Source organism: Bradyrhizobium cenepequi (assembly GCF_020329485.1).
In the GTDB taxonomy this organism is placed as follows: Bacteria; Pseudomonadota; Alphaproteobacteria; order Rhizobiales; family Xanthobacteraceae; genus Bradyrhizobium; species Bradyrhizobium cenepequi.
Genome location: NZ_JAGKJI010000026.1, coordinates 1 through 90,998 on the forward strand (window position 1 = coordinate 1; position 90,998 = coordinate 90,998).

Genomic DNA, 90,998 nt, shown 5'->3' on the forward strand with positions numbered 1-90,998 from the left:
AGCACGTCCAGAACCCGGCGCAGTGCCGTCGCATCGACACCGTCGTCGACGATCACGCGAGACCCGCACATCAGCACGATTTCGATCCGCCCCGGCACCGCAGCCGGGCATGGCGCAGGAATAACCTGCGCCGGCAATGGTGGCGCATCGCTCGCCGAAGATTCGCCGCCGATGATCGCCGGTGCAAAAACGGTCGCCTCATCGGCCTCGACGAGTCGGCCCGCTCGGGCCAGTCGGCGCCACGTGAACAATTGGCTCGCAGACAGCCCGTGCCGCCGCGCCGTCACCGACACAAGCCGCTGCCCGCTATAGCTCTCCGCTACGATCCGTTGCTTCTCTGCCAATGTCCAACGGCGGCGCGCACCCGTCGAAATCACGTCGAGCCTGGAAACCTTCGAAATAGGCGTATGGTTAGTCATACGCCTATGTCTTCACCGCCTCCTCACATCACGCAAGGCGGCCCCCGCCGGAGGGATACGGATGTTCTACCTACTGGTCAGGATGTTCTTCTTTCCCGACTCGTTTGGACGCGATCAATAGTCGCTGCGCCGGGTGCATAACTGCAATGCGGTCCGATTTCTGCGATTTGCGCACAAGTCTTTCAAGCGCTGTGCGCTTTTTCCGAATCGGTCTTCCGCGACAGCTCTGCTGTCAGATCAGTTGCAGCCATTGCGAGTTGAGCGGGCATGTCTCCCACACGATTGAAAGAACCACGCTGTTGCGTGGGCGATGATTGCTGCCGTGATCCTCATTCAAGGCATTTACGGAGAAACAAGATGACCAGCCTCAAGACATTCGTCGCCTCGGCCATGCTGCTTTCGGCTCTGGCGGCGCCGCCGGTGTTCGCGCAGGCCGCGATTCAGGAGCCCGGCCTGCAGGCATTCTATCACCCCAACTCGGACGTGCTGAACTCGGGTGCGGTGGCAAACAGGCTTGTGAATGATGCCAGCGCCTATGCGGCAATGGAGGGCGATCGTGCTTCCTCCTGCGCACAGCGGGTCAGGTCGCACAATTCCGGATCGCGCGCCGTTGCTGCAGCGGACAATCGGCAGCTTCGCTGCCAATGACGCATCGCTGAACATCGAACGACAGTGCGGGCCTGCTTCGGCGGCCCGCGCTCTACGTGGTGAGAACTGGAGCGCTTCGATCGCTTGCCTGGACCCGGACCTCGCCTGGGTCCGCAGAAAGCATGGCTCGAATTTCTCGCAGCCCCTCCAGAAGGAAATTCAGGACCACGCGCGTGCGCGGTGCAAGATGACGGCGTGAGGAGTAGACCAGACTGAGCGGAATGTTCGGCGACGGGAAGTTGCGCAAGACACGGACGAGCTGGCCGCTGCGCAGATCATCGAACACGTCGACCAGCGAGAGATAGGCAATCCCGTATCCGCTTCTCGCCGCCAGATGCACGGCGCTGGCGTCGTTGGCGAGAAATCCTCCCGACACGCGGAATTGCCGGGGCCCTTCATTGGTCACGAACGTCCACATGTCCGAGTTTTGGCTGGTGGCGTGCACGATGCAGGTGTGCTGCGCAAGCTCGGCGGGCAGAGAAGGTTCGCCATGCTTTTCGATATAGCTCGGCGCCGCGACGGCGACGCGCGAGATCGTGCCGGCATGACGAACGATCAGCGATGCGTCTGATATCTCGCCGGCGCGCATCGCAAGATCGAGACGATCTTCGATCATGTCACCGATCCGGTCGCTCACCACCAGCTCGACCTTCAGCTCCGGGTGACCCGCGAGCAGCTCGGGCAGACGTCGGGCAAGGAAGCGACCTGCGGTACCGGTCACGCCGACCCGGACCAGCCCGATCGGCGAGGCGCTCTGTCGTCCCACAGCCGTCAGCATGTCCTCGACGCCGTCCAGTATCGGTCGTGCCAGGAGGACAAGCATCTGCCCGTCATCGGTGAGGCTGATCTTTCGCGTCGTGCGATGAAACAAGCGAACGCCGAAGTGCTCTTCGAGCTGCGAAATCTGGCGGGCGACCGCAGCCTGGCTCACATCACGCTCGCGCGCGACAGCAGAAAACGACCGGACTTCCGCTACGCGTACGAGAATGCCAAGGCTGCCGAGAAGGTCCATGGCCGCTGTGCTGGATCATGATCCGATCGGACGGAATCGGATCATGATCTCATCTCTCTGTTTGAGCATGACCTTCCTGCGCAAACGCTTCGCGTTTGTCGCGAGGAAAACCGGTTTCCACTTTTCCGGATCATGCTCTAAGGCCCCGCGACCTTCAGGCGTGCTTTCTTCAGCCTTTCCTTGAGAGAGAATAGTTTTCCGCTGAGCTCATCGAGCTCGCCGGGCGCGAACTCCGCGAAGATAAATTCGTTCAACGAATCCCGTCGCGGCGCCAATCCTTCCAGATGCGCCAGCGCCCGATGCGTCAGGGACATGTTGACGATTCGTCCGTCTCGTCGCGACGTCCGTCTCTGTATCAGACCCTGCTTTTCAAGGATTTTTGACTGTGTTGTGACAAATGACGCTTCGACGTTCAAAATTTTCGAGACGTTGCCGACCGACAACTCATTGTCCTCGCCGGCATCGGCCAGCACCAGCATGATCTTCCATTGCGGTCCGGTGATTCCGAGCGTTTTCGCCCAGGAATGATAGAGTTCATCGAGAGATGCATGGAGCGATGCTATTTCCCTACCCAACAGTCGAATAGAGTCTCGCTTCCTCATTGCGAATACATTCGCTCCGCTCATTGGTGCCATGTCACCGAGTGTATCTTGGCTGCAACAAGATCGATTTAGTTGGCATTGGATAAGGGTGTTATCTAGATCACGTCACATAAGTTCGTTACGGATGCTCGGGCAAGGGGCTGGTCGGCTCGGCGCGATAAATTTTCCGTCAGCTTGAGACACTTGTAATTGGGCATTCCGCGAGAGCGATGGGTCTCAGGCCGCTCGTTCCGCATCGACTGACACCAGCCCGTCAGATCAGGAGGTTGCAATAAAATGACTGTCGTTAGGACATTCGTACTTGGTGGGGCGGCGAGCCTCATCACTCTGGCGGGCGCGCAAGCGGCCGACCTTCCGGTGAAGGCGAAAGCCGTCGAATACGTGAAGGTCTGCTCGCTGTACGGCGCCGGCTTCTGGTACATCCCGGGCACCGACACCTGCATGAAGATCGGTGGCTATCTGCGCGTGGATGCGACCTTCAACGGCGGCGTCCATGGCACGCCGGCCTGGAACGGCGACACCGGTCAGGACAATCGGTATCGCAACTACTTCGCCGCCCGCTCCCGTATGGCGCTGACGGTCGATACCCGCACCGCCACCGAATATGGCGTGGTCCGCACCTTCGGCCAGGCCGACTTCCAGTTTTCGACGCTCGGCAACAGCACCTACAGCCCGAACTCGATCAACAGCTCGCTGCCGGTTGCCGGCTCGAACCTGCTTGACACTCCCGGCGGCGGCTATGTCGCAGTCGAGTATGTCTTCATTCAGTTTGCCGGTTTCACGTTTGGTAAGTCTGCCTCCGCCTACGCAACGCCGTGGCAGGGTTTCCCGGGCAACATCAACTCCAACCTGCTGGGCGGCCAGAACACCGACACCGGCGTGAACAACATCCAGTACACCGCGCAGTTCGGCAACGGCATATCGGCCAGCATCGGCTTGGACGATCCGACCGTCTGGGATCGCACCGCGGTCTACAACCTGTCGCTGCCGCTGAACACGACGTTCAATTCCGGCAACGCCTATGCGGGCGTTCACGCGCCTGACGTGGTCGGCAACATCCGCATCGACCAGGCCTGGGGTCTGTTCCAGATTTCGGCCGCGGCGCATGAAGTGAGCGGCTCCTACAACACGCTCAACGCACTCGGCGCTCCTGCCGGCGGCGTCGGTCTGCCTGGTGCGGCGCCGACCGCGGCGTCCGAGCTTTCCGGACACCCTGACAGCAAGTGGGGTGGTGCGGCGATGATCGGTGTGAATATCAAGAACATTCCGACCGGCGCTGGCGACGACATCAAGTTCGACGCGAGCTATGCCAAGGGTGCGACCAAATATGTGATCGGGACGTCCTCGTCCTCGCCGAGCTTTGCGATGTTCGGCGGCAGCAGCGCCTTCGGCGCGTATCAGAGCATCGGCTTTGGCGCGACCACCGACGCTGTCTACCTGCCGGTGGCGGCTGGCGGCGATGGCTCGCTGCATCTGACGGAAGCCTTCGGCATCCGCGGCGCCTTCAACCACAACTGGGATCCGTACTGGTCGACCAGCTTCTATGGGAGCTATTCGGCGGTCCGGTATGACGGTGCGGCAAAGGCGTTCATGTGCGCTAACTACACGACGCCCGGCAAGGCCGTCAGCGCGGACTTTGTCTGCAACCCCAACTTCAACGTGTCGCAGCTCGGTGCCGTGACCCGCTGGACCCCGGTCAAGAACCTGACCTTCTCGGCCGAATTCCAGTGGTTCCACCTCGACCAGGGCTTCCAGGGTACCGCCATCCTGGGCCCGTCGGCGCCCAAGCCGGCCGCCCGCTACGAGTTCAAGGATCAGGACACGTTCCAGCTCCAGCTCCGCGCGCAGCGTAACTTCTGAGGACAAGGAGCCGCGGCATGTCTGCGGCTCTCCCAACGTCAACAGAGACCTGCCGCAAACAGATCTTCGTGTTGACCTCCAGGGACCTCCGGCGATGCCCCGCCGGAGGTCTTTCCATTTGACATGACATATTGTTCACGTGACATGGTGTCCGCGCGACATATTGTTCTTGCGCGCGATCCCGCATTTGCTCATATTTTGTGCAGAGCCGTCCGATCGATTTTGATTTTCGCTCTGGCGTTTCCTGCAGCAGCCGATGCAGCATCGTTCGCCCCGTCGGTGCTCCGGGCCGCTTCCACAAGGGGTAGTCGGGAACGCCGTTGGTCACGCCCATTCTGTCCCGCGAGCATATTGAACCAGCAGAAATGTCTTACCTTGACGGTTCCCTTGGCTATGCGCTCCATCGGGCTCAACTGGCGGTTTTTGAGGGAATCCTTCGGTGCTTCGCTGAGTCCGAGGTAACGGCTGCCGAATTCCTGGTGCTGGTGGTGGTGGCGGAGAACCCCGGTATCAACCAGGCCGATCTCGCCAAGACCCTCGAAGTGGAGCGACCGAGGATCGTTCCGACCCTCAACAGCCTGGAAAAGCGCGGGCTGGCCAAGCGGACACAGGTCGCGGAAGATGCGCGCATCAGGCAGATCCATCTCACCAAGAGCGGCCATCAGCTCGTGAAGGTGCTGCAACGCCGCGCCCGCGACCATCAGAAGCGGATCATGGCGCGGCTCGATGAAACGGAGGCAAGGGTGATCCTCTCCTGCCTCTGGAAACTTGCCGGGCGGGATTGCCCGGCCGAAGAACGCATCCGTCGGAATGGCGCTCACGTTCGCGGCGTCTAGTCTAAGGTCTTCGCCACGAAGATCGGCTTCGCTGCCCGCTGACGATCACACCTAGACGTTGACCAGCTTCGCCGCGGTACGGCCCAGAATGTCGGCCTTTTCCTCATCGCTCAGCGACGTGCATGCGAAGATGTGATCGACTGGCTGCAACTGCCACGGATAGGGATAGTCGCTGCCCAGCACGAGCTGGGACGCGCCGACCTGCGCGGCCAGATGCCTGATGGCCTCCGGCGTGAACACCAGCGAATCGAAATAGATCTGCTTGAGATATTCGGTCGGGCGCTTCTTCAGCTTGATGTCGGAGTTGCAATTGGCCGGGCTGACCAGGCAGGCATGATCCGCACGATCGGCGTAGGAGGGCAGATAGCCGCCACCATGGGCGGCGATGATCTTCAGGCCGGGGAAGCGGTCAAACGTGCCTTCGAAGATCAGGTGCGCCAGCGCAATGCTGGTCTCGGTCGGATAGGCAACGAGGTTGGAGAGCCAGCCGTTGCCGGCAAGATGCTTGTTCAATTCCGCGATCCCCTGCGGATGGATGAACAGGGGCACGCCAAGCTCTTCGGCCTTGGCCCAGACCGGGTGAAATCTGGAATCGGAAAACGGCATGCCATTGATCATGCCGCCGATGGCAGCGCCTTTCAGGCCCTGCTTCTTGACCGCCGTCTCCAATTCCTTGACGGCGAGATCGGGCGCCTGCAGCGTCAGCGATGCGAATGCCGCAAAACGGTCCGGCTTGGAGGCACAAAGCTCGGCCAGCTTTTCGTTCTGGACCTGCACGATCTTGCCTGCGAGCTCGCGATCGCGGTTGTACCAGAACGGATTGATCGACAGCACTTCCATGTCGACCGCTTGCCCGTCCATCGCCGCGAGCCGCTGATCCACATTGATGAAAGCTTCCTCGGCGCCGCGTACCGGCGGGACCTGGGCCTTGCTGGCATCATTGGCCAAGAGTGCGCCGGCTTCCCGGACCTGACAATGCGCGTGAACATCGATGGTCTTCACACGCTTGCCGTTGACACTGACCGGCAGCGTCTGGCGCGCCGGCTGCTGTGCGTGTGCACTGCGCAAGAGACCGCAACTGCAGAACACGATGCTGGCGGCAGCGCCGCCCTTCAAGAAGTTCCGACGGGTGGTCACGAAAGTTCCTCCCAGTTTTATTATTTTATGCGCGCAAGGTAAGGTAGAACAGCCGACCTCAGCAAGGCAGGCAGTGCGCGCCGCATACGGCAAATTTTCAGAGCTGCTTCTCGAAGAACGTGTCCGGATACGGATCGTCGTTGAACCGCTCGATCTCGTTCCAGCCGCTGTTGCGATAAAGCTGCTGCGCCTCGGGCAGCGCGCTGTTCGTGTCGAGACGCAGGGCCTTGATGGACAATTCGCGGGCGATGTCCTCGGCGGCGTTCATCAGACGTCGCGCGAGTCCAAGCCCGCGCGCGGACGGCGCGACCCACAGCCGCTTGATTTCCGCGATCTCGCCGCCACCGCCCTTCAGTCCGACGCAGCCGATCGGCAGGCCGTCCGACATCGCGACGAGGAATGCGCCCCGCGGGCGGATCATATCCACAGCCTCCGGGTCGCGGGACAGCGACACGTCGAAGCCGTTCGCGAAGCGGCGTGAGAGCTCGGCATAATATTCGCCGAGGCAATACCTCGCGTCATCGCGTCTCGGGTCCGCTTCCTCGAGCACGATGCGGCCGCGCCCGAGCGCGGAAGCGACAAGGTCCATCGCGCGCAGAAGTTCTTCCGGGCGGGCGTGGCGGGTCAGGAAGTCCTTGGCCTGGGCATTGGAGAGCGCTTCATAGGCGCGGAATTCGGAACGGCCTGCCTTGGTCAGCCGGGCGACGCGGCGGCGTGCGTCGTCAGGATGCGGTATGGTCTCGATCAGGCCGTCGTCTTCCAGGCCGCGCAGCAGGCGGCTCATCAGGCCGGAGTCGAGCCCGAGATATTCGCGGATCGCTGCAACGTCTGACTGCCCATGCCCGATCGCGTTGAGCACGCGGGCGCTGCCGAGCGGGCGGCCGCGTCCGAGAAAGGAGGTGTCGAGCGCGCCGACCTCGGAGGTGACGGCACGGTTGAAGCGGCGGACACGAGCGATCGGGTCGAGCGTCATAATATCTGACTTTAGTCAGATAAATTATCGTGTCAATCGAGGATGACGCTCTGGCGCTGCTTCATGCTGGTCCTCACGTCAGGCGCGGTCACACTGGCTTTATGCCGGCCTTTGCAATGACGTCACGCTATTTCGGCACTTCATCATCGATGCGCTTTCTCATGCCGTCGGGTCCGTTGGCGATGACCTCGAAGCCATCATTGCGCAACCGCCCGGCGATCTCCGGCGTCTTCAGGATTCCGATCGACTTGGCCGATAGCAGTTCGATGATGGCCGCTGGCGTTTTCGCGGGCGCAAGAAAACCTTGAAACGTGTCGGAGATGAAGTCCTTGTAGCCAAGCTCGACCATGGTCGGAACGTCAGGCAGATCGAACCAGCGACGCGCGCCGGTCACGGCCAGCGCCTTGAGCGCCCCCGACTTGATGTGCGGATGCGCCGGCGGCAGCGCCGCAAAAGCGACCTGCGTGGTTCCGGCAAGGATCGCCTGGATCGCGGGCCCCGCGCCCGAGAATGGCACATGGGTCAGATTGACCTCGCCGACGATCTTGAAGATTTCTCCTGACAAATGCGGTGTCGTTCCGATGCCGGGGCTCGCATAGTTCAGTTCGTTCGGATTGGCCTTGGCGCGCGAGACGAGATCGGCAACCGAGTTCACGCCGAGACCCGGGGCCACCAGGATCACGTTCGGCGAGGTGCCGAGTTCGGCGATCGGCGCAAAATCCTTGTACGGATCATATGGGATCTTGGCGTAAAGCCCGGGATTGACGACATAGGCGCTCGAGGTGACCAGTAGCGTATAGCCATCAGCCACTGCATGGGCGGCAATCCCGATGCCGATATTGCCGCCGGCACCGGGACGGTTCTCGACCACCGCCGTGCCTCCGATCGCCTGGCCGAGATGGGTCGCCAGGATGCGCGCGATGATATCGGTCGGTCCGCCCGGCGCGAACGGCACGATGATTTTGATCGGGCGATCGGGATAGCTCCCCGCGCTCGCCGGTCCTGGCCTGAAGCTTGCGCCTGCTACCAGGCCGACGAACGTTCCACCGGCGCGCAGGATCTCCCGGCGCGACCGGTGTTGGTATTTCCTCTCCTGCATTTTCTTTTCCTGTTCTGTCCCTAAAGCGGGATGCTTGACGCTCTACATGTCGAATACCGCGACCGCGCGGATCGGCGAGGCTGTGCCTTCGCGCCATTTCATCGGCAGGCCGATGAAGGTGAATTGTCCCTTGCCGAGCAGCGCTTCGAGATTGCAAAGGCTCTCGATGTGGGTGATGTCCAGATCGAGGCATGCTTTGTGCACCAGCAGATTGATATCACTGTCCGGTCCCGGCCGCATCGAATCGATGCCGAAATGCACGATGCCTTGGCCCGCGAGCCACTCCGTGGCGGCGACGTTCACGCCGGGATTGTCGGTCGAATAGGCCTTGCGCGGAAAGGTGCGTTCGTGGTGGCCCGTGCATAGCAGCACCGTGCCGCCCTTCGGTATGCCGACGCCAGCCTGCCGCACGGCCATCTCCAGATCGGCGGGCGAAATCTCGGCGCGCGGCGCGATGTGCCGCAGATCGAGGCAGATGCCCGGCACGATGCATTTTTCCAGCGGGTACCGGTCGATCGATATGCCACGCGGGCCGAAATGCCTGGGCGCGTCGATATGGGTTCCACCATGATCGGCCATCGAGATGAACATCGACGACAGTCCGTACACATTTCCGGACTCCGACAGGGCTTCTTCATGTGTCTTCCACATGCCGTGTATGATCGGCGGATGGCCAGGATAGCTCGGCGTGCGATGATAGAGTTCGCGGCTGAGATCGACGATTTTCATGAGGTGCACCTTCCTGGGTGGGAGCCGCCGTCATCCTACGTTTGGTGAACGCGCCCCTCAATGCGTCATTACAATGCGAACGAATCGGCGGGCGCGCGTCGCGTTAACCTCATCCATTTACAATCCGTAAACACCTCCAAGCGCAGCCTTCGCGCCGGAGGTGCTGCGATGCTCATCTATCCCGTACCGGTCGAGGTGACGAAGGCGAGGGTTCAGCTGCTTGCCCATCAGATGGAAAGAGCCCCACCTCGTATCATCAATGAAGCCGTGCTCGACGTCTTCGCGGTCAAGAACAAGGTCGAGCGCGACGCTGTTGCCGTCGACATCAAGGCGTAGAGCGCGCTGACGTTTCCTCGCATCGTCATCGCGCGCCATCTCTTCGCTCGCGCCTGAGCCCAGCGTCATCTGCCGCTTGCGCCGCGAAACGGCCGGTCTCCACGCTGCGCTGACGCGGCATCTGCGCGACCTCCAATGCTGCAGGGCAGCAGCGGCGGACCTATCGGCGCGCTCGGCCGTTGATGGCAGGCCATCCGACAAATGGTGGCGCCATCGTTTGCTGCGAGGTCGCACGAATGAAGCGGCAACTTGTCATTGCGCTTGGCGGGCTGACATTCCTGCTCGCGCTGTCCGCTTCCGGGCGACTGGCGGCGCAAGGCGGTGATACGTCGGGACAGCAGTTGTTCAACAATGCTTGCCGGACGTGCCACACCATCAAAGAGGGGGACAACCGCATCGGCCCCCATCTGCACAACATCATCGGCCGCAAGGCCGGCTCGTTGCCGAACTATCGCTACTCCGAGGCGATGCAATCTGCTGATTTCGTGTGGGACGAAGACAAGCTCGGACGCTTCATCGAAAATCCGGACGCGCTGGTGCCGGGCAATGGCATGACGCCCTATACCGGGGTCCGCTCCGTCGAGGACAAGGCGAAGATCATTGCTTTCCTGAAACAGTCCAGTCAATGAGCCGCGCCTTGTCGCGCAGGCGCGTCTTCACTGTGCCGGCACGACGAAGACCTGGCCGGGATAGATCCGGTTGGGATTGCGGATCTGCTCCTTGTTCGCCCGGTAGATGACGGCGTAGCGCTGGCCTGCGCCGAACGCGCGCTGGCTGATGCGCCAGAGGCTGTCACCGCGGGAGACGGTGGCGGTCGTGATCTTCGGCACCACCACGGCGGACGGCGAGCCCTTGTCGGACGGAACTGTTGTCTCGGCAGCGGCCGGTTGCGGCTTGGTGTCGGCAGCTTCCGAGGGCCTGGCCTGCGCCGATACCGAGGCGGTGGTCAGCGTGCCCGGAACGTTGAACGCCACCTCGGCGCGCGCACGGACCGCGCCGGAAGCAGGCTCCACCTCGTCCAGCCTGATCCGGTAGTTGCCCGCTGCCACGCCGGCATTGATCGCAACGGAGAGACGTCCATTGTCGTCCGACGTCACGGCGGCGACAAAGCTGTCGTTGAGATAGAGCCTCACCGCAGCGCCCGGTCGCGCGCGGCCGCTGATGCGGAGCTTTCCGCCGGGCTCGGTCTCGACCGCTTCCACCACGATCACGCGCTCCGTCCCCGCGCCCGGAGCCGGGGCGAGATCCTGTGAGAGTACCTTCACAGGTTTGTCCGGCGCTATCAGCGCCACGATCGGCTGCTCCTTTGCGGCGGGCTCGAGCGCCACCGCAACGCTCTGCTTGGACGCGATGTCCTTGCCGTCGGGCTGCTTGACGCGCAGGGTCAGATCGTAATTCCCCGGCGGCAGCGGACGCGGGATCATGGCGAATTGTCCCGATTGATCGGCGACGATGCGATCGTGAAGTTCGCCGTTGCGCAACAGCTCCACCATTGCACCCGGCGTCGCCCGACCTGCGATGACCGCTTCGCCTGTTGGCTCGATGCGGACGACGTCGAACTCCGGCGTGCCGTCGCTGCTGGCCGGCCCCGGAGGCAGTCCCGCGAGCGCGGTTGCGAGGTTCGCTGCCTCCGATTGCAGGGTCGAAAGAGCCGATGGTGTCTGACCTCGCTCGCCCGGTGGCGAATCGGGCACAGTAGCCGTGGCGGACCTGGTCTCGACCGGCGGGGTGTGCTGCGCGGGAGGGATGAGGAAGAAGAGCGCGATGACGGCGGCGACGGCAAGTGCCAGGATCGGCACGACCATTCGGCTTATCGACGTGGCGCTCATGATCTTCATCCGTTTGGCCGAATCGCCTGATGGCGCGGCCTTCAGCATATCGGGAACAGTGCTCCGATCTACTCAGTCCATCAAGTAGCCATCAAGTAGCCTTACGGATTGGTCAATCTGACTGACCTAAATTCGGTAATCGCTGTGCTTCAGTCCGCCAGATTGATCGCGAGCGCGACAGCCCCCACCAGGATCAGGCTCACTGCCCACACCGTCTCCAGATTGAACCAGCTCCTCGCCACGAACCTGACGCCGAGATAGCGATACGCCAGCCATGCCAGGCATCCACCGGCGGCGATCATGGCTGCGGTGTGGACCAAGGCGACCAACAGTGCCATCGCGAGATTCTGGTTGACGACGCCTGCCGCCGCCTCATGGCCGCCATGGAGGCCGGAAGGCTGGCAAAGCCCGAGATAGAACGGCAGGATCATCAGCCCGGCGCCATGGGCGATCGCGACTGCGAACGACCACAGGCCGAGTTGCGTCGGCGGTATCCGTGCCAGCGCGCGGGGATGGCGAGGCCTGAGCAGTCGCGCGAGGCCGAAGGCGATGACGAGCAGGCTGGCGCCAGCCTGGATCTGGCGCTGCCATTCGATCAGCGCGATCAGGAGCGCGAACGGCAACAGCACCGCGAGCATCGCCAGCAGGTGGCCGGCTGCCAACGGCACAAGCGCGCGGATGAGTGCGCGCGGGGACTTCTCCATCAAGCCCGCAGCGACCGCAAGCGGCCAGCCCATGCCGGGATTGATCCCGTGATAGAGGCCGCTCGCGACGATGCCAAGCCAGAGCCAGAGCGCTGCCGAACCTGCTTCGCTCAATTCCAGACCGACGGATAGCAGAAAGAGTCCGTCGAGCAGTCGCCGCCTTCGAGACGGATCTGATGCGCGCGGTAGCCGTCGGGGAAGCTCACGAAGTAGTCGCGGGCGAGCTCCAGTCCGCCGTTAGGCCCGACATTGGCCATCACCTTGGCGCCTGGCATGCCCTCGGGATAGAACTGGTCGTCCCAGCTCGAGTAGAGCGAGTTGGTCCAGTACACCCGCTTGCCGTCGCGGCTGATCTCGACCATCTGCGGACCGCCGGCGAACGCTTCTCCCTTGGGGTGAGGCGTACGCCGCGCGATGCCGCCGATATGCACGGAGCCCGCAAGCTTCGGCTTCCTGGGATCGCTGACGTCGTACTGGCGCATCTCGCCGGTGCCCCAGCAGGAGACGTAGAGGAAGCGGTCGTTCATCGACAGATCGATGTCGGTCACCAGCGGCGGCACCGCGCCGAAGCCCTGCAACAGCGGCGGCAGCTTTTCCTTTGGCGCAGGCTCGGCGGGAATCGTCGCCGTCTTCTCGATGTGGAACTGGCTGCCCTCGCGCCACCAGGTCCAGATCGAGCCTTCGAGGTTGGTGGTATCGACGACGACGCCAACAAAGCCATATTCCTTGACCGGATCATGCGCAGGACGCACCTCGAGGGCCATCTGGTGATTGGCGCCGAGATCGATGGTCTGCACGTTGCGGCGGGCGCGAAGGTCCCAGAAATGGAGCCTATGGCCGTATTTGTTCGACAGCAGATCTTCCGGGACGATGCCGTTCTCGAATTGCGGCGGCAGCGCCCACTCGCTGCTCACCATGTAGTCGCGCGGCAGATTCCACCAGAAGTCATAATGCAGCGTCTGCGGGCCGCGATCGATCTCCCAGCGTCCGAGCACGTCGAAGGTCTCACAGTCCATGATGAAGACTCCGGGAGGGCCGTTGGTGCCGTCCTTGCCGGCGCCGCCGAGCGTCGAGACGTAGATTCCGTCCGGCCCGCAATGGATCGTGTGCGGCCGCGAGTAGCCGGTCTTTTCGAACACTTCCTCCGGCTCGATGATCTTGTGCAGCTTCGCCTTGGTCGGATCGGGCTTCGTGTCGACGATATAGATGCGGGAAGACCGCAGCCCGGGGATGATGAGGTAGCGGCGTTCGACGAAGGCGTGTCCCGTCAGCGGCGACAGCGCGGAGGAACAGGCGTTCCAGCCGAAATGATGGAATTCATCGCCCTTGTTCGGCATTGTCACGGTGTGGACGATCTGGCTGTAGGTCTTTGAGCCCGGCTTGACGTCGATCACGGCGAGCGCGTCGGGCTTCGAGAAATCAGGACTAAGCAACAGCGTGTAGGCAAAATTCTCCGGCGGCGCTTCCATGGCAAGCTTTGGCGACGCATGGAACGTGGGGTCCGGTCTCATCGTCATGGCTCTCTCCCGGTTATGTCGGCTTGTGCCAACGGCTCGGACGCACGGAGCGTGGGAACGGCTTGCTTTGAGACTTGCGATCAGGACTCCGCGGGCGAGGGTTGGCTCAGCCAGCTTACGGCATCGCGCGCCTGCGCGGAATATGCTTGCGGGCGAGATAGCGAGATTCTGCGGACCCGCAAGCCGCGCATTGCGCACGACGAGTAGCCATTTCCGTCGTCAATTTGAATGTCGGCTACGGGACCAGGAGCGGAGCCTATCCGCTACGGATCATTCGCATCAATCTGCCTCGACGGGCCAAGAGGCGGTCTGGTACCGGTCCCGACGCAATGGCGACCTTGACCTGCGGTCAACTACATATCAGCCCGTAGTCTCGCGTGCGCGCGAGCGAGACCGAGCGCGATCGGATCGACCGGGCCTGTCTCACCGACGAAGAAGTAAATCCAGTCCGTTGAGCGTCATGCTGGCGACTGTCCGGCGCCGGTCCGGCGGCCAAGCCGCGATACTTCGACTGGAGCGATTTCTCCATCGAGCCAGTCTTGCTCTCGCGCGAGAGCCCTCCAAGCATCTTCCATGCGCTTGAGCCTGATTTTCGTCTGCTTGTCAGTTGTCCGCTTTGCAAGCTTTGAACAGGTCACCGCATGATCTAGGAGACGCTGAGATCGCTTCATGGAAAGTCCTCCTGCTCCAGGAAAACGTAGGCAATTGGAAGGGCCATTCAACGAGACTTCCGTGACGATTTGGTCACGCTGATGAATATCCGTTCATCGTGAGCCTGCTGCACCGGCAACAAAGGAAGTCAATTCAAGCCGCAATGTCTCATGCAGCGATTCCCGAGTGCGCTTGCACTGCTCTCGATTGTGCGAGGAACGGGAACATACGATGTTGGTCCGCGTTGAGGGCGTGCCATCAGAACACGTCAACGGAGGGCCGCCCATGAATAAAGCACCGCTGAATAGGACAACGCTGAACCGTTTAGCAACCGCCTGCACCGTGGCGCTCGCGCTCGGCATCGTTCCGGCCACGGCTCAGGAGGCTGGCCGAGCGAGGGTCGGCACGCTGGTCTGCAACATATCACCCGGGGTCGGCATGGTTATCGGGGGACAGCGCCAGCTCAGCTGCGTCCTCACGTCGGCAAGAGGCAGGGCGCGCGAGGCTTATGACGGCACCGTCAGCACGCTCGGGCTCGACATCGGCGCCACTTCTGGCGGCCAGCTTGCCTGGGCAGTTTTTGCGCCGACCACAATGCGCCGGGGCGCGCTGGCAGGAACCTATGTGGGGGCGACGGCCGGCGGCACGGTTGGCGCCGGGGTCGGCGCCAATCTCCTGGTCGGAGGCTCGGACCGCACCGTAACCTTGCAGCCAGTATCCGTGCAGGCGCAGACGGGCCTGAACGTTACCGCGGGTGTATCCAACCTGGAGCTGAGGCCGGCCGCCGGGCCCGCACCACGGCGCAGGGCTCGGTGACCGGAATCAGAGCATAATCCGGAAAATGGAAACCGATCTTTCCTCGCGATAAGCGCGAAGCGCTTGCGCGGCGATCATGCTCAAATAGAGAGATGAGATCATGATCCGAGTCCGTCCAAATCGGATCATGATCTAACTTGGCTCACGGCTTCGCGCCGGCGTCCTTATTCCGGAATGCCGCCTCGCCGGCGTCGGACACTTCGACCCACTTTTTGTCGGGGGCTACGTCCGCGACGTAGTTGTCGTGCCAATTCCACCACTTGTAGGTCGGGGTCTGAGGGTAGCCTTCGGGCGAGTCCTCCCAGACCTCCTGCCGGCCGAGCGGTGTGATGTCGAGGTAATTCCAGGTGCCGCCCATCTGCTCGTCGCCGCGGTTGTTGATGAAGTAGGTGCGGAACACGCGGTCGCCGTCGCGGTAGAACACGTTCGTGCCGTGCCACTCGCCCACACCGAAGTCGGCGTCGAAACTGTCCGTGATGGTGAACCATGGCATGGTCCAGCCCATCCGCGCCTTCAACCGCGCGATGTCCGCCTGCGGCGCGCGTGAGACGAACACGAGCGTGGTGTCACGGGCGTTCAGGTGGGCGAGATGGGCGACCTGGTCGGCCACCATGGAGCAGCCCCGGCAGGCGTGGTCCGGCCAGCCGAACACGCCCGGCTCGAAGAAGGCGCGATAGACGATCAGTTGGCGCCGGCCGTCGAACAGGTCGAGCAGGCTGACCTTGCCCGCAGGCCCCTCGAACCCATACGCCTTCTCCACGGCCATCCGCGGCATACGACGCCGCTCGGCTGCGAGCGCGTCACGGGCGCGGGTCTGCGCCTTCTCCTTCACGAGCAACTGCTGGCGGGCCGCTTCCCACTCCTGCGGCGATACGACCGGTGGTGTGTGCATGGCGGGCTGTCCGCCCTTCCGTCCGTTCTCTGCCGACATATTCATGGCTCTTGCAACCTCCTGGTTTGGACGAATTCCCGCGCCTCGTGGCGTGAGGCATTCGCCGCTCATGGCTCGTCGTTGGTCATGAGACAGCCTGGCACCGGAAATCGAACGGTGGGAGTAACAAATGTGGCGGTATTCAGTTCGAGCCGCTGCCTACCGGCGGCGCGCGATCTGCGCGGTTGATACGATGATCTCGGTGAGCACACCGTTACGGCTCATCGGCATCAACCGCGCCGCGACATCGCGCAGCATCGGCTCGACCTTCTCGCCCAAGTCCCATTCTGAGGGCCTAGGTCATAGAACGATATTGGGAGTGAAAGTAATCTTCCGCACCGGAGCGCGACCATCAATTTGGATCACGCGCGCTGGCGCTCCCTAGTCCGGCACGGGCACGTCGAATGTGTTCAGCGTGACCGAGACCATGCAGTAGACGCCGACAAGATAGGACAGCTCGGCTGCGCCGTGCTCGCCGAATTCCTGCACGGCCGCGCGATAGGTTAAGTCCGGCAGCACGCCCCCGTTCACGAGGGCCGAGGCCATGTCAAAGGCGACCGCCTCCTGCCGCGTGAGGTCGACCGGCCGCTGACCGGCGACGATGGTGGCGAGCTTCTCGTCGGAGAGGCCGCGCGCCTCGGCGACCAGGACGTGCGCATAGAGTTCATAGCCTGAGCGGAAATGCGATCCGGTCACGAGGATCGCGACCTCGCGCACCGCCGGCGGCAACAGTGGATTCGAGGCGACGGCCTTCACCAGGTCCCAGACGGGCTTGCCGAACCTCGGCTCGCGGAGCCAGGGATTCCAGGGGCCGAGCAGCGCGCCATCAGCGCGCATGTTCACGAAGCCCTTGAAATGATCTTGGATGCCCTTTCGCATGTCGTCGTAAAGCGGCTTCTGTTCGTCGGTCAGCTTGGTCGGATCGAGGATGGGAAGACGCACGGCAAAGCTCCTGTTTGGGAACGCCCGAGACGAAGCGAGCGGGAAAGTCGAACGGAGATTCCAAGCGAAGTGCGAGATATTGCCGAAGCGTCGCGTGCATGGTGGCGCGAAGCAAGTGAAGTTGCCGTGACACGCGTTCAGACGAGATGCGGCCGCTTCGGCCCATGATTTGGCGATGTGCCTCGGGTCTGCCGGCGGGTTCAAAACTCCAGCGCCGCATTGTCGATGACCTCCTTCATCACGAAGAAGGTGCGCGTCTGCCGAACCCCGGGCAGCGCAATCAATTGCTCGCCGTGGATGCGATTGAAATCTTCCATGTCGCCGACGCGGATCTTGAGGAAGTAGTCGAAGTCACCGGCGACGAGGTGACAGTCGAGAACGAACTTGAGTTTCGTGATCGCCTGCTCGAAGGATGCAAAACTTTCCGGCGTGGAGCGGTCGAGCACGACGCCGACCATCACGAGCGCGCCCTTGCCGACCTTGCGCGGGGCGACGATCGCGCGGACCTCTTTGACAAAACCTTCCTCGAACAGCCGCTGGGTGCGGCGGTGGCAGGTGGCGGGGCTGACGCCGGCCTTGTCAGCCAGCTCGGCGTTGCTGAGCCGGCCATTCTTCTGCAGCAATCGCAGGATCTTAAGGTCGATGCGATCGAGGCTAATAGCCATGGAAGGTTCTTTCACCATGCCGGATATTTATGAGACGTTTCTCTGCATAGGATGGCGGCTCGCGCAATAGAGCAGAAAGCGGTCAGTCGAAATAGAGAGCACCTTCCGCGCGGCCGGTGCTACATATTCGCATCGAGGCCATGCCATCAACGGGAATGACGATGCTGGAAAAATTCGCGCGCTATCCGCTCACCTTTGGGCCGACCCATATCGAGAAACTGGAGCGGCTCTCGAAGCATCTCGGTGGCAAGGTCGAGATTTTTGCCAAGCGCGAGGACTGCAATTCGGGGCTCGCCTTTGGCGGCAACAAGCTGCGCAAGCTCGAATACATCATTCCCGATGCGATCGCGTCGAACGCCGACACGCTGGTCTCGATCGGCGGCGTGCAGTCGAACCACACCCGCATGGTCGCGGCCGTCGCCGCCAAGGTCGGCATGAAGTGCCGCCTGGTGCAGGAAAGCTGGGTGCCGCACGAGGACGCGGTCTATGACCGCGTCGGCAACATCCTGCTCAGCCGCGTGATGGGCGCGGACGTGCGGCTGGTCGACGAAGGCTTTGACATCGGCATCCGCAAGAGCTGGGAGCAGGCGATCGAGGAGGTGAAGGCCGGAGGCGGCAAGCCCTATGCGATTCCGGCCGGCGCCTCCGTGCACAAATATGGCGGGATCGGCTATGTCGGCTTCGCCGAGGAGGTGCGGGCGCAGGAGAAGGAGCTCGGCTTCAGCTTCGACTACATTGTCGTGTGCACCGTGACCGGATCGACCCATGCCGGGATGCTGGTCGGCTTTGCCAAGGACGGCCGCGCGCGAAACGTGATCGGCATCGATGCCTCCTTCACGCCGGCGCAGATCAAGGCGCAGGTGCTCTCGATCGCACAGAACACCGCCGATCTGGTTGAGCTTGGCCGCAAGATTGTCGAAGACGATGTCGTGCTGCTCGAGGATTACGCCTATCCTGCCTACGGCGTGCCGTCGGAAGCGACCAAAGAGGCGATCCGGTTGTGCGCTCGGCTGGAAGGGATGATCACCGATCCCGTCTACGAGGGCAAATCCATGCAGGGCATGATCGACCTCGTGGGGAAAGGCTTCTTCCCGGCCGGCTCGAAGGTGCTCTACGCCCATCTCGGCGGCGCGCCGGCGATCAACGGCTATGCGTATACGTTCCGCAATGGGTGAGGCGGATCACCTCATTGCCGCCGTGGCCCGGTGGAGCGCAGCGCAACCCGGGGGCATCGTGTCCGCGGATCGTCTGTCCCGGATTGCGCTGCGCTTCATCCGGGCTACGGAGCTAGCGTTACTCACTTTGTAGTTGACGAGATTTCATGATGGGAACAAAATAAGAACATTGGCGAGCCGCCTTGGCTGCGACGCCGAGAGTCGGCGCTTGCGGGCGGCTTGCGGACGAGTTCCGAAGCCTCCTATGATGGGCCGTGGCTGGGGTAGTTAAGTATGAGACTTGCAATCAGCGCGGTTGTCGCGGCCGCATGCGTGCTGCTGTCTGCGACATTTTCGCATGCGCGCGGGCCGTATGGCTCGATCTCGATTGGCAACTGGCGGGGCGGCGCCTATACCGACGACAATAGCGGCGTATTCACCCATTGCGCCGCGGGCGCCTCCTATCAGAGCGGCATCTATTTCCTGGTCCTGGTCGGCGCGAACGGCAATTGGCGACTGGGGTTTTCCCACCAGAGCTGGCGGTTGACGCCCGGCGAAGCCTTTCCGTTGGCACTCACCTTCGACGGTCAGCAGCCGTTCAACGTCTATGGCATGCCTATCGGGGCCCAGCTTGTAGCCGTCGACATGTCGCCCAATTCGTCGCTGATCAACCAGTTTCGCAAAGCGCGGGTGATGACTGCGTTTGCGCAGGGCCAGCTGTTCCAGTTCAACCTGAACCAGACTGCGCAGCTACTGCCCTCGCTGGTCAACTGCGTCGCCAGCGTCAAGAAGAACGGACTCGCCAATGCCGGCGAATTCGCGGTCGCGCTGCCGAAGCCGACCGCATCGGCGCCGGCCGCGCCGAGTGGCGCCGCCCCAAGTGCCGCTACGCCGAGGCAGGGCAAGGCCGTCGGCCAGACCGGCACCGGCATCGTGATCTCCAGCAACGGGCACGTGGTCACCAATCACCATGTCGTCCATGGCTGCGGCGAGATCACGGGCAATCTCACTGGCGAGGCGCCCGTCAAGCTGCGGCTGGTCTCGAGCGACGAGACCAACGACCTCGCCCTGCTGCAGGCGCCGACCCCGTTCAAGGAGGCTGCGGTCATCAGGGAGAATTCCGTGCAAACCGGGGACGCCGTGATTGCGATCGGTTTTCCCTTTCACGGACTGCTAACGTCGGATTTCACGGTGACGACCGGCATCGTCAGTTCGCTGAGCGGCATTTTCAACGACACCCGTCATTTGCAGATCAGCGCGGCGGTGCAGCCGGGCAATAGCGGCGGGCCGCTGCTCGACTCCACCGGCGCGCTGGTCGGCGTGGTCGCCGCCAAGCTGAACGCGCTCAAGGTCGCGCGGGCGACCGGCAACATTCCCGAGAATATCAACTTCGCGATCAAGACCGGCGCGCTCCGGGATTTCCTCGACAACAGCGTCGTGATGTACCGGGTGACGGAGCGGCGCGAGATGAAGAAGGAGACGGCCGAGATAGCAAAAAGCGCCCGCGGCTTTACACTTCTGATCTCCTGCACGGCGAACGAGCAAAACGCGAACGCGAGCGCGAAGAAATAGGGCAATCAGGCCTAAACTCCCTCTCCCCGTTCTTACGGGGAGAGGGTTGGGGTGAGGGGCTTTCTCCACGAATACGGAGAGAGGTGAACTCGCGGAGAGTGCCCCTCACCCGGATCGCGTCTGCGATGCGATCCGACCTCTCCCCGCAAGCGGGGCGAGGTGAAAGGCGCCGGCACTTCGATCAACAGAAAAACATCGCGCAACTTCTCGCCTTATCCCGCACAGCGCAGCGTGTGCAGCGTGATCTCCGCCGGGCAGTTGAGGCGGACCGGCAACAGGCTGGTGCCGGCGCCGACCGAGGTGTAGCCGGCCATCGTGCCGTAGCGCCAGGCGCCAGCGCCGAACTTGCGCGGCAACCATGCTTCCAGCTTGATCGGCATGCCGCCGGGCAGGCAGAGCTGGCCGCCATGGGTGTGCCCGCTCAGCATCAGGTCGAATCCAGCGGCCGCCGCCGTCCGATACACTTCCGGCGTATGCGAAAGCAGGATCGAGAAGGCGTCGCCGGGAATTGGTGCGGCGGCCTTGCCGATGTCGTCGGCGCGATAGAAATGCGCATCATCGACGCCGGCGAGATAGATCGCTTCATTACCGCGCCGGATCGCCTCACACTCGTTGAACAACATCCGGATGCCCATCGCTTCCAGTCGCGGCGTCATGCGGATCGTGTCGTGATTGCCGAGAATGCCGTAGACCGATGGCTTCAGCGCCGCGATCACCGGCGCAATGTAGTCCAGGCTCTTGTCGAAGGGACCAAAGGTCTGGCCGCGATAGTCGCCGGTCAGGACGCAGACGTCATAGGCGAGATCCGCGATCATGCCGGGCAGCCGCCGCATCGCGCCGGCGCTGAGGTCGCCGTGCAGGTCGCTGAGATGCAGAATGGTGAAACCGTCGAAGCCCCTGGGCAGCGCGCCCGAGGCGAGCTCGTTGCGCCTGATGCACACGCGGTCGGCGTTCTGCCGCGCGCGGCCGTACAGCCCGGCAAATTTGAGCGCCGTTGCGATGACGCTCGGCGCAAGCAGCGAGTTCTCCAGGTTGAAGAACAGCGTGCCCTGGCCGAACAGCTGTGCCTCATGCTCGGTCTCGTCGTTCAGCCGCCGCCTGACATGCGCGGCGCCGATCCGCTTGATCAAGTCCTGAAGGCCTAGTTCATGCATGCTCGCCATCATAGCAAACGGGAAGGGGCGGCGCCTAATGCTCTGATCGCGCGCTTATCCCTCAGTCCTCTTCACCACCGCGATCAGCTCATCGCCGTAGTGCTCAAGTTTCTTGTCGCCGATTCCGGCGACGCCGCGAAGCTGGTCAAGCGTCGTCGGGCGCACGGCGGCGATGCCGTCGATGGTGGAATCGTGCAGCACGACATAGGCCGGCACGCTGCGCTGCCGAGCCACTTCGGAGCGCCAGGCGCGCAGCGCGGCGTGAAGCGCAGGATTGGCGGCCTTGCCCTGGCCGGTCACGGCGGGCGCGAGCTCGCCGCGTCGCGACTTGGAACGGATGGCGCGGTTGCGCGCGCCTTCCGCCTGCTCGCGCAGCAGCACTTCGGTTTCGCCCTTGAGGACGCCGCGCGCGCTCTCGGTCAACTTCAGCGCGCCGAAAGCGTCGCTGTCGGCCCAAAGATGTCCCATGGCGACAAGCTGGCGCAGCACCGCGCGCCACTGCTTCTCGTTGAGCTCGCGGCCGACGCCGAACACCGACAATTGATCGTGCCCGAACTGCTTGACGCGATCGGTGAGGCGGCCGACCAGCACGTCGATCAGGTGCATGGCGCCGAAGCGCTGGCCGGTGCGGTAGACGCAGGACAGCATCTTCTGCGCCAGGATCTTGCCGTCGCGGACGCGCGGCGGCGACAGGCAATTGTCGCAATTGCCGCAATTCTCTTCCCTGAGCGTCTCGCCGAAATAAGCCAGCAGGCGCCGCCGGCGGCAGCCCACGGTTTCCGCCAGCGCCACCAGCGAATCGAGCTTGCCGATCGAGACGCGCTTGTAGGCATCCGAGCCGGTGGATTCGTCGATCATGCGGCGCTGCTGCACGATGTCGGAGAGGCCATAAGCCATCCACGCGCTCGACGGCTTGCCGTCGCGTCCGGCGCGGCCGGTCTCCTGATAGTAGGCTTCGATGCTCTTGGGCAGGTCGAGATGGGCGACGAAGCGCACGTCCGGCTTGTCGATACCCATGCCGAAGGCGATGGTGGCGACGATGACGATGCCGTCCTCGTTGATGAAGCGATCCTGGTTCCGCGCGCGGACGCTTGGTTCAAGGCCGGCGTGGTAGGGCAGCGCCGGAATGCCGGCTGCGCCGAGCGAGGCCGCGACGTCCTCGACCTTCGCCCGCGACAGGCAATAGACGATGCCGGCTTCCCCGGCATGGCGCTCAGCGATGAATGCCTTCAACTGCGCCAGCGAATTCACCTTGTCGATGATCTCGTAGCGGATGTTCGGCCGGTCGAAGCTCGAGACGAAGCGCGGAGCGTCGTTGAGCGAAAGCCGCTCGGCGATCTCATTGCGCGTCAGTTCGTCGGCGGTTGCGGTGAGCGCCATCCGCGGCACGCCGGGAAAGCGCTCGGCGATCACGGAAAGGCCGATATATTCGGGCCGGAAATCATGGCCCCATTGCGAGACGCAATGCGCCTCGTCGATCGCAAACAGCGCGATCTTCGTCTGCGCGAGCAGGCCAAGGCAGCGCGGCGTCACCAGTCGCTCCGGCGCGACATAGAGCAGGTCGAGATCGCCCGCGATCAGCCTGCGTTCGACTTCGCCTGCTTCCTGCGGCGATAGCGTCGAGTTCAACACGGCCGCGTTGACGCCGGCCTCGGTGAGCCCCGCGACCTGGTCGCGCATCAGCGCGATCAGCGGCGAGACGACGATGCCGCAGCCCTCGCGCAGCAGCGACGGCAACTGGTAGCAAAGCGACTTGCCGCCGCCGGTCGGCATCAGCACCAGGCAATTGCCGCCATCGGTCACGTGCCGGACGATCTCTTCCTGCGCGCCCCGGAATGCGGTGAGGCCGAACACGGAATTGAGCACGGCAAGCGCATCCCTGATATCGCCGGACGCACGGTTGAGGACAGAATCCATGTCGGTTTCGAACGCAGTCAAGAAGCGGTGATCGGGGGCCTTGCCGGCGAACGATGCCGGAATATCCGTGTTAAAACACGGTCCAACCACAAACTCAAATGGCTGGCATGGCGAGATCGCCACGGATCATCGCAAGCATCGTCGCTGTCATACTGATCGTGGGCGCGGCGGTGGTGTTTGCGACCGTGTGGCGGCCGGCAATCGCCGCGATCGAGCCGCCGTCTCCGGCGTCGTTCGATCCGGCTGTGGTCAAGCGCGGCCGCGAGCTTGCTGCGCTTGGCAACTGCAATAGCTGCCACACAAGGCAGGACGGCCAGGATTTTGCCGGTGGCCTGCCGGTGCCGACGCCGTTTGGCGTGGTCTTTTCCTCCAACATTACGCCGGATCCGGAGACCGGCATCGGCGGCTGGTCGGAAGCCGCGTTCGCTCGCGCCATGAGCACCGGCGTGGGCCGCGAAGGCCAGCATCTCTATCCGACCTTTCCCTATGACCACTTCACCAACGTCACCGATGCGGACAACCGGGCGCTCTATGCGTTCCTGATGACGCGGTCGCCGGTGCATGCCGCGGCACCGCCGAACGATCTCATCTTTCCGCTGGACCAGCGCCCGATCATCGCGGGCTGGAAACTCTTGTTCCTGCGCCGCGATACATTCCAGCCCGACCCCGCGAAGAGCGCCGAATGGAACCGCGGCGCCTATCTGGTCGACGGCCTCGCCCATTGCGGCGCCTGCCACACGCCGCGCAATGCGCTGGGCGCCGAGCGCGTAAGCGCGCAGTTTGCCGGCGGCGAGACCGACAATTGGCGCGCTTATGCCTTGAACGATCGCGCGCATGCGCCGGTGCCGTGGAACGCGGAGTCGCTTTACGCTTACTTGCGCAACGGCTGGCATCCCGATCATGGCACCGCGCGCGGGCCGATGGCGGAGGTGGTGAGCAATCTCTCTACGGTGCCCGAGAGCGATGTGCAAGCCATCGCTGTCTATATGGCCGACGTCTCCGGCGCCGCGAAGCCGGAACGCGATCGCAGCGCCGTGCTTGCGCAGGCCGAACCAGCACCCGCGCAAGCGGACCCGACCGGTTCCGCGATCTATGCTGCGGCCTGCGCCGCCTGTCATGAATCAGGCCGGCCACTTCCGTACGGCGGCGTCAATCTTGCGCTGAGCACCGCGGTCACGAGCCCTGATCCACGCAATCTCGCCAATATTATCTTGGCCGGCGTTCCGGCAGTCGCTGGCGAACGCAGTCCGATCATGCCGGGCTTCGCCGACGGCATGACCGACGCGCAGGTCACCTCGCTCGTCAATTACCTGCGCGCGCGTTTCAGCAAGGAACAGCCCTGGACCGGGGTTGAAAAGACCATTGCGGATGCGCGCCGCACCCAGACCGCGCTTTTCCAGACTTCCCCGGAGCCGCGCAATGCGCCGGCCGACCCATCACAGCGAGACCAGCCATGATGACACTGAAGGTCAACGGACATGACACTCAGATCGATGCCGATCCGGATACGCCGCTGCTCTACGTCTTGCGCGACGATCTCAAACTCAACGCCGCCAAATTCGGCTGCGGCCTCGGCCAATGCGGTTCGTGCACCGTCATCGTGGATGGCAAGGCCGTCCTGTCTTGCGTGACGCCGCTCGTGCTGCTCGAGGGCAAGCAGGTGACGACGCTGGAAGGTCTCGGCACGGTGTCCGCGCCGGCGCCGATCCAGCGCGCCTTTATGGAGGAACAGGCGGCGCAATGCGGCTATTGCATCGCGGGCATGATGATGCGCGCGCAGGCGCTACTGCTCAGAAATCCAAAGCCGACCGATGCCGAGATCCGCGCCGAGTTGCAGTCGAATCTTTGCCGTTGCGGCACCCATATGCGCATCCTGCGCGCGGTACACCGGGCCGCGCGATTGATGGATACGGCGGATGCATCTGCGAACGAGAGGAGCGGGAGATGAATGCGCCTGTTGTCCTCGATCGCCGCCGCGTGCTGCAGGGCGGCGGCGCCCTCATCGTCAGTTTCTCGCTCGGTCGCGCCTTCGCGCAAGAAGGGGCGCCGGCAGGTGCGGCGTCAAAGGGCCCGGGCAGTCTTGCGACGACACCGTATCTCGATTCCTGGCTCCGGATCGACTCCGATAGTCGCATCACCGCCTTCACCGGCAAGGCCGAGCTCGGCCAGGGATTCAAGACAGCGTTTCAGCAGATCGCTGCTGAAGAGTTGGATGTGCCTTTCGAAGCGATCAACGTCGTCACCGCGGACACGCAACTCACCGCCAACGAAGGCTATACCGCAGGCAGCCACTCGATGCAGGATTCCGGGACCGCGATCCTGAATGCCGCCGCGCAGGTGCGCGAACTCCTGATCGCGGAGGCGGCAGCAAGGCTCGGTCTCTCCGTCGAGGGCCTGAGCACCGAAAACGGCGCGGTGGTCGCGCCGGACGGCAGGCGGCTCACTTACGGTGAACTGGTCGCCACCGACATGCTCCACGTCCAGGCACAGCCGCAATCGAAATTGAAGGATCCTGCGATCTTCAAGGTCATGGCTCACGCGGTGCCGCGCGTCGACATCCCGGCAAAGGTGACGGGTGGTGAGGCCTATGTGCAGGACATGCGATTGCCAGACATGGTGCATGCGCGCGTAGTGCGGCCGCCGAGCTACGGCGCACAGCTCGTCGAATGCGACAGCTCGGCCGTCGAGAAGCTGCCCGGTGTCCTCAAGGTCGTCCGCGATGGCAATTTTCTCGCCGTGGTCGCGGACAAGGAATTTCGGGCGATCAAGGCAATGAACACGCTCGCTGCGGCCACGAAATGGCAGGAGAGGGCGAACCTGCCGAAGCAGGATGATCTGCTCAACGTGCTCACCAGCTTGCCCTCGCAGGATTCCACGATTCTCGATCGCAGCGATTCTTCCGTCTCCGGCCAAACGACCTTAGTTGCCACTTACACGCGCCCTTATCAATCACATGGTTCGATCGGACCATCCTGCGCCGTGGCGCATTTCGCTGATGGCGCGATGACGATCTGGACGCACACCCAAGGCGTCTATCCCGACCGCCAGGCGATCGCGGAGATGCTGCGCATGCCGCCTGCGAGCGTTCGCCTGATCCATGTCGAGGGTTCCGGCTGCTACGGTCATAATGGTGCTGACGATGCCGCGGCCGATGCCGCGCTGATCGCGCGTGCGCTGCCGGACCGACCTGTGCGCGTGCAATGGATGCGCGAGCAGGAACACGCCTGGGAGCCGTTCGGGCCGGCGATGGTGACGAAGCTGAAGGCCTCGCTCGACGCCATGGGCCGCATCGCCGACTGGAATTTTGCGGTGTGGAGCAACACTCACTCGATGCGGCCCGGCGGCGCGGGCACGCTGCTCGCCGCGCAGCACATGGCGCACAGCGTTGCCGTGCCGCCGGCAAAGCCATTGCCATTGCCGGAAGGCGGAGGCGACCGCAACGCGATCCCGCTGTATACTTTTGCCAACGCGCATGTGGTGCATCACTTCATTCCGGAGATGCCGCTGCGGATTTCTGCGATGCGCGCGCTCGGTGCCTATCACAACGTGTTCTCGATCGAAAGTTTCATGGACGAGCTTGCCCAACTCGCGGGCGCCGATCCGGTGGAGTTTCGCTTGCGGCACCTCGAGGATCGGCGGGGGCGCGACGTCATCGAAAGGGCCGCGCAGGAATTTGGCTGGAAGCGGGATCGAAAGCCGCCAGCCGGTCGCGGCTACGGCTTTGCCTTCGCGCGCTACAAGAACCTTGCCGCCTATTGCGCGATCGCGAGCGAAGTCGAAGTGAATCGTGAGACCGGCCGCGCGCGGCTGGTTCGTGCGGTCGCCGCCGTCGATTCCGGGCAGGTCGTCAATCCGGACGGGCTGACCAACCAGATCGAGGGCGCGATCGTGCAATCGATGAGCTGGACGCTGTATGAGAGCGTAAGCTTTGACGACACGAGGATCACCAGCATCGACTGGCAGACCTATCCGATCCTGCGCTTCGACGCGGTGCCTGACCGCATCGATGTCCACATCATCAACAGGCCCGGCCAGCCGTTCCTCGGCAGCGGCGAGACCGGCCAGGGCCCGGCCGCGGCCTCGATCGCCAACGCCATCGCCCACGCCACCGGCAAGCGCCTGCGTGACCTGCCGCTGACGCGCAAGCGCATCAAGGAGGCGATCGATGCGTGAGCGATCAGAGTATGGTGCTGACATCGTGCACGCTGTTTCCGCCTGCTCAGACCCGCCTCTCCCACAAGGGGAGAGGCGGGAGCTTGCTGCGCCGGCTTCCCTTCACATATGCCGCTTGGGCTTGGCAACACGCAACGCCGGGGACGGCGCTACTGATACGTCGCGACGATATCCGATACCGCGCGCTCAAGCTGCCGGGCGGTGGCGCATTGGCGGACCACGCTGCAGAAGGTTGCGTAGCGCGGCATCTCGGAATCGCCAAAGCCCCAAGCCATGCGGCCCTCGGGATTGAGCCAGACCAGGCGCTTTGAACGCTCGCTGATGCGGCGCAGGATGTCGGCGCGGGGATCGAGGTTATTGCTGCGGGCGTCGCCGAGCACGATCACGGTGGTCTGCGGCGTGATCGTGTCCATCCAGCTCTTCTCGAAATCGGCAAGCGAATTGCCGTAATCGGAGGAGCCGAAACCGACCTTGGACATGATCTCGGCCATTGCCGCCTCCAGCGATTTCTCCTCCAGGATATCGCTGACCTCGATCAAATGGCCGGAGAAGGCGAACGAGCGGACATCGTCGACCACTTCGTGCAGAGAGTGGATCAAGAGCAGGAAGAAATCGGACACCCGCGCGACCGAGCCCGAGACGTCGCAGAGTGCGACGATTTTCGGCCGGTCGCGGTGCTTGCGCTTCCAGGCGGTGAGGAAGGGCACGCCGCCCCAGGCCGCGTTTCGCCGCAGCGTGCGGCGCACGTCGAGATGGCCGCGGCGCTGGCGCTTGCGCGGCTTCGAGTAGCGCTCGCGCAGGCGGCGGGCGATCTGGCGGATCAGCGCGCGCATCTGCTCGACCTGGCGCGGCTCGATCCTGGCGAGCGGCGCATTGCGCAGGATCTCGTTGCGCAGGTTCTCCGTCTCTTCGCGGCCGTAAAGCAGAAGCGCCTGCGAAACAGTCTCACGAACCGTGTCGCGCAATCCATCGAGCGCCGCCTGCAGCCGCTCGGCCAGTGCCGGGTTGGTTGGGGTCAGATTGTCGAGATCGTCGCGCAGGCGCTGGATGCCCATGGCCTCCAGGACGCGGCCCGAGAAGATACCGCGCTGGGTGAAATATCTGATGTTGGAAAGCGAGGCCGCGCCGGAGGCGTTCGCGATCGCTGCCGATATCGCGTTGCGATCCTGCGTCAGCAGCATCTGTGCGAGAGGTCCGAGATTTTCGGCCTGATCGCCGGCACTGGCCTCGCCGGGAGAATCGGAGCTCGCATTGGACTCCGCCCGTTCCGCATCGTCGTATTTGCTCTCTTCGCCCCGCTCCGCCGGCTCGGGCTGGCTGAAGAACAGATCAAAGCATTCGCCGAGCGCGCGCTTCTCGTCCTGCGACTTGGCGAGCGTCAGGAGAAAAGTGTCGCGCAGGACGCCGCGGTCAGTGAAGCCGACGCGCGAGACTGCCCGCATCGCATCGATACTTTCGGCGGGCGAGACCCGGACCCCGGCTCCGCGCGCGGCACGAAAGAACCGATGTAGGTTCTCGCGCATGGCGTCTACCCGAACACGTTTTGCCGCGACGCCTTGGCGATGAAGGTGGTGAGCTGCGGCTGCGCGGCCTCGATGTCGGCCTCGTATTTGAGCAGGACGTTCAGCGTATCCTTGACGATCTCATGGTCCAGCTCGGTCGCCTGCAGCAGCACCAGCACGCGCGCCCAGTCGATGGTCTCGCTCACCGACGGCAGCTTCTTCAGGTCGAGGGTGCGGATCTCATGGATGAAGCCGACCATCTGCCGGCGCAGCGACTGCGAGATGCCGGGCACGCGGCTCTCGACGATACGCTCTTCCAGCTTCTGCTCGGGGAAGCCGATATGCAGATGCAGGCAGCGCCGCTTCAAGGCGTCGCCGAGATCGCGCTCGCTGTTGGAGGTGAGGATCACCGTCGGCGGCGCGATCGCCGAGACCGTGCCAAGCTCGGGAATGCTGACCTGGAAATCGCTGAGGATTTCCAGCAGCAGCGACTCGAACTCGGCATCCGACTTGTCGATCTCGTCGATCAGGAGCACGCAGCCCGCCGGCTGCTCCAGCGCCTGCAACAGCGGCCGCGGCTCGACGAATTCCTTAGAGAAGAACACGTCGCCGAAGGTGTGGAGCTGGTCGAGCGCGGCGTGCAACGTCTGCGCGCCGCCCAGCACTTCGCCGAGCTTGTCCTTCAAGATCTGCGTATAGAGCAGCTGCTTGGCATACTTCCACTCATACAACGCCTTGGCCTCGTCGAGCCCTTCATAGCACTGCAGGCGGATCATCTTCATGCCGCGCCAGGCGGCGATCGCCTTCGCCAGCTCGGTCTTGCCGACGCCGGCGGGCCCTTCGACCAGGATCGGTTTCTCGATCTCTTGCGACAGATAAACAGCGGTCGCGATCTGCCGGCTCGCGATGTAACCTTGTGCGGCGAGGCCGTTTTCGACGGCCTCGATCGCGGCGGCAGGCTGCGCTTCAGCCACTGAAGGGTGCTCCGGATTGTCTTGACGTCGGGCTGTTCTGCCTGCGTTCCCAGCAAAGCACAAGGCTCGTTTGCGCCGGGAAAGCCCTCGGGTTCCGGCTTTTTCCGCCTAGCGACATTTGTTCTCGAACCGGGAGGCGAACTCCGCGTCACCCGCCCCGCTTGCGGGGAGAGGTCGAAATTCAAGCGCAGCTTGAATTTCGGGTGAGGGGGAGCTCCGCGAGTCCATCTGTCGCCGTCTGCGTGGAGAGAGCCCCTCACCCCAACCCTCTCCCCGCGAAGGGCGGGGAGAGGGAGAGTCCGTGCCTAGCGCAATACAAGCCCGGTCGCGGACTCGAGCTCCGAAATCGCCTGGTCCGCGCTGACCACCTTGATTGTGGTCATGCCCATCTCGCGGGCCGGCTTCAGGTTGACGCCGAGGTCGTCGAGATAGACGCAATTGTTCGGATCGACCTTCAGCGCGTCCACCATCATCCGGTAGATGCGCGGATCGGGCTTGCGCAGGCCGATCTTGGCGGATTCAATCACGTGATCGAACAGCGCCATCACCTCGGCGACATAGAGCGTGCGGCCGCTCTGGCTGCCGATTGCGTTCGCCGGCAGGTTGTTGGTGATGCAGCCGGTCTTGAATTTGGCATTGATGCGCTTGAGCGCTTCCACCATCTCCGGGCGCAGGTCGCCCTGCAGCAGCGGCAGCACGTCCCTGCCGCGCACCTCGGCGCCGAGCGCCAGCGATTCGGCAGCGAACAGCGCATCGAAGGTCTCGATATCGACCTCGGCGCGCTCGAATTTGGCCCAGGCGTTCTCCAGGTGGTTGGCGGCGTTGGTGCGGCGGATGATGTCGGCGGGCAGGCTGCGCTCGGTCTCGAACCGCGTGAACGCCTCGAACGGCGAGGTGGTCAAGACGCCGCCGAAATCCCAGATCACTGCCTCGATCATTTCCTTCTGCCTGCCGTTATGTGTGTTGAGGGAGCGGCTAACATGGATCGATGCGCTGAGCTAGAGCATATTCGGTTCTGATTGAATCAGAACAGAAGCTCTAGATTCTAGTTTTGACGCGTTTTCTTTACGCGAACCGGTATCCACTTCGCTCGAAAACGCTTTCGCCTGAATCCGGCGGCTTGGCGACGCGCGCGACGCAAGTTATTGCTGTCTCCATGAAAGCCCTGGTCACCATATCAGCAGCGGTTGCGCTGCTTGCCTCCACGCCGGCCTCCGCCGTTGTCGGCGGCGGCGTGCCGAGCGCCGAAGGCGTCGGCCGTTCCATCATCACCATCGTCGGCTCGCGCGGCAATTTCTGCACGGGCGCGCTGATCGCACCAAAGGTGGTGCTGACAGCCGCACATTGCGTGCAGCCTGGTGCGGACTACAAGATCGTCGAATATGGCCCGGACCGGCAACCGCAATTGAGGGACGTCAAGGGCGTCGCGATCCATCCCGCGTTCAGGATGGACGCCATGACCTCCCATCGCGCCGCCGCCGACGTGGCGCTGCTGCAGCTCGCGGCGCCCGCCGCCGGCAAGGCGCCTGCATCGCTTGGCGCGCCCAACATTCCCGTCATCGTCGGCAGCCGCTTCACCATCGCCGGCATTGGCGTCACCGTGCGCGGCGATGGAAAAAGCGGCGGCACCGTCCGCGTCGCCGGGCTGATCGCCACCGGCAAGCCGGGCACGCTGCAGATCCGCCTCGTCGATCCGCTCAGTCAGGGCGCACGCGATGGGCTCGGGGCCTGCACCGGCGATTCCGGTGGGCCGGTGTTCGAGGACAAGCAGACCGGGCCTGCGATCGTCGGCGTCATCAGCTGGTCGACGGGGCCGAACAATTCCGCCGGCTGCGGCGGCATCACCGGCGTCACGCCGCTGACGCTGTATCGCGACTGGATATTGCAGACCGCACGGCAGTGGGGCGCGACCTTCTGAACACCTCGCCCCGCTTGCGGGGAGAGGTCGGATCGCATCGTAGATGCGATCCGGGTGAGGGCGTGCCTCCGCGAACTCAGCTCTTGCTTTATTCGTGGATAGAGCCCCTCACCCCAACCCTCTCCCCGTAAGAACGGGGAGAGGGAGAGGCAGGCATCAATGCTCCGCCGCCTTCTTCGCCGCGGCGTTGTTGAGCACGATCAGGGCATCCACGGCGACGCCGAGCTTGGGGTTGATCAGGAACGGATTGACGTCGATCGAGGCGATGCGGTTGCCCGCGTCGGCGATCAGGTTGGAGAGGCCGACCAGCGCCTTCACCGCGGAGGCTTCGTGCAGTGCCGACTTGCCGCGATAGCCTTTCAGCTTGATGCCGGCTTTGGTCTTGGCAATCAGCTGCCTTGCTTCGTCCGCATCGATTGGCGCACCGGCCAGCGCGACATCTTTCAATAGTTCGATGTCCACGCCGCCGGTGCCGAACAGCACCACGGGCCCCATCTCGGCGTCGAGCGAGGCGCCAACCACGAGCTCCAGATCGGCCTTGACCTGCTGCGCGATCAGGACGCCCTCGAGCTTCGGCTTGTTCTTGAGCTTCCTGACCCGCGCCGTGATGTCGTTGAATGCCTTCTTCACTTCCGCGACGCTGTTGAGGTTCAGCGCCACGCCGCCGATATCCGACTTGTGCAGGATATCGGGGCTGACCACCTTCGCCACCACGGGGAAGCCGATCTTCCTGGCGATAGCCGCCGCCTCAGTTGCCGTCTGCGCGATCTCTTCCTTCGAGATCGGAATGCCGTAAGCCCGGAGCAGCTTCTTCGAGGCGACCTCGTCGAGCGCGGCGGCACCGTTGGCGCTGTTCAGCGTTTTCTCAAGTATGGCGCGCGCCGATGGTTTGGAGCTCGAGACGATATCAGGCACTTCCTTGCGGAGCTGCGCGTATTCGATCAGCGACTTGAGCGCGCCGACCGCCCGGTCGAGCCCCTGCAGCACGGCGACGTTCGGCAACATCTTGCGCAGCGCCTTGGTGTGCTCGGTGAAGCCGATCGACATGGCGCTGATGTAGATCACGGGCTTGCCCGCCTGGCCGGCCATCTCGTTGACGATGCGAAGATTGCGCTCGCGCAGCTCATGCGGCGCCTTTGGCAGCTCGGAATCGATGATGACGATGTCGGTATCGGGATCGTCGATCATGATCTTGATCGACTTCATGTAGACGGAGGGATCGACGACGGCGGCAAAGCCAGCGTCCAGCGGGTTGCCGACAATGCTGCCGGGGCCGAGCATTCTTGCCAATTGCTCAGTCGCGTTTGGGCCGAGCGGCGCGAAATCCAGTCCGGCCGCATAGAGCGCGTCGATCAGCAGCCCGCGCTTACCACCGGACAGCGACACCGCGGCGAGCCGGTTGCCCTTGGGCAGATCGGCATGCACGAAGCATTCGGTGGTCTCGATCAATTCGTCGAGGCCGCGGACGCGGATCACGCCTTCGCGGGTCGAGATCGCGTCAAAGGTCTCGATCGAGCCGGCGAGCGCGCCGGTATGCGCCATCGCCGCGGCGCGGCCGCCCTCGGAGGCGCCGAGCTTGAGCGCGATCACCGGCTTGCCGACGCTGCGCGCGGCCTTGCAGGCATCGCGGAACGCTTTCGTGTTCCGCACACCCTCCAGGTAGACAACAATGACGCGGATGCTCGGATCGGCCGCGAAATAGGTCATCAGGTCAGGCGTGGTCAGCCCGGCCTCGTTGCCGGTCGTCACCATGTAGCCGACACCGACGCCGCGATCCTCGAGCGTCTGGCGGATCGCCATCACGATCGCGCCGGATTGACCGGCGATCGCCACCGGTCCGGCTTCCATGGTGACGATGCGGTCGTCGATATTGGTGAATAGGTTTTCGCCGGCGCTCAGGTTTCCAAGACAATTGGGTCCGGTAACCGCAAGCCCGGTCTCCTGCACCGCCTGCTTCAATTCCAAAGCGAGCCGCTGGCTTTCTTCGTCCTGCAATTCGCTGAAGCCCGAGGTGACGATGGTGGCGGAGCGCGCGTCGGCGGCGGCCGCATCGCGGATCACCTGCACCGCAAAGCGCGCCGGCACCAGCACCAGCACGTGATCGGGCTTGTCGGGGAGAGACGCGAAATCCTTGTAGCAGGGGACGCCCCAGATCGTCTCGCGTTTTGCATTAACGGGATAAAGTCCGCCGCGATATCCGTACTTGATTAGATTGTTCCAGATGCGCTCAGCATAATTGCCGGGCTTGTCGGTGGCGCCGACCAGGACGATGTTGCGCGGGTGCAGCATCGCATGGATCTGCTTGACCACTTCGCTGGCGTCAGGCGACGGCGACCATTTCTCTGTTGGAGCGGACGCGGGGCTGAATTGAGCTTCCATGGACCCTGCCTTGTCGTTTCCTGCGGCGCTGCAGCGAATACCGCGCGCCGTATTTTTGTTATTTCTATTGAAGCTTGCGAAGCGTGACAACTCACGTTGGCTGCATGCCGCTACGCGCTGACGCAATATCCCACCGCACGGACAATATTCACGGCGCTGTCATCCGCGAGGGGTCGGATTCGATCATCGTCGCGTGCAGGAGATAGCGTTCCGGCCCCGGTGTCAGCGCGTCGAATGGCCAGCAGGTCGAGAGCACCAGCTCGTATCCGCTCGACAGCGGATCGATGCCGGAAGCATCGTAACGCACCACGGAGCTGGCGTCGGCGCGATAGCGGAAGGTCTTGCCGTCGCTGCGGGTGACGTCGATCTCGTCGCCGATGGCGACGTCCTTCAGGAAACGGAAATGGGTATCGCGATGCGCCGAGTAGACGGCAACGCCGCGTTCGCCGGCCTTTGCCGTCAGTTCGACATGACCCGGGCCGAACGCGAGTGCCTGGCCGCTGGAGCCCGCGAGCACGATGGCGCTCGCGTGCAGCCGCTTCACCTCGATGCGCGCGACCGGCCAGGTGTCGGCCCATGACCACGGCTTTGTCGGATGCCCCGTGGCGATGGTTTTTGCAAACGCGCGTTCGAGCAGGACCTGCGCGAGGAGTGCCTTGGCGTGAATGTACGCGCCCTGGCCGAACAGGATCAGGCCGAGGAGGGCGAGGAGGAAAGGGGCGATGACGCGAGGCATCGGATGTGTACTTTCGTCATTCCGCAGCGAAGCTATCTGTCCCTCATCCTGAGGAGCGCGTCTTCGCGCGTCTCGAAGGATGAGGCCCCGCCGGTGGCCTCGCCCTTCGAGACGACCGCTCCGCGGTCTCCTCAGGGTGAGGGTCAAGAGCCGGGGCGAGGGTCTAGAGTCGAAAGGGCGCGCGCGGCCCAGGGGACGGGAGGCCGCGCGCGTTTGATAAGAGGAGGTTCGGGCGCCTCCTCCTTTCATCCGGCATCAGTGGGCGAAGTTCTGACGCTGGATGAATGCGAACAGGAGCAGGCTGAGCGTGAGCAGGATTGCGCCGGCTATCATCTTCAGTTCGGCGTCGGTTGCGGTCTTCGGCAGCTTGATCGTGTCGGGCGCCTGCACCACTGCCGGACGCTTCAGGGCGGCAAGCTGCACCCGTCCATCGCCTTCCACGCGCCGCTCGGCCGGTGTCGCCGGCAACTGCGGGCGCTCGCCGAAGACCTTCGCGAAGTCCCAGCCGGCCGGCAGGTTGAGCGGCAATTCGCTCACTTTCAGTGACTCGCCCTCGGGCCGGCTCGGCGTCTTGTCGACCGCAACCAGGCTGGTCAGCCGCGTCACGAGCTGATGCTCGAGCGCCAGCGCCAGGATGGTCTTGTCGGCGTCGTCAGGACTCGTCTGCCGCATCGTGCGCGCCACCTCGGCGTCGTCGATCTTGCGCCGCGCCCACAGTTTTGACAGGCCCTTGCCTTCAGCGGCACTCGCAAGCGGTAGCGTCACGGTCCAGGGACGGTCGCCGATCCGGCCCTTGATCTCGACCGAGCCCGCGAGCTTGTCGAGCTTTGCAGCCAGCACCAGCGGCTCGTCGCGATAGAGGTCGGGAAGGATCGCCGGCGTAACGTCGGCGTGGGCGTCCGAGAACTTGGCGGAAAGATTGGTCACCGCGGGATTCTCGAGCTTGGCGAACAGCGAGCGCATGCGCTCCTCGACCTGGTCGGTCGAGCCGATATGGGTGAAGGCGCCGCGGCCGAGCTCGGCGGCGCGCGTCATCAGATAGATGTTGGGCGCCGAGCCGATGCCAACCATGAAGATGCGGGAGCGACCGCGCATTGCGGTGATGGTCTCGAACAGTTGCTGCTCGTTGCCGATGGCACCGTCGGTCAGGAACACGACCTGGCGGACATAATCGGACTCATTACCGGAATGATCCGTCAGCGCCGCCCGCATCGCCGGCACCATCTCGGTGCCGCCCCTAGCCTGCAGCGCGCTCACGAAAGCGTTGGCGCGGCCGAGATGCTCGCCGTCCGCCGGCACCGCCGATGGAAACAGCACGTCCATGGTGTGGTCGAAGCGGATCACGTTGAAGCGGTCGTTCGGCTGCAGCCGGCCGAGCGCGTAAGTCAGGCTCGCTTTCGCCTGCACGATCGAGGTGCCACCCATCGAGCCGGAATTGTCGATCACGAAGATCACCTCGCGCGGCCGTGGCTTCTGCTCGGCCTCAACAACGAAAGGCGGGGTGACGAAGGCGAGCAGGTAGTCGGCGTCGCCGACATGCTCGCGAAACAGCCCGACCGACGGTGCTTTTTCGGCGGCAGGCTTCCAGGTCAGTTCGAAATCGCGGTCCGCCGGCACGAGCCCTTCGGCGAGCCTGATAATCCGAGTCGTATCGTCAACGCTTTCGATCTTGACGGCGTGATGGTGACTCTTCACCTCGCCGAGCGAGAAACCGGCTTGCAGGCGAACGGTGATGTTGGTCGGATTGACCGACGCATGCTCGGCCGGATCGAGCACCGGCGGCGTGATGCGGTCGCGATCCGGTACGGGATCGGACTTGGTCGCGCCCCAGCCGCCGCCGTCGGGACGGAGATCGACGCTCTGCACGATCGGCGCGGGATTGTAGCGCGGCGCCACCACCAGCGGCACGCGCAGCGAGAATTCGTTGCCGGACTGCTGCACCGGCTCCTGGTATTCGATCTGCACCAGCACGGTCTCGCCTGGGCCTATATTGGCGACAGAATTGGTGAAGATGTTCGGTCGCTCCTGCTCGGTCAGCGCGGCTTTCTGGCCATTCTGCTTGGCCTGCTCATAGATGACGCGCGCCTGCTTGCGTTCCTTGATGTTGCCGACCACGATGCGATCGCCGACCACCATCTTCAGCGCGTCGACCGCGCCGCCCGCTGGCAGCGGATAGACATAGACCGCTTCGACCCAGTCCTTGGTCGGGTTGCGGAAAACTTGCGTGACGCGGGCGCGGATGGTCGGGCCTGACACCGTGAGGTCGACATCGGTACCGAGCCTGATGGCGTCGTCATACCCCTCGTCGGTCTTCAGCAGCAGCGAGCCGGCACGGGCGTCGCCCGGCTTGATGAACGCTGCCGGCGGCCTGATCTCCGCCGACCACGCCGGCGCGAAGTTCACAAAGAGGGCCGCGAACCCGATCACGAGCGCGGCAACGCCTTCCACCAAAAAGAACAGCACTATTCGCATCCTGCGCGACAGGCGCGGACGGCCGGTCACGATTGCATCGCACGTCGTCATTTCCTTCTCCCGAGGGACGTCTTTGATGCGCAAAGTCTTCGAGAAAGCGCTTCAGAGCGCGAGCAGAATGATCGGCATTGTTCAGCCGCGGGCAGGCGCCGCACGCCGCATCATCGGCGGCTTTGTGCCGTTTTGTGCTAAAATGTGTGCTCTGCTAAAGTCGGTATGAATCAGCATGGGGTGACGATGCCGACGCCGGACAAGCAGCTTTCCGAACAACAAAGCCGGCAGATTGCGGAGATGATCCGCGAGGAACTGGCGCGCCGGCGCATCTCGCGGCAGGCGCTGGCCGAGCAGGCCAAGCTCAGCCTCTCGACGCTGGAGAAGGTGCTCGGCGGACGCCGCCCGTTCACGCTTCAGACCATGGTGCGGCTGGAGCAGGCGCTCGGCGTCTCCTTGCGTAACGTTCAGCCGGCGCCGGTGATCGCAGTGGCCAATGGCGAAGTCGCGCCCGATGGGCTCGGGGCCTATTCGCGGCGGGCGGTGCAGTGGATCGAGGGCACTTATCTCACGGTCAGGCCGTCCTTCGGGGCCAAGGACGCGGTCTATGCCTATCGCACCGAGATCGCCTGGGACGATACCGTCTCCTCGCTGATCTTTCGCGAGGGCGAACGGCTGGATGCCGCCTACACCCAGTTCGGCGAAGTCGCCGTCCCCAACCAGTCCGGCTTCATCTATCTCGTCACCAACCGGCACGGCCAGCATCGTCTGATCACGGTGTCCAGGCCGCGCAACACCGGCGAGATGTACGGCATCATCACCACGCTGCTCGCTGGCCGCGGCTCGCTGTTGACGCCGATCGCTGCACCCATCGCATTCCTACCGATCAAGAATATCGCCAAACCCTCCGTCGGACGCGTGTCCCCCGAGGACGAAAACTACGCGCTCTATCGCGAGCATCTGCGCCGCACCGTCGACGAGCCGTTCGCGATTTTTCTGCCGGGCTAGATCTCTGTCCCCGGTGCACGGCTGCCTCCTCCACACGCGCACCTGCACCCGGAGCAGACCCCCATCCCAACCTTCCCCCTTTCAGGGGGAAGGAGCGCCGCAGCGCAACTGGCGGATCACCTCCCCTTGAAAAGGGGAGGTCGGTTTGCGCGTTAGCGCAAACCGGGTGGGGATCAATTCTCTCCACACGCACGGCTGCGCCTCGGAGGGCCGTTTACGCCCGTCGCAGGGGCGAGGGCGAAACGATGGAGGCGAGCAGCACTGCGAGAATGCCGGTCAGGAAAACGCCGTCAAACGTTCCGGCGCCGCCGATCGAGGCGATGGGCGCGCCAAGGCTGCCGATCTTGTCCAAGTTGAGAAGGTCGGCGCCGATCAGCGTTCCGACCGAACCTGCGATATAAGCCAGCGGCGCGGCATATTCGCGCGAAAGCAGGAGCGCGATGATCGCTACGCTGACGACGGGCACGAACACGGGCACAGCGATGCCAATTCCCGGCACCGGCGTCGCCATCCAATGGACGATGATCGCGATGACGGCGGTGGCGATCGCGGCCTTGACCCACAGGTCGTACCGGATGACCAGATAGATCGACATCAATGTCGGAATCACCGCGCCGCCGACATTCGCGGCCAGGATCGTGCTCGGCGCAGTCACCAGCGGCACGACATAGCGCATGCCGAAGAAGTCAACGATCTCGCCGGATCGGACCGGTGGGCCGGACAATTCCGTAATAGGGATATTGACATAGCTGCCGATCAGCGAACCGAACAGCAGCAGGAACGCCGCTCCCGGACTAACACCGAGACTCAGATAGGCGTATCGAAGAATACGGAGCTGGATCAGGATCACCAGCACCAGTGCCAGGAACACCAGGATCGAAAACGATCCCGGCGTCATCGGCAGATACTGCATCCGGCTATCCACGATCGGCGGCTCGCGTTGTTGGGCGCCCCCGATTAGGTGGGAAGCCGCTCGCGCGATCTCAAGGACGATAAACGTTCAAGGCGAGCCGCGCGGTGGTTCACCTCGCCCCGCTTGGCAACCTTGTTGACGCACTATGTCAGCTTGCGCCAGATCGGTCGGCTTCAGCTCGGCAAACTGCTTGCGCAGCGTCGGCTTGTGGATCTTGCCGGTCGCATTGCGCGGCAACGCGTCGACGAACTCGATTTTGCTCGGACATTTGAACTTCGCCAGATTGGCCGCGCAATGCGCGTGGACCTCCGTCGGCGTCAACCTCTCGCCTGGCCTCACCGCGACGATCGCCATGCCGACCTCGCCCCACTGCTCGTTGGGGATACCGATCACGGCGGCTTCAGCAACCGCCGGCATCTGGTGCAGCACGTTCTCGACTTCAGCCGGATAGACGTTCTCGCCGCCGGAGATGTACATGTCCTTCCAGCGGTCGACGATGTAGTAGAAGCCTTCCTCGTCGACGCGTGTCGCATCACCCGTATGCAGCCAGCCGTCGGTGAAGGAGGACGCGTTGGCGTCGGGCCGGTTCCAGTAACCCGGCGTGATGTTCGGTCCCCGGACCCAGAGCTCGCCGAGTTCACCCACTGCTGCGTCGCTGCCATCGGGACGCACGATGCGCACTTCCGTATGCAGCACCGGTTTGCCGGCGGAGCCCGCCTTGCGCGCGGCGTCCTCGCGGTCGAGCGCCATCACCGCGGGCGAGGTCTCGGTCATGCCATAGCCCTGCTGCAGCGCCACGCCGCGCGCTTCCCACACCTTCAAGAGCGGCACCGGCATCGGCGCGCCGCCGACGCCGCCGATGACCAGGCGGCTGAAATCGGCGTTCGCGAACGAGGGATGCTGCGCCATGAACTGGTAGATCGCAGGCACGCCGAAGAAGACGTTGATCCGCTCGGTGGGATCGCTGATCAGCCGCAATGCCTCGCCGGGATCGAAGTTGCGCATGATCAAGGCGGTGCCGCCGGCATGCAGCACCGGGTTGGTGTAGCAGTTGAGCCCGCCGGTGTGGAACAGCGGCAGCACGCAGAGGAACACCGAGGAAGGCGAGATATAGGCGAGGCCGCCGAGATTGACGCAATTGAAGAACGTCATGCCGTGAGTGATGATCGCGCCCTTGGGCTGGCCTGTCGTGCCCGAGGTGTACATGATGGTCGAGATGTCATCGAGCGTGACAGGCTCGAATGTGTCGATCGGCTTCGCCGCCGCGATGCCGGCTTCATAGGAGCCATCGGGGCCGAGCCGCAGTATCGATGACACGTTGCAGAGTTTTGCAACGCTGAGCGCGGTCTCGGCGAGGTCGTCATCGTGGATCATGACTTTCGGCGAGGCATCGCCGACGATGAACTGCAGTTCGGGGACGGTAAGGCGGGTGTTGAGCGGCAGGAATACGGCACCTAATCGCCCGCAGGCGAACTGCACTTCGAGCGTGTCTGATGTGTTTAACGCCAGCACCGCGACCCGGTCGCCGCGCGCCACCTTGTGGGCATCCCGCAGATGCGCGGCGAGCCGCGAGATCCTGATGTCAGCTTGCGCATAGGTGAGGCGGTGGCCGCTGGCGAGGTCGACCATCGCGACCTTGTCAGGCGTCCTCCGGCCGTAATGGGCGATCCAGTCGTAGTAACGAACCGGCAAATGTCCCTCCCGCGGTGGGCGGTCTGGCGCCGCCTGATCGTGATCCGCAAGGGGCCAGTGGAAGGGCGAGGGCCGGAACCTGTCTTGCGTTTAGTGGCTGGACGAGGGGTAGGATCGGCGCCCGTTCGCCGTCGGCAGCCACTCGACGCAAGTTAGGGCGGCGAATTCCGGACATCGTTCCGGTCACGAGAATCGACGGAGCAAAGGGATGGCGAGCCCATTCTACACCAGCGAGCACGAGGCCTTTCGCGAGGCGGTGCGCCGTTTCGTGCAAAAGGAGATCGAGCCCTACGCCCATGAGTGGGACGAGGCGGGCGAGTTTCCGCGCGAGCTCTATCGCAAGGCCTCCGAGATCGGGCTGCTTGGGTTGGGTTTCCCCGAGGAGTATGGCGGCATACCTTCTGACCAGTTCATGAAGATCGTGGCATCTCAGGAACTGGCGCGGGCCGGCGCCGGCGGAGTCTCGTCGAGCCTGATGAGCCACACCATCGGTTCGCCACCGATTGCGCGCGCGGCCCGTCCCGAGGTCAAGGCGCGCGTGCTGCCGGAGGTGCTGCGGGGTGAGAAGATCTCTGCGCTCGCGATCACCGAGCCGAGCGGCGGCTCCGATGTCGCCAACCTCCGCACCAGGGCGCGCCGCGACGGCGATCATTACGTTGTCAGCGGTGAGAAGACCTTTATCACGTCGGGCGTGCGCGCGGATTATCTGACCGTTGCCGTGCGCACCGGCGGCGAGGGCCCCAGTGGCGTCAGCCTGCTCCTGATCGAGGGCGATACGCCCGGCCTGTCGCGGACCAAGCTGAAGAAGATGGGCTGGTGGGCATCCGATACCGCGACGCTGCATTTCGATGAATGCCGCGTGTCGGCTGAGAATCTGATCGGCGAGGAGGGCCAAGGCTTCAAGATTATCATGCAGAATTTCAACAGCGAGCGGATGGGCATGGCGGCGAGCTGCACGGCTTACGCCCGCGTCTGTCTCGAGGAGGCCATCGCCTACGCCAAGGAGCGCGAGACTTTCGGCAAGCCGATCGCCCAGCACCAGGTGATCCGCCACAAGATCGTCGACATGGCGCAGAAGGTCGCAGCCTCCCAGGCGATGCTGGAGATGCTGGCCTGGCGGCTGGAGCAGGGCGAAAGCCCGGTTGCCGAGATCTGCATGATGAAGAACCAGGCCACCCAGACCATGGCATTCTGCGCCTCCGAGGCGGTGCAGATCTTCGGTGGCGCCGGCTTCATGCGTGGCGTCAAGGTCGAGCGCATTTACCGCGAGGTCAAGGTCAACGCCATCGGTGGCGGCACCGAGGAGATCATGAAGGACCTCGCCAGCCGCCAGATGGGATTGTGAAAGCACACGCTGTCATTCCGGGGCGCGCGCAGCGCGAGCTATGATGTGCAATTGCACATCAGAGAATCCATCGGGCCTCAGGCGCAGGTGGCGAAATGGATTCCGGGCTGATCGCTTCGCGATGCCCCGGAATGACAAGACAAATGCCGATTGGAGCTCGAGAGAGAAAATGATCTTCACCGCCGACCATGAAGAACCCCGCCGCGCCTTGCAGAAATTCATCGCGGCCGAGATCAACCCCTTCGTCGACGAATGGGAGGACGCCGGCATCTTCCCCGCGCATGAGCTGTTCAAGAAGCTTGGCGATCTCGGCTTCCTCGGCCTCAACAAGCCCGTCGAATTCGGCGGCCAGGGGCTCGACTACAGCTATGCGCTGATGATGGCGGAAGAACTCGGCGCCATCAGATGCGGCGGCGTGCCGATGGCGATCGGGGTGCAGACGGACATGGCGACGCCGGCGCTGGCGCGGTTCGGCTCCGACGAGGTGCGGAGCGAATTCTTGGCGTTGGCGATCTCGGGCGATCAGGTCGCCTGCGTCGGCGTCTCCGAGCCCGGCGCCGGCTCCGACGTCGCCTCGATCAAGACCAATGCGCGTTCGGACGGCGACGACTACGTCATCAATGGCGGCAAGATGTGGATCACCAACGGGACGCAGGCGGACTGGATCTGCCTGCTCGCCAATACCAGCGACGGCCAGACCCATCGCAACAAGTCGCTGATCTGCGTGCCGATGAAGTCGAAGGGTGTGACGGTCGCGCGAAAACTCGACAAGATGGGCATGCGCTCCTCCGACACTGCGCAGATCTTTTTCGACAATGTGCGGGTACCCAAGCGCAACCGGATCGGCGAGGAGGGCAAGGGCTTTACCTACCAGATGATCCAGTTCCAGGAGGAGCGTCTCTGGGGCGCCGCCGCCTGCCTGAAGGCGCATGAATTCATCATCAACGAGACGATTGAATATACCCGCAACCGCAAAGCATTCGGCGGCTCGATCCTCGACAATCAGGTGGTGCATTTCAGGCTCGCGGAGATGCAGACCGAGGTCGAGCTGCTGCGCTCGCTGATCTACCGCGCCGGCGAGGCGCTGGTTGCGGGCGAGGACGTCACCCGGCTCGCCACCATGGCGAAGCTGAAGGCGGGCCGGCTGGGCCGCGAACTCACCGACGCCTGCCTGCAATATTGGGGCGGCATGGGTTTCATGAACGAGACCCCGGTCAGCCGGGCCTATCGCGACAGCCGCCTGACCTCGATCGGCGGCGGTGCTGACGAAGTGATGCTGATGGTGTTATGCAAGATGATGGGCACGCTGCCAGGGCTGAAGGGAAAAGGAAACGTCTGATGGTCACGCTTTATCATTGCGACGCTGCGCGTTCGTTCCGGCCGCTCTGGATGCTTGAGGAAATGCGGCTTCCCTATGAGCTCAAGATCCTGCCGTTTCCGCCGCGCGTGTTCGCGAAGGACTATCTCGCGCTCAACCCGCTCGGCACGATTCCCTTCCTGATCGATGGCGAGACGCGGATGACGGAGTCCTCCGGCATCTGCCATTACCTTGGCACCAAGTATGGGCCGACGCCGCTGATCGTCGGACCCGACGAGCCGGCCTATGGCGAGTTCCTGAACTGGATGTATTTTTCTGACGCCACGCTGACCTTTCCGCAGACGTTGGTGCTTCGCTACGGCCAGCTCGAGCCGGAGGAGCGGCGGAATCCGCAGGTGGTCGGCGATTACGCCAAATGGTTCTTCGGCCGCCTGCGCGCGGTGGAGGCCGCGACGGGCAACACTGAGACGCTTTGCGCCGGCCGTTTCACCGCCGCCGATATCGCCGTTGGCTATGCGCTGCGGCTCGCCGACAATATCGGGCTCGCCAAGGATTTCGGTCCCAATGTTGCAGCCTATTGGGCAAGGTTGCAGCAGCGCGAGGCATACCAGAGCGCGGTCGTGGCGGAACGCAAGGCCGGCGCAGAGCAAAACGTCGCGCCGCGAGTGCGGCCGTAGTGCGTCCGCCCCGACCGTCATTGCGAGCGAAGCGAAGCAATCCATGTCTTCACAAGCGGCGAGATGGATTGCTTCGTCGCTTTCGCTCCTCGCAATGACGGTCCTTGGCCGGCGCTATTTGTAACGGTGACTTCAGCCAGATTTCGGCTATGGTTGGCGCCGCAGCGGCCAGGAAGAGTCGCGCGGAGGAACCACCATGGACGACCAGGCCCGCGAAGTAGGCCATTTGATGCTGATCACGCCGGAGCGCGTGTTTTACGCCGGACTGCTCGGCCGGCCGCGCGAGCGCTGTCCGGGCGCATTCCATGTCTATGTCGCGATCAAGGGCGGCCTGCACCTTGCGACCAGCGACGGCCGCGAATCCTACGGCGACCTCGTCGTGACCATGCCAAACCTGCGCCATACGATCGCGAGCGACTATCGCTCGGCGATCTGCGTCGCCATCGAGCCTGAAAGCGTCCGCGTCGGCGCGCTGGAATTGTTCGCAAGGCAGTTGATTGGGCCGGAGAGCCAGGTCTTCGCCGACCGCATTCGCGCCGCCTATGCTGCATTGGGACGACGGCAATATAGCGACGATCTCTCGAACGCCGAGTTCGACATCATGTGCTTCGGACAGGCGCTGCCGCGGCGTGTGCTCGATCCGCGCGTGGTGCGGGCGATCGCGCGCATCGGCAAATTCTCCGGCGAACCAGTGACGGCGGCGGACTGCGCCGCGGACGCCGCGCTGTCGCCTTCGCGCTTCCTGCATCTGTTCAAGGAGGAGACCGGAATCTCGTTCCGCTCGTTCCGCGCCTGGAAACGGGCGCGGCATCTCCTGCATTTTGCCAACCAGGACATCAATCTCGCGCATCTCGCACAGGACATCGGCTATCCCGACTCCACCCATTTCAGCCATTCGATCCGCCGCTTCTACGGCCTGAAGCCGCGCGCGATCTTCTCCGGCTCGCGCGATCTTGCGATCTATCGCAGCAGCGGGTCGTTCACGGAGGCTGCGGTCTCCTAATCGTCATGCCGGTGGGCAAAGCGACTGCATCTGCGGTGGTTCACACAGGCGAAGGCGGAAGCGTGCGCTCGGCGCAAAGCCCGTGGTCCAGGGATAGGCTTCTTGCGTCAATCCGCTGGGGGCGGTCGGCCGTCAGTGCGAAAGCAGCACGGGCAGCGGCGGGTGCGATATCATGCTGAGCGTGGCACCGCCGAGAACGAATTGCCTGAAGCGGGAATGGCCGAAGGCGCCCATGACCAGAAGATCGCTGTCATGGCTCGTGAGCGCGGCCTCCAGCGCGTGCGCCACCGTGCGACCTGCGGCATCGACAGTGTCGAGGATCACCTCGACACCGTGACGGGCGAGATGCTTCGCAAGCTCCGGACCGGACCGCTTGGTGTCGATGCGCTTCTCGTTGGTCACCGTCACGATGTGGACGCGCTTGGCCCGCGTGAGGAGCGGCAGCGCATCCGCTACCGCCCGCGCGGCCGGACGGCTGAAATCCCAAGCCACCGTCGCCGTATCAAGTGCAAATGGCTTGCGGCTTGTTTGCGGCAGCAGCAGGACCGGGCGCCCGGATTCGAAGATAAGGGGCTCGGCATTCCAGGCGCCGAACAGGGCATTCTCCTGCACCGGGATCATGGTGAGGTCGCGAACGCGCGCATAGTCGACCAATAGCTCGCGTTGCTCGGAGGTCATGCAGCGCTCCAGGATGCACTCTTCAAAAACGCCGCGCCTTTCCGCGGCGGCCTGGAACGCTGCGAGCGAGGCCTCCGCCTGAAGGCGCGACTTCTTCTCGTCGCTGGCGGCGACCGCGGGGACGTCAAACAGCGCCGGGCTCAGGAAGCTGCCGGGCACGGCGACGCGGATCTCGCAGGCGATCGCGGAAATCTTTGCGCCGATCGCGGCAGCGAAATCGGTGGCAAGATCGATCGCCGACGGCGGCGTCGTTTCGGGGTAGCTCGCGAGCGCCAAGAGGAGGTCTTTGTAGGCCATGTCATGTCTCCGTGATCTACAAAACCCTAACGTCGCCAGATCGGGCCGGTTTGATGCAGAGCAAAGCCTCCGATGCGCGCTATTGACGCGCCGGTTGGTTCGTTTGCTGCTGCCGCGCCAATAGCCAGTCAACGCAAGAGGGCATTGGCCAAATCCCGCATCATGCAAAAAACCGAGTCATTCAAACACCTTGGACGAAATGCATGAGCGACAAGGCCGTTATCACCTGCGCGCTGAACGGCGTGCTGACCGATCCAAAACAGCACAACGTGCCGGTGACGCCGGAACAGATGGCGCGAGAGGCCAAGGCGGCCTTCAACGCCGGCGCCAGTATCATGCATATCCATCTGCGCCAGCAGGCGCCGGGCAAGGGACATTTGCCGTCCTGGGAAGTCAGCGTCAGCAGGGAGATCCAGCAGGCGATCCGCGAGGCCTGCCCGGGGGTCGTCATCAATCACACCACGGGCACCTCGGGTCCGAACTATCAGGGCGCGCTCGATTGCGTGCGCGAGACCAGGCCCGAGATCGCCGCCTGCAATGCCGGCTCGCTCAATTATCTGAAGGTGAAGGCCGACAACACCTGGGCCTGGCCACCGATGCTGTTCGACAATGCGGTCGAGAAGGTGCGGGACTATCTCGACGTCATGAAGGACGCCGGCACGATTCCCGAATTCGAATGTTTCGACGTCGGCATCGTGCGCTGCGTCGGCATGTATCGGCAGACCGGCATGTATTCCGGCCCACTCGAATATAATTTCGTGATGGGCGTTGCCTCGGGCATGCCGGCCGATCCGGAATTGCTGCCGATCCTGTTGAAGCTGAAGGCGCCGGATGCGCATTGGCAGGTCACCGCGATTGGCCGCGCCGAGATCTGGCCGCTGCACCAGCGTGCCGCCGATCTCGGCGGGCACTTGCGCACTGGGTTGGAAGACACCTTCTATCTCGGCGACGGCACCAAGGTGACCTCCAACGGCCAATTGATCGAGGCGATCGCCGCCTGCGCGCGCCGCGCCGGGCGTGAGATCGCAAGCCCCGCCGAGGCGCGGCAGATTTTCGGGGTGAAACGCTAGGCCCGTCATTCCGGGGCGCGCCCCTTGGCGCGAGCTATGATGTGCAATTGCACATCAGAGAATCCATTTCTCCACGATGCCTGCGGCTCGATGGATTCCGGGCTCGTCCTTCGGACGCCCCGGAATGACGGAGTAGGTTGAACTATGGCCATCATCGAAAACACCATCTCGCCCTCCAGCGCCGGCTTCCAGGCCAATCGCGACAGCATGCTGGCGCTGATATCCCGGATGCGGGCGCTGGAGGAGCGCACCCGCGCGGCGTCCGCTGCCGCGAAGGACCGCTTCCACAAGCGCGGGCAGCTGTTGCCGCGCGAACGGGTGGCGCTGGTGCTCGATCCCGGCTCGCCCTTCCTCGAACTGTCGACGCTCGCCGGCTACATGTTCGACGTCGCGGATGCGGACAGAAGCGTGCCCGGCGGCGGGCTGATCGCCGGCATCGGCTTCGTCTCCGGCATCCGGTGCGTGGTCAGCGCCAATGATGCCGGCATCGATGCCGGCGCGCTGCAGCCCTATGGCCTCGACAAGACGCTGCGGGTGCAGGAGCTCGCGCTGGAGAACAAGCTGCCCTATGTGCAGCTTGTCGAAAGCGCCGGCGCCAATCTCTTGCGCTACCGCGTTGAGGAGTTTGTCCGAGGCGGCAACATCTTTCGCAATCTGGCACGGCTGTCGGCGGCCGGCCTGCCGGTCGTCACGGTGACGCATGGCTCGTCCACCGCGGGCGGCGCCTATCAGACCGGCCTCTCCGATTACATCGTGATGGTGCGTGGCCGCACCCGCGCCTTCCTCGCCGGGCCGCCGCTGCTGAAAGCCGCAACCGGTGAGATCGCGACCGAGGAGGAACTCGGCGGCGCCGAGATGCACACCTCGATCTCCGGCCTCGGCGATTACCTCGCCGAGGATGACCGAGACGCCATCCGGATTGCGCGCGATATCATGGCGTCGCTCGACTGGGACCGGCCGAGGCCCGCGAACGCCTCGTTCAGGCCGCCGCGCCATGACGCCGAAGAGCTGCTCGGCATCATGCCGATGGACCACAAGCGCCCCGTCGACATGCGCCAGGCGATCGCGCGCTTCATCGACGATTCCGATTTCACCGAGTTCGGCGCCAATTATGGCCCGGCCACGATCTGCGGCCATGCCCGCATCGAAGGGCAGGCGATCGGCATCATCACCAATAACGGCCCGCTCGATCCCACCGGCGCCAACAAGGCGACCCATTTCATCCAGGCCTGCTGCCAGTCGCGCACGCCGCTGCTCTATCTCAACAACACCACCGGCTATATGGTGGGCAAGGCCTATGAAGAGGCCGGCATGATCAAGCACGGCTCCAAGATGATCCAGGCGGTGACGTCGGCGACGGTGCCGCAGATCACCATCTACTGCGGCGCCTCGTTCGGCGCCGGCAATTACGGCATGTGCGGCCGCGGCTTCCATCCGCGCTTCTGCTTCTCCTGGCCCAATGCCAAGACCGCCGTGATGGGCGGCGAGCAGGCCGCCGAGACCATGGCGATCGTCACCGAAGCTGCCGCCGCGCGGCGCGGCCAGCCGATCCCGAAGCAGAAGCTGGAGGCAATGAAGGCCGAGATCATCGGCGTGTTCGACGGCCAGATGGACGTGTTCTCCACCAGCGCGCGCGTGCTCGACGACGGTGTGATCGACCCGCGCGACACCCGCAGCGTGCTCGCCGAGGTGCTTGCGATATGCCGCGAGGCGGAAGCGCGCAGCCCCCAGCGCATGCAGTTCTCGGTGGCACGGCCATGAGGAGTGATTTGCCGCGCGGCTCCCGTTGTGCTTCACAGCCGGGGTTTGACCCCGTGCGGACGCGGCCCTCGATTGGCGGGCGCGTCCCCAAGCAGAAGCGAACGAGCCACAGATGAACCTGCACACCCCAATTGCGTTCGAGTCCGTCCCCCACACGCCTTCGCAGCCGCAGCCAGACATCCTGCGGACGGACTGGACGAGGGAGGAGATCGCCGCCCTATTCGACCTGCCGTTCCTGGACCTGATGTGGCGCGCGCAAGCAACGCATCGCCAGTGGCATGCAGCGGGCGAGGTGCAGATCTGCACCTTGCTCTCGGTGAAGACCGGCGGCTGTCCGGAGGATTGCGGCTATTGCTCGCAGTCCGTTCACCATGAGACCGGTCTTGGCGCCGGCAAGCTGATGGATGTCGCTGGTGTCCTCACCGCCGCGGCTGAGGCGAAGGCAAGCGGCGCGCAGCGTTTCTGCATGGGCGCGGCCTGGCGCGAGCCGAAGGATCGCGACATGGACAAGGTCGTGGCGATGGTCAAGGGCGTGCGCGCGCTCGGGCTCGAGACCTGCATGACGCTCGGCATGCTCACGGCCGATCAGGCGCGACAGCTCAAGGAAGCTGGGCTCGACTATTACAACCACAACATCGACACCAGCCCCGAGAATTACACCAACGTCATCACCACCCGCACGTTCCAGGATCGGCTCGACACGCTGGAGCGGGTGCGCGACGCTGGCATCTCGGTGTGCTGCGGCGGCATCGTGGGCATGGGCGAGAGCCGCGCCGACCGCGTCGGCTTCATCCACACGCTGGCGACGCTGCCGCGTCATCCCGAGAGCGTGCCGGTCAATGCGTTGATACCGATCAAGGGCACTTTGCTCGGCGATCTCCTGCAGGATGTACCGGAACGGCGGATCGACGATCTCGAGTTCGTGCGCACCGTCGCGGTCGCACGCATCACGATGCCGCGCTCGATGGTCCGGCTCTCGGCCGGCCGCGAGAGCATGTCGCCTTCGACACAGACACTCTGCTTCATGGCAGGCGCCAACTCCATCTTCACCGGCGCCAAGCTGCTCACGACAGGAAACGCCGGCGTGGCGGCGGACACGGAATTGTTTGCCCAGCTCGGCCTCGTCCCGCTCTCCGGCGAGGAGCCGGCGCGCGCGGCGGCCACGGAGGCGTCGACGGAGTGAGGCAAAGCCTTGAGGGTGGGATGTTCTACAGGATCCTGATTGCCAATCGCGGCGAGATCGCGCTGCGGATCATGCGCACTGCGCGGCGGCTCGGCTACGGCGTGGTCGCTGTTTATTCCGATGCGGACCGCGACGCCCTTCATGTGCGCGAGGCCGATCACGCGGTGCGCATCGGCGAGGCTCCGCCTTCGCAATCCTACCTCAACATCGATGCGATCATCGCCGCCGCCAAGGCGAGCGGCGCCGGCGCCGTGCATCCTGGCTATGGCTTCCTCGCCGAGAACGAGGACTTTGCGAGAAGCTGCCGCGATGCCGGGCTCGTCTTCATCGGCCCGTCGCCGGAAGCGATCCGCGCGATGGGCAACAAGGCCGGCGCCAAGGAGATCATGCGAAAGGCCGGCGTGCCCTGCGTGCCCGGCTATCAGGGCGCCGACCAAAGCGATGAAGTCATGCTGGCGGAAGCCAGGAAGATCGGCTTTCCCGTGATGATCAAGGCGGTCGCCGGCGGCGGCGGGCGCGGCATGCGGCTGGTCCCTGACGCCGCTTCGTTCCCGGAGGCACTGCGCAGCGCACGCTCGGAGGCGCTCGGTGCGTTCGGCGATGCCACGGTCATCCTGGAGCGCGCGATCGTCGATCCTCGCCATATCGAGATCCAGGTGTTCGGCGACAGCCACGGCGATGCCATCCATCTCGGCGAGCGCGACTGTTCGGTGCAGCGCCGGCATCAGAAGCTGATCGAGGAGGCACCCTCGCCGGCGGTGACGCCCGAGTTGCGGGCGCGGATGGGCGCAGTGGCGGTTCAGGCGGTGAGGGCGCTGGCCTACGAGGGCGCCGGTACGCTGGAATTCCTGCTCGACGGCAACGGCGATTTCTACTTCATGGAGATGAATACGCGCCTGCAGGTCGAGCATCCCGTCACCGAGGCGATCACCGGGCTCGATCTGGTCGAACTGCAATTGCGCGTCGCCCGCGGCGAGCCGCTCGGCCTAAAGCAGGAGGACATCACATTCTCTGGACATGCGATCGAGGTGAGGCTGTGCTCGGAGGATGCGGAGCATGACTTCATGCCGCAATCGGGCAGGATGGCGCGCTGGCAGATGCCGCAAGGCGTCCGCGTCGAGCATGCGCTGCAATCGGGCTCGGAGATTCCGCCGTTCTACGACTCCATGATCGCCAAGATCATCAGCCATGGCGCGGATCGCCGCGAGGCGCGCAGCAAGCTGATCGTCGCGCTGGAGCAGGTCGAGGCCTTCGGCGTCACCACCAACCAGGGATTTCTGATCTCCTGCCTCCGCCATCCGGCCTTCGCCAGGGGCGTGGCAACGACATCGTTCATATCAGCGCATCGGGGCGAGCTGCTGGCGCCGCGCGCGGACGAGCGCGCGGATGCGGCCCTGGTGGCGCTGCTGCTCTATGTCACCCACCCGCACGCACCGCCGTGGCGACGCGGCCGCTCGCTCGCCGCGACGTTCCCGCTTGCATTGCGCATCGATCTCGGCCGCGGCCTCCGCGAGGTCGAAATCGTGCGCGAGCGCGACGGCTGCTACCTCGCCGACGTCGAGGGGCATGAACATCGTTTCGAGATCGATGAGCTCGGTTCCGACGCGATCCGCTATCGCACCAACGGTCTCATGGAACGGGCAAAATTCCTGCGCGATGGCGACCGTCTCTATATCCTGCATCACGACGTCACGCTCGCGGTCCGCGACCTGACGCTGGCGCCGCCCGAAACCGCCGCGGGAGCCAATGGCGACGGCAAGGTCCGCGCCGCCATGAACGGCCGCGTCGTCGCGGTGCTGGTCAAGCCGGGCGAACAGGTCGCCGCCGGCCAGCCCGTGATGACGCTGGAAGCGATGAAGATGGAGCACGTGCACACGGCGGGAGTCGCCGGCACGGTGTCCGCGATCGACGTCGCCGAAGGCGAGCAGGTGACGACGGGTCGGATCGTGGTGGAGATCGAGGCGGCGGCCTAAGCGGAAAGGCGTAGGATGGGCAAAGCGAAGCGTGCCCACCATCCGCGGGCAGTGCAAGAAAGGTGGGCGCGCCTCGCTTTGCCCACCCTACGGATTCGTGTTCGCCCGTCCCGTGCCATCATTCAGCCAGCACGCCACCTGATGCCCGGCGCTCGCTTCCACCAACGGCGGCCGCTCCAGCTTGCAGCGATCCATCGCGTAGCGGCAGCGCGTATGAAAGGCGCAGCCGGAGGGCGGGTTGATCGGGCTCGGCACGTCGCCTTCGACCAGGGGCGTCAGCCGCCTGATCCGGGGATTGGCCACCGGCACCGAGGCGAGCAGCGCCTGGGTGTAGGGATGGCGCGGGTTGGCGAACAACTCGGCCTTGTCTGAGATCTCGACGATGCGGCCGAGATACATCACGGCGACGCGGTGGCTGATATGGGCGACGACGGCGAGGTCGTGCGCGATGAAGAGATAGGAGAAGTTGCGCTGGCGCTGCAGGTCGATCAAGAGATTGATGACCTGCGCCTGGATCGAGACGTCGAGCGCCGAGACCGGCTCATCGCAGACGATCAGGCTCGGCCCGAGCGAGAGCGCGCGCGCGATGCAGATGCGCTGGCGCTGGCCGCCGGAGAACTGATGCGGATAGTTCTTCATCTGGTCGGGCCGCAGGCCCACTTGCTGGAACAGTTCGGCGACGCGCTCCTGCTTCCGCTCGCCCGAGGCCAGTCCGTGCACGGTCAAGGGTTCGCCGACGATGTCGCCCGCGGTCATGCGCGGGTTGAGCGACGCAAACGGATCCTGGAACACGATCTGCATCGAGCGGCGGTAGGGACGCAGCTCGGATTTGCTCAGGCGCGTGATCGCCTCGCCGTTCAGCCGGATCTCGCCGCTTGACGGCTCGACCAGCCGCAGCACGCTGCGCGCCACCGTCGATTTGCCGCAGCCGGATTCTCCGACCAGTCCGAGCGTCTCGCCGGGAGCCAGCGAAAAACTCACGCCATCCACCGCATGCACGGTGCCGACCTGCCGGCGCAGCACGCCGCCGCGCACGGGGTAGTGCTTGACGAGATCGGTAACCTCCAACAGCGGCTGCGCTTCGCTCATGACGCCTCCGCCATTTCGCCGGCACGCCAGCAGGCGGCAAGATGCCGGCCGCCGAAATCGCCGAGCGGCGGATATTCCTCGCGGCAGCGCGGGACCGCGAACCGGCAGCGCGGCGCAAAGGCGCAGCCCGTCGGCAATTTCGTCAACGACGGCACCATGCCCGGAATCTCGACGAGCCGCGCATCGGCTTTTGCATCGAGCGAGGGCACCGCCGGGATCGAGGCCATCAGGCCGCGCGTATAGGGGTGCAGCGGATTCTCGAACAGCGCCTCGACGCTCGCCTCCTCGACCTTCCTGCCGGCATACATCACGATCACGCGCTGCGCCGTCTGCGCGACCACGCCGAGATCATGCGTGATCAGGATCAGCCCGGTGCCGAGCTTCTTCTGCAGATCGACCATCAGCGCCAGGATCTGCGCCTGGATTGTCACGTCCAGCGCCGTCGTCGGTTCGTCCGCGATCAACAGGGTCGGCCGGCAGGCCAGCGCCATCGCAATCATCGCGCGCTGGCGCATGCCGCCTGAAAGCTGGTGCGGATATTCCTGCGCACGCCGCTCCGGCTCGGGAATGCGGACCAGGCGCAACATGTCCACCGCCTGCTTCCAGGCGTCCTTGCCGCTGATGTCCTGGTGCAGGCGCAAGGCTTCCGTGATCTGGTCGCCGATCCGCATCACCGGATTGAGCGAGGTCATCGGCTCCTGGAAGATCATGGAAATACGATTGCCCCTGATCTTGCGCATCGCTTCATCATCGAGCGCGAGCAGGTTCTTGCCTTCGAGAATGATCTCGCCACCTACGATCTTGCCAGGCGGATCCGGCACCAGCCGCATCACCGAGAGCGCGGTCACGCTCTTGCCGCAGCCGGATTCGCCGACGATCGCCAGCGTCTCGCCGCGGCGGACGCTGAAGGAGACGTCGTCGACCGCCCTGAACAATCCCGAATTGGTGAAGAACACCGTTTTCAGGTTCCTCACCTCGAGCACCGCTTCTGCCTTGCTTGCTCCGCTCATTAGATCGGAATGCCTCTTCTTCGAATCGTCATTCCGCTCAATCTCCTTTGTTTGAGCATAATCTCCGCGCAAACGCTTTGCGTTTGTCGCGAGGAAAACCGGTTCCCACTTTTCCGAATCATGCTCTAGCCGCGCTGCCTTGGATCGAGGATGTCGCGCAGGGCGTCGCCGAACAGATTAGTGCCGAACACAGCCAGGCTGATCGCGATCCCCGGGAAGATCACGAGCCACGGTGCGACGCGCACATATTCGGCGGCCGATTCCGAGAGCATACGACCCCAGGATGGATAGGGTTCGGGAATGCCGAGGCCGAGAAATGACAAGGACGCCTCCGTCAGGATGGTGGAGCCGAGTTGCGCGGTCGCGAGCACGATCAGGGGCGCCAGCGTGTTCGGCAGCACGTGGCGCAGCGCGATCCGCATCTCGCTCATGCCGATCGATTTGGCAGCCTCCACAAACGGCAGTTCGCGCAGCGCCAGCGTGTTGGCGCGGATCACGCGCGCCACCGTCGGGATCAACGGGATCGCGATCGCGATGATGACATTCGGCAGCGAAGGACCGAGCGCGGCCGTCATCACCAGCGCCAGCACGAGCAGCGGCAGCGACTGCAGGATGTCGGTGATGCGCTGGAACAGGAGATCGACCCAGCCGGACAGATAGCCGGAGGCGAGCCCCACGATGACACCGATCGAGGCGCCGAGCGCAGTCGAGCCGAGACCGACCGCGAGCGAGATGCGCGCGCCATAGATGATGCGGCTCCAGACGTCGCGGCCGAACGAATCCGTTCCGAACCAGTGCCGTGCATCGGGCGCGGCGAGGCGGTGCGCGGAATCGACGGCAAGCGGATCATACCGGCTGATCAGGTCGGCCGAGAGCGCCATCGCGACGAACAGCACCATGATGACGAGGCCGATCGTGCCGAGCAGATAACGCTGCGCAAGGAACGTCAGTCGCCGCCAGCCATGCGTCGCTTCCGCGCCGGCACGCCTTAGTTCAGCATCGAAGTTGATGACAGCCAAAGGTCAATCTCCGTAGCGAATGCGCGGGTCGATGGCGGCGTAGAGCATATCGACCGCGAAATTGACGACGACCACGACCACCGCGATGAGCATCACGAGGTTCTGCACGATCGGGTAATCGCGCCAGCGCAGCGCCTCGACCAGGAAGCGCGCAACGCCGGGGATGTTGAAGACCGTCTCGGTGACGATCAGGCCGCCGATCAGGAATGCCGCCTCAATGCCGATCACGGTGATCACGGGCAGCACCGCGTTCTTCAGCGCGTGGTGATAATTGACGGAGGATTCGGAGGCGCCCTTGGCGCGAGCGGTGCGGATATAGTCCTGCCGCAGGATCTCCAGCATCGAGGAGCGGGTGATGCGCATGGTCAAAGCCGCGCTGCGGAAGCCGACCGCCATCGCCGGAATGCAGTAGATCGCGAACGCCTCGGCCCAGGTCTGCGGATTCGGGTTGAAGATCGGCATCCAGCCGAGCATCGACACCGAAGCCATCAGGATCAGAAGCCCCAGCCAGAACGATGGCAGCGACAGCCCGCTCAGGCTGACCACGCGCAAGGCGTAGTCGAGCCGCGTGCCCTGATGCACCGCGCTGAGCACGCCCAAGGGAATGCCGATCGAGGCCGAGAACAACAGCGCGAGGCCGGCGAGCTTCGCCGTGATCGGGATCCGGGGCAGAATCTCCTGCAGCGCCGACTTCTCCGAGACATAGGAATAACCGAGATCGCCGTGCAGGAGGCCACCGATCCACTTGAGATACTGCACGACGATCGGGTCGCTAAGGCCGAGTTCCTTCTCCAGATTGGCCTTGTCGGCGGGATCGACATAGCCGGCCGCATCGAACAGGATATCGACGATGTTGCCAGGCACGATACGCAGCAGCACGAAGATGATGACCGAGATCCCGAACAGGGTCACGAGCATCAGAAAGAGGCGCCGGACGATATAGGCTAGCACCTGGCCGCTCTCCTTTTTTGAACTCTTCCTTCACCTCTCCCGCTTGCGGGAGAGGTCGGCGCGAGGCGCCGGGTGAGGGTTCTCTCCACTTGCGAGAGCCCGATTCGTGGAGGCACCCCCACCCCCGCCCTCCCCCGCAAGCGGGAGAGGGGGCGCAGCTCCATCGTGGATCCACGTTACTTGTCCATCCAGACGTCTTCGTAACGGTAGCCGTTGTAGGAGCTGTTGGACATCACCGTCACGTTCTTGACGTAGGGCTGCCAGCAGGTTCCGGTGCGGCTGTGCAAGATGATGGGCCGAGCGACGTCTTCCTGCAGTTTCTTGTCGATCTCCCAGACCAGCTTCTTGCGTTTCTCGGTGTCGGTCTCGACCGACTGCTGGTCAAACAGCTTTTCGATCTCGCGATTGCAGTAGTTGGTGTAGTTCCGCTCGGATTCGCAGGAATAGTTTTCGTAGAAGGATTGGTCGGGCTCGTCGACCGCGTTACCGGTGAGATTGAGGCCCAGCGAATAGTCCTTGCGCGCGACCTTCGGGAACCATTGCGCGGTGTCGACGACGTCGAGCTCGGCGTCGATATAGATGGTCTTGAGCTGGTCGATCAGGATGATGGCCGGGTCGCGGTAGATCGGGATATTGCGGGTCGACACCTTGATCTGCAGATGCTTGTCGGGGCCGTAGCCCGCCTTCTGCATCAGCTTGCGCGCCTGCTCGCGATTGGCGTTGATGTCGGGACCATAGCCCGGGATCGTCTCCAGCATTTCCTTTGGCATCGCCCACAATCCTGCCGGCGCGGGCTGCATGGTGCCGCCGATATCAGCCTGACCTTCGAACAGGATCGAGATGAAGGCCTTGCGGTCGAGCGCGAGCGCCAGCGCGCGGCGGATGTCGAGATTGTCGAACGGCGGCGCCGACGAATTGATGATGATGTTGGTGGAGACGTTGCTCGGCTCCACCACGCAGATCGCATTGGGCGCCTGCGATTTGACGTCCTTGAGCAGCGGAATCGACACTTCGGTCGGGAACGTCATGTCGAATTTGCCGGAGACGAAGCCGAGAATCGCCGTCGAGCGGTTCGTGACGATGGTGAATTCGATGCCGTCGAGATAAGGCAGGTCCTTCTTGAAGTAGTCCGGGTTCTTCGTCAGCTTGATCGACTCGTTGGCCTTGAACTCGACGAACTTGAACGGTCCGGTCCCGATCGGCTTGGTGCGCATCTCCGCCGGCGAGACATGGCAGGGATAGATCGGCGTGTAGCCGGAGGCGAGCAGCGACAATAGCGCCGGCTGCGGCCGCTTCAGGTTGAAGGAGGCCTCGTAGTCGCCATTGACGGCGACGTCGTTGACCTGGTTGTACCAGGATTTGCGCGGGTTCTGGCGGAACTTCTGCTGCGACTTGCCCATCAGGAGATCGAAGGTGCATTTGACGTCGGCCGACGTGAACGGCTTGCCGTCATGCCACTTGACGTCCTTGCGGAGCTTGAAGGTCAGTCTCTTCTTGTCGTCGCTCCAGGCCCAGCTCTCCGCGAGTTCCGGCACGATCGTATCGACGCTGTTCTGCGCAACATGCTGGTTGAAGATCACCAGGTTGTTGAACACCGGCATGAAGGGGACATTGAAGGAATAGCTCGCACCTTCGTGGATCGAGGCGCTGCCTGGACTGTCGCGGTGATACAGTCGAAGGATGCCGCCGGACTTCGGTCCCTCCGCCAGCGAAACATCGTAAGCCGAAAGCCAACATAGCGCTGCCACGGCAAGCGCTCGCACGCTCCGCATCATTTCCTCCCGACGTTCGGTCTCTATGGCCGATTTGGCATGGAGGATACCATGGTGTGAGGTCTGAGCAACCGGCGTCGTGCGCATGAGGACTGGCAATTCGAATGAATGCCGGGCCTGCGACACTTAGAGCATGATCCGGAAAAGTGGAAACCGGTTTTCCGAAAAGATCATGCTCAAACAAGGAGATGAGGTCATGATCCGATTCCGTCTAGTCGGATCATGATCTCGCGCTGCAGTGCGGTCGCGTTATTCCGCGGCCTGGGGCGACGGCAGGCCCATCGTCGCGAGACCGTCGGCCTCGGTCGCCGAGACCGTGGTGCGGATCATCAGCCGCGGTTCATGCGCCAGCCATGGCCGCCCGCGGTGCATGGTGGCGCGATTGTCCCACATCACGACGTCGCCCTGCCGCCATTTGTGCAAGTAAGCCGTTCCCGGCGCAGTGGCTGCCGCCATGAGTTCATCGATCAGCTTCTTGCCGGCGGCAGCGCCCATGCCTTCGACGGCATAGGCGTGCGATGCAAGATAGAGTGCGCCGCCGCCGTTGACCGAATTGCGCCACACCATGCGCCAGCACACTGGCGGCAGCACCGCCATCTCCTCCGCCGTCGCAAGGCCGGGAGCGATCTGGCCGCGCGAATGCGCGTAGGAGTGCCAGGCGAAGGAGTTTTCGAGCTGCTTTGCCAAGCCCTCGTCCAGCAATTCGAACGCAACGCGCGTGGAGACGAATTCGGTTTCGCCGCCATGATCGGGAATAGTCCGCGCCGACAGGATCGAGGTCAGCGCCGGCACGCGCTTGAACGAGGAATCGGTGTGCCAGAGCTGGTTGGCCTTGCTGCGCAGGGCCTGGCGATGATCGGGCGGCACCACTTTGCCGTCGGGGCCAATGGTCGTAAGGATCACGAAATGCGATCCCGTTCCCATGGAACCGACCTTTGTCACTTCCGGGGGACCGAAACGGCGCGAGAACGCCAATTGCTTGTCATCTGACACGTCCTGGTCGCGAAGCACCAGAACTGAGTGCTCTTCAAATGCTGCACGCACTGCAGCATAAGCGGCCTTGCTTCTGGCGACATCGTCGAGCGTCACGCCGCGAATTTCCGCCGCGAATCCCGGACCCACCCGGACCACGTCCATCGGTCAACCTCCCTGTTTTTCTTGTTGCGCAAGAATTAGGGTAAATCGCCGTGCCGAGCAACGCGGTGATATTCAACCCATCGCGATCAGGCGCCGCCGCTCACGTTGGTTGGCGGCGCGGAAATCACCAGCTTGGGTGGAAGAGGCTGCGCTACGTCACACGATGCGCGAGGTCTTGTTGCCCCAATAGCGGTCGCGCAACAGGCGTTTGTAGAGCTTGCCGGTCGGCAGCCGCGGCAGTTCCGCCTCGAAATCGATCGAGCGCGGCACCTTCTGGCGTGACAGTGATTGCGCGCAGAAGGCGATCAGTTCTTCCGCCAGGTCGGATCCCGGCGTCACGCCTTGCATCGGCTGCACCACCGCCTTCACTTCCTCGCCGAGGTCGGCATTGGGCACGCCGAACACGGCGGCGTCAGCAACCTTTGGATGGGTGATCAAGAGGTTCTCGCATTCCTGTGGATAGATGTTCACGCCGCCGGAGATGATCATGAAGGTCGAGCGGTCGGTGAGATAGAGATAGCCGTCATCGTCGACATAGCCGACGTCGCCGACCGTGCTCATGCTGCCGTCCGGCGACCGCGCCTCCCCGGTCTTGGCCGGGTCGTTGAAATATTCAAACGGCGAGGCGGTCTTGAACCACACCGTGCCCGGCGTCTCTTTCGGGCAGGGTTGCATGTTCTCGTCGAGGATGTGCAGGTCGCCGAGCAAGACCTTGCCGACGGTGCCGCGATGGGCCAGCCACTCCTCGGTGTTGCAGGCGGTGAAGCCGAGCCCTTCGGTCGCGCCGTAATATTCGTGGATGATCGGCCCCCACCACCTGATGATGTCTTCCTTCACGAGCGCAGGGCAGGGGGCGGCGGCGTGGATCGCGATCTCCAGCGACGACAGGTCGTAGCGGTTCCGCACCTCCTCCGGCAGCTTCAGCATCCGCGAGAACATCGTCGGCACCAATTGGCTGTGCGTGATGCCCCATTGCTCGACGAGCTGCAGATAGCGCTCGGGATCGAAACTCTCCATGATCACGACGGTGCCGCCGACGCGAATGGTGAGGTTGACGGCCGCCTGCGGCGCCGAATGATAGAGCGGCGCGGGCGACAGATAGATCATCCCTTCGCGGTAGTGCCAGAGTTTCTGCAGGAAATCGAACAGTGGCAGTTGCTGTGACGGCGGTTGCTCCGGCAGCGGCCGCAGGATGCCCTTGGGCCGACCTGTGGTGCCGGACGAATAGAGCATCGCGGTGCCGACCGCTTCATCCTCGATCGGCGTTGCAGGGAGGCCGGAGGTCGCCTCCCGCAGGCCGACGATGCGATCGCTCTCGGTGTCGCCGTCGGCGACGATGCAGAGCTCGACCTGCGGGCACTCCTTCAGCGCCTCGCGCGCGACGTCGAGTTTCGCTTTTGACGTGATCAGGATGCGCGACTGGCTGTTGGTGAGGATGTAGGCGAGTTCGCCCGCGGTCAGATACGAATTCACGCAGGTGAAATAGAGGCCGGACCGTTCGCCGGCGCCGCAGGCCTCGAGATAGCGACTGTTGTTCTCCATGAAGATCGCATAGTGGTCGAGCCGCCTCAATCCGCACTTTCGAAACAGATGCGCCAGCCGGTTGCTGCGCGCGTCGAGTTCGCGATAGGTGACGATCTCGCCCGTCGCAGCCATGATGAAAGCGGGTTGCAACGGGCGCAGATAAGCATGCTTGCCGGTGTACATCGGTGAAAAATGTCCCTCATGCTGCCAACAGGAGAATTTCGCGGACCTGCTCGGGTCCTGCGATCGCGCGCGGATTGCGCGGAACCCACGGCGTTTTCATCGCCTGCTCGGCGATGCGGTCGAAATGTTCGGGACCGATCCGCACGTCCTGGAGGCTGCGCGGCAGTCCGAGTCCGCGGATAAAGCTGTCGAGCACGTCGCCGGCGTCCGCGCCCGGACGGCCCATCGCCGCGGCGACCTGCTCCTGGCGATCGGCATTGGCGGACTTGTTCCAGCGCATCACCGCCGGCAGCATCACACACGAGGTGTAGCCATGCGGCACGTCGAATTCGGCGCCGAGCACATAGCCGATGCCATGGCTCGCTCCCATCGGCACGCCGGAGGCGAGCGGCCCGGTCGACAGCCAGGTGCCGATCTGGCAGTCCAGCCGCGCGTCGATGTCGGTCGCGTCGGCTTTGACCCGTGGCAGCGCCTGCGCCAGCATCGACAGTCCCTTCAGCGCCTGCGCATCGGCATAGGGATGCGATTCGTTCGAGCAGATGCCCTCGACGCAATGATCGACGGCGCGGATGCCGGTCGAGAGCCACAGCCATTCCGGTGTGTGCACCGAAAGCCAGGGATCGAGGATCACGGCACGCGGCATCACCAGGGGATGGGTCAGCAGCTCCTTGACTCGCCTCTTCTCATTGGTGACGCCGGCGATCGCGGTGAACTCGCCGCCCGCGATCGTCGTCGGCACGCTGATCTGACGCACGTTTGGCGCGTTCACCTCCGGCGATACGCCGTGGCTGGTGCGAATCTTGTCGATGTCGTCGGCGCTGCGGATATCGCCCGCAAGGCAAAGCTGCACCGCCTTGGCGCCGTCGGTGATCGATCCGCCGCCGACGGTGACGATGAGATCGGCGTTCGCGGCGCGCGCCTGCTCGGCTGCCGCGATCACGGCAGAGCGCGGCGTGTGCGGCGGCATCGCATCGAAGGTGCTGACGCAAGCTGCGCCCAGTGCGGTGCGGATTCGTTCGATTTCGTCGGTCGCGCGGTTGAGCGTACCGCTGACCATCAGGAAGGCGCGTTGCACGCCCATGCGCTCCACCTGCTCGACGATCGCCTCGGCCGCCTGGCGGCCGAACACGACCTCCTCCATTGCGCCAAATACGACACGTCCTCGGTGCACGAGCCGACCCTCCCTGAAAGATTTATTTCTTTGAGGGCAATCCTAACGGAGCGGGAACGGCTCGTCATGCCCTTAGATGCGCCGCCGGCGTCCGCTTCCGGAGGCGACCGCCGTCTGAGTCGCCGTGCGACTACGAAAATGGAGAACGATTTTGCTTGATCCCGCCCCTCTCTTGAACAGACTGGCGGGCGGTCACATCTTTGACCTCCGCTGCGTGTAGGGTACGGATCCGGGGCGCCTCGGCTGCGCCGGCTGTGCTGCTTAAGGGGGAGATCGACGTGGGCGCGACCGACAGGACGGGAAGTCTCACGGCCCACTCACGGCGCGGCGTCAGCCCGCTTAGCCTGCTCATTGCGTTGGCAACCTCAGCCCTGGCATTGTCGGGCTGTGGCGACAAGCCCCAGCAGCAGGCGGCAGCGCCGCCCCCTGCGGTCACGGTGGCGCAGCCGACCAAGCGCACGGTCACGGATTGGGACGAATTCACCGGGCGGTTCGAAGCGATCGAGGAGATCCAGGTTCGCGCCCGGGTCGGCGGCTTCGTCACCAGCGTCGAGTTTCGCGACGGCGCGATCGTCCGCACCGGCGACCTGCTTTACGTGATCGATCCGCGCCCGTTCGAGGCGGTCGCCCTGCAGGCCGACGGCCAGCTCTCGGATGCCCGTGCCCGCTCCGAGCTTGCGCGGCGCGAGCTCGACCGCGCGCTGGTGTTGAACCGGACCCAGGCCGTCTCCGATTCCATCGTCGACCAGCGCCGCCAGACCCTGCAGGCGGCGCGCGCGGCGGAGATGCAGGCCGAGGGCGCGCTGAAGGCGGCGCAGCTCAACATTGAATTCTCTCATGTGCTGGCGCCGATCACCGGCCGCGTCAGCCGCCATCTCGTCAGCGCCGGCAATCTGGTGCAGGGCAGCGAGGGCGGCGCGACGCTGCTCACCTCGATTGTGTCGCTCGATCCGATCTACATCTATTTCGACGTCGACGAGGCGACCTATCAGAGGAACAGCCGGCTCTGGTTCGAGGGCAAGCGGCCGAGCTCACGCGATACGCCCAATCCGGTGCAGGTGACGCTGACCGGCGAGACCAAGCCGTCGCACGAGGGCAAGATGGATTTCCTCGACAACCGGCTGGACGTCTCGACCGCCACCTTGCGCAGCCGCGGGGTGGTCCCGAACAAGGACCTTTCGATCCTGCCGGGGCAGTTCGGCCGGGTGCGGCTGATCGGCAGCGCGCCCTATGAAGCGCTGCTCGTGCCCGACACGGCTGTCGCCACCGACCAGTCGCGCAAGATCGTGTTCGTGGTCAAGGACGACGACACGGTGGAGGCGAAGCCCGTGACGCTCGGCCCGCTTGACGAAGGCCTGCGCGTGATCCGCGAAGGCCTCAAGGCCGAAGACCGCGTGATCGTCGATGGCCTGCAGCGCGCCCGCGTCGGCGCCAAGGTGAGCCCGCATCCCGCCCAAGCGTCGGCCGCCGGTGGCAAATCATGAATCTGGGCCGGCTCTCCATCAATCAGCCGATCCTGGCGATGGTGCTGTCGATCGTGCTCCTGATCGTCGGCGCGATCGCCTACACTACGCTGCCGGTCTCGGAATATCCGCAAGTGGTACCGCCGACTGTCGTGGTCACCACGACCTATCCCGGCGCCTCCGCGCAGACCGTCTCCGACACGGTCGCGGCTCCCATCGAGCAGGAGATCAACGGCGTCGAGGACATGCTGTATCTCTACAGCCAGGCCACCTCGAACGGGCAGCTCACCATCACCGTCACCTTCAAGCTCGGCACCGACCTCGATAAGGCCCAGGTGCTGGTGCAGAACCGCGTCGCAGTCGCGCAGCCGCGATTGCCGGAAGAGGTGCAGCGCAACGGCGTTGTCACCCGCAAGAACAGCCCGGATATCCTGCTGGTCGTGTTCATGCTGTCGCCGGATGACACGTTCGACCAGCTCTACATCTCCAACTACGCATTGCTGCAGGTCCGCGACCAGCTGCTGCGGCTGGACGGCATCGGCGACATCCAGATCTTCGGCGCCCGCGACTATTCGATGCGGCTATGGCTCGATCCGGACAAGATCGCGACTCTCGGCCTGACCGCGGGCGAGGTGCTGGCGGCGATCAGGGCGCAGAATTTGCAGATCACCGGCGGCCAGCTTGCCGAGCCGCCGATTGCCGACCGCGCCTTTTCACCGAATCTCGCTTTCACCGGCCGCCTGAAGGACCCAGGCCAGTTCGAGGACATCGTTGTGAAGGCCGGCGCCGACGGCCGCACCGTGCGGCTGCGCGACGTGGCGCGGGTCGAGCTCGGCGCGCTCGCCTACACCACCAACAGCTTCCTGCTCAAGAAATCCGCCGTCGCCATGCTGGTGACGCAGCGTCCGGGCTCGAATGCGCTCGCCACCGCCAAGAATATCTCCGATACAATGGTGAAGCTGAAGGCGAGCTTCCCGCGCGGGCTCGACTACAATATCGGCTACAACCCGACCGAATTCATCGCTCAATCCGTCAACGAATTGATCAAGACCATCTATGAGGCGATGATCCTCGTCGTCGTGGTGGTACTGGTGTTCCTGCAGGGCTGGCGGCCCGCGATCATTCCGATCCTGGCGATCCCGGTGTCGCTGGTCGGCACCTTTGCGGCAATGGCCGCGCTCGGCTTTGCCATCAACAATCTCACGCTGTTCGGCCTCGTGCTCGCGGTCGGCATCGTCGTCGACGATGCGATCGTGGTGGTGGAGAATGTCGAGCGCCATCTCGAGCATGGCGCCAATCGGCGCGACGCCGCGCTGAAGACGATGGAGGAGGTCGGCGGCGCCCTGGTCTCGATCGCGCTGGTGTTGTGCGCGGTGTTCGTGCCGACGGCGTTCCTCGGCGGCATCTCCGGGCAATTCTTCCAGCAGTTCGCGGTCACGATCGCGGTTGCGACCGCGATCTCCTGCTTCTGCTCGCTGACGCTGTCGCCTGCGCTGGCCTCGCTGATCCTCAAACCCGCCGAGGACAAGCGGCCCCCGGCGCGCTGGAATGTGATCGCGCGCGGCTGGCAGGCATTCACCGGTGTCTTCAACCGCATCTTCGAACGCCTGTCGCATGGCTATGCGGCGGCGGCCGCCTTCGTGATCCGGCACTCGGTCGTGATGCTGCTCCTCTACGTCGCGCTGATCGGCAGCGCCGGCTGGCTGCTCGCCACCACGCCGCAAGGCTTCATTCCGGCACAGGACCGCGGCTATGTCATCGTCTCCGTGCAATTGCCCGGCGCCGCGTCGCTGTCGCGGACCACCGAGGTCGTCCGCGAGGTCGAGCGCATCGCGCTGGAGGTGCCCGGCGTGGTGCGCGTGCCCTCGTTTGCGGGGCTCTCGGGCGCAACCCGCACGCAGGCGAGCAATTCCGCGGCGCTGTTTCCGGTGTTTGACGAGGCGGAAGCGCGCATGAAGAAGGGCCTGACCGCGGCCGTGATCACCAACGAACTGCGCAAGCGGCTAGCGGCGATCCAGGGCGCCTTCATCATCGTCATTCCGCCGCCGGCCGTGCCCGGCATCGGCACCGGCGGCGGCTTCACCATGCGCATCCAGGACCGCCAGGGCCGCGGGCCGGAACTGCTGGCGGCCGCGACCGACGAACTGGTTGCCGCCGCGCGCAAGGCGCCCGGCCTCACCTCGGTGTTCTCGCCATTCTCCGCCAACACGCCGCAGGTGTTCGTCGATATCGACCGCTTCAAGGCGCAGAAACTTGGCGTCCCCATCGCCAACATCACCGAGACGATCGAGACCTATTTCGGCTCCGCCTATGTCAACGACTTCAATTTGTTCGGCCGCACCTATCACGTCACCGCGCAGGCCGACCTGCCGTTCCGGAAAGAAACCGCCGATCTGGCGCGGCTGCGCACCCGCAATGCCGCCAGCGACATGGTGATGCTCGGCAGCGTGGTGTCGTTCAAGGACATCTCAGGCCCCGACCGTGTCGCGCGCTACAACCTTTATCCTGCCGCCGAGCTGCAGGGCGATACGCTGCCGGGGACGAGTTCAGCGACCGCGATCAACACGATGAGGCAGTTGGCCGACGAACTCCTGCCAAGCGGCTTCGGCTACGACTGGACCGATCTGTCGTACCAGCAGGTCACCGGCGGCAATGCCGGGCTTTACGTGTTTCCGATCTGCGTGCTGTTCGTCTATCTCGTGCTCGCGGCGCAATATGGCAGCTGGAGCCTGCCCTTCGCGGTGATCCTGATCGTGCCGATGTGCCTGCTCGCCGCGACCATCGGCGTGCGCATCATGGGGCTGGACATCAACATCCTGACCCAGATCGGTTTCGTCGTGCTGGTCGGGCTCGCCGCCAAGAACGCGATCCTGATCGTCGAGTTCGCGCGCGACATCGAGGCCGAGGGCAAGCCGCGGCTGGAGGCGGTGATCGAGGCCTGTCGCTTGCGGCTGCGGCCGATCCTGATGACATCGTTCGCCTTCATCCTCGGCGTGCTGCCGCTGGTGGTCTCGACAGGCTCGGGATCGGAGATGCGCCAGGCGGTCGGGGTCGCCGTGTTCTTCGGGATGCTCGGCGTCACGCTGTTCGGCCTGATCTTCACCCCGATCTTCTACATGGTGGTGCGCCGCCTGGCCGATCCCAGGCACCCGAAGAAGCCAATGGAGGCTTGAGCGCGGACCAGCCGCTCACCACCGCCGTCATTCCGGGCTCGCGCTGGCGCGCGCCCCGGAATGACGAAGAGAAAGACGGACGCAAGCCCCACTAATGGCTGAGCCGAAATAGATGGGCAGTGGCAGGGTTATAAAATATCATTCGCTCATATTCCGAACAGAAACTGCAGGGAGATCATTGATGAAATCGGGATTGCTCGCCGCCGTCGCCCTTGGCGGCCTGTTGCTGTCGACCCCCGCCTCGGCGCAGGGCGTCAAGATCGGCATCCTGAACGACCAGTCCGGCGTCTATGCCGATTACGGCGGCAAGTACTCGCTCGAAGCGGCACGGATGGCGATCGAGGATTTTGGCGGCGAGGTGCTGGGACACAAGATCGAGCTCGTCACCGCCGATCACCAGAACAAGCCGGATCTCGCGGCAGCGATCGCGCGCCGTTGGTATGATGCCGAAGGCGTCGACATGATCACCGAGCTCACGACCTCCTCGGTGGCGCTGGCGATCCAGGAGCTTTCCAAGGAAAAGAAGAAGATCGACATCGTGGTCGGCGCGGCGACGTCGCGGATCACAGGCGATGCCTGCACGCCTTACGGCTTCCACTGGGCCTACGACACCCGCGCGCTGGCGGTTGGCACCGGCGGCGCATTGGTGGAGGCGGGCGGCGATAGCTGGTTCTTCCTCACCGCCGACTACGCCTTCGGCTACGCGTTGGAGAAGGACACCACCGACATCGTCAAGGAAAAGGGCGGCAAAGTGCTGGGTTCGGTCCGCGTGCCCCTGAACTCGTCGGATTTCTCGTCCTTCCTGCTGCAGGCGCAGAGCTCGAAGGCGAAGATCGTAGGCCTCGCCAATGCCGGTCTCGACACCACCAACTCGATCAAGCAGGCGGCCGAATTCGGCATTGTCAAGAGCGGCCAGAAGCTCGCTGGCCTCCTGATGACGCTGTCCGAGGTGCACGGGCTCGGACTGGAGGCCGCGCAGGGGCTTGTCCTCACCGAAGGGTTTTATTGGGACCATGACGATGCCTCGCGCGCCTTCAGCGAGCGCTTCATCAAGCGCACCGACCATATGCCGAGCATGATCCATGCCGGCACCTATTCGGCGACGCTTTCCTATCTGAAGGCGGTGAAAGCCGCCGGCACCAAGGACAGCGATGCGGTCGCAAAGAAGCTGAAGGAGCTGCCGGTCGACGACGCCTTCGCCAAGGGCAAGGTGCTGGCGAACGGCCGCATGGTGCACGACCTCTATCTGTTCGAGGTCAAGAAGCCCTCGGAATCGAAGAAGCCTTGGGACTATTACAAGCAGCTCGCCGTGGTTCCCGGCGACAAGGCGTTCTTCACCGCCAAGGAAAGCGGCTGCCCGCTGACGAAGTGATCTTCAGGCTTGTAGGGTGGAAAAAGCGAAGCGTGCCCACCTTCGAGCACTCCGCTCGTGATGGTGGGGACGCTACGCTTTGCCCACCCTACGACTACTTCGCCGCGACGAATTCAGTGAATAACCTTCCACCCCGCCGCACCTAACGCGCCGCACCACAGCACGATGCACACCAGCGCCTGGATGCCGAAGCCGGGGCCGCGTTTTTCGACGGCTTGGCGATAGCCGATGAAATAGACGATGCGGCCGATGATCCAGATAACGCCGAGCACGGCCGCAATCGCGTCGCTGATATAGATTGCGAACAGCCACAGCGAGGGCAGGAAGATCGGCATCCATTCCAGGGTGTTCATCTGCACGCGGAATATGCGCTCGAAATCAGGATGGCCTGAGATCGCCGGCAGCTTGACGCCGAATGTACGACGCGCTCGCGCAACTGTGGCCGAGGTAAAGAAGTAGAACGCAATGGCGAGACAGGTAACGATCGCTGTATAGTGATACATGAGCACTTCCCTCGGTGATCTCGCTTAGTAGCCCGTCAGCTCGAGATAGCCGATGCCGTTGTGGCTGCCGCCAAAACTGATCGGCCCCTCCCAATAGGAAAAGCTGGTCCCCATCCAGCTCTTCGGATTGAGCGGCGTGGTCTCGATGTCCAGCCCGCGCGCGGGGAGTTCGACACGCCATGACGTCGGCACCTTGCGGCCGCCGATCTCGGTGAAGACGGTCGGCGTGATGCTGTTGTCGCTTGAAGCGATCTCGCGGGATCGGCCGTCCGGCGTGATCCAGTTGCCGAACAGATTGCTGTGGCCGTCCTTCTGGCGCAGCCGGTAGAGCATCAGCTTTTCGTCGTTTGGCAAGTGCAGCGAGAACCAGTCCCAGCCGGTTTGGTCGGAGGCCAGCGGCTGGCTGCTCCATTCGCGGTCCATCCAGGCCTGCCCGGTGACGTCGACAGGCCTGTCGTCGATGACGATGCGGCCGGCCGCCTTGAAGAACGGCTGGCTATAGTAGTAGGACGCCTGTCCGCGATCGGACTTCTTGCTGTAGCCGCGCTCGCCCTGCAGCACCAGCGCCCGCTCGGCATCAAGGCGAAGCTCGTAGCTGAAGTCCGCGCCGGTCGCGCTGAGTTTCAGCGGCGCCACTCTCTCCGCATTGAATCCGTCGAGCGCGCGCATCTCCCAGGCATCGATCCAGGCAATAAACCGAGTGGTCTCGACGCCGGCCTGCCCGACGCCGCCGCGCGCAAATGTTTCGGCATAGCGATGCGTGTCGGCGCGCGTGACCGCGGCGTGTCCCATCCAGACCTGCTGGTTGGCCCAGCCTTCAAGCTGCGCGCCGGCGCGCGTCGCCTGCCGGAAAAGCGTCCATTGCGCGCCGTGGGCTGTGCCGGCCGCATCGACGAGATTGGCCGTCACATACCACCATTCGATGCGGAATTCCGGATGCGGGCCGTGATCGAGGGGGAAGACGAAGTTCTTGCCGGGGACAACCGGCGCAAAGCCATCGGCGGTCTCGCCGAGCCCCGCGAAACCTTGCGCATGCGCACGACTTCCGAGGCCAACTGCGAGCGCGCCGCCGACGAACGCGCGGCGCGAGATCTTCACCTCTCCCGCTTGCGGGAGAGGTCGGCGCGCCAGCGCCGGGTGAGGGCTCTCTCCCCACGGTCGAACAGCGTGAATCGTGGAAACACCCTTACCCCAGCCCTCCCCCGCAAGCGGGGGAGGGAGCACAGCATCGATTGTGGATGTAATTCGACCGAATCTCATCATGCCCTAACGCTCATTGGCAAAGATCCGGATCAAGCTCGCCGGCTGCATCCGCGCCAGTCTGATCACAGGCAATAGCGCAGCCAACAGCGCCGCCGCCAAGGCAACGCCGAGCAACTCCACCAGTTGCAACGGAAACACCTGGAACGGCAATCGCCAGCCGAAGGCTTTCACGTTCACGACCGCTAGCAGGCACCACGCTACCAGAAGGCCCAGCGGCAGCGCGAGCAGCGAGGTGATCAGCGCCACCGCCATCGTCTTCAACAATTCGATCCGCGCGAGCCTCTGCCGTGTCAGCCCGATCGCCCATAGCGGCGCGAGCTGCGGCAGGCGGGAATTCGCCAGCGTGAGGAGGCTCGTGAGCAGCGCGACGCCGGCGACGCCGAGCGTGAAGGCGTTGAGCGCCGATGTGACCGAGAAGGTGCGGTTGAAGATGCGCTTCGATTCCGCTTTCATCGTCACTTGGTCGGCGACGCTGCGGTCATTGAGGCCGAACCTCTGCTGCAGTTCGGCGATCAACGCAGGCACGGCTTGCGGCGCGACGCGGAGGCCGAACCGCGTCTGCGGCACTTCCGGAAAGTGCTGCGTCAGTGCGGCGAAGTTCACCGCGACCTGGCCCTTCGGGTTGCCGTAATCGGCATAGATGCCGACGATCTCGAGCGGCCAGTTGCCGCCGGGCGCGGGCAGCTCGATCCGGTCGCCGATCGCAAGTCTCAGCCGCCGCGACAGTTGCTCGTTGGCAAAGCAGGCGTCGCCGCCGCGCAGGCGGTCCCATCCATCCGACCTCGAGTCCAGGAGCGGCCAGTTGTCGCGAAAGGTTGCCTGATCGGGCAGGCCGAGCACCTCGATCGGCATGCCCGAAAGCTGCGCATCGGCGCGGCCGCCGGGCATGATTGCCTGGACCTCGCTCCGGCCACGCAGCCAGGCCTTGATCTCGGTCGCCTGCGCATCATCAGCCGCATTGACATAGACGTCGGCGGCGAGGCGTCCGTCGAGCCAGACGAGGAAGGTGCGGCTGAAACTTTCCACCATGGTGCTGACGCCGACATTGACCGCGAGCGCCAGCAACAGTGCCATCAGCGCCAGTGACAATCCCGAGAGCTGTTGACGGCTGTCGGCCCAGAACCAGACACTGACCTGCCGCCCGGCGCTGCGCTGGCCGAGCGCAAGCGCAATCTCAAGGACCATCGGCAGGATCAGCGCCGCGCCGAGCATCAGGGCGGCGAGCACGGCAAAGCCGGAGAGCAGGGAATCGCCGAACCAGAGAAACCCGCCGGCCACGGCAAAGGCGGCGAGCGCGGCGGCGCTCTGAAACATCAGCCAGCGCCGCTGCGCCTGTTGCCAGGCCTGCGGCTGCGCCGAGATTAGCACCGGCAAGCGGATCGCCTTGGCAAGGCTTGTGGCGGCCGCCGCCAGCGCGCCCAGAATGCTGATCGCGATGCCGGCGAGCCACCACTCCGGCTTCAGAGACAATTGTCCCGGAACCTGCGCGCCATAGAGCCCGCGCAACGAGGCCGCGACGTCAGGCAGCAGCGACGCCGCGATGAAATAGCCGCAGACCAGCCCCACCAGGCCAGCGAGCAGCGCGAGCGATACCAGCTCGGCCACCTGCACGCTGTTCAACATCCGCGCCGACACACCGCAGGCGCGCAAGGTGCGCAGCATCGGCAGGCGCTGCTCGAAGGCAAGCCCGATCGCGGAGTTGACGATGAACAGGCCGACGAAGAACGACAACAATCCGAACGCGGTCAGGTTGAGATGGAAGCTGTCGGTGAGGCGTTCGAGATCGGTTTCGGCATTGGGTTCGACCAGGCGCAGCCTGTCACCTGCAATGCTTTCCAGCGGCGCACGCCTGGCGCTGGATTTGCCGATCAGCAATCGCGAAATCTGGTCCGGCGTTTTCAGGATCTGCTGCGCGATCCCGATATCGACCACGAGCACGCCGGGCACGAGCTGCGGCTGCACGCGGAGTGGCGGCAGCAGCACGCGATCGTTCGATGAAGGCCGCTCGCCTTCCTTGATGCCGAGGTCCGCCAGCGTCTCCGGCGCCACCAGCATCTCGCCGGGCGGCGCAACGAACGACTGCAGATCGGTCCGGCCGATTACGGGCGCCGTGCTGACTTCGCCCGGCAGCGTCACCGGCTCGATGCCGAGCAGCCGATACGATCGCCCGCCGATCTGCACCCGTCCCTCGACGACGGGCGAGACCGGCCACCCGGCGCGGCGCAGATCGACGAAGAGCTGCTGCGGAAAACTGGTGTTATCGCGGCTGACCAGCATCGCGGTGCGGGTGCCGCCGAAGGTCGCCGCCGCGCGATCATAGGCGGTGCGTGCCTGCTGGTTCAGCGCCTGCACGCCGCTCCACAGCGCAGTCGCCGCGATCAGGCCGATCAGCAACGTCGCAAGCTGCATCGGATGGCGACGCCAGTGGCTCAGCAGCACCGTCAATGTCCATAGCGCGCGCCTCATGCGATCACCCCCGCATGCAGGTTGATCTGCCGGTCGAGCGTCGCCGCGAGCCGCGCGCTATGCGTCACCAATAGGAAGCCGCAGCCGGTCCGCGCCACCAGATCGCGCGCCAGCGCCAGCACCTCGTCGGCGGTATCTTCGTCGAGATTGCCGGTCGGCTCGTCGGCCAGCAGCAGCAGCGGTTTTGGCGCCAGCGCGCGGCCGATCGCGACGCGCTGCTGCTGGCCGCCGGACAATTGCTCCGGATATCGCTTCAAGAGACGCGCCAGCCCGAGCCGCTCCACCAGCTCCTCCTGCCATTTCGGATCATGCCGTCTGGCGATCCGCGACTGGAAGGTGAGGTTGTCGGCCACCGTCAGGCTCGGGATCAGATTGAATTGCTGGAACACGAGCCCCAGCCGGTCGCGGCGCAGTGCTGCGCGGCCGGCATCGCCAAGCTCGGAGAGGCTGACGCCATCGAGGATGATCTCGCCGACATCGGCGGCGTCGAGCCCGGCAATCAGGTGCAACAGCGTGCTCTTGCCGCTGCCGGATTCGCCCGTCAGCGCCACGCTTTCGCCCGCGGCGACCGCGAGATTGACGCCGCGGAGCACCGCGATGTCCTCACCGGCCGAACGGTAGCTCTTCTTCAGGCCGGTGACGGTGAGCACGGGGCGATTTCCACTTGCCATGCCGCTGTCGATGCCACGGCAGGGCCGACAGGTCAAAATCCACGGTTGCCTTGTCAGGAAACCCATGGGTAGCATCCATCAGGGCCGGCCGGCAGAGCCGAACCAGGGATAACACGACGGGGAGAACCAAGCATGAGCGTACAGCCGACGCCGAAAGGCGCCTGGAAGATCACCTTCCTCCTGTTCCTGTTCATGCTGGTGAACTTTGCGGATAAGATCGTTGTAGGCCTCGCCGGCGTGCCGATCATGACCGAATTGAAGCTCGATCCGGAGCAATTCGGCGTGCTGGGCTCGTCCTTCTTCCTCCTGTTCTCGATATCGGCCATCGTGGTCGGCTTTATCGTCAACCGCGTCGAGACGCGCTGGGTGCTGCTGGTGCTGGCGCTGATCTGGGCGCTGGCGCAGTTCCCGATGGTCGGCACCGTCGGCTTCGCCACGCTTCTGATCTGCCGCATCATCCTTGGTGCGGGCGAGGGGCCCGCTGCAGCGGTGGCGGCTCATGCCATCTTCAAATGGTTCCCCGACGAGAAGCGAACCTTGCCGATCGCGATCCTGTCGCAGGGCTCGGCGTTCGGCGTGATCCTGGCGGTGCCAGCGCTGAACTGGATCATCGTCAATCACGACTGGCACTATGCGTTCGGCGCGCTCGGGATCGTCGGGCTGATGTGGGTGGTGGCCTGGCTGATCCTTGGCAAGGAAGGCCCGCTGGTGGAGAGTGCGGCGACAGCGGCCAGCGAGCCGCGCATTCCCTATTCCCGGCTTCTGACCTCGCGGACCTTCGTCGGCTGTGTCGCCGCCACCTTCGGCGCATACTGGGCGCTATCGCTCGGGCTCACCTGGTTCACGCCCTTCATCGTCAGGGGGCTCGGCTTTTCGCAGCACGAGGCCGGGTTCATTTCGATCCTGCCCTGGGTGTTCGGCGCCGTGGTCGTGATGCTCACGGGCTGGATTTCGCAATCGATGCTGACGCGCGGCTTCACCACCCGCGGCGCGCGTGGTGTGCTTGGCTCGGCGCCGCTGATCGTCGGCGGCGCGATCATGGCCATGCTGCCCCATGTGGCGCCGGGCGGACTGACGATCGCACTGCTCGTCTTCGGCTCGGGCCTCTGCGGGTCGATCTACGTGGTTTGCGCACCGATGCTCGGCGAGTTCACGCCGGTGTCGCAGCGCGGCGCCGTGATCGCGATCTACGGCGCGCTCTACACGCTCGCCGGCATCGTGGCGCCGGCGGTCATGGGCAGCGTGATCCAGCACGCGGCGAACGTGTTCGACGGCTACATGACCGGCTTCACCATCAACGCCGTGATCATGATCGCCTCCGGATTGCTCGGCCTGCTCCTGCTCTGGCCGAACACCGAGCGCGCGAGGCTGCGCGGCGCCGCCGTGCCCACGAGCGAACTAAAGGGCGCAGTGTCGCCGACGTAGCTTCGGTGCAATTAAGCTAACACTGCATTCGCATGCGGGGCGAGCGGTTGCCTCCGCAAGCGCATGTCCCTCGAGAGATCGACGTATCGGAAGGTTGCCGGCAGCCGGATCTCGACTGCGACGACGGCGGCCGCCTGAGTTCGACGATCTCGACAGCAAGCTGCTGGGCTACATACAGGCCGGACGTGGTCAGACGCGACCAAATCGCCGCAAATGACCCACGGAGTTCGAAGGAGATTAGCAACCTTCGCTACGGCAGCCCGTTATATTGGCATCACCGGCCAAAACAGGGAGCTCCGCAGGCGCCCGGTGGCTGAGAGACCAACTGCGCTCCCGCCTGCACAATATGGGACGAGCGCATGATCAAGCGTCGTCGCTTCAGGAACACCACTTTGGAAGAAGTGCTCGCAGACGAGGCCCAGCGTCCGCGGAGGGAGGCCCAGGGCATCCCGCCCGGCTACAAGAGGCAGCGACTTGTTCGCAAAGCTCGGCAAGCCGAAACAGCTTCTCACACTATGGATTGGATAATGTCGCCTGGACTGCAGCCGCCGAAGTAGAAAAGGCCGCCTCAGTTGGCGGCCTCTTTCATTTCGAATGTCATCTGTTGTGAAGGGTTTCGGACGCCGGCCGCCGAGCACGCGGCGCTGTCCTTCAAGCGGCCGGCGTCCGAAACCTTCACAAGAGCTGCCGCTACGCGCGCCGCGCCTAACCCAACTCCGAAAGAGGTAAAATGCCTCAGCGTCACATCCGAGGAGCAACAACATGACCCTACAAATCCGCGAGATAGTTCCGACCAGGATCGACTGGTGTGTCTCCGCGATCATAGGCAACACGATGCCGCCCCTAGATCCTGATGACGACGAAGAGGACGACGACCAAGATGACGAAGAGAACGGAACCGACGAACCGCCGGTTGTGCGCGAGCCGGACCAAGACTAAGCAGGATGCTTTAGGATTGGCATAGCCTGAACTTCTGAGAGCGTGATCCGCAACCTATGTGCGGCGCGCTGCCTCGGCTTCCAGGGCTCTTCTAATCCCGAGTGCGCCGACCAACATCAGACGGACGACGGTTCTCGGCGGAGCGACCTCTCGGCATTCACTGGTGCAGGAGGCGAGTATGACCCTCATATGGCTTGGTGTGCTCTTTGTTTTCGGCGGCGTACTCCAGATGGTCTTTCAGCCAATCTGGCGAGGCCGATTAAGCGGCGGAAGGCCGCTTCGCTCCGGGCGTGACACACTGGAACCAGAAAGACCGGGTAGCGGCCTCGAAATCAAGTCAAATTGGCCTGGACTTGTGCTGATCGCGCTCGGCGGTGCTTTGTTGCTGGCCGGAGCTGTCATCTGAGTTGAAACGAACCTCGTTAATGTCTCGGACATGGCGCGCACCTCGGTGCTGTAGCCATGTCTCTTCTTGGGCCCGGAGCGGACATGAGAAGGAGATTTCGTCCGTCACGCTGGTGATTCCGGCTTTCTGTCCGGACGTTCAATAAGTTGATATATGGGAACGTGGGTGCGTTCCGACCACGATTCCAGCGCGGCTCCGCAGACCGCGCAGATCGCGTCACCCGTATGCGGCACCAAGAACTTCTCTTCAGTGCGTCTGTACTCGGCGCCGCAATTGCATTGAACAATTGTCGCCATGCCCTGAGTATGCGCTTGGGAACGTGAATTTGCCATCGCGAACGCCACAAGAAATATGGCCCCAGCATATGAGGGGCGCCTAGCGGTCACTCTTGGCGGCCATCCCTATTTTGACGCCGATCCAAGTGACGCAACGCAGCACACATCCGTGAAGGGTCAGTGCTCCTTCCGTGGTTCTCCGGCCATCATCTAAAATTCAGTGCTATAAGAAGGGGTCTGTTTCGTTTGCGTCGGCTGGGGGGCGGGACAATGCCAATCAATCGGCTATTGAAAGACAAGCGCGCGCCGGAAGAAATCGAGCTTTTGAACAAGGCCTTCGCCCATGCTCTAGGCTTGCTGGGCGTGGTTGAGCGTAACGACCCGTTTTGCGATATGGTCGCTCGCAAGGTTATCGAGGTCCGCGCGACAGGCACTGGCGAGGCGCGAGAAATCGCCGAAATGGCTGTGGTCCGGATTGGCCTTCGATAAGGTCGCCTCAATCGGCGGCCTCTTTCATTTCCATTTCGCGAATGTCGCCTGTTGGCCCATCCGTCATCTCGCTGCGCGCAGTAGCAGCGTCACTTTAGGAATAAAACCGAGCGCGTGGGCCCGATTTCGTGCCTAATGCATCCCCTGCGTGCCGCGAATGAGCCGTCCGGGCTTGGCGCCCGTGGCGACGCCGCCGCGCTGCGTCACTACGCCTGAGACGATCGTCGCTTCATAACCGTCGACCTGTTGCAAGAGGCGGCGGCCGCCGACGGGGAGGTCGTAATGCACCTTCGGCGGATGCAGATGCAGGCGGTCGTAGTCGATCACGTTGACGTCGGCCTTGTAGCCCGGTGCGATCAGGCCGCGATCGGAGAGGCCGACCGAGAGCGCGGTCTTGCGTGATTGCACCGCGATCACAAAGGGGATCGAGAGCTTCTCGCCGCGAGTGCGGTCGCGCGTCCAGTGGGTCAGGAGATAGGTCGGGAAAGAAGCGTCGCAGATGATGCCGCAATGTGCGCCGCCGTCGGAGAGGCCGGGCACTGAGTTGGGGTCCAGCAGCATCTCGCGCGTGGCGTCAAGATTGCCCTCGGAATAGTTGAGGAACGGCACGTAGAGCATGCCGCGGCCCTCGTCGGTGAGCATCGCGTCATAGGCGAGCTCTTCGGGACGCCTGCCGAGCCGGCGTGCCTGCGCGCCCAGCGTGTTCTCCGGCGGCTGCTCATAGTCGGGGGGATTTCCGAGCAGGTACATCTTGTCGTAGTTCGGCCGGAAGAACAGCGGATCGTCGGTGTCGCTCGCATTCTCGGCGAGGATCGCGGCGCGCACCTCAGGCTGGCGCAAGCGCGCCACCCGCTCCTTGAACGGCAGATGCGCGATCGCCTTGTAGCTCGGATGGGTCTGGAACGGGTTGCGCGACAGCTCGAGCCCGAGCATCAGCCCGACCGGGCGCGCGGCGATCTGTGCGGTGATCGAGAGGCCGCGACGCGTGGCCTCGCTGATGGTGTCGAGCGTCTGGCGCCAGCGCCGCGGCGCCTTGTCGTTCTGCGCGAGCGAGAACGAAATCGGGCACTTGGTGTTCTGCGCCACCCGCAGCATCATCGGCAAATCTTCGTCGGCGGTGGAGGCATCGAGCACGAATTGCAGCACGCTGCGGCCGACGCCATGCATCGCGCCGGCGATCGCGGTCAATTCGTCCTCGCCCGCCTTCAAGGTCGGCGTGAAGTCGCCGGTCGAGGTGCGGTGGTTGAGCGTGCGCGAGGTGGAGAAGCCGAGTGCGCCGGCGCGTACTGCGTCACCAGCAAGCCGTGCCATTTGCTCGTTGTCCTCCGTCGTGGAGGGATCGCGGCGCGCGCCGCGCTCGCCCATCACATAGACGCGCAGCGCCGCATGCGGCAGTTGCGCGCCGATGTCGACGTCAAAGCTGCGCTTCGACAGCCAGCCCATGTAGTCGGGAAAGCTCTCCCATTCCCAGGGAATGCCGGCGCTCAAGACCGGCTCGGGAATGTCCTCGACGCCTTCCATCAATTGGATCAGCCTTGTGTGATCGCTCGGCCGGCAGGGTGCGAAGCCGACGCCGCAATTGCCCATGATCGCGGTGGTGACGCCATTCTGGGAGGAGGGCGTGATGTCCTGGCTCCAGGTCACCTGGCCGTCGTAATGGGTGTGAACATCGACGAAGCCGGGCGCGACCAGCTTGCCGCGCGCGTCGATCTCTTCCTTAGCCCTGGCTGAAACCTTGCCGACCTCGGTGATCTTGCCGTTCGCGATCGCCACATCGGCTTCATAGAGGTCGCCGCCGCTGCCGTCCGCTAAGGTGCCGCCGCGGATCACGATGTCAGGCGCTGAGGTCATGGCGCTTCCTCCCGGTTTGTTGTTGTTGGCGAGCATCATGGATCGTCTCCCGATGCAGTCAACCGGCAGGGATGACGCTCAGCAATGCATCAGGTTGTAGCGGCTGCTTCGGATACCTGTGGCTTGCGGTCGGTGACGAGGGCGAGCAGCACCGTCAGCACCATGAAGGCGGCGGACGCGCCGAACACCCAATGCGGCAGATTATGGTCCATGATCCAGCCGAACAGCAGCGGGCTGGCGATGCCGCCGAAGTTGAAGCCGGTGGAGACGATGCCGAAGGCGCGGCCGGCCGCCCCCGGCGGCGCCGCATTGCGCACCAGCATGTCCCGCGAGGGCGTGATCACGCCGCCGAGAAAACCGGCCAGGCCGAGCGCCACGGTCAGCACTGCCGATGGCAGGTTGACCAGCGCGATCACGATCACGATCACCGCGTTGACCGCGAAGCAGCCGGCCGCGACCTGGCTGTGGCGGTCTGTGCGGTCAGCGAGATAGCCGCCGGCGAGCACCCCGACGGCGCTGGCGCCGAGGAACGCAGTCAGCGCGATATTGGCCGACGAGAACGACACGCCATAGCCGCTAAGCAGCGCCACCACGCCGAAATTGTTGATCCCCGCGGTGGACAGGCTGAGCAGCGTGAAGAACACGGTCAGCACCATGATCGCCGGCGTTATCACGCTCGCTTGCACCTTCTCAGTGCCCTCGGGCCTGTCCTTCGCGGCACCGGCATCGGGAATGCCCATGACGACCAGCAACAGCGCCACCAGCGGGCCGACGGCGCCGGCGACCATCAGCGCGCCAAGCCCGCCAATTCCCGCCACCAACGCCGCCACGATCGCGGGCGCGACCGCGCCGCCGAGAAAGCCGGCAAAGGTGTGGATCGCGAACGCGCGGCCCATCCGCGCCTCATCCATATGCGCCGACAGGATCGCATAATTGGCGGGGTGATAGACGCTGTTGGCGAGCCCGAGCGCGATCGCGCTGACGATCAGCGCCGGATAGCTCAAATGCGTACCGAGCCCGATCAGGGCAAAGCCGCCCAGGCAAAGCCCGATCAGGAGGATTTTTCGCGCGCCGATATGGTCGGCGAGATAGCCGATCGGCGCCTGCGTCAGCCCGGAGACCAGTGCGAACGCAGTCAGCGCGAAGCCGAGCTCGATATAACCGACGCCGAGCTGCTCCTTCAGGAAGGGGAACAGCATCGGCAGCACGAAGAGATGGAAATGGCTGACCCAATGCGCGATCGAAATCCCTGTCAGCGTGCGCAGCGCGCTGTCGGTCTTCAATTGCTGCGGTGCGGCGAGAACATCAGCCATATCAATGAGAAGCCCATCAAAATTGTGACGCCCGGCAAGGCTTAAAGCATGATCCGGAAAAGTGGGAAGCGGTTTTCCGAAAAGATCATGCTCAAACAAAGAGATCAGCTCATGATCCGGTCCGATCATGAGCTGAGGGAAAATATCCATTGTCCGTTATTTGTCCATGAAGGCCGCTGCATGGCTGCCCCGGCAACCGCGTCCTTGCCGACATGCGGCATTAAAGCGGCAAGACAAGCACTTGCATTGTAGCAATGATCTGGCATGACCGATCCGGCAAGAAAGCTGCGCATCCTGATCCCCGAGGGGGCGAGCACCTCGGCGCGCGAGGCGATCACGATCCTTGGGCTTGCCGGGCACCATGTCGAAGTCTGCGATCCCTCGCCCTGGTGCTTGTCGCGCTATTCGCGCTTTGTGCGGAAATTTCACCGCTGCCCGGGATTGCGCCATGACCCCGAGGGATTCCTTGGCTTCGTCGAGCGGCTCCTGAAGCCGGCAGCATTCGACGTGCTGCTGCCGACCCATGAGCAGGGTTTCCTGTTCGCGCGCGCCGAGGCGCGGCTGAAAGGCCGTGTCGGCCTGGCGCTGCCGCGATTCGACAGTTACCGCATGGTGCACAGCAAGGCCGGCTTCAGCCGCCTGCTCGACCAATTGGGCCTGCCGCAGCCGCCGACGCGGATCGTGACGTCGGAAAGCGAGCTGCGCGAGGCCATCCGCTTCCCCACCGTGATCAAGACCTCGGTCGGCACCGCAAGCCGCGGCATCTGGTTCGTGCGCGACCAGGCCGATTTCAACATCGCGCTGTATGAGCTCGGCGCGGCCGATACTTTTGCGGGTGAGCTTCTGGTGCAGGATCTCGTCACCGGCACCACCGAGAAGGCGCAATCGGTGTTTTGCTTTGGCAAGCTGGTCGGCTTCCATGCCTATCGACAGATCGCGCCCGGCGTCGGCGGCGGCGAGGCGATCAAGGAGAGCGTCAGCCGTCCGAAGGTGCGCGCCTATCTCGAAGCGATCGGAGCAGCGCTGGCCTGGCACGGCGCGCTGTCGATCGATTATGTCGCCCCGATCGACAGCGACGTTCCGCTGCTGATCGACTGCAATCCGCGCCTGGTCGAGCCGCTCAACGCATTCCGCGCCGGCACCGATCTGGTCGACCTGCTGCTGCGCGTTTCGCTCGGCGAGACGCCGCAGCCCTTGCCCGAAAGCCGCACGGGCGTTCGGACGCATTTGGCGATGCAGGCGCTGCTCGGCCACGCCTCCCGCGGCGGCACCAGGCGCGACATTCTGGTGGAGTGCAGTGACCTCCTGAAGACCTCAGGGCCATACAACGCCAGCACCGAGGAATTGACGCCGGTGCAGCTCGATTGGCTCAGCGCCGTGCCGCTGGCGATGACCGCCGGCCTGACCCTGGTCTCGCCGAAACTGGCAAGGACGGTTGCCCGCGGCGGTTTCGGCGCGCATCTGCTGGATCTGAATAGCATCCGCAAGATCGAACGCGAGGATTTCGCCGGATTGCATCAACCGTAGCAAGGGTGGGCAAAGCATAGCGTGCCCACCATTGCGAGCGGAGTGCTTAATGGTGGGCACGTCGCTGCGCTCCTTTGCCCACCCAGCAATTCTTGCGCCTCACAACGGCTCATCATCCGGGCCGTAGCGGTCGCGCTTCGGCGTTGCGATGTCGCCGTCTTCGTGCTCGTCGTCTTCGTCATGAGGCGCAGGCGGCGGCTTCGGCTTGTCGCTCTCCTGCTTCGGAGGTTGGTTTTTCTTCCAGATCCCGCCCATATCGATCTCCCGCCACCACGACATAGTGACTGATTCGGGCGGAACAAGCCGGTCCGCGCGGCCTACGCGGACCGGCGAAGCGCTTCAGAACGTCGCGCCGACCTTCACCAGGAAGGTGCGGCCCGGCAGCGGATAGGCGTTGAAGCGGCCGGGCGTGAAGTTAGAGGCGATGGCGTAGTCGTAATAGAGCGCATCGAGCAGGTTGTTGACGCTGACCGACCAGAACAAATGCTCATAGGCGCCGCTCAGCTTGAGGTCGATGGTCGCATCGCCGGGGATGCGGGCCTGGGTATTGGCCTGGTCGTTGTCCATCGCGCGCGAGCTCCAGGCGCGCAGTGTGGCGTCGAGCACGAGATAGTTGTCCCAGATGTTCCAGGTCACGCCGAGATTGCCGGTCGTGCGCGACACCAGCGGCACATCGCTGCCGGCGAATTGTCCCTCGCGGAACACAGCGCGCGTGTAAGCCATGCCGCCGCGCAGCGACACGGTATCGCTGACGCGCAGCGAGGCCTGCGTCTCCGCGCCATAGCGCCGGGTCGGATCGAGGTTGACGTTGTAGAACAGCACGGGATTGAAATGGATCTCGTTCTCGAGCTCCATGTTGTAGATGCTCGTCTGCACCTGGAAGCGATTGGTCTTAACGCGGAAGCCGCCCTCGACGTCGTGCGAAGTCTGGGTCTTCAACCGGAAGTTCTGCGGCAGCGGGCTGAAGTCGGCATCGAAAGCGGGGCCGGTCGAGACGCGCTCATCGACATCGGGCGTGCGGAACGCGTGCGCGGCACGGGCGAACACCGAGAACACGTCGGTGATGCGGTGCTCGACGCCGACATGCAGCGCGTAGTTGGTCTCGCTCTGGTCGAGCGGCCTCGCCTGCGCGTCGAAGGCGAACGGCGCGTTGGGATCGTAGCGGTCGCGCGCGCTCAGCCAGGTGTTCTGCACCCGCGCGCCATAGGAGAAATCGGTCGTAGGCAGCAGGCCGACCGTGTGCTGCCAATAGCCGGCGAGCGACTGCTGCGACAGGTCGTAGGTATGGATCGGCGGTGCGCTCCGGAACGAGCCGCGTTGCTGGTGGAACGTCGCATCGTAATAGTCGATGCCGGTGAGGATCGACGAGGGAATCCCGAAGATCGAATTGTTGACGCTCAGCCGCGGCGTAATCGACCAGGTCTGCAGCGCGGCGTCATTGTAGGTCGACGCGAAGCTCGGCAGCGGCGAGGTGCCGAAGAACGCGCTTTGCGTGTCCTTCTGGCGATAGCCACCATCGACGATCAGGTCGACGCCGTTTAGAAGCGTCTTGGTGAAGCCGGCCGTCGCGCTCGCGCCTTGCTGGTTGCCGTAGTCGAACGGCGTGCTGGTGCCTCTGCGGTTGGTAACGAGCTCATTGACGCCGACTGACGGATCGACCAGCCGGCCGCCAGGGAAACCCAGCTTCTGATCGTCGCCGGTCACGGTCAGGAAGGCTTTCAGGTCCGGCGTGTTATAGTTGAGATTGCCGACGCCGTTGCGCTGGTCGAGCGCATTGTTCACGCGGTAGCCGTCGGACTTGATGCCGTTGCCGTAGAACGAGGCCGACCATGGCCCGGAATTCACGGCGCTCGAGATCGCCGCCATGCGCTGGTTGAAGGAGCCGTAGCCGGCTTCGCCGCGGATCGAGACCGGCGGGCCGCCGGCGCCGGTCTTGGTGACGATGTTGATCACGCCGCCGACCGCGTTGTCGCCGTAGAGCACGGCGCCGCTGTTGCCGCGGGTGATCTCGATGCGCTCGATCGAATCGAGCGGGATGGTCGAGAGGTCGACCTGCGCCATGTCGACGTCGTTGAGCCGCCGCCCGTTGAGCAGGAATAGCGTGTTGGCGGTGGCGAAGGCGCCGAAGCCGCGCAGATCGACCGAGGTCTTGGCGCCGTTCACGCCGCCATAGAGCGATTGCAACTGCACGCCGGGCACCTGCGCGATGATCTCCGCCAGGGTGTGTGACGGCGAATGCGCGATGTCGTCGGCGGTGATCACGCTCGACGATGCCCCGACAATGCCGGCGAACTGCGGCCCGCCGCCACCCCCACCGGATGACGTTCCGGTACCAGCAGCACCGCCCGAACTCGTGCCACCGGCCGGCTGCGCATTGGTCGGCACCTGGCCCGGCGCCGGGCGGCGCGGGCCTGTCGTGTCGTCGGGCGTGGGCTTGGCGCGCGTGCGGCTCTGGTCGACCGGAGCCCTGACCTCAACCGGGGGCAATTGATCGGAAAGCGGCTCTTGCGCCCGTGCTACGGACACAAGGAACGTCGGCGCCAGCATGGTCGACGCGAGCAGGAGCGCCCGGCGGCGCTTGGTGGCTGTGATCGTGGAAAACATTAGTGAGACCTCGGTATGACGTCAGTGGCACGTCACAGCGAACCAAGGCTCACCATCGCGCTTCGCGCTTCAGGTGAAGCAAATGTCTGTACTCCCCGACCGACATCGTCGCGTGTGACCACGTATGACGGCAGGTCTCCTGGCTCGCGGGTCGTTACCCTTCGTCGCCTTCCCAGGACCGAGACGCCCAGTGGCATAAGACGAAGGATTCACCGCATACAGTTGCGGGGGCAGCCGCGGCTTGAGGGAAGTTTCCCGGTACCGCATTCCCTTTTGATCCCGATAGGAACCGTCGCTGCCATCTAGGATTTTGACGGCCCTTGAGTCAATCCCGGCGAAACTGCGGCGTCCTGTCTCCGATACGCATTTTTGTTCTGGTGTCGCTTGTCTGCCACCCAAATCGCTGCAAGAAGCAGGGCGCCATGAGCGCACAGGATTTCACGATAGCGGCCGGTCTCGCCGCGCGGCGGCGGTTAGGGGCGACCGTTGCAATGATCGCGTTGGCTATCTTGCTGATGCTGATCTCGCTCGGCACCGGCCCGGTGCGGCTGTCGCCGCTGACGGTCATCGAGGCGTTGTTCGGTGGCGGCAGCGATGTATCGCAGGTGATCGTGCGCGAGATCCGCCTGCCACGCACCATTCTGGCGTTTGCGATCGGCGCCATCCTCGGGCTATCAGGCGCGGCGCTGCAGGGTTTGTTGCGCAATCCCTTGGCCTCGCCGTCGCTGTTCGGCGCGCCGCAATCGGCGGCCTTCGGCGCGGTGCTCGTGATCGCGCTGGGGGTCGCCGATGTGCGCTCCTACGCGCTGCCGGTCGCCGCCATCATCGCCGCGTTCGGCTCGGTGTTCGTGCTGCTTATGATCGCCGGCCGCAATGCGGGGCTGTTGATCCTGATCCTGGCGGGGCTTGCGATCTCGAGTCTGGCGGGCGCCGCGACAGCGCTGGTGATGAACCTCGCCAGCAATCCGTTCCTGGTGCTCGAAATCGCGTTCTGGCTGCTTGGCTCGCTGGAGGACCGCAGCTTCCAGCATGTCGCCATGGCGCTGCCGTTCATCGTTGTCGGCGCCGCCATCCTGCTGTCGCAGGCCAGCGCCTTCCGCGCGCTCACGCTTGGCGAAGAGACTGCGCAGAGCCTCGGCGTCGATGTCGCGCGCCTGCGGCTGTTCGTGATTGCGGGTGTCGCGCTCGGCGTCGGCGGGGCGGTGGCGGTCACCGGCACCATCGGCTTCATCGGCCTGGTCGCGCCGCATCTGATGCGGCCGGTGATCGGCCACGATCCGGCGCGGCTATTGGTGCCGAGCGCGCTCGCGGGCTCGGCGCTGTTGCTTGCCGCCGATATCGCGGTGCGCATCATCCCGTCGACCTCGGACATCAAGGTCGGCGTCCTGACCTCGATCATCGGTGTGCCGTTCTTTCTGTATCTCATCATGCGCGAGCGCCGTGCGCTCGGCGGAGGCGTCGCATGACGATGCTGTCAGCCGAACACCTCAATGTCGCGCTCGGCGGCCGCCGCGTGCTCCGCGATGTCTCGCTGCAACTTGCCGCAGGTCACCTCGTTGCCCTGGTCGGCCCGAACGGCGCCGGCAAGACCACGCTGCTGCGCGCGCTTGCCGGCCTCATCCCCTCCGTTGGCGTCATCAAGGTGGGTGGCGAGGCGCTGGCTGGGCTGCCGCTGCGCGAACGGGCGAAACGCTTCGGCTACCTTCCGCAAGGGCACATGGTGCACTGGCCGCTGCCGGCGCGCGACATCGTCGCGCTCGGCCGCTATCCGCATGGCGCGACCGATCCGGCGCGGCTGTCCCCACGCGACACCGAGGCGGTGGCGCGGGCAATGCAGGCCGCCGATGTCATGGAATTCGCCGAGCGGCGCGTCACCGAGCTGTCCGGCGGCGAGCGCAGCCGCGTTGCGCTCGCGCGAGTGTTCGCGGTGGAGGCGCCGATCATCCTGGCGGACGAGCCGACCGCCTCGCTTGATCCGCGCCACCAGATCGACGTGATGAAGGGTTTGCGCGCTGCTGCCGATCAGGGCGTGCTGGTGATCGTGGTGACGCACGATCTCGGCCTTGCCGCGCGCTTTGCCGACCATGCGCTGGTGCTGTCGCAGGGCCACCTCGCATCGCAGGGCGCGCCGGCGGTGGCGCTGTCGGAAGCGGTCATGGCCGATGTGTTCCGCATCAGCGCCTTCCGCGCCGAATATCAGCGCGAGACGGTGATCGTGCCGTGGGCGGAGATTTGATGCGCCGGCTCGCTGCATTCCTCGCAGCGTTCGCCTTGTACATCAACGCCGCGCTTGCAGCGAGCCCGCCGCGCATCGTCTCGATGAACGTCTGCAGCGATCAATTGCTGCTCTCGCTCGCCGACCCCCAGCAGATCCTGGGGTTGAGCCGATTCTCCCGCGACGCCTGGCAATCTTTCGCCGCCGATAAGGCGCGCCGCTTCCCGATGCTGTCGGGCGGCGCAGAGGACGTGCTGGTGGCAAGACCTGACATCGTCGTCGCCAGCCTGTTCGACAAGCGCGCAACGCGCGAACTCCTGAAGGCAAACGGACTTCATCTCGTCGAGTTCAGCGTGCCGCGCACGCTGGACGAGGTGAGGGGCCAGATCCGCGAGATGGGTAAGATCGTGCAGCACCCGGACCGCGCGGAGGCGGCAATCGCGAGGCTCGATGCCGCGATCGCCCGCGCGCGGCAGGCCGCAACCGGCAAACACTATCGCGTGCTGCCGCTGGCGCGCCGTGGCTGGGTGTCCGGCAGCGACAGCCTGGTCTCTTCGCTCCTGGCCGAGGCCGGTCTCTCCAATCCGGCCGGCGAGCTCGGCGTCGCCGCCGGCGGCTACGCCTCGCTGGAAGCGATCGTGCAACTGAGGCCGGATTTCATCCTGGTGTCGGAGGCCGGCGACCGCGCCGGAGATGACGGTCGCGCCTTCCTGCTGCATCCGGCGCTGGAGCACTTCTACCCGCCTGCGAGGCGCATCGTGCTTCCCGACCGTCTTACCGTCTGCGGCGGCGTGATGCTCGCCGACGCGCTGGACGTGCTGACGAGGGAACTGCAGCGCGTGGCGCGATAGTGTCACAGCGATCTATCTCTCCACTCGTCATTCCGGGGCTCGCCAACGGGTCCGCGCAAAGCGCGGCCCGATGACAGGCTCCGCGAGAACCCGGAATCCATTTCTCCGCTTGCGTATGCGGCGCAATGGATTCCGGGCCTGCGCCTGGCGGCGCATCGCGGAATGACGAGGTGGAGCGATGGGCGCGCACCACTTGCTCCACTGTTCCTAGATTACGTTTTCGCTTGGTCCGAGCTACGGACGTAACCAGTATGATAGAGACGCGCCGAAATCGCGCATTGCGACGATGTGCACGGAATAGCAGGATCGTCGCGGTGTTGCCGTTTTGACGGGAAGAGGAGAACACCGTGGCAGAATTTGTAGTCGAGTTTGGCAAGGACGGCGGACGGGTCGAGGCCGACGGCCGGCTCGACGCGGCTGCCTTTCACCGCAACCATCAGCCGATCTGGGCGGTGCTGGAGAAATTTCTCGCAGGCAAATCCGGCGATGTGCTGGAGGCCGGCAGCGGCACCGGCCAGCATGGCGTGTATTTCGCGCAGCAGACCCCCGACATCACCTGGTGGCCGAGCGACCTCAACGAAGCCCATCTGAAGAGCATCGCGGCCTGGCGCGCGCATTCTGCCCTTCCGAACATCCGGCCGCCGCTCAGGATCGATCTCTCCGATCCGGCCTGGCCTGGGGCTGCGCCTGAGGGCGGCGAGCTGCCAAAGCTGCTCGCTGTGTTCTGCGCCAATGTGATCCACATCGCCCCCTGGCGCGTCGCCGAGGGCCTGTTCGAAGGCGCCGCACGCCGCCTTCGCGACGACGGCCGGCTGTTCCTCTACGGCCCCTTCAAGCGCGACGGCAAGCACACCGCGCTCAGCAACGCCGTGTTCGACACGTCCTTGCGCAACCAGGATCCCGACTGGGGCGTGCGTGATGTCGGCGATCTCGAGAAGCTGGCGGCGCGCGTTGGTTTGTCATTGGGCGAGACGTTCGAGATGCCCGCAAACAATCTGATCCTGGTGTTTGGGCGCGCCTGATCTCGCCTCGTCATTCCGGGGCACGCGAAGCGTGAACCCGGAATCCATTGATCCGCATGCGCAAGCGGAGAAATGGATTCCGGGCTCGATGCTGTCGCATCGCCCCGGAATGACGGCGATGAGTGGGGCGATCACGCACCATCCACCCACCCGATCTTCTCCCTCAAGAACCCAAGCCCCAGCGCCATGAACGCGGCGCGTTCCTTGTTGTCCTTGCCATAGCCGTGGCCGCCGGCGGCGGGCTCGTAGAGATAGGTCTCATATCCCATCGCCTGCAGCTTGGCGGTCATCTTGCGGGCGTGGCCGGGATGCACGCGATCGTCGCGGCGCGTGGTCGCGATCAGGATCGGCGGATATTTCTGGCCTGGCCTCGCCATGTGATAGGCGGAGTAGCTTTGCAGCCATGCCCATTCGTCGGGCTTGTCGGGATCGCCATATTCGGCGATCCAGCTCGCGCCGGCGAGCAGCTTGGTGTAGCGGCGCATGTCGATCAGCGGGATGGTGCAGAACAGCGCGCCGAATCGTTCGGGGTAGCGCACCAGCATGTTGGTGATCAGGATGCCGCCGTTCGATCCACCTTCGGCCGCGATCCGGTCGGGCCGCGTGACGCCGCGCTTCACCAGATCGGCGGCGACCGCGGCGAAGTCGTCATGCGCCAATCGCTTGCCCGCGTAGCGGCCGGCGTCGTGCCAGCGCGTGCCGAACTCGCCGCCGCCGCGGATATTGGCCTTGACGATGGTGCCACCGCGCTCCAGCCACAGCTTGCCGAGCGCCGGGTTATAGTAGGGCTTCACCGGCACGCCGAAGCCGCCATAGGCGGTCAGATGGACCGGCGCATCGCCGGTCTGGGTTGCCGGTCCCGTCTGCACATAGGGAATGCGTTCGCCGTCGACGGAGATGGCTTCGTGCTGGGTCACGACCAGTCCATCGGCGTCAAACGTCCTCGGCGCCTGCTTTAGCACCGTGGGTGCCCCGATGGATTCCATCAGCATGAGCGAGGACGGCGTCAGTGGGTCCTGCACATTGGCGAGCAGGTCGCCCTTGCTTTCGGACACGTGGCTGTCGAAGCGCCAGACATCGACGACGCCTATCTCGGGCAGCCCGCGCAGCCGTTCGCGCGTCCAGCCGCAAGCCGATGGCGTGCAGATCTCGGACACCGGCTGAAGTTCATCGAGGATCGACAGCACCAGCCGGCCCGCGGTCCAGAAGAAACCTTGCAGCGCTCGCCGCGGCTCCGGCTGGAAGACGACGGTGAAATCACGGTTGCCGGCGAGGAAGGCCGACAGCGACAGGCCGAGCACCGTATCGGGCGCATAGGTCTTGCCTCCGGCCGTCCACGCCTCGCGCAGCTTGACGACGAACCAGTCCTGATGGGCGAGCAGCCAGATGCTGGTCGGCAGATCGAGCTTCGTCTTCGCACCCGTCTCGTCGCCGACCCAGGCATTCAGGTTGAAGAAGTCGAGCCGGTCGATGAACCACATTCGTGGGACCGGTCCGGAATCATCAACCTGGCTGGACGCGCTCATGCGGTCGACTGGCACTTCGAACACCACCGGCGCGCGTTCCACAGCCTCGCCACGTCGCCATAGCCTGACGGTTCGTGAATAGCCCGAAGTGGTCGCCATCCCCTCGCCAAAGGCGCTCGACAGCAGCAGCGCATCATCGTCGACCCAATCGACGCCGCCCTTGGCTTCCGGCAGCACGAAGCCATCGGCGACGAAGCGTTTCGCATCCGTGTCGAATTCGCGCAGCGTCACCGCGTCGCTGCCGCCGCGCGACAGGCTGAGGATCGCGCGCCGATCGTTTCCCGGTTGCATATGCGTCCAGTTCAGGAGCCAGTCCTGGCCTTCGTCGGCGGCGAGCCGGTCGACATCGAGGAGAATTTCCCAATTGGGATCGGGCTTGCGGAATTCATCGAGCGTCGTGCGCCGCCACAGGCCGCGTGGATTCTGCGCGTCCTTCCAGAGATTGTAGAGTAGCCCGCCGCGCCGGCCGACATAGGGAATGTTGTCCGGCCGGTCGAAGATCGCGGCAAGCGTGTCGCGATCGGCGGCAAATGACGCGCCGGCGAATTTCTCCAGCGTCAGCGCGTTCTGCCGCTCGACGAATTCCAGCGCCCGCGCGCCTTCGATCTCCTCCAGCCAAAGATAGGGATCGTCATCGGGCGCGGCGATCGTAGGCCTGTCGTCGATGGTCATCGCGAGAACTCCAAGCGCAGTCACAGACCCGTTGATGTAAGTGCTCGTGTATGTGCTGTCCAATAACACCCTTCATCCCGAGGAGCCGCGGCAGCGGCGTCTCGACGGATGGGACACGGGCACCTCACTCTCCGTCATTCCGGGGCGCGCCTCTTGGCGCGAGCTATGATGTGCAATTGCACATCAGAGAATCCATCGGGCCGCATGCGCTGGGGGAGAAATGGATTCCGGGCTCGATGCTTCGCATCGCCGCGGAATGACGGCGGAGAAAAATTCGTCCGCGATTCCAACGTGATTTGGGTCGTCCAGCCCTCGCGCGAAAAATAAATCGCTTAACCCGTCGGGCAAATCAGTGATTTAACTCCGCGCGTCTCACCCGAATGAGGGGCGGCTCGCGATCGTCACGAACGTTGCGGTGAGATGCGGTGGACGCGGGTGTTGCGACTGACGAGCGTGACTATCCGTGGACGGCGAAGTCGTGTGGTTCTGGCGCCCCGACGCTGGCGCTAAGTTTTTTGCGCGAACAAGTTTGCGCGAGAGGCGACGGTGG

The 90,998-nt window shown here is 64.2% G+C and carries 74 protein-coding genes and 1 riboswitch; of the genes, 33 read left to right on the forward strand and 41 right to left on the reverse strand.

Going from position 1 to position 90,998, the window contains the following annotated elements:
* A partial coding sequence (gene tnpA, locus J6497_RS24700) for an IS66-like element accessory protein TnpA (protein WP_225706886.1) occupies positions 1-419 on the reverse strand: 419 nt, incomplete at its 3' end.
* 357 nt (positions 420-776) lie between these two features.
* Between tnpA and J6497_RS24705 the strand changes: the two genes are divergently transcribed.
* A complete protein-coding gene (locus tag J6497_RS24705; RefSeq protein WP_225706887.1) occupies positions 777-1,067 on the forward strand; it encodes a hypothetical protein in 291 nt (96 codons plus the stop codon).
* Between the two features lie 52 nt (positions 1,068-1,119).
* Here the strand turns inward: J6497_RS24705 and J6497_RS24710 are convergent, their stop codons facing one another.
* Together J6497_RS24710 and J6497_RS24715 are read right to left on the reverse strand one after the other, a co-directional pair.
* On the reverse strand, positions 1,120-2,079 hold the full coding sequence (locus J6497_RS24710; protein WP_225706888.1) for a LysR family transcriptional regulator: 960 nt from the start codon (positions 2,077-2,079) through the stop codon (positions 1,120-1,122).
* A gap of 137 nt (positions 2,080-2,216) precedes the next feature.
* A complete protein-coding gene (locus J6497_RS24715) occupies positions 2,217-2,714 on the reverse strand; it encodes a MarR family winged helix-turn-helix transcriptional regulator (protein ID WP_312010356.1) in 498 nt (165 codons plus the stop codon).
* 243 nt (positions 2,715-2,957) lie between these two features.
* On the opposite strand from J6497_RS24715, the gene J6497_RS24720 reads away from it, so the two are divergent.
* Together J6497_RS24720 and J6497_RS24725 are read left to right on the forward strand one after the other, a co-directional pair.
* On the forward strand, positions 2,958-4,541 hold the full coding sequence (locus J6497_RS24720) for a porin (protein WP_225706889.1): 1,584 nt from the start codon (positions 2,958-2,960) through the stop codon (positions 4,539-4,541).
* A 365-nt stretch (positions 4,542-4,906) separates the two neighbouring features.
* On the forward strand, positions 4,907-5,377 hold the full coding sequence (locus J6497_RS24725; protein WP_225706890.1) for a MarR family winged helix-turn-helix transcriptional regulator: 471 nt from the start codon (positions 4,907-4,909) through the stop codon (positions 5,375-5,377).
* A gap of 51 nt (positions 5,378-5,428) precedes the next feature.
* On the opposite strand, the gene J6497_RS24730 is transcribed toward J6497_RS24725, so the two are convergent.
* The 4 genes from J6497_RS24730 to J6497_RS24745 form a co-directional block, all read right to left on the reverse strand.
* Entirely contained in the window at positions 5,429-6,514 is a 1,086-nt protein-coding gene (locus J6497_RS24730) for an amidohydrolase family protein (RefSeq protein ID WP_225706891.1), read from the reverse strand.
* Positions 6,515-6,611: 97 nt separating this feature from the next.
* A complete protein-coding gene (locus tag J6497_RS24735; RefSeq protein ID WP_225706892.1) occupies positions 6,612-7,487 on the reverse strand; it encodes a helix-turn-helix domain-containing GNAT family N-acetyltransferase in 876 nt (291 codons plus the stop codon).
* A 127-nt stretch (positions 7,488-7,614) separates the two neighbouring features.
* Positions 7,615-8,586, reverse strand: coding sequence for a Bug family tripartite tricarboxylate transporter substrate binding protein (locus tag J6497_RS24740; RefSeq protein WP_225706893.1), 972 nt, complete (start codon positions 8,584-8,586; stop codon positions 7,615-7,617).
* Between the two features lie 42 nt (positions 8,587-8,628).
* Positions 8,629-9,315, reverse strand: a complete 687-nt coding sequence (locus J6497_RS24745) for a cyclase family protein (RefSeq protein WP_225706894.1) — start codon at positions 9,313-9,315, stop codon at positions 8,629-8,631.
* A gap of 168 nt (positions 9,316-9,483) precedes the next feature.
* Here J6497_RS24745 and J6497_RS24750 point away from each other — a divergent pair, with 168 nt between their 5' ends.
* Entirely contained in the window at positions 9,484-9,651 is a 168-nt protein-coding gene (locus J6497_RS24750; protein WP_225706895.1) for a hypothetical protein, read from the forward strand.
* Between the two features lie 236 nt (positions 9,652-9,887).
* Positions 9,888-10,280 (forward strand): c-type cytochrome, encoded by a 393-nt coding sequence (locus J6497_RS24755; RefSeq protein ID WP_225706896.1) that lies wholly within the window; start codon positions 9,888-9,890, stop codon positions 10,278-10,280.
* A gap of 27 nt (positions 10,281-10,307) precedes the next feature.
* Here the strand turns inward: J6497_RS24755 and J6497_RS24760 are convergent, their stop codons facing one another.
* The 3 genes from J6497_RS24760 to J6497_RS24770 form a co-directional block, all read right to left on the reverse strand.
* Positions 10,308-11,480, reverse strand: a complete 1,173-nt coding sequence (locus J6497_RS24760; protein WP_225706897.1) for a LysM peptidoglycan-binding domain-containing protein — start codon at positions 11,478-11,480, stop codon at positions 10,308-10,310.
* A gap of 149 nt (positions 11,481-11,629) precedes the next feature.
* Positions 11,630-12,298 carry a hypothetical protein gene (locus J6497_RS24765; RefSeq protein ID WP_376708268.1) on the reverse strand — a complete coding sequence of 223 codons (669 nt, stop codon included), beginning with the start codon at positions 12,296-12,298 and terminating at the stop codon, positions 11,630-11,632.
* Positions 12,295-13,701: a selenium-binding protein SBP56-related protein gene (locus J6497_RS24770; protein ID WP_225706898.1), complete on the reverse strand. Its 1,407-nt coding sequence runs from the start codon at positions 13,699-13,701 to the stop codon at positions 12,295-12,297. The genes J6497_RS24765 and J6497_RS24770 overlap by 4 nt, the downstream gene beginning before the upstream one ends.
* A 936-nt stretch (positions 13,702-14,637) precedes the next feature.
* Between J6497_RS24770 and J6497_RS24775 the strand changes: the two genes are divergently transcribed.
* Positions 14,638-15,168, forward strand: coding sequence for a DUF992 domain-containing protein (locus J6497_RS24775; protein ID WP_225706899.1), 531 nt, complete (start codon positions 14,638-14,640; stop codon positions 15,166-15,168).
* A 142-nt stretch (positions 15,169-15,310) separates the two neighbouring features.
* Here the strand turns inward: J6497_RS24775 and J6497_RS24780 are convergent, their stop codons facing one another.
* The 3 genes from J6497_RS24780 to J6497_RS24790 form a co-directional block, all read right to left on the reverse strand.
* Positions 15,311-16,105 (reverse strand): DUF899 domain-containing protein, encoded by a 795-nt coding sequence (locus J6497_RS24780; protein WP_225706900.1) that lies wholly within the window; start codon positions 16,103-16,105, stop codon positions 15,311-15,313.
* Positions 16,106-16,480: 375 nt separating this feature from the next.
* Entirely contained in the window at positions 16,481-17,041 is a 561-nt protein-coding gene (locus J6497_RS24785) for a carboxymuconolactone decarboxylase family protein (protein WP_225706901.1), read from the reverse strand.
* Positions 17,042-17,241: 200 nt separating this feature from the next.
* Complete coding sequence (locus J6497_RS24790) at positions 17,242-17,706, reverse strand: Lrp/AsnC family transcriptional regulator (protein WP_225706902.1); 465 nt, start codon at positions 17,704-17,706, stop codon at positions 17,242-17,244.
* 161 nt (positions 17,707-17,867) lie between these two features.
* Here J6497_RS24790 and J6497_RS24795 point away from each other — a divergent pair, with 161 nt between their 5' ends.
* Both J6497_RS24795 and J6497_RS24800 read left to right on the forward strand, forming a co-directional pair.
* The gene (locus J6497_RS24795; RefSeq protein ID WP_225706903.1) at positions 17,868-18,881 is read left to right on the forward strand and encodes a 1-aminocyclopropane-1-carboxylate deaminase; all 1,014 of its coding nucleotides are present in this window, start codon (positions 17,868-17,870) and stop codon (positions 18,879-18,881) included.
* 273 nt (positions 18,882-19,154) lie between these two features.
* Entirely contained in the window at positions 19,155-20,432 is a 1,278-nt protein-coding gene (locus J6497_RS24800; protein WP_225706904.1) for a S1C family serine protease, read from the forward strand.
* Positions 20,433-20,644: 212 nt separating this feature from the next.
* Here the strand turns inward: J6497_RS24800 and J6497_RS24805 are convergent, their stop codons facing one another.
* A complete protein-coding gene (locus J6497_RS24805) occupies positions 20,645-21,586 on the reverse strand; it encodes a metallophosphoesterase (RefSeq protein ID WP_225706905.1) in 942 nt (313 codons plus the stop codon).
* A 54-nt stretch (positions 21,587-21,640) separates the two neighbouring features.
* The gene (gene recQ, locus J6497_RS24810; protein WP_225706906.1) at positions 21,641-23,503 is read right to left on the reverse strand and encodes a DNA helicase RecQ; all 1,863 of its coding nucleotides are present in this window, start codon (positions 23,501-23,503) and stop codon (positions 21,641-21,643) included.
* A gap of 107 nt (positions 23,504-23,610) precedes the next feature.
* Here recQ and J6497_RS24815 point away from each other — a divergent pair, with 107 nt between their 5' ends.
* Genes J6497_RS24815 through J6497_RS24825 form a run of 3 tightly spaced genes read left to right on the forward strand, consistent with a single transcriptional unit; the run spans position 23,611 to position 27,676 of the window.
* On the forward strand, positions 23,611-24,960 hold the full coding sequence (locus tag J6497_RS24815) for a cytochrome c (RefSeq protein WP_225706907.1): 1,350 nt from the start codon (positions 23,611-23,613) through the stop codon (positions 24,958-24,960).
* Entirely contained in the window at positions 24,957-25,451 is a 495-nt protein-coding gene (locus tag J6497_RS24820; RefSeq protein WP_225706908.1) for a (2Fe-2S)-binding protein, read from the forward strand. Before J6497_RS24815 ends, J6497_RS24820 begins: the two co-directional genes overlap by 4 nt.
* A complete protein-coding gene (locus J6497_RS24825) occupies positions 25,448-27,676 on the forward strand; it encodes a xanthine dehydrogenase family protein molybdopterin-binding subunit (protein WP_225706909.1) in 2,229 nt (742 codons plus the stop codon). Before J6497_RS24820 ends, J6497_RS24825 begins: the two co-directional genes overlap by 4 nt.
* A gap of 149 nt (positions 27,677-27,825) precedes the next feature.
* On the opposite strand, the gene J6497_RS24830 is transcribed toward J6497_RS24825, so the two are convergent.
* From J6497_RS24830 to J6497_RS24840, 3 genes are all read right to left on the reverse strand, one after another.
* On the reverse strand, positions 27,826-29,199 hold the full coding sequence (locus J6497_RS24830; protein ID WP_225706910.1) for a vWA domain-containing protein: 1,374 nt from the start codon (positions 29,197-29,199) through the stop codon (positions 27,826-27,828).
* A 5-nt stretch (positions 29,200-29,204) separates the two neighbouring features.
* Positions 29,205-30,152, reverse strand: a complete 948-nt coding sequence (locus J6497_RS24835) for an AAA family ATPase (RefSeq protein WP_225706911.1) — start codon at positions 30,150-30,152, stop codon at positions 29,205-29,207.
* A 305-nt stretch (positions 30,153-30,457) separates the two neighbouring features.
* A complete protein-coding gene (locus J6497_RS24840) occupies positions 30,458-31,090 on the reverse strand; it encodes an HAD-IA family hydrolase (protein ID WP_225706912.1) in 633 nt (210 codons plus the stop codon).
* A 218-nt stretch (positions 31,091-31,308) separates the two neighbouring features.
* Between J6497_RS24840 and J6497_RS24845 the strand changes: the two genes are divergently transcribed.
* Positions 31,309-32,070: a S1 family peptidase gene (locus J6497_RS24845; protein WP_225706913.1), complete on the forward strand. Its 762-nt coding sequence runs from the start codon at positions 31,309-31,311 to the stop codon at positions 32,068-32,070.
* Between the two features lie 156 nt (positions 32,071-32,226).
* On the opposite strand, the gene J6497_RS24850 is transcribed toward J6497_RS24845, so the two are convergent.
* The 3 genes from J6497_RS24850 to J6497_RS24860 form a co-directional block, all read right to left on the reverse strand.
* The gene (locus J6497_RS24850) at positions 32,227-34,449 is read right to left on the reverse strand and encodes an acetate--CoA ligase family protein (RefSeq protein WP_225706914.1); all 2,223 of its coding nucleotides are present in this window, start codon (positions 34,447-34,449) and stop codon (positions 32,227-32,229) included.
* A 148-nt stretch (positions 34,450-34,597) separates the two neighbouring features.
* Positions 34,598-35,185: a class GN sortase gene (locus tag J6497_RS24855; RefSeq protein WP_225706915.1), complete on the reverse strand. Its 588-nt coding sequence runs from the start codon at positions 35,183-35,185 to the stop codon at positions 34,598-34,600.
* Positions 35,186-35,440: 255 nt separating this feature from the next.
* Complete coding sequence (locus tag J6497_RS24860) at positions 35,441-37,657, reverse strand: marine proteobacterial sortase target protein (RefSeq protein WP_376708269.1); 2,217 nt, start codon at positions 37,655-37,657, stop codon at positions 35,441-35,443.
* 237 nt (positions 37,658-37,894) lie between these two features.
* On the opposite strand from J6497_RS24860, the gene J6497_RS24865 reads away from it, so the two are divergent.
* The gene (locus tag J6497_RS24865) at positions 37,895-38,656 is read left to right on the forward strand and encodes a helix-turn-helix transcriptional regulator (RefSeq protein WP_225706917.1); all 762 of its coding nucleotides are present in this window, start codon (positions 37,895-37,897) and stop codon (positions 38,654-38,656) included.
* Positions 38,657-38,870: 214 nt separating this feature from the next.
* Here the strand turns inward: J6497_RS24865 and J6497_RS24870 are convergent, their stop codons facing one another.
* On the reverse strand, positions 38,871-39,581 hold the full coding sequence (locus J6497_RS24870; RefSeq protein WP_225706918.1) for a DUF1614 domain-containing protein: 711 nt from the start codon (positions 39,579-39,581) through the stop codon (positions 38,871-38,873).
* 75 nt (positions 39,582-39,656) lie between these two features.
* Positions 39,657-41,261 carry an acyl-CoA synthetase gene (locus J6497_RS24875; protein WP_225706919.1) on the reverse strand — a complete coding sequence of 535 codons (1,605 nt, stop codon included), beginning with the start codon at positions 41,259-41,261 and terminating at the stop codon, positions 39,657-39,659.
* Positions 41,262-41,469: 208 nt separating this feature from the next.
* Here J6497_RS24875 and J6497_RS24880 point away from each other — a divergent pair, with 208 nt between their 5' ends.
* From J6497_RS24880 to J6497_RS24895, 4 genes are all read left to right on the forward strand, one after another.
* Positions 41,470-42,606, forward strand: a complete 1,137-nt coding sequence (locus tag J6497_RS24880; RefSeq protein ID WP_225706920.1) for an acyl-CoA dehydrogenase family protein — start codon at positions 41,470-41,472, stop codon at positions 42,604-42,606.
* Positions 42,607-42,775: 169 nt separating this feature from the next.
* Entirely contained in the window at positions 42,776-43,945 is a 1,170-nt protein-coding gene (locus J6497_RS24885) for an acyl-CoA dehydrogenase family protein (RefSeq protein ID WP_225706921.1), read from the forward strand.
* A complete protein-coding gene (locus J6497_RS24890) occupies positions 43,945-44,601 on the forward strand; it encodes a glutathione S-transferase family protein (protein ID WP_225706922.1) in 657 nt (218 codons plus the stop codon). The genes J6497_RS24885 and J6497_RS24890 overlap by 1 nt, the downstream gene beginning before the upstream one ends.
* A 196-nt stretch (positions 44,602-44,797) precedes the next feature.
* Positions 44,798-45,604, forward strand: coding sequence for a helix-turn-helix domain-containing protein (locus J6497_RS24895; protein ID WP_225706923.1), 807 nt, complete (start codon positions 44,798-44,800; stop codon positions 45,602-45,604).
* Positions 45,605-45,736: 132 nt separating this feature from the next.
* Here J6497_RS24895 and J6497_RS24900 read toward each other — a convergent pair whose 3' ends face one another.
* Entirely contained in the window at positions 45,737-46,579 is an 843-nt protein-coding gene (locus tag J6497_RS24900; protein ID WP_225706924.1) for a universal stress protein, read from the reverse strand.
* Between the two features lie 203 nt (positions 46,580-46,782).
* Here J6497_RS24900 and J6497_RS24905 point away from each other — a divergent pair, with 203 nt between their 5' ends.
* From J6497_RS24905 to J6497_RS24920, 4 genes are all read left to right on the forward strand, one after another.
* Entirely contained in the window at positions 46,783-47,649 is an 867-nt protein-coding gene (locus J6497_RS24905) for a beta-keto acid cleavage family enzyme (RefSeq protein ID WP_225706925.1), read from the forward strand.
* 144 nt (positions 47,650-47,793) lie between these two features.
* Positions 47,794-49,410, forward strand: coding sequence for an acyl-CoA carboxylase subunit beta (locus J6497_RS24910; RefSeq protein ID WP_225706926.1), 1,617 nt, complete (start codon positions 47,794-47,796; stop codon positions 49,408-49,410).
* 112 nt (positions 49,411-49,522) lie between these two features.
* Positions 49,523-50,593 carry a biotin synthase BioB gene (gene bioB / locus J6497_RS24915; protein WP_225706927.1) on the forward strand — a complete coding sequence of 357 codons (1,071 nt, stop codon included), beginning with the start codon at positions 49,523-49,525 and terminating at the stop codon, positions 50,591-50,593.
* Between the two features lie 20 nt (positions 50,594-50,613).
* Positions 50,614-52,566 carry an acetyl/propionyl/methylcrotonyl-CoA carboxylase subunit alpha gene (locus J6497_RS24920; protein WP_225706928.1) on the forward strand — a complete coding sequence of 651 codons (1,953 nt, stop codon included), beginning with the start codon at positions 50,614-50,616 and terminating at the stop codon, positions 52,564-52,566.
* 87 nt (positions 52,567-52,653) lie between these two features.
* Here J6497_RS24920 and J6497_RS24925 read toward each other — a convergent pair whose 3' ends face one another.
* The 8 genes from J6497_RS24925 to J6497_RS24960 form a co-directional block, all read right to left on the reverse strand.
* Positions 52,654-53,655 carry an ABC transporter ATP-binding protein gene (locus J6497_RS24925; RefSeq protein WP_225706929.1) on the reverse strand — a complete coding sequence of 334 codons (1,002 nt, stop codon included), beginning with the start codon at positions 53,653-53,655 and terminating at the stop codon, positions 52,654-52,656.
* A complete protein-coding gene (locus J6497_RS24930) occupies positions 53,652-54,665 on the reverse strand; it encodes an ABC transporter ATP-binding protein (protein WP_225706930.1) in 1,014 nt (337 codons plus the stop codon). Before J6497_RS24930 ends, J6497_RS24925 begins: the two co-directional genes overlap by 4 nt.
* 125 nt (positions 54,666-54,790) lie before the next feature.
* A complete protein-coding gene (locus tag J6497_RS24935) occupies positions 54,791-55,684 on the reverse strand; it encodes an ABC transporter permease (protein ID WP_225706931.1) in 894 nt (297 codons plus the stop codon).
* Between the two features lie 3 nt (positions 55,685-55,687).
* Complete coding sequence (locus tag J6497_RS24940; RefSeq protein ID WP_225706932.1) at positions 55,688-56,635, reverse strand: ABC transporter permease; 948 nt, start codon at positions 56,633-56,635, stop codon at positions 55,688-55,690.
* Between the two features lie 176 nt (positions 56,636-56,811).
* The gene (locus J6497_RS24945) at positions 56,812-58,407 is read right to left on the reverse strand and encodes an ABC transporter substrate-binding protein (protein ID WP_225706933.1); all 1,596 of its coding nucleotides are present in this window, start codon (positions 58,405-58,407) and stop codon (positions 56,812-56,814) included.
* Between the two features lie 249 nt (positions 58,408-58,656).
* A complete protein-coding gene (locus J6497_RS24950; RefSeq protein ID WP_225706934.1) occupies positions 58,657-59,544 on the reverse strand; it encodes a TauD/TfdA dioxygenase family protein in 888 nt (295 codons plus the stop codon).
* A 156-nt stretch (positions 59,545-59,700) separates the two neighbouring features.
* Positions 59,701-61,251 (reverse strand): AMP-binding protein, encoded by a 1,551-nt coding sequence (locus J6497_RS24955; protein ID WP_225706935.1) that lies wholly within the window; start codon positions 61,249-61,251, stop codon positions 59,701-59,703.
* Between the two features lie 16 nt (positions 61,252-61,267).
* The gene (locus J6497_RS24960) at positions 61,268-62,422 is read right to left on the reverse strand and encodes an iron-containing alcohol dehydrogenase (protein WP_225706936.1); all 1,155 of its coding nucleotides are present in this window, start codon (positions 62,420-62,422) and stop codon (positions 61,268-61,270) included.
* Between the two features lie 344 nt (positions 62,423-62,766).
* Here J6497_RS24960 and J6497_RS24965 point away from each other — a divergent pair, with 344 nt between their 5' ends.
* From J6497_RS24965 to J6497_RS24975, 3 genes are all read left to right on the forward strand, one after another.
* Positions 62,767-63,906, forward strand: a complete 1,140-nt coding sequence (locus J6497_RS24965; RefSeq protein ID WP_225706960.1) for an efflux RND transporter periplasmic adaptor subunit — start codon at positions 62,767-62,769, stop codon at positions 63,904-63,906.
* Positions 63,903-67,058 (forward strand): efflux RND transporter permease subunit, encoded by a 3,156-nt coding sequence (locus tag J6497_RS24970; RefSeq protein WP_225706937.1) that lies wholly within the window; start codon positions 63,903-63,905, stop codon positions 67,056-67,058. Before J6497_RS24965 ends, J6497_RS24970 begins: the two co-directional genes overlap by 4 nt.
* A gap of 181 nt (positions 67,059-67,239) precedes the next feature.
* A complete protein-coding gene (locus J6497_RS24975) occupies positions 67,240-68,430 on the forward strand; it encodes an ABC transporter substrate-binding protein (protein WP_225706938.1) in 1,191 nt (396 codons plus the stop codon).
* Positions 68,431-68,543: 113 nt separating this feature from the next.
* Here J6497_RS24975 and J6497_RS24980 read toward each other — a convergent pair whose 3' ends face one another.
* The 4 genes from J6497_RS24980 to J6497_RS24995 all read right to left on the reverse strand — a co-directional run bounded on the left by J6497_RS24980 (position 68,544) and on the right by J6497_RS24995 (position 73,333).
* Positions 68,544-68,933, reverse strand: a complete 390-nt coding sequence (locus J6497_RS24980; protein WP_225706939.1) for an MAPEG family protein — start codon at positions 68,931-68,933, stop codon at positions 68,544-68,546.
* Positions 68,934-68,957: 24 nt separating this feature from the next.
* Entirely contained in the window at positions 68,958-70,031 is a 1,074-nt protein-coding gene (locus J6497_RS24985) for a lipocalin-like domain-containing protein (RefSeq protein WP_225706940.1), read from the reverse strand.
* Positions 70,032-70,199: 168 nt separating this feature from the next.
* Positions 70,200-72,662, reverse strand: coding sequence for an ABC transporter permease (locus tag J6497_RS24990; protein ID WP_225706941.1), 2,463 nt, complete (start codon positions 72,660-72,662; stop codon positions 70,200-70,202).
* The gene (locus J6497_RS24995; RefSeq protein WP_225706942.1) at positions 72,659-73,333 is read right to left on the reverse strand and encodes an ABC transporter ATP-binding protein; all 675 of its coding nucleotides are present in this window, start codon (positions 73,331-73,333) and stop codon (positions 72,659-72,661) included. The genes J6497_RS24990 and J6497_RS24995 overlap by 4 nt, the downstream gene beginning before the upstream one ends.
* Positions 73,334-73,465: 132 nt before the next feature.
* On the opposite strand from J6497_RS24995, the gene J6497_RS25000 reads away from it, so the two are divergent.
* The 4 genes from J6497_RS25000 (at position 73,466) to J6497_RS25020 (ending at position 76,867) form a co-directional block, all read left to right on the forward strand.
* Complete coding sequence (locus J6497_RS25000) at positions 73,466-74,758, forward strand: MFS transporter (protein ID WP_225706943.1); 1,293 nt, start codon at positions 73,466-73,468, stop codon at positions 74,756-74,758.
* Positions 74,759-75,520: 762 nt separating this feature from the next.
* Positions 75,521-75,697: a hypothetical protein gene (locus tag J6497_RS25010; RefSeq protein WP_225706945.1), complete on the forward strand. Its 177-nt coding sequence runs from the start codon at positions 75,521-75,523 to the stop codon at positions 75,695-75,697.
* A 178-nt stretch (positions 75,698-75,875) separates the two neighbouring features.
* Positions 75,876-76,103 (forward strand): hypothetical protein, encoded by a 228-nt coding sequence (locus tag J6497_RS25015; RefSeq protein ID WP_225706946.1) that lies wholly within the window; start codon positions 75,876-75,878, stop codon positions 76,101-76,103.
* A gap of 545 nt (positions 76,104-76,648) precedes the next feature.
* Positions 76,649-76,867, forward strand: coding sequence for a hypothetical protein (locus J6497_RS25020; RefSeq protein ID WP_225706947.1), 219 nt, complete (start codon positions 76,649-76,651; stop codon positions 76,865-76,867).
* A 132-nt stretch (positions 76,868-76,999) separates the two neighbouring features.
* Here the strand turns inward: J6497_RS25020 and J6497_RS25025 are convergent, their stop codons facing one another.
* Together J6497_RS25025 and J6497_RS25030 are read right to left on the reverse strand one after the other, a co-directional pair.
* Entirely contained in the window at positions 77,000-78,718 is a 1,719-nt protein-coding gene (locus J6497_RS25025) for an N-acyl-D-amino-acid deacylase family protein (protein ID WP_225706948.1), read from the reverse strand.
* Between the two features lie 89 nt (positions 78,719-78,807).
* Positions 78,808-80,031: an MFS transporter gene (locus J6497_RS25030; protein WP_225706949.1), complete on the reverse strand. Its 1,224-nt coding sequence runs from the start codon at positions 80,029-80,031 to the stop codon at positions 78,808-78,810.
* A gap of 264 nt (positions 80,032-80,295) precedes the next feature.
* On the opposite strand from J6497_RS25030, the gene J6497_RS25035 reads away from it, so the two are divergent.
* Complete coding sequence (locus J6497_RS25035; protein ID WP_225706950.1) at positions 80,296-81,558, forward strand: ATP-grasp domain-containing protein; 1,263 nt, start codon at positions 80,296-80,298, stop codon at positions 81,556-81,558.
* A 99-nt stretch (positions 81,559-81,657) separates the two neighbouring features.
* Here J6497_RS25035 and J6497_RS25040 read toward each other — a convergent pair whose 3' ends face one another.
* Together J6497_RS25040 and J6497_RS25045 are read right to left on the reverse strand one after the other, a co-directional pair.
* Positions 81,658-81,813 (reverse strand): hypothetical protein, encoded by a 156-nt coding sequence (locus J6497_RS25040; protein ID WP_225706951.1) that lies wholly within the window; start codon positions 81,811-81,813, stop codon positions 81,658-81,660.
* An 84-nt stretch (positions 81,814-81,897) separates the two neighbouring features.
* Complete coding sequence (locus tag J6497_RS25045; RefSeq protein ID WP_225706952.1) at positions 81,898-84,162, reverse strand: TonB-dependent receptor; 2,265 nt, start codon at positions 84,160-84,162, stop codon at positions 81,898-81,900.
* 112 nt (positions 84,163-84,274) lie between these two features.
* Positions 84,275-84,471, reverse strand: a riboswitch (cobalamin riboswitch).
* 182 nt (positions 84,472-84,653) lie between these two features.
* Here J6497_RS25045 and J6497_RS25050 point away from each other — a divergent pair.
* From J6497_RS25050 to J6497_RS25065, 4 genes are all read left to right on the forward strand, one after another.
* A complete protein-coding gene (locus J6497_RS25050) occupies positions 84,654-85,628 on the forward strand; it encodes a FecCD family ABC transporter permease (RefSeq protein ID WP_376708270.1) in 975 nt (324 codons plus the stop codon).
* Complete coding sequence (locus J6497_RS25055; RefSeq protein WP_225706954.1) at positions 85,625-86,398, forward strand: ABC transporter ATP-binding protein; 774 nt, start codon at positions 85,625-85,627, stop codon at positions 86,396-86,398. Before J6497_RS25050 ends, J6497_RS25055 begins: the two co-directional genes overlap by 4 nt.
* Positions 86,398-87,228: an ABC transporter substrate-binding protein gene (locus J6497_RS25060; protein ID WP_225706955.1), complete on the forward strand. Its 831-nt coding sequence runs from the start codon at positions 86,398-86,400 to the stop codon at positions 87,226-87,228. Before J6497_RS25055 ends, J6497_RS25060 begins: the two co-directional genes overlap by 1 nt.
* A 347-nt stretch (positions 87,229-87,575) precedes the next feature.
* Complete coding sequence (locus J6497_RS25065) at positions 87,576-88,250, forward strand: DUF938 domain-containing protein (RefSeq protein ID WP_225706956.1); 675 nt, start codon at positions 87,576-87,578, stop codon at positions 88,248-88,250.
* 131 nt (positions 88,251-88,381) lie between these two features.
* Here the strand turns inward: J6497_RS25065 and J6497_RS25070 are convergent, their stop codons facing one another.
* Positions 88,382-90,448 (reverse strand): prolyl oligopeptidase family serine peptidase, encoded by a 2,067-nt coding sequence (locus J6497_RS25070; protein ID WP_225706957.1) that lies wholly within the window; start codon positions 90,446-90,448, stop codon positions 88,382-88,384.
* Positions 90,449-90,998: the final 550 nt, after the last annotated feature.

Coding starts and splice junctions, on each gene's coding strand:
- J6497_RS24705 (WP_225706887.1), top strand. CDS start 777: ATGACCAGCCTCAAGACATTCGTCGCCTCGGCCATGCTGCTTTCGGCT.
- J6497_RS24710 (WP_225706888.1), bottom strand. CDS start 2,079: ATGGACCTTCTCGGCAGCCTTGGCATTCTCGTACGCGTAGCGGAAGTC.
- J6497_RS24715 (WP_312010356.1), bottom strand. CDS start 2,714: ATGGCACCAATGAGCGGAGCGAATGTATTCGCAATGAGGAAGCGAGAC.
- J6497_RS24720 (WP_225706889.1), top strand. CDS start 2,958: ATGACTGTCGTTAGGACATTCGTACTTGGTGGGGCGGCGAGCCTCATC.
- J6497_RS24725 (WP_225706890.1), top strand. CDS start 4,907: ATGTCTTACCTTGACGGTTCCCTTGGCTATGCGCTCCATCGGGCTCAA.
- J6497_RS24735 (WP_225706892.1), bottom strand. CDS start 7,487: ATGACGCTCGACCCGATCGCTCGTGTCCGCCGCTTCAACCGTGCCGTC.
- J6497_RS24740 (WP_225706893.1), bottom strand. CDS start 8,586: ATGCAGGAGAGGAAATACCAACACCGGTCGCGCCGGGAGATCCTGCGC.
- J6497_RS24745 (WP_225706894.1), bottom strand. CDS start 9,315: ATGAAAATCGTCGATCTCAGCCGCGAACTCTATCATCGCACGCCGAGC.
- J6497_RS24750 (WP_225706895.1), top strand. CDS start 9,484: ATGCTCATCTATCCCGTACCGGTCGAGGTGACGAAGGCGAGGGTTCAG.
- J6497_RS24755 (WP_225706896.1), top strand. CDS start 9,888: ATGAAGCGGCAACTTGTCATTGCGCTTGGCGGGCTGACATTCCTGCTC.
- J6497_RS24760 (WP_225706897.1), bottom strand. CDS start 11,480: ATGAGCGCCACGTCGATAAGCCGAATGGTCGTGCCGATCCTGGCACTT.
- J6497_RS24770 (WP_225706898.1), bottom strand. CDS start 13,701: ATGACGATGAGACCGGACCCCACGTTCCATGCGTCGCCAAAGCTTGCC.
- J6497_RS24775 (WP_225706899.1), top strand. CDS start 14,638: ATGAATAAAGCACCGCTGAATAGGACAACGCTGAACCGTTTAGCAACC.
- J6497_RS24780 (WP_225706900.1), bottom strand. CDS start 16,105: ATGAATATGTCGGCAGAGAACGGACGGAAGGGCGGACAGCCCGCCATG.
- J6497_RS24790 (WP_225706902.1), bottom strand. CDS start 17,706: ATGGCTATTAGCCTCGATCGCATCGACCTTAAGATCCTGCGATTGCTG.
- J6497_RS24795 (WP_225706903.1), top strand. CDS start 17,868: ATGCTGGAAAAATTCGCGCGCTATCCGCTCACCTTTGGGCCGACCCAT.
- J6497_RS24800 (WP_225706904.1), top strand. CDS start 19,155: ATGAGACTTGCAATCAGCGCGGTTGTCGCGGCCGCATGCGTGCTGCTG.
- J6497_RS24805 (WP_225706905.1), bottom strand. CDS start 21,586: ATGCATGAACTAGGCCTTCAGGACTTGATCAAGCGGATCGGCGCCGCG.
- recQ (WP_225706906.1), bottom strand. CDS start 23,503: ATGGATTCTGTCCTCAACCGTGCGTCCGGCGATATCAGGGATGCGCTT.
- J6497_RS24815 (WP_225706907.1), top strand. CDS start 23,611: ATGGCGAGATCGCCACGGATCATCGCAAGCATCGTCGCTGTCATACTG.
- J6497_RS24820 (WP_225706908.1), top strand. CDS start 24,957: ATGATGACACTGAAGGTCAACGGACATGACACTCAGATCGATGCCGAT.
- J6497_RS24825 (WP_225706909.1), top strand. CDS start 25,448: ATGAATGCGCCTGTTGTCCTCGATCGCCGCCGCGTGCTGCAGGGCGGC.
- J6497_RS24830 (WP_225706910.1), bottom strand. CDS start 29,199: ATGCGCGAGAACCTACATCGGTTCTTTCGTGCCGCGCGCGGAGCCGGG.
- J6497_RS24840 (WP_225706912.1), bottom strand. CDS start 31,090: ATGATCGAGGCAGTGATCTGGGATTTCGGCGGCGTCTTGACCACCTCG.
- J6497_RS24845 (WP_225706913.1), top strand. CDS start 31,309: ATGAAAGCCCTGGTCACCATATCAGCAGCGGTTGCGCTGCTTGCCTCC.
- J6497_RS24850 (WP_225706914.1), bottom strand. CDS start 34,449: ATGGAAGCTCAATTCAGCCCCGCGTCCGCTCCAACAGAGAAATGGTCG.
- J6497_RS24855 (WP_225706915.1), bottom strand. CDS start 35,185: ATGCCTCGCGTCATCGCCCCTTTCCTCCTCGCCCTCCTCGGCCTGATC.
- J6497_RS24860 (WP_376708269.1), bottom strand. CDS start 37,657: ATGCGAATAGTGCTGTTCTTTTTGGTGGAAGGCGTTGCCGCGCTCGTG.
- J6497_RS24865 (WP_225706917.1), top strand. CDS start 37,895: ATGCCGACGCCGGACAAGCAGCTTTCCGAACAACAAAGCCGGCAGATT.
- J6497_RS24880 (WP_225706920.1), top strand. CDS start 41,470: ATGGCGAGCCCATTCTACACCAGCGAGCACGAGGCCTTTCGCGAGGCG.
- J6497_RS24885 (WP_225706921.1), top strand. CDS start 42,776: ATGATCTTCACCGCCGACCATGAAGAACCCCGCCGCGCCTTGCAGAAA.
- J6497_RS24890 (WP_225706922.1), top strand. CDS start 43,945: ATGGTCACGCTTTATCATTGCGACGCTGCGCGTTCGTTCCGGCCGCTC.
- J6497_RS24895 (WP_225706923.1), top strand. CDS start 44,798: ATGGACGACCAGGCCCGCGAAGTAGGCCATTTGATGCTGATCACGCCG.
- J6497_RS24900 (WP_225706924.1), bottom strand. CDS start 46,579: ATGGCCTACAAAGACCTCCTCTTGGCGCTCGCGAGCTACCCCGAAACG.
- J6497_RS24905 (WP_225706925.1), top strand. CDS start 46,783: ATGAGCGACAAGGCCGTTATCACCTGCGCGCTGAACGGCGTGCTGACC.
- J6497_RS24910 (WP_225706926.1), top strand. CDS start 47,794: ATGGCCATCATCGAAAACACCATCTCGCCCTCCAGCGCCGGCTTCCAG.
- bioB (WP_225706927.1), top strand. CDS start 49,523: ATGAACCTGCACACCCCAATTGCGTTCGAGTCCGTCCCCCACACGCCT.
- J6497_RS24920 (WP_225706928.1), top strand. CDS start 50,614: ATGTTCTACAGGATCCTGATTGCCAATCGCGGCGAGATCGCGCTGCGG.
- J6497_RS24925 (WP_225706929.1), bottom strand. CDS start 53,655: ATGAGCGAAGCGCAGCCGCTGTTGGAGGTTACCGATCTCGTCAAGCAC.
- J6497_RS24930 (WP_225706930.1), bottom strand. CDS start 54,665: ATGAGCGGAGCAAGCAAGGCAGAAGCGGTGCTCGAGGTGAGGAACCTG.
- J6497_RS24945 (WP_225706933.1), bottom strand. CDS start 58,407: ATGCGGAGCGTGCGAGCGCTTGCCGTGGCAGCGCTATGTTGGCTTTCG.
- J6497_RS24950 (WP_225706934.1), bottom strand. CDS start 59,544: ATGGACGTGGTCCGGGTGGGTCCGGGATTCGCGGCGGAAATTCGCGGC.
- J6497_RS24955 (WP_225706935.1), bottom strand. CDS start 61,251: ATGTACACCGGCAAGCATGCTTATCTGCGCCCGTTGCAACCCGCTTTC.
- J6497_RS24970 (WP_225706937.1), top strand. CDS start 63,903: ATGAATCTGGGCCGGCTCTCCATCAATCAGCCGATCCTGGCGATGGTG.
- J6497_RS24975 (WP_225706938.1), top strand. CDS start 67,240: ATGAAATCGGGATTGCTCGCCGCCGTCGCCCTTGGCGGCCTGTTGCTG.
- J6497_RS24980 (WP_225706939.1), bottom strand. CDS start 68,933: ATGTATCACTATACAGCGATCGTTACCTGTCTCGCCATTGCGTTCTAC.
- J6497_RS24990 (WP_225706941.1), bottom strand. CDS start 72,662: ATGAGGCGCGCGCTATGGACATTGACGGTGCTGCTGAGCCACTGGCGT.
- J6497_RS24995 (WP_225706942.1), bottom strand. CDS start 73,333: ATGGCAAGTGGAAATCGCCCCGTGCTCACCGTCACCGGCCTGAAGAAG.
- J6497_RS25000 (WP_225706943.1), top strand. CDS start 73,466: ATGAGCGTACAGCCGACGCCGAAAGGCGCCTGGAAGATCACCTTCCTC.
- J6497_RS25010 (WP_225706945.1), top strand. CDS start 75,521: ATGACCCTACAAATCCGCGAGATAGTTCCGACCAGGATCGACTGGTGT.
- J6497_RS25015 (WP_225706946.1), top strand. CDS start 75,876: ATGACCCTCATATGGCTTGGTGTGCTCTTTGTTTTCGGCGGCGTACTC.
- J6497_RS25020 (WP_225706947.1), top strand. CDS start 76,649: ATGCCAATCAATCGGCTATTGAAAGACAAGCGCGCGCCGGAAGAAATC.
- J6497_RS25025 (WP_225706948.1), bottom strand. CDS start 78,718: ATGACCTCAGCGCCTGACATCGTGATCCGCGGCGGCACCTTAGCGGAC.
- J6497_RS25030 (WP_225706949.1), bottom strand. CDS start 80,031: ATGGCTGATGTTCTCGCCGCACCGCAGCAATTGAAGACCGACAGCGCG.
- J6497_RS25035 (WP_225706950.1), top strand. CDS start 80,296: ATGACCGATCCGGCAAGAAAGCTGCGCATCCTGATCCCCGAGGGGGCG.
- J6497_RS25040 (WP_225706951.1), bottom strand. CDS start 81,813: ATGGGCGGGATCTGGAAGAAAAACCAACCTCCGAAGCAGGAGAGCGAC.
- J6497_RS25045 (WP_225706952.1), bottom strand. CDS start 84,162: ATGTTTTCCACGATCACAGCCACCAAGCGCCGCCGGGCGCTCCTGCTC.
- J6497_RS25050 (WP_376708270.1), top strand. CDS start 84,654: ATGATCGCGTTGGCTATCTTGCTGATGCTGATCTCGCTCGGCACCGGC.
- J6497_RS25055 (WP_225706954.1), top strand. CDS start 85,625: ATGACGATGCTGTCAGCCGAACACCTCAATGTCGCGCTCGGCGGCCGC.
- J6497_RS25060 (WP_225706955.1), top strand. CDS start 86,398: ATGCGCCGGCTCGCTGCATTCCTCGCAGCGTTCGCCTTGTACATCAAC.
- J6497_RS25070 (WP_225706957.1), bottom strand. CDS start 90,448: ATGACCATCGACGACAGGCCTACGATCGCCGCGCCCGATGACGATCCC.